The 115343-nt window shown below is 35.1% G+C and carries 119 protein-coding genes and 3 pseudogenes (1 of these 122 cut by a window edge); 110 read left to right on the forward strand and 12 right to left on the reverse strand.

What is annotated here, in order from left to right; all coding sequences use genetic code 11:
• Window positions 1-69: 69 nt before the first annotated feature.
• The 16 genes from AC6CHR_RS11755 to AC6CHR_RS11830 all read left to right on the forward strand — a co-directional run bounded on the left by AC6CHR_RS11755 (window position 70) and on the right by AC6CHR_RS11830 (window position 17633).
• On the forward strand, window positions 70-1011 hold the full coding sequence (locus tag AC6CHR_RS11755) for an ABC transporter substrate-binding protein (RefSeq protein WP_498249142.1): 942 nt from the start codon (window positions 70-72) through the stop codon (window positions 1009-1011).
• Window positions 974-2038 carry a FecCD family ABC transporter permease gene (locus tag AC6CHR_RS11760; protein WP_498249143.1) on the forward strand — a complete coding sequence of 355 codons (1065 nt, stop codon included), beginning with the start codon at window positions 974-976 and terminating at the stop codon, window positions 2036-2038. The genes AC6CHR_RS11755 and AC6CHR_RS11760 overlap by 38 nt, the downstream gene beginning before the upstream one ends.
• A gap of 2 nt (window positions 2039-2040) precedes the next feature.
• Entirely contained in the window at window positions 2041-3507 is a 1467-nt protein-coding gene (locus tag AC6CHR_RS11765; protein WP_498248945.1) for an adenosylcobinamide amidohydrolase, read from the forward strand.
• Window positions 3504-4460: an adenosylcobinamide-phosphate synthase CbiB gene (gene cbiB, locus AC6CHR_RS11770; protein ID WP_498248946.1), complete on the forward strand. Its 957-nt coding sequence runs from the start codon at window positions 3504-3506 to the stop codon at window positions 4458-4460. Before AC6CHR_RS11765 ends, cbiB begins: the two co-directional genes overlap by 4 nt.
• Before the next feature lie 21 nt (window positions 4461-4481).
• A complete protein-coding gene (locus AC6CHR_RS11775; RefSeq protein WP_498248947.1) occupies window positions 4482-5561 on the forward strand; it encodes a pyridoxal phosphate-dependent aminotransferase in 1080 nt (359 codons plus the stop codon).
• On the forward strand, window positions 5543-6088 hold the full coding sequence (locus AC6CHR_RS11780; RefSeq protein ID WP_498248948.1) for a bifunctional adenosylcobinamide kinase/adenosylcobinamide-phosphate guanylyltransferase: 546 nt from the start codon (window positions 5543-5545) through the stop codon (window positions 6086-6088). The genes AC6CHR_RS11775 and AC6CHR_RS11780 overlap by 19 nt, the downstream gene beginning before the upstream one ends.
• 4 nt (window positions 6089-6092) lie before the next feature.
• On the forward strand, window positions 6093-6866 hold the full coding sequence (gene cobS / locus AC6CHR_RS11785) for an adenosylcobinamide-GDP ribazoletransferase (protein ID WP_498248949.1): 774 nt from the start codon (window positions 6093-6095) through the stop codon (window positions 6864-6866).
• Window positions 6818-7465, forward strand: a complete 648-nt coding sequence (locus AC6CHR_RS11790) for a histidine phosphatase family protein (protein ID WP_498248950.1) — start codon at window positions 6818-6820, stop codon at window positions 7463-7465. Before cobS ends, AC6CHR_RS11790 begins: the two co-directional genes overlap by 49 nt.
• Window positions 7396-7824, forward strand: coding sequence for a bifunctional adenosylcobinamide kinase/adenosylcobinamide-phosphate guanylyltransferase (locus tag AC6CHR_RS11795; RefSeq protein ID WP_498248952.1), 429 nt, complete (start codon window positions 7396-7398; stop codon window positions 7822-7824). Before AC6CHR_RS11790 ends, AC6CHR_RS11795 begins: the two co-directional genes overlap by 70 nt.
• 203 nt (window positions 7825-8027) lie before the next feature.
• On the forward strand, window positions 8028-8684 hold the full coding sequence (locus tag AC6CHR_RS11800; RefSeq protein ID WP_498248954.1) for an SGNH/GDSL hydrolase family protein: 657 nt from the start codon (window positions 8028-8030) through the stop codon (window positions 8682-8684).
• 259 nt (window positions 8685-8943) lie between these two features.
• Window positions 8944-10734 carry a sensor histidine kinase gene (locus AC6CHR_RS11805; RefSeq protein WP_498248955.1) on the forward strand — a complete coding sequence of 597 codons (1791 nt, stop codon included), beginning with the start codon at window positions 8944-8946 and terminating at the stop codon, window positions 10732-10734.
• Window positions 10735-10738: 4 nt separating this feature from the next.
• Entirely contained in the window at window positions 10739-11482 is a 744-nt protein-coding gene (locus AC6CHR_RS11810; protein WP_498248956.1) for a response regulator transcription factor, read from the forward strand.
• A gap of 102 nt (window positions 11483-11584) precedes the next feature.
• Window positions 11585-12571: an ABC transporter permease gene (locus AC6CHR_RS11815; RefSeq protein WP_498248957.1), complete on the forward strand. Its 987-nt coding sequence runs from the start codon at window positions 11585-11587 to the stop codon at window positions 12569-12571.
• A 9-nt stretch (window positions 12572-12580) separates the two neighbouring features.
• The gene (locus AC6CHR_RS11820; RefSeq protein WP_498248958.1) at window positions 12581-13462 is read left to right on the forward strand and encodes a carbohydrate ABC transporter permease; all 882 of its coding nucleotides are present in this window, start codon (window positions 12581-12583) and stop codon (window positions 13460-13462) included.
• 65 nt (window positions 13463-13527) lie between these two features.
• Window positions 13528-15096: an extracellular solute-binding protein gene (locus AC6CHR_RS11825; protein ID WP_498248959.1), complete on the forward strand. Its 1569-nt coding sequence runs from the start codon at window positions 13528-13530 to the stop codon at window positions 15094-15096.
• 155 nt (window positions 15097-15251) lie between these two features.
• A complete protein-coding gene (locus AC6CHR_RS11830) occupies window positions 15252-17633 on the forward strand; it encodes a glycoside hydrolase family 95 protein (protein ID WP_498248960.1) in 2382 nt (793 codons plus the stop codon).
• A gap of 207 nt (window positions 17634-17840) precedes the next feature.
• Here the strand turns inward: AC6CHR_RS11830 and AC6CHR_RS11835 are convergent, their stop codons facing one another.
• Window positions 17841-18695 carry a MurR/RpiR family transcriptional regulator gene (locus tag AC6CHR_RS11835; protein ID WP_498248961.1) on the reverse strand — a complete coding sequence of 285 codons (855 nt, stop codon included), beginning with the start codon at window positions 18693-18695 and terminating at the stop codon, window positions 17841-17843.
• A 149-nt stretch (window positions 18696-18844) separates the two neighbouring features.
• Here AC6CHR_RS11835 and gnd point away from each other — a divergent pair, with 149 nt between their 5' ends.
• From gnd to AC6CHR_RS11965, 26 genes are all read left to right on the forward strand, one after another.
• Window positions 18845-19744: a phosphogluconate dehydrogenase (NAD(+)-dependent, decarboxylating) gene (gene gnd / locus AC6CHR_RS11840; protein ID WP_498248962.1), complete on the forward strand. Its 900-nt coding sequence runs from the start codon at window positions 18845-18847 to the stop codon at window positions 19742-19744.
• A gap of 42 nt (window positions 19745-19786) precedes the next feature.
• The gene (locus AC6CHR_RS11845; RefSeq protein ID WP_498248963.1) at window positions 19787-21130 is read left to right on the forward strand and encodes a GntP family permease; all 1344 of its coding nucleotides are present in this window, start codon (window positions 19787-19789) and stop codon (window positions 21128-21130) included.
• Between the two features lie 444 nt (window positions 21131-21574).
• A complete protein-coding gene (locus AC6CHR_RS11850) occupies window positions 21575-22402 on the forward strand; it encodes a sugar phosphate isomerase/epimerase family protein (RefSeq protein ID WP_498248964.1) in 828 nt (275 codons plus the stop codon).
• A gap of 135 nt (window positions 22403-22537) precedes the next feature.
• Window positions 22538-22939, forward strand: coding sequence for a hypothetical protein (locus AC6CHR_RS11855; protein ID WP_498248965.1), 402 nt, complete (start codon window positions 22538-22540; stop codon window positions 22937-22939).
• A 123-nt stretch (window positions 22940-23062) separates the two neighbouring features.
• Entirely contained in the window at window positions 23063-24253 is a 1191-nt protein-coding gene (locus AC6CHR_RS11860; protein WP_498248966.1) for a SpoIID/LytB domain-containing protein, read from the forward strand.
• A 941-nt stretch (window positions 24254-25194) separates the two neighbouring features.
• Window positions 25195-25419: a hypothetical protein gene (locus AC6CHR_RS11865; RefSeq protein ID WP_498248967.1), complete on the forward strand. Its 225-nt coding sequence runs from the start codon at window positions 25195-25197 to the stop codon at window positions 25417-25419.
• 314 nt (window positions 25420-25733) lie between these two features.
• Window positions 25734-27521 carry an oligoendopeptidase F gene (pepF, locus tag AC6CHR_RS11870; protein ID WP_498248968.1) on the forward strand — a complete coding sequence of 596 codons (1788 nt, stop codon included), beginning with the start codon at window positions 25734-25736 and terminating at the stop codon, window positions 27519-27521.
• 220 nt (window positions 27522-27741) lie between these two features.
• Window positions 27742-28149 (forward strand): NUDIX hydrolase, encoded by a 408-nt coding sequence (locus tag AC6CHR_RS11875; RefSeq protein WP_498248969.1) that lies wholly within the window; start codon window positions 27742-27744, stop codon window positions 28147-28149.
• 52 nt (window positions 28150-28201) lie between these two features.
• The gene (locus AC6CHR_RS11880; protein WP_498248970.1) at window positions 28202-28387 is read left to right on the forward strand and encodes a hypothetical protein; all 186 of its coding nucleotides are present in this window, start codon (window positions 28202-28204) and stop codon (window positions 28385-28387) included.
• 151 nt (window positions 28388-28538) lie between these two features.
• A complete protein-coding gene (locus AC6CHR_RS11885; RefSeq protein ID WP_498248971.1) occupies window positions 28539-29120 on the forward strand; it encodes a histidine phosphatase family protein in 582 nt (193 codons plus the stop codon).
• Window positions 29121-29213: 93 nt separating this feature from the next.
• The gene (locus AC6CHR_RS11890; protein WP_498248972.1) at window positions 29214-29555 is read left to right on the forward strand and encodes a zinc ribbon domain-containing protein YjdM; all 342 of its coding nucleotides are present in this window, start codon (window positions 29214-29216) and stop codon (window positions 29553-29555) included.
• A gap of 586 nt (window positions 29556-30141) precedes the next feature.
• The gene (locus AC6CHR_RS11895) at window positions 30142-30768 is read left to right on the forward strand and encodes a hypothetical protein (RefSeq protein WP_498248973.1); all 627 of its coding nucleotides are present in this window, start codon (window positions 30142-30144) and stop codon (window positions 30766-30768) included.
• 169 nt (window positions 30769-30937) lie between these two features.
• A complete protein-coding gene (locus tag AC6CHR_RS11900) occupies window positions 30938-31513 on the forward strand; it encodes a pyridoxamine 5'-phosphate oxidase family protein (protein WP_498248975.1) in 576 nt (191 codons plus the stop codon).
• A gap of 186 nt (window positions 31514-31699) precedes the next feature.
• Window positions 31700-32245 (forward strand): RNA polymerase sigma factor, encoded by a 546-nt coding sequence (locus tag AC6CHR_RS11905; RefSeq protein ID WP_498248977.1) that lies wholly within the window; start codon window positions 31700-31702, stop codon window positions 32243-32245.
• On the forward strand, window positions 32238-33524 hold the full coding sequence (locus tag AC6CHR_RS11910) for a DUF4179 domain-containing protein (protein WP_498248979.1): 1287 nt from the start codon (window positions 32238-32240) through the stop codon (window positions 33522-33524). The genes AC6CHR_RS11905 and AC6CHR_RS11910 overlap by 8 nt, the downstream gene beginning before the upstream one ends.
• A 423-nt stretch (window positions 33525-33947) precedes the next feature.
• Complete coding sequence (locus AC6CHR_RS11915; RefSeq protein WP_498248981.1) at window positions 33948-34223, forward strand: autorepressor SdpR family transcription factor; 276 nt, start codon at window positions 33948-33950, stop codon at window positions 34221-34223.
• Entirely contained in the window at window positions 34220-34825 is a 606-nt protein-coding gene (locus AC6CHR_RS11920; RefSeq protein ID WP_498248983.1) for an SdpI family protein, read from the forward strand. The genes AC6CHR_RS11915 and AC6CHR_RS11920 overlap by 4 nt, the downstream gene beginning before the upstream one ends.
• Window positions 34826-34994: 169 nt before the next feature.
• Window positions 34995-35165, forward strand: coding sequence for a DUF4083 domain-containing protein (locus AC6CHR_RS11925; protein WP_498248985.1), 171 nt, complete (start codon window positions 34995-34997; stop codon window positions 35163-35165).
• Between the two features lie 90 nt (window positions 35166-35255).
• A complete protein-coding gene (locus AC6CHR_RS11930) occupies window positions 35256-35864 on the forward strand; it encodes a DJ-1/PfpI family protein (protein WP_498248987.1) in 609 nt (202 codons plus the stop codon).
• Window positions 35854-36576, forward strand: a complete 723-nt coding sequence (locus tag AC6CHR_RS11935; protein WP_498248988.1) for a nucleotidyltransferase domain-containing protein — start codon at window positions 35854-35856, stop codon at window positions 36574-36576. Before AC6CHR_RS11930 ends, AC6CHR_RS11935 begins: the two co-directional genes overlap by 11 nt.
• A 639-nt stretch (window positions 36577-37215) precedes the next feature.
• A complete protein-coding gene (locus AC6CHR_RS11940; RefSeq protein ID WP_498248990.1) occupies window positions 37216-37614 on the forward strand; it encodes a nucleoside/nucleotide kinase family protein in 399 nt (132 codons plus the stop codon).
• Between the two features lie 102 nt (window positions 37615-37716).
• Complete coding sequence (locus tag AC6CHR_RS11945) at window positions 37717-38160, forward strand: GNAT family N-acetyltransferase (RefSeq protein WP_498248992.1); 444 nt, start codon at window positions 37717-37719, stop codon at window positions 38158-38160.
• 85 nt (window positions 38161-38245) lie between these two features.
• Entirely contained in the window at window positions 38246-38875 is a 630-nt protein-coding gene (locus AC6CHR_RS11950; protein WP_498248994.1) for an NUDIX hydrolase, read from the forward strand.
• A 196-nt stretch (window positions 38876-39071) separates the two neighbouring features.
• Window positions 39072-39890 (forward strand): class I SAM-dependent methyltransferase, encoded by an 819-nt coding sequence (locus AC6CHR_RS11955; RefSeq protein WP_498248996.1) that lies wholly within the window; start codon window positions 39072-39074, stop codon window positions 39888-39890.
• Between the two features lie 110 nt (window positions 39891-40000).
• Window positions 40001-40732, forward strand: coding sequence for a class I SAM-dependent DNA methyltransferase (locus AC6CHR_RS11960; protein ID WP_498248998.1), 732 nt, complete (start codon window positions 40001-40003; stop codon window positions 40730-40732).
• Between the two features lie 150 nt (window positions 40733-40882).
• Window positions 40883-41311, forward strand: a complete 429-nt coding sequence (locus AC6CHR_RS11965; protein ID WP_498249000.1) for a GNAT family N-acetyltransferase — start codon at window positions 40883-40885, stop codon at window positions 41309-41311.
• 15 nt (window positions 41312-41326) lie between these two features.
• Here AC6CHR_RS11965 and AC6CHR_RS11970 read toward each other — a convergent pair whose 3' ends face one another.
• Entirely contained in the window at window positions 41327-41680 is a 354-nt protein-coding gene (locus AC6CHR_RS11970) for a glyoxalase superfamily protein (protein WP_498249002.1), read from the reverse strand.
• A 142-nt stretch (window positions 41681-41822) separates the two neighbouring features.
• Between AC6CHR_RS11970 and AC6CHR_RS11975 the strand changes: the two are divergent.
• From AC6CHR_RS11975 to AC6CHR_RS11995, 5 genes and pseudogenes are all read left to right on the forward strand, one after another.
• Window positions 41823-41908 (forward strand): annotated as a pseudogene (locus AC6CHR_RS11975) (metallothiol transferase FosB); the annotation flags it as partial.
• 305 nt (window positions 41909-42213) lie between these two features.
• The gene (locus AC6CHR_RS11980) at window positions 42214-42810 is read left to right on the forward strand and encodes an AAA family ATPase (protein ID WP_498249004.1); all 597 of its coding nucleotides are present in this window, start codon (window positions 42214-42216) and stop codon (window positions 42808-42810) included.
• A 50-nt stretch (window positions 42811-42860) separates the two neighbouring features.
• Window positions 42861-43064, forward strand: a complete 204-nt coding sequence (locus AC6CHR_RS11985) for a hypothetical protein (RefSeq protein ID WP_498249006.1) — start codon at window positions 42861-42863, stop codon at window positions 43062-43064.
• A 33-nt stretch (window positions 43065-43097) separates the two neighbouring features.
• Window positions 43098-43523: a 3-hydroxyacyl-ACP dehydratase FabZ gene (fabZ, locus tag AC6CHR_RS11990; RefSeq protein ID WP_498249008.1), complete on the forward strand. Its 426-nt coding sequence runs from the start codon at window positions 43098-43100 to the stop codon at window positions 43521-43523.
• A 24-nt stretch (window positions 43524-43547) separates the two neighbouring features.
• Window positions 43548-43772, forward strand: a pseudogene (locus AC6CHR_RS11995) (hypothetical protein); the annotation flags it as partial.
• A 344-nt stretch (window positions 43773-44116) separates the two neighbouring features.
• Here AC6CHR_RS11995 and AC6CHR_RS12000 read toward each other — a convergent pair.
• On the reverse strand, window positions 44117-44518 hold the full coding sequence (locus AC6CHR_RS12000; RefSeq protein WP_498249010.1) for a VOC family protein: 402 nt from the start codon (window positions 44516-44518) through the stop codon (window positions 44117-44119).
• Between the two features lie 231 nt (window positions 44519-44749).
• Between AC6CHR_RS12000 and AC6CHR_RS12005 the strand changes: the two genes are divergently transcribed.
• The 4 genes from AC6CHR_RS12005 to AC6CHR_RS12020 all read left to right on the forward strand — a co-directional run bounded on the left by AC6CHR_RS12005 (window position 44750) and on the right by AC6CHR_RS12020 (window position 48556).
• A complete protein-coding gene (locus AC6CHR_RS12005) occupies window positions 44750-45397 on the forward strand; it encodes a hypothetical protein (protein WP_498249012.1) in 648 nt (215 codons plus the stop codon).
• A gap of 253 nt (window positions 45398-45650) precedes the next feature.
• The gene (locus AC6CHR_RS12010) at window positions 45651-46541 is read left to right on the forward strand and encodes a serine/threonine protein kinase (protein ID WP_498249014.1); all 891 of its coding nucleotides are present in this window, start codon (window positions 45651-45653) and stop codon (window positions 46539-46541) included.
• 99 nt (window positions 46542-46640) lie between these two features.
• Window positions 46641-47168, forward strand: a complete 528-nt coding sequence (locus tag AC6CHR_RS12015; RefSeq protein ID WP_498249016.1) for an AAA family ATPase — start codon at window positions 46641-46643, stop codon at window positions 47166-47168.
• A gap of 155 nt (window positions 47169-47323) precedes the next feature.
• On the forward strand, window positions 47324-48556 hold the full coding sequence (locus tag AC6CHR_RS12020; RefSeq protein WP_498249017.1) for a Bcr/CflA family efflux MFS transporter: 1233 nt from the start codon (window positions 47324-47326) through the stop codon (window positions 48554-48556).
• A gap of 258 nt (window positions 48557-48814) precedes the next feature.
• Here AC6CHR_RS12020 and AC6CHR_RS12025 read toward each other — a convergent pair whose 3' ends face one another.
• The gene (locus AC6CHR_RS12025) at window positions 48815-49582 is read right to left on the reverse strand and encodes an STAS domain-containing protein (protein WP_498249019.1); all 768 of its coding nucleotides are present in this window, start codon (window positions 49580-49582) and stop codon (window positions 48815-48817) included.
• Window positions 49583-49857: 275 nt separating this feature from the next.
• Between AC6CHR_RS12025 and AC6CHR_RS12030 the strand changes: the two genes are divergently transcribed.
• The 11 genes from AC6CHR_RS12030 to AC6CHR_RS12080 all read left to right on the forward strand — a co-directional run bounded on the left by AC6CHR_RS12030 (window position 49858) and on the right by AC6CHR_RS12080 (window position 57865).
• Window positions 49858-50022, forward strand: coding sequence for a hypothetical protein (locus AC6CHR_RS12030; protein ID WP_498249020.1), 165 nt, complete (start codon window positions 49858-49860; stop codon window positions 50020-50022).
• Window positions 50023-50353: 331 nt separating this feature from the next.
• Window positions 50354-50932, forward strand: coding sequence for an HAD-IA family hydrolase (locus AC6CHR_RS12035; protein WP_498249021.1), 579 nt, complete (start codon window positions 50354-50356; stop codon window positions 50930-50932).
• A gap of 258 nt (window positions 50933-51190) precedes the next feature.
• A complete protein-coding gene (locus AC6CHR_RS12040; protein WP_498249023.1) occupies window positions 51191-52069 on the forward strand; it encodes an alpha/beta fold hydrolase in 879 nt (292 codons plus the stop codon).
• Between the two features lie 290 nt (window positions 52070-52359).
• Window positions 52360-52791, forward strand: a complete 432-nt coding sequence (locus AC6CHR_RS12045) for a hypothetical protein (RefSeq protein WP_498249024.1) — start codon at window positions 52360-52362, stop codon at window positions 52789-52791.
• Between the two features lie 222 nt (window positions 52792-53013).
• The gene (locus tag AC6CHR_RS12050) at window positions 53014-53760 is read left to right on the forward strand and encodes a class I SAM-dependent methyltransferase (RefSeq protein WP_498249026.1); all 747 of its coding nucleotides are present in this window, start codon (window positions 53014-53016) and stop codon (window positions 53758-53760) included.
• Window positions 53761-53858: 98 nt separating this feature from the next.
• Complete coding sequence (locus AC6CHR_RS12055) at window positions 53859-54119, forward strand: hypothetical protein (protein ID WP_498249028.1); 261 nt, start codon at window positions 53859-53861, stop codon at window positions 54117-54119.
• Between the two features lie 315 nt (window positions 54120-54434).
• The gene (locus AC6CHR_RS12060; protein ID WP_498249030.1) at window positions 54435-54971 is read left to right on the forward strand and encodes a GNAT family N-acetyltransferase; all 537 of its coding nucleotides are present in this window, start codon (window positions 54435-54437) and stop codon (window positions 54969-54971) included.
• 76 nt (window positions 54972-55047) lie between these two features.
• Window positions 55048-55890: a hypothetical protein gene (locus AC6CHR_RS12065; protein WP_498249032.1), complete on the forward strand. Its 843-nt coding sequence runs from the start codon at window positions 55048-55050 to the stop codon at window positions 55888-55890.
• Between the two features lie 109 nt (window positions 55891-55999).
• The gene (locus AC6CHR_RS12070; protein ID WP_498249034.1) at window positions 56000-56755 is read left to right on the forward strand and encodes a class I SAM-dependent methyltransferase; all 756 of its coding nucleotides are present in this window, start codon (window positions 56000-56002) and stop codon (window positions 56753-56755) included.
• Window positions 56756-56805: 50 nt separating this feature from the next.
• The gene (locus tag AC6CHR_RS12075) at window positions 56806-57216 is read left to right on the forward strand and encodes a GNAT family N-acetyltransferase (protein WP_498249036.1); all 411 of its coding nucleotides are present in this window, start codon (window positions 56806-56808) and stop codon (window positions 57214-57216) included.
• A gap of 148 nt (window positions 57217-57364) precedes the next feature.
• Entirely contained in the window at window positions 57365-57865 is a 501-nt protein-coding gene (locus tag AC6CHR_RS12080) for a GNAT family N-acetyltransferase (RefSeq protein ID WP_498249038.1), read from the forward strand.
• 126 nt (window positions 57866-57991) lie between these two features.
• On the opposite strand, the gene AC6CHR_RS12085 is transcribed toward AC6CHR_RS12080, so the two are convergent.
• Window positions 57992-58348 (reverse strand): GIY-YIG nuclease family protein, encoded by a 357-nt coding sequence (locus AC6CHR_RS12085; protein ID WP_498249040.1) that lies wholly within the window; start codon window positions 58346-58348, stop codon window positions 57992-57994.
• A 213-nt stretch (window positions 58349-58561) separates the two neighbouring features.
• The gene (locus AC6CHR_RS12090; protein ID WP_498249042.1) at window positions 58562-59320 is read right to left on the reverse strand and encodes a DUF2087 domain-containing protein; all 759 of its coding nucleotides are present in this window, start codon (window positions 59318-59320) and stop codon (window positions 58562-58564) included.
• A 562-nt stretch (window positions 59321-59882) separates the two neighbouring features.
• On the opposite strand from AC6CHR_RS12090, the gene AC6CHR_RS12095 reads away from it, so the two are divergent.
• From AC6CHR_RS12095 to AC6CHR_RS12165, 15 genes are all read left to right on the forward strand, one after another.
• Window positions 59883-60965: a serine hydrolase domain-containing protein gene (locus AC6CHR_RS12095; protein WP_498249044.1), complete on the forward strand. Its 1083-nt coding sequence runs from the start codon at window positions 59883-59885 to the stop codon at window positions 60963-60965.
• Window positions 60966-61544: 579 nt separating this feature from the next.
• Window positions 61545-61928: a hypothetical protein gene (locus AC6CHR_RS12100; RefSeq protein WP_498249045.1), complete on the forward strand. Its 384-nt coding sequence runs from the start codon at window positions 61545-61547 to the stop codon at window positions 61926-61928.
• A gap of 927 nt (window positions 61929-62855) precedes the next feature.
• On the forward strand, window positions 62856-64097 hold the full coding sequence (urtA, locus tag AC6CHR_RS12105) for an urea ABC transporter substrate-binding protein (protein ID WP_498249047.1): 1242 nt from the start codon (window positions 62856-62858) through the stop codon (window positions 64095-64097).
• Between the two features lie 103 nt (window positions 64098-64200).
• The gene (urtB, locus tag AC6CHR_RS12110) at window positions 64201-65103 is read left to right on the forward strand and encodes an urea ABC transporter permease subunit UrtB (RefSeq protein ID WP_498249049.1); all 903 of its coding nucleotides are present in this window, start codon (window positions 64201-64203) and stop codon (window positions 65101-65103) included.
• A 16-nt stretch (window positions 65104-65119) separates the two neighbouring features.
• On the forward strand, window positions 65120-66190 hold the full coding sequence (gene urtC, locus AC6CHR_RS12115) for an urea ABC transporter permease subunit UrtC (protein WP_498249144.1): 1071 nt from the start codon (window positions 65120-65122) through the stop codon (window positions 66188-66190).
• On the forward strand, window positions 66165-66908 hold the full coding sequence (gene urtD, locus AC6CHR_RS12120) for an urea ABC transporter ATP-binding protein UrtD (protein ID WP_498249051.1): 744 nt from the start codon (window positions 66165-66167) through the stop codon (window positions 66906-66908). Before urtC ends, urtD begins: the two co-directional genes overlap by 26 nt.
• Window position 66909: 1 nt before the next feature.
• Window positions 66910-67611: an urea ABC transporter ATP-binding subunit UrtE gene (gene urtE / locus AC6CHR_RS12125; RefSeq protein ID WP_498249053.1), complete on the forward strand. Its 702-nt coding sequence runs from the start codon at window positions 66910-66912 to the stop codon at window positions 67609-67611.
• A 12-nt stretch (window positions 67612-67623) separates the two neighbouring features.
• Window positions 67624-67926 (forward strand): urease subunit gamma, encoded by a 303-nt coding sequence (locus AC6CHR_RS12130; RefSeq protein WP_498249055.1) that lies wholly within the window; start codon window positions 67624-67626, stop codon window positions 67924-67926.
• A gap of 38 nt (window positions 67927-67964) precedes the next feature.
• Window positions 67965-68285 carry an urease subunit beta gene (locus tag AC6CHR_RS12135; protein ID WP_498249057.1) on the forward strand — a complete coding sequence of 107 codons (321 nt, stop codon included), beginning with the start codon at window positions 67965-67967 and terminating at the stop codon, window positions 68283-68285.
• A complete protein-coding gene (gene ureC / locus AC6CHR_RS12140) occupies window positions 68285-69991 on the forward strand; it encodes an urease subunit alpha (protein WP_498249059.1) in 1707 nt (568 codons plus the stop codon). The genes AC6CHR_RS12135 and ureC overlap by 1 nt, the downstream gene beginning before the upstream one ends.
• Window positions 69992-70001: 10 nt before the next feature.
• Window positions 70002-70448, forward strand: coding sequence for an urease accessory protein UreE (gene ureE / locus AC6CHR_RS12145; protein ID WP_498249145.1), 447 nt, complete (start codon window positions 70002-70004; stop codon window positions 70446-70448).
• Window positions 70441-71130 (forward strand): urease accessory protein UreF, encoded by a 690-nt coding sequence (locus AC6CHR_RS12150; protein WP_498249061.1) that lies wholly within the window; start codon window positions 70441-70443, stop codon window positions 71128-71130. Before ureE ends, AC6CHR_RS12150 begins: the two co-directional genes overlap by 8 nt.
• Before the next feature lie 26 nt (window positions 71131-71156).
• The gene (ureG, locus tag AC6CHR_RS12155; protein WP_498249063.1) at window positions 71157-71774 is read left to right on the forward strand and encodes an urease accessory protein UreG; all 618 of its coding nucleotides are present in this window, start codon (window positions 71157-71159) and stop codon (window positions 71772-71774) included.
• Window positions 71771-72583: an urease accessory protein UreD gene (locus tag AC6CHR_RS12160; protein ID WP_498249065.1), complete on the forward strand. Its 813-nt coding sequence runs from the start codon at window positions 71771-71773 to the stop codon at window positions 72581-72583. Before ureG ends, AC6CHR_RS12160 begins: the two co-directional genes overlap by 4 nt.
• A 356-nt stretch (window positions 72584-72939) precedes the next feature.
• Window positions 72940-73605, forward strand: a complete 666-nt coding sequence (locus AC6CHR_RS12165) for a pectate lyase (protein ID WP_498249066.1) — start codon at window positions 72940-72942, stop codon at window positions 73603-73605.
• Between the two features lie 95 nt (window positions 73606-73700).
• Here the strand turns inward: AC6CHR_RS12165 and AC6CHR_RS12170 are convergent, their stop codons facing one another.
• The 3 genes and pseudogenes from AC6CHR_RS12170 to AC6CHR_RS12180 form a co-directional block, all read right to left on the reverse strand.
• Complete coding sequence (locus tag AC6CHR_RS12170; RefSeq protein ID WP_498249068.1) at window positions 73701-75350, reverse strand: hypothetical protein; 1650 nt, start codon at window positions 75348-75350, stop codon at window positions 73701-73703.
• Window positions 75351-75353: 3 nt separating this feature from the next.
• Window positions 75354-75713: an ATP-binding cassette domain-containing protein gene (locus AC6CHR_RS12175; protein WP_498249147.1), complete on the reverse strand. Its 360-nt coding sequence runs from the start codon at window positions 75711-75713 to the stop codon at window positions 75354-75356.
• A pseudogene (locus AC6CHR_RS12180) lies at window positions 75699-76135 on the reverse strand (ATP-binding cassette domain-containing protein); the annotation flags it as partial. The gene AC6CHR_RS12175 and the pseudogene AC6CHR_RS12180, both read right to left, overlap by 15 nt.
• A gap of 365 nt (window positions 76136-76500) precedes the next feature.
• Here AC6CHR_RS12180 and AC6CHR_RS12185 point away from each other — a divergent pair.
• The gene (locus tag AC6CHR_RS12185) at window positions 76501-77610 is read left to right on the forward strand and encodes an HD-GYP domain-containing protein (RefSeq protein ID WP_498249070.1); all 1110 of its coding nucleotides are present in this window, start codon (window positions 76501-76503) and stop codon (window positions 77608-77610) included.
• Between the two features lie 103 nt (window positions 77611-77713).
• Here AC6CHR_RS12185 and AC6CHR_RS12190 read toward each other — a convergent pair whose 3' ends face one another.
• Window positions 77714-78466 carry a TerC family protein gene (locus AC6CHR_RS12190; protein WP_498249072.1) on the reverse strand — a complete coding sequence of 251 codons (753 nt, stop codon included), beginning with the start codon at window positions 78464-78466 and terminating at the stop codon, window positions 77714-77716.
• Between the two features lie 715 nt (window positions 78467-79181).
• Between AC6CHR_RS12190 and AC6CHR_RS12195 the strand changes: the two genes are divergently transcribed.
• The 8 genes from AC6CHR_RS12195 to AC6CHR_RS12230 all read left to right on the forward strand — a co-directional run bounded on the left by AC6CHR_RS12195 (window position 79182) and on the right by AC6CHR_RS12230 (window position 88346).
• Complete coding sequence (locus tag AC6CHR_RS12195) at window positions 79182-80555, forward strand: NAD(P)-dependent oxidoreductase (protein ID WP_498249074.1); 1374 nt, start codon at window positions 79182-79184, stop codon at window positions 80553-80555.
• 50 nt (window positions 80556-80605) lie between these two features.
• Window positions 80606-81892, forward strand: coding sequence for an NAD-dependent dihydropyrimidine dehydrogenase subunit PreA (gene preA, locus AC6CHR_RS12200; RefSeq protein ID WP_498249076.1), 1287 nt, complete (start codon window positions 80606-80608; stop codon window positions 81890-81892).
• An 88-nt stretch (window positions 81893-81980) separates the two neighbouring features.
• Complete coding sequence (hydA, locus tag AC6CHR_RS12205) at window positions 81981-83399, forward strand: dihydropyrimidinase (RefSeq protein WP_498249077.1); 1419 nt, start codon at window positions 81981-81983, stop codon at window positions 83397-83399.
• A gap of 30 nt (window positions 83400-83429) precedes the next feature.
• Window positions 83430-83642 carry a hypothetical protein gene (locus AC6CHR_RS12210; protein WP_498249079.1) on the forward strand — a complete coding sequence of 71 codons (213 nt, stop codon included), beginning with the start codon at window positions 83430-83432 and terminating at the stop codon, window positions 83640-83642.
• Window positions 83643-83682: 40 nt separating this feature from the next.
• Window positions 83683-84915: a Zn-dependent hydrolase gene (locus tag AC6CHR_RS12215; RefSeq protein WP_498249081.1), complete on the forward strand. Its 1233-nt coding sequence runs from the start codon at window positions 83683-83685 to the stop codon at window positions 84913-84915.
• A gap of 88 nt (window positions 84916-85003) precedes the next feature.
• Window positions 85004-86470 (forward strand): CoA-acylating methylmalonate-semialdehyde dehydrogenase, encoded by a 1467-nt coding sequence (locus tag AC6CHR_RS12220; RefSeq protein WP_498249083.1) that lies wholly within the window; start codon window positions 85004-85006, stop codon window positions 86468-86470.
• Window positions 86471-86487: 17 nt separating this feature from the next.
• Entirely contained in the window at window positions 86488-87840 is a 1353-nt protein-coding gene (locus AC6CHR_RS12225) for an aspartate aminotransferase family protein (RefSeq protein ID WP_498249085.1), read from the forward strand.
• 287 nt (window positions 87841-88127) lie between these two features.
• Complete coding sequence (locus tag AC6CHR_RS12230; RefSeq protein WP_498249148.1) at window positions 88128-88346, forward strand: GrpB family protein; 219 nt, start codon at window positions 88128-88130, stop codon at window positions 88344-88346.
• 216 nt (window positions 88347-88562) lie between these two features.
• On the opposite strand, the gene desA is transcribed toward AC6CHR_RS12230, so the two are convergent.
• Entirely contained in the window at window positions 88563-89633 is a 1071-nt protein-coding gene (gene desA / locus AC6CHR_RS12235; RefSeq protein ID WP_498249087.1) for a Delta(5) desaturase DesA, read from the reverse strand.
• On the reverse strand, window positions 89630-89896 hold the full coding sequence (locus tag AC6CHR_RS12240; RefSeq protein WP_498249089.1) for a hypothetical protein: 267 nt from the start codon (window positions 89894-89896) through the stop codon (window positions 89630-89632). Before AC6CHR_RS12240 ends, desA begins: the two co-directional genes overlap by 4 nt.
• A 566-nt stretch (window positions 89897-90462) precedes the next feature.
• On the opposite strand from AC6CHR_RS12240, the gene AC6CHR_RS12245 reads away from it, so the two are divergent.
• The 24 genes from AC6CHR_RS12245 to AC6CHR_RS12360 form a co-directional block, all read left to right on the forward strand.
• Entirely contained in the window at window positions 90463-91371 is a 909-nt protein-coding gene (locus AC6CHR_RS12245) for a GNAT family N-acetyltransferase (protein WP_498249091.1), read from the forward strand.
• Between the two features lie 385 nt (window positions 91372-91756).
• Window positions 91757-91897 carry a hypothetical protein gene (locus tag AC6CHR_RS12250; protein ID WP_498249093.1) on the forward strand — a complete coding sequence of 47 codons (141 nt, stop codon included), beginning with the start codon at window positions 91757-91759 and terminating at the stop codon, window positions 91895-91897.
• 453 nt (window positions 91898-92350) lie between these two features.
• Window positions 92351-93160 carry a helix-turn-helix transcriptional regulator gene (locus AC6CHR_RS12255; RefSeq protein ID WP_498249095.1) on the forward strand — a complete coding sequence of 270 codons (810 nt, stop codon included), beginning with the start codon at window positions 92351-92353 and terminating at the stop codon, window positions 93158-93160.
• A gap of 139 nt (window positions 93161-93299) precedes the next feature.
• Window positions 93300-93767 carry a hypothetical protein gene (locus AC6CHR_RS12260; protein WP_498249097.1) on the forward strand — a complete coding sequence of 156 codons (468 nt, stop codon included), beginning with the start codon at window positions 93300-93302 and terminating at the stop codon, window positions 93765-93767.
• A gap of 660 nt (window positions 93768-94427) precedes the next feature.
• Window positions 94428-95381 (forward strand): ribose-phosphate diphosphokinase, encoded by a 954-nt coding sequence (locus AC6CHR_RS12265; protein ID WP_498249099.1) that lies wholly within the window; start codon window positions 94428-94430, stop codon window positions 95379-95381.
• Between the two features lie 353 nt (window positions 95382-95734).
• Window positions 95735-97309 (forward strand): Vga family ABC-F type ribosomal protection protein, encoded by a 1575-nt coding sequence (locus AC6CHR_RS12270; protein WP_498249101.1) that lies wholly within the window; start codon window positions 95735-95737, stop codon window positions 97307-97309.
• Between the two features lie 637 nt (window positions 97310-97946).
• Entirely contained in the window at window positions 97947-98087 is a 141-nt protein-coding gene (locus AC6CHR_RS12275; RefSeq protein WP_498249103.1) for a hypothetical protein, read from the forward strand.
• Between the two features lie 186 nt (window positions 98088-98273).
• Entirely contained in the window at window positions 98274-98426 is a 153-nt protein-coding gene (locus AC6CHR_RS12280; RefSeq protein WP_498249105.1) for a hypothetical protein, read from the forward strand.
• Window positions 98402-98842 (forward strand): HIT family protein, encoded by a 441-nt coding sequence (locus AC6CHR_RS12285; protein ID WP_498249107.1) that lies wholly within the window; start codon window positions 98402-98404, stop codon window positions 98840-98842. The genes AC6CHR_RS12280 and AC6CHR_RS12285 overlap by 25 nt, the downstream gene beginning before the upstream one ends.
• 247 nt (window positions 98843-99089) lie before the next feature.
• Window positions 99090-99458, forward strand: coding sequence for a nuclear transport factor 2 family protein (locus AC6CHR_RS12290; RefSeq protein ID WP_498249109.1), 369 nt, complete (start codon window positions 99090-99092; stop codon window positions 99456-99458).
• Between the two features lie 937 nt (window positions 99459-100395).
• Window positions 100396-101589: a Gfo/Idh/MocA family protein gene (locus AC6CHR_RS12295; protein WP_498249111.1), complete on the forward strand. Its 1194-nt coding sequence runs from the start codon at window positions 100396-100398 to the stop codon at window positions 101587-101589.
• Window positions 101558-102721, forward strand: a complete 1164-nt coding sequence (locus AC6CHR_RS12300; protein ID WP_498249113.1) for a dihydrodipicolinate synthase family protein — start codon at window positions 101558-101560, stop codon at window positions 102719-102721. Before AC6CHR_RS12295 ends, AC6CHR_RS12300 begins: the two co-directional genes overlap by 32 nt.
• 9 nt (window positions 102722-102730) lie before the next feature.
• Entirely contained in the window at window positions 102731-103552 is an 822-nt protein-coding gene (locus AC6CHR_RS12305; RefSeq protein WP_498249115.1) for a sugar phosphate isomerase/epimerase family protein, read from the forward strand.
• Window positions 103553-103907: 355 nt separating this feature from the next.
• Entirely contained in the window at window positions 103908-104750 is an 843-nt protein-coding gene (locus AC6CHR_RS12310) for a sugar phosphate isomerase/epimerase family protein (RefSeq protein ID WP_498249117.1), read from the forward strand.
• Window positions 104751-104908: 158 nt separating this feature from the next.
• On the forward strand, window positions 104909-106069 hold the full coding sequence (locus tag AC6CHR_RS12315) for a Gfo/Idh/MocA family protein (RefSeq protein WP_498249118.1): 1161 nt from the start codon (window positions 104909-104911) through the stop codon (window positions 106067-106069).
• An 80-nt stretch (window positions 106070-106149) separates the two neighbouring features.
• The gene (locus AC6CHR_RS12320; protein WP_498249119.1) at window positions 106150-107007 is read left to right on the forward strand and encodes a sugar phosphate isomerase/epimerase family protein; all 858 of its coding nucleotides are present in this window, start codon (window positions 106150-106152) and stop codon (window positions 107005-107007) included.
• Between the two features lie 37 nt (window positions 107008-107044).
• The gene (locus tag AC6CHR_RS12325; protein WP_498249120.1) at window positions 107045-107812 is read left to right on the forward strand and encodes a sugar phosphate isomerase/epimerase family protein; all 768 of its coding nucleotides are present in this window, start codon (window positions 107045-107047) and stop codon (window positions 107810-107812) included.
• Between the two features lie 67 nt (window positions 107813-107879).
• Window positions 107880-108773 carry an AraC family transcriptional regulator gene (locus tag AC6CHR_RS12330; protein ID WP_498249121.1) on the forward strand — a complete coding sequence of 298 codons (894 nt, stop codon included), beginning with the start codon at window positions 107880-107882 and terminating at the stop codon, window positions 108771-108773.
• A gap of 257 nt (window positions 108774-109030) precedes the next feature.
• Entirely contained in the window at window positions 109031-109951 is a 921-nt protein-coding gene (locus tag AC6CHR_RS12335; protein WP_498249122.1) for a carbohydrate ABC transporter permease, read from the forward strand.
• Window positions 109952-109972: 21 nt separating this feature from the next.
• On the forward strand, window positions 109973-110827 hold the full coding sequence (locus AC6CHR_RS12340; protein WP_498249123.1) for a carbohydrate ABC transporter permease: 855 nt from the start codon (window positions 109973-109975) through the stop codon (window positions 110825-110827).
• Between the two features lie 248 nt (window positions 110828-111075).
• Entirely contained in the window at window positions 111076-112446 is a 1371-nt protein-coding gene (locus tag AC6CHR_RS12345) for a sugar ABC transporter substrate-binding protein (RefSeq protein WP_498249124.1), read from the forward strand.
• Between the two features lie 145 nt (window positions 112447-112591).
• Entirely contained in the window at window positions 112592-113737 is a 1146-nt protein-coding gene (locus AC6CHR_RS12350; RefSeq protein WP_498249149.1) for a DUF2264 domain-containing protein, read from the forward strand.
• Window positions 113738-113779: 42 nt separating this feature from the next.
• A complete protein-coding gene (locus AC6CHR_RS12355) occupies window positions 113780-114775 on the forward strand; it encodes a hydroxyacid dehydrogenase (protein WP_498249125.1) in 996 nt (331 codons plus the stop codon).
• A 193-nt stretch (window positions 114776-114968) separates the two neighbouring features.
• A protein-coding gene (locus AC6CHR_RS12360) for an AAA family ATPase (RefSeq protein ID WP_498249126.1) crosses the window boundary here: on the forward strand, window positions 114969-115343 show its 5' end (the start). It continues 597 nt past the right edge of the window; the window shows 375 of its 972 coding nt (coding positions 1-375); its start codon is at window positions 114969-114971; its stop codon lies beyond the right edge, outside the window.

The following is a 115343-nucleotide window of genomic DNA, read 5'->3' on the forward strand; positions in this document are numbered from 1 at the left end:
AATGGGGAGTTGAAAAGATTGACAGGAACAAAGAAAAAATGGTTTTTGCTAAACCTACTGTTTGCATTAATGGTCGTTTTCACAATTGGTTGTAGCGCAACAGAGGAGAAAGAAAAAGACGGAGTCAGTAAGGTGGAAACTAAGGACACAAATGAAACAAATAGTGAACAAGCATTTCCAGTAACTGTCGTAGATGGTAGTGGGGACGAGGTTACAATCGATTCAGAACCGGAAACAATCGTATCTTTCATTCCAAGTAATACGGAAATTACTTTTGCCTTAGGTCAAGGAGAAAAGCTAGTTGGGGTTGATGACTTCAGTAATTATCCAGCTGAGGTTGAAGCGATTGAAAAAGTAGGCGGTCAGGAAATAAATGTAGAAAAAGTCTTAGCATTACAACCAGATCTTATCTTGGTTACAAATTTCCATCACGAAAATAATCAGGATATCTTAAAGCAATTTAAAGAAGCAGGAAGTGATGTTCTTGTTGTGGGAGATGCTGCATCTTTAGATGATGTCTATGAAACAATTACCTTAGTGGGTGAAGTAGTTGGTGCAACAGGTGAAGCCGAAAAAATGATAGCTGATATGAAAAGTCGTTTGAGCGAGATATCTGAAAAGGCTAAAGAGGTAACGGAGAAGAAACGCGTATGGGTTGAAGTTTCCCCGGCACCAGATATTTTTACAACTGGTCAAAATACATTCATGCATGAAATGTTAGAAACAATCAATGCTATAAATACTGCCGGTGAGCAAACAGGCTGGGTTAAGATGACAGAAGAAGAGATAGTTACATTGAATCCAGATGTCATCATTACCACTTATGGGTATTATGTTGAAAATCCTTCAGAACAAGTATTAAACCGTGCAGGCTGGGGAGAAGTACCCGCAATTAAAAATGAACAAGTTTTTGATGTTGAAAATGATATGGTGACAAGACCTGGGCCAAGACTAATTGATGGAGTTGAGACGCTTGCAAAACTCATTTATCCGGACGTTTTTGGCGAATAAAATTTTATGGGTGTATCTTTTAAGCGGAGGGTTTGTACTTAGTACAGCTCTCCTTGGTTTATTTATTAGTAGTGTTCACTATCCGATTCCGGTCATAATTGACACGATTACATCAAATTTGTTTAACCAGACCATTTTTAATAAAACGATTCCTGATGTCGCAGAAAGAATTATTTGGGAAATTCGTTTACCACGTGTACTATTGGCATTCTTTGTAGGTGCAGCTCTTTCACTTGCAGGTGCAGCTTTTCAAGGACTCCTCAGAAACCCGCTCGCTGATCCTTATACAATTGGTGTTTCTTCAGGTGCTTCTTTAGGGGCTGTTAGTGTCCTTTATTTTCAGTTATCATTTACCTTTTTAGGTGGATATACGTTACCTGTGATTGCGATTTTATGTGGATTCTTGACGATGGTCATGGTTTTTGCTGTTACTCATTTTGCTAATCGCAAGTTATCTATTGAGACCATTATTTTGGCAGGGATTATTGTCAGCTCATTTTTAGGAGCAGTTATTTCGCTTATCATTTCGTTAAGCTCACGCGAAGATACAGGTCAGATCCTCTATTGGTTAATGGGGAATATCGGAATGAGAGGCTGGAGTCATGTTAAATTAATCATTCCCTTCTTTCTAATCGGTTCCTTTTTGTTACTTGTCCGTTCGCGAGAATTAAATGCCTTTGCACTTGGTGAAGAATCTGCAGAACACTTAGGTGTAAATGTCCAACACGGAAAAATATACATCTTAGTCGGAGCGTCTTTACTGACAGGTGCAGCAGTTGCTGTATCTGGTGCAATTGGTTTTGTAGGTTTGGTCATTCCTCATTTTATCAGATTAGTAGTTGGCCCGAATCATAAGCTTGTTTTACCGCTCTCAATGTTGGTTGGTGGAGGATATCTCATCTTAGCTGATCTAATCGCAAGAACGATTATTGCACCAAGTGAATTACCAATCGGCGTCATTACCGCATTAATTGGAGCACCTATCTTTGGGTTATTATTAATAAAAGAACGCGTTGGAAGGGGATAAACATGATTGACATAAAAAACCTTTCTGGTGGTTATCAGCAAAAAATGATTATTCACGATTTATCGCTTACGATTGAAACAAGTCATTTCTACGCGATAATCGGTCCAAATGGAAGCGGTAAAACAACGCTGATAAAATTATTAACAGGAGTGTTACCATCTCAAAAAGGTACAATTTCTATCTTTAATCAATCTCTACGTGATTTATCGACTCAAGCACGTGCCAAAATGATGGCTGTTTTATCACAGGAAGTCCAAATTGACTTTGACTTTTTAGTCGAAGAAATAGTTTTATTAGGAAGATATCCTCACCAAAAAGGGATAATCAAACACATTTCTAAAAGAGATTATCAAATCGTCGAAGAGGTTATGAAGCAAACGAATGTTTTACAATTTCGCAAGCAGCCTTTTAACAAATTAAGTGGTGGGGAAAAACAACGGGTATTATTAGCAAAAGCCTTGGCTCAAGAACCGAAGATCCTCTTTTTAGATGAGCCAACAAATCATTTAGATATTAAGCATACAGTCGAAATGTTGCTCCAAATTAAAGACTACCAACGTAAGCACCAATTAACGATAGTTGCGATTCTGCATGATTTAAATACAGCAGCCCTTTTTGCGGATAAAGTTGTTCTTATGAACGAAGGGAAAATCATAGAATCCAGTGATCTCTCGGTATTGCAAAAGGAAGATCAACTTCAAGAAGTGTATGAAGTGGCAATCAAAAATATCCAACACCCTGTAGTGCCAAAACCACAAATTACCGTTGTTCCTTATCACGTAGCAACTATGCTAAATAAAGAAATGAATTTTGCGATAAAACAAACGGAACACTTTATACATATTGGATTTAATCATCCATTAAGAACAATTTCAAATAGCGTTCTTGGTGATGGTCTTACTTGGTGTAATCATTTTTGTAATTTCCATGTAGATAAAGATTATCATAGTAGCGACCCAAAGAAAGATATTATTAATTGGCTAGAACTAGTGAAAATAAGTGAGCATAATACAGTAGGTATGATGACGGCAGCTATCCTTCAAGATAGGAGTATTGTTCACGAAGAAAAAGAAGGGGTAGAGATTTTAGTTGTCACTACAGCCGGTGTTGGTAATGCAGTTGATATTACTGATCATTCCCGAATCACTACAAGCTTTCAAATTGGCACGGTAAATATCATGGTCTTCCTCAATGCTCATTTAACAGATGGTGCACTAGTGAATGCGATCCAATCTGCTACTGAGGCAAAGACAAAAGCATTTCATGATTTACAGATTAAAGATCCTCACAGCCAAACGGTTGCTACAGGAACATCAACAGATAGTACGCTTATTGCTACGACACAACTTGGAGAACTAACACCTTATGCAGGTTCAGGAACTGTGATTGGAAAGGCAATAGGGATAACCGTATATAAAACAATAATAGAAGCGGTAACTAACAATAAGATTCGATGTGAAAAGCAATGACAACTGTGATTGTTTTTTATTTTTATGTAATCCTAGCTGCCATTATCCTTGATTTATTAATTGGTGATCCAAGGTGGCTACCCCATCCAGTCATTATTATAGGCAAGGTGATTAGTAAAGTTGAGAAAACCTTAAATAGTGGGAAGTTACGTAAACTTAAAGGCACCATGTTAACAATTATGATTGTAATCGGAACATTTATTTGTATGAAAATGATTTTATCAATTGCCGGATTAATCCATCCATTTGTCGCTTTATTTATTGAGATCTATTTCATCTCAACAACGATTGCTATTAAAGGTTTACAGAGAGCTGCAAAGGATGTTGCGATACCTTTAAAAAATAAGGATTTACCGTTAGCACGAAAAAAGCTAAGTTATATTGTGGGTCGTGATACCGAAGATTTGCCAACCCAGGAAGTCGTACGTGGAACGGTAGAAACAGTAGCTGAGAATACAGTTGATGCGATTATTGCTCCATTATTTTGGGGATTAATCGGCGGTGCACCATTAGCGATGGCGTATCGAGCTATTAATACATTAGATTCAATGGTCGGTTATAAAAATGATAGATATCGACAATTCGGCTGGGCATCAGCAAGATTAGATGATTTAGTAAATTGGGTTCCTGCACGATTAACTGCCCTTTGTATTTGGTTATTTTCTTGGCTGATTCCCCATGCAAAAAAACGAAATGGGCTTGTGGTAACATTACGTGATGCCAAAAAGCATCCGAGTCCAAATAGTGGATGGCCGGAAGCAATGACTGCTGGACTATTAGGTGTTGAATTAGGGGGATTAAATTACTACCAAGGGCTTGCCTCCCATCGAGCGACCATGGGTAATCCCATACGAGTATTGGTGCCAAAGGATATTCGGAATTCGATTATTTACATGAATGGTGCATGGATTACCTTTATGCTCATCCTTTTTATTCTTGTTATTAGCCTATAGAGAAGGAAGGTGTACAAAACGATGAAATGGCCAGAACACGGGGGACAACCTAATAGAATTCTAGAGTTACATGGAATAATTGAAGGGCAATCATACTATGATTTCAGTGCAAATATTAATCCTCTAGGTCCCCCAGAACAGGTATCAGAAAGCTTATCTGAGGTGTTTACTCAATTTGATAAATACCCAGACCCACAATATGAACAGGCAACAAAGCTAGTTGCGATACAAGAGCATTTGTTAGATGAACAAGTTCTATTAACAAATGGTGGTTCTGAAGCGATATTTTTAGTTGCCCAATTGTTTACTGGGAAAAAGGCACTCATTATCGAACCAACTTTTTCTGAATACAAACGCGCATGTGAGGTTTATGGCTTATCTGTCTCACAACTTTCATTGAACCAAGATTTTTCTTTTCCCCTTGAAAAAGTTATCAATAAAATAGAGGACATAGACATCGTCTTTTTATGCCGCCCAAATAACCCAACAGGTACAGTCGTTGATTTTGAAGATATAATAGTCATTCTTGAAAAAGGTTTGACTTGTCAAACGACAATTGTTGTGGATGAAGCATTTATTCACTTTCTACCAACTGAAGTACCAGATTTATCAGGATTAATCGAAAGATATCCTAATTTAATCTTACTACGATCGTTGACGAAAATTTATGCGATACCTAGTTTGCGTCTAGGGTATGTGACAGCAAGTATGAACACCATTACCCGCTTGAAAAAAAACCAAATTCCTTGGAGTATAAATGGAGTCGTTATTGCGTTATTACCGACCATATTCAAACAAACTGTATTTGTCGATGAAACAAAATTGTGGTTGCAAAAACAGTTAGCAAGGATCACTTCTGAGCTGACAAATTTAGGCTTCTATTATTCACCTACCCTAGTTAATTTTTATTTACTAAAGGATCAAGATCAACAAGTCGATACTGAACACTTGCTTCACTTTTTATTAGCGAATAACATTATTCCTCGACATACCCATACCTTTTATGGTCTTGAAGGCAGGTATTTACGATTTGCCGTTCGGAGTGAACAAGAAAATACCTATTTGTTAGACATATTACGTCGTTGGAAGCAACGGTCTTGATCTCGTTTATCTCTGGAGGAGCACGTTCAGGAAAAAGTTCATTTGCTGAAGAGTATGCACTCAACTTATATAAGAGAGTTAATCATTCATCATTACTCTATATTGCTACTGCAGAACGTACTGATCAGGAAATGGAAGCACGAATAAACCGTCATATTAAAGAACGAGAGCCAATATGGAAGACGGTTGAGGCACCACTTGATATATCAACAATCTTAGAAAACACAAAAGCTAAGGATATTGTCTTGGTGGATTGCTTAACAGTTTGGTTAAATAACATGATGTATAAGGGAAACGCCGATCTAGCAAATATAAAGGCATCTGTGTCTAAGTGGATACAGATTTCAAGGCTAAAGCAAATAGAGTTAATCATCGTTTCTAATGATCTAAATGAAGGAATGCCAATTGATCATATGATGGTTCACGAATACATCTACACTTTAGAACAAGTGCATCGAACTATTACCGCAAACGCAGAATCAGTCTTTCAAGTAATCGCTGGAATTCCAATACAATGGAAGGGGTGATCAAATGAAGCAAACTATTCAAGGGTTTATTTTATCGATACAATTTTTAACGAGGATTCCAATTCCAATTGAGTGTCCATGGGAAAAAGGTTCAATTAAAGGGGCATTATCATCCTTTGCAATTGTTGGTCTAATTATTGGAAGTATATTAGCTTTGACATTAACGCTAACGGAGTCGTTTATACCTGCATGGATGGTTGCGTTGGTCCTGATAACACTGTGGGTGTTTCTAACAGGTGGACTCCATTTAGATGGATTAATGGATGTAGCTGATGCAGTGGGTTCTAATGCTCCACTAGAAAGAAAACGTGAAATTATGAAGGACCCACAAGTGGGGAGTTTTGCAGCACTGACCATCATCTTTCATCTTGTATGGAAATTCGCATTGTTGTTTGCGATTATTTCACAGCAAGAAATAAAACTCCATGAGCTAGTCCTTTTTATTATCCTGATTCCAGCATGCAGTCGCTTAGTTCCCCTTTACTTACTCTATCATCTACCTGTAATGAAGCAGGAGGGACTAGCCTTTCAGTGGAAGCAGCATATTGGGAAGTGGCAAGTAGGGTTAAGTACGATAATTGTTCTACTATATACACTTATCTTTCCACAGATGCTTATCATCTTTTGTTCATATATCATCTTTTTTCTCATTCTCAGATCATGGATTATGAAACATTTTAAAGGAATAAATGGTGATGTTCTCGGTGCATCAATTGAAGGAGGAGAATTATGGGGACTTTTCATTCTATGGATGTATACTTGGTTCGTCATGGGGTAACAAATTGGAATAAAGAAAAAAGGTACTTGGGTCATTCTGATGAACCATTGCTAGAAGGTGAGTTACATAGATTAAATCCATTACGAAATACAATGAATAGGATATCATTTGACTATTGCTATTCGAGTGATCTCAAACGATGCTTAGAAACGTTTCAATATTTAACTGATAAAAATCAAGTTTGTATTGATCAACGTTTAAGGGAACTTCATTTTGGTGATTGGGAAGGTTTGACCTATGAACAATTAAAAGATGATAGCTACTATCAGAAGTGGCTAAATGATTGGGAACTGGTAGCTCCACCAAATGGAGAAACCTCCGGACAATTTAACGAGCGAATCATTTCATTTCTAGAAGAACTACTTTTATTAAAGAAAAAGACAAGAAACAACGTACTTATCTCGACACATGGTGGAGTCATTCGAGCTATTTTAATGAAATTTGCCGTAACTAAGACATTATGGGAACTACCGATCCAACATGCCAAGGGCTATCGGCTATCACTTCAACATCAAGGGGGGAAATGGTTATGCAACTCATTATTGGAGGTGCCTATTCAGGAAAAAGATCAATTATCAGGCAACGATATTCTACAATAACATGGCATAGTGCTTATGATAAAGCTATATTCACGAATTGGAAACGTCAGATCGAGCCAGATACAGTCCTTGTTTTCGAGGGCTGGGAAAAGTGGATCAAAGAGGAGCTCACTATTTCCGCAAACCTTGATGAGGTTCGGTTATTTTTCATTGGTCAAATCGATGAAATCTGTCATGCAGAACAAGTCACTGGTACAACGGTTGTTCTGATATTGTTAGAAATGGGCAGGGGCATTGTCCCATTGGATGAAATTGATAGAAGTGTACGCGACATCGCTGGTTGGCTTTTACAATATATAACAAAAAAGGCTGAGAATGTAGACTATTGCTGGCATGGCTTAAGTAAAAAAATAAAATAATTGTTTCATTTAGGATTCGTTTTCCACCTCTCACTATGTATAGTGAACGCTTAATCATCAGCCCCTCACCAGAAGGAAATGGAGTGGGCTTTTTCATACGATCATATTTTTCCAAGCGATTCTACAAAATGCGACACATATTGAATATAAATTCTGTCATAATCCACTATGTAAACAGGTTAAGAGAGAGGAAGGTATTAACGATGAACGACAATAACCAAGTCATTTTATTTCAAGGCGATTCGATTACAGATGGAGCACGGTCACGTAATCAAGATCCAAGTCATCTTCTTGGAGACAGTTATCCATTTATTATTTCTGGTAAGTTAAGCTATGATCTAGCAGAGAAGAACCCTCAGTTTATCAATAGGGGAATTAGTGGTGATCGCGTATCTGATTTGTATGCACGTTGGAATGAAGATGCGATTAGCTTGAAGCCGAATTTGATTAGCTTTTTAATTGGTGTTAACGATGCTTGGCGAACTATGTCAATGGAACCAAGTGGAGTGACAGATCGTTTTGAACGAGCATATCGACATTTGTTAGCAGAAACAAGAGAGGTTCTACCAGAAACGGGTATCGTTATTTGTGAACCGTTTATTCTTAATACAGGTGCTACGAGTGAGAAGTGGGAAGCTTGGCAGGATCGATTGCAAACCTATCAAGAAATCGCTCATACTCTATCTGACGAATTTAATGCTGTATTTGTACCATTACAAAAGTCTTTTGATGAAGCATGCACTCGCGCAGAACCATCTTTTTGGTTATGGGACGGGGTTCATCCAACACCAGCAGGACATGAACTAATCGCAAGAGAATGGTTAGATGTCGTGCAAAATAGTAAACTTGCGATTCGCTAATTGACAAGAACAACAAGTATCAAACAAGCTAAGTAAAAAGAATTACAGCAAAAAAGCCTGTTTTCTATATTAGAAAGCAGGCTATATTTAATTGAAAAATAATCTCAAAAAAATCCTCTAAAACTAAAAAGTGAAAAAGAACAGTTAATCTTGAAAATGACTACTAAAAAGCTGGATATTCTATATTAAAATAGATGCTAGATAAATAAATGTAAGCGTTTTATCAAATGATTTCTGAAAGAAGAAAAGTGGGTAAAAGATGTATAAAACCGTAAAAAAAGCAGTGAATAACCTTACCAATAGTAGCATTATAAAGAAATTAATCATCGGATATGTTGTTATTATTTTTATTCCTTTTTCATTGATTAGTTATTTCTTTTATAATCAATTTTACAATGATTGGATAGAGAAATATTCAAAGGAAAGACAACAATATTTACAAAAGTCCTATAGTGATTTAAAAATTAATTTTGCTCAGGTCGAATCTACTTATCAACTACTGCAATATAATACAAACTTTATCGAGTATTTGAGTGGATTTCATGAATCAGATAGTGAGAGTATTTATTTCTTTTTAAAGGATATAAGACCTTTGTTTTCTCAAATCCTGACAGCACAACCTTTTGCGGATAATTTAACTGTTTATGTTAGTCAAAATAATGTAAAGGGCTATGCACCAGAAATCATCCATGATGATCGAGAACATAATAAATTAGACAAACAATTACCCGCTAAAACGTATGGGGAGGGTTACTGGAAGGTAGACCCAAATAATCAGTCTACTATCCTACCAACTTTATCTTTTTATCAAAGGATTTACAATCGAACATATACGGCGCATTTAGGTATATTGAAAACAACTGTCCAAAATCATTTACTTGCAGACTTTATCTCAAATCTAAGTAAACCAGATAATGATTCAATTATCCTGATGTCAAAGGAAGGAGATATTCTATATGAAAGTGATAAGTCAATCAGAAAACGAACAATCAATAGGAGGGCACTTAAACAATTTAGCTATGTTGATGATAATGAGTTTTTTATCAAAGGAGAAGATCTTTTAGTGAACTCTATCTACATCGAGGATTTAAGTACCTACTTTATTAAAATAGGAAATGCCGATACAATATTCGCTGATTACAAGAATGGTAGGAATCATTTATTGTTTATTCTCCTATTTCTTTTGCTTACTCTTTCAGCTGTTTATTATTTACTGTCTACTTCTATTTCTCGAAGGATTCTTAGATTAGCTACTCATATGCGGACAATTGATAGGAATAATTTTTCTGAGTATATAGCTTCTAGTGAACGTGATGAAATTGGCTATTTAACATCTTCATATAATTCAATGCTTAAGAGAATAGAGCATCTAGTTAACAAGGTTCAAGCAGAAGAATTAATGAGAAAAGAAGCTGAATATTTAGCTTTACAATCACAAATAAACCCACATTTTATTTACAACACACTCGAAACAATAAGAATGCTCGCTGAGGTTAATAATGATGTAGAAGTATCTGAAATAGCCTATACCTTTGGCGAATTAATGAGATATAGTCTTTCCCCTAAAAAAAACGAAGCAAGCTTAGCAGAAGAACTTCATCATGTTCAAAACTACTTAAAAGTTCATAAAAAACGGATGGGCGAGAGACTGCACTATCAATTTGATGTCGATGTAGAACTACATTTAGAACAATTTCTATGTCCTCGATTTATTCTCCAACCAATTGTAGAAAATAGTCTTGTTCATGGGTTGGCAAAATCACGTGGTCTTGGAAAGTTGATGATTCGTGTGAAAGAAACATCGGACATGATTATCGTGGAAGTCATTGATAACGGAAAAGGTATTTCAAAACCAAGGCTGGAAATGATCAACAACATGTTAAGTGGCTATATAGAAATAAGTGAATTTCAAACAAATGATGGTGGTCTAGCACTATTTAATGTTAGTGAACGCCTCCGACTTTTTAATGGAGAAAAGTCATTCTTAACAATTGATAGCAACTTTGGTGAAGGAACCCGATGTGTACTTACATTACAAAAGGGGAGTTAGGTAGATGAAGATACTAGTAGTGGATGATGAGCCGATTATTTTAAAGGGACTTATAACGATCCTCAAAAGAGACACTTCATTACACCTAGAATTGGAGGCTGCAAATGACGGTGTTGAAGCATTACAAAAATCGCAGACCTTTAAACCAGATCTATTAATTACAGATATAAACATGCCTGAAATGACGGGATTAGAATTGATAAAAAACATGAAACAGCTACATCTATGTAACCACTTCGTTATCTTAACCGGATACGATTATTTCGAATATGCGCTTCAAGCCCTTAGGTATGGAGTAATTGACTATTTTTTGAAACCATTGAACAAGACTGAAATTCTCACAATCATTCATAAGCTTTACCTTGAACTAGCTAGTGAAGCAGATGCAAAATTAAATCGTTTTCATAAGCAGACAGAAGGGGCTAGCTATTGTCGACATATTAGAGAAGTATTGGATTTTATTCACACAAATTATGACCAAGACCTCTGTCTGGATCAATTAGCTGAATCCGTGAAATTACATCCAACATATTTAAGCTCTTTGTTTAGGAAAGAGACAGGAGAAAAATTCATTCATTATCTTCATACATTCCGAATTGAAAAGGCCAAGCAGATGTTAAAAAGGAATACGGAACTTCCGATTCACAAAGTAGCTTTGCTGGTTGGTTATGAAAATAAAGAGCATTTTTATAAAGTATTTAAAAAATATGCAGGTCAAACCCCTAGATCATACCGAGAATTTTCTTAAAATTGTCCATCTTAAAAAATGACAACTTCACCTTGAAATTTGACTCTATAAAGTAACGGAATTTTCAAATAGTATATGTATATAAAGAAAGGAGGCCAATTTATGAAATCAAATCCTGTACATTCTAGTCATAAACTCATGATAGACATACAGAAAAAAACAATTTGGAAGCGCTTTAAGGGAGAATTCACATTCCACCTATTTGTTGGTCTGGGGTTGCTATTTCTCTTAGTATTTTCCTTCACTCCAATGTTTGGGATCATCATTGCCTTCAAAGATTATCAAATTACTTCAGGAATCTCTGGTATTTTTACAAGTGAATGGGCTGGTTTAAGATACTTCAAAGAATTTTTTGCAGACTATAATTTTCCTAGTCTTGTACGAAATACATTAATGCTAAGTATTTTGAAATTAGTGTTCACATTTCCAATTCCAATTATGTTAGCCATTATGTTAAATGAGGTAAATAACACTTATTTCAAAAGGGTTGTGCAAACTGTTAGCTATTTACCCCATTTTATTTCTTGGGTCGTTGTTGTTGGAATCGCCTTTGCATTTTTTTCAACTGATACAGGGGTGATTAATCATTTACTTCTCAAACTTCATATCATCGATGAACCATTGCAAATATTGACTGATCCTAATTCCTTCTGGGGATTAGCTATTAGTACAGCTGTTTGGAAGGAAGCCGGGTGGTGGACGATTATCTTTCTAGCCTCTATAGCCGGAATTGCCCCTTCCTTATATGAAGCAGCAGAAATGGACGGAGCGAGTCGATTAAAGAGAATATGGCATGTTACTTTACCGGGAATTAAGGGCTCTGTAATTATTGTATTAATTTTAGCAATTGGAAACATGTTAGGTGGAGGGTTAGTGGGTTCTAATTTCGAGCAGGCATTTCTATTAGGAAATCCATTAAACAGTGATACCTCACAGATTATACAGACTTATGCGTTTAATGTTGGTTTGGCACAAGGAAGATTCGCGTTTGCGACGGCTATTGATCTTATTCAATCGATTATCTCTGTTACCTTAATTCTAGTAAGTAACTATATAGCTAAAAAAGTATCGGGTTCAAGTTTGTTTTAAGGGGGGAACGTGTTGAAACGGAGAACATCTGAAGATCGGATTGTTGATAGTGTTAACTACTTTTTACTCATTCTTATATCAATTGTCACACTGTACCCATTCTATTATATTATCATTATTTCCTTAAATGAAGGAAAAGACACAATCATGGGTGGCGTTTATTTATGGCCACGAGAGTTTACGTTAGATAACTATATTTTCTTTTTCAAAGATCCACAATGGATCAAAGCATTTTTTGTATCTGTGGTTAGGACAGTTATTGGAACATTACTAGGGGTATTATTTACGACGATGGTCGCTTATGGTCTGGCAAAAAAGGACTTAATGTTTAAGAAATTTTATTTTCTGGTCATCATTATAGCAATGAATTTCTCAGGAGGACTTATTACCTATTATGTCGTTTTAAGAGGGTTAGGGTTATTAAATACATTTGGGGTTTATATCATCCCGACAATGCTAAATATATTCTTCGTTTTGGTCGCAGTTTCATTTTTTAGAGAGATTCCTGCTGAACTTGGTGAGTCGGCTAGAATGGATGGTGCAAATGAACTGCAAATTTTCGGGAAGATCATTTTACCACTTTCTAAACCTTTGTTGGCAACAATGAGTTTATTTGTCGGTACTGGTCACTGGAATTCTTGGTTAGATTCAGCTTATTTTGTTCAAGATGAAAATTTAAGAACACTTGCCTATCGAATGATCCAAGTTATTAATCAAGCAATGATATCTACTGATACGCAAGCAGCCCAATTTACAGCGTCATTAACTGTTACCCAATTCTCGGTTCAGGTAACAGCGATGGTTATTGCGATAGCGCCAATCATTTGTATCTATCCTTTTTTACAAAAGCATTTTGTAAAAGGAATTATGCTTGGTTCAGTTAAAGGGTAAATGATTTTAAAGCAAGAACGCTTTAAGATAAATGGTACAAAGCATCTATTAAAGGGGGATTTCGAGTGAGAATAAAGCAAAATAAATTGTGGTTTATATCGTTTGTATTATTATTGAGCATTTTTATGATTGTCGGTTGTAGTCAACAGGGGAATTCAACAGCAGAGGATTCAAGCAGTTCTTCAGAAAAACAGCCAAATATAGAAGGATCTACCGATGATATTGTTGAATTAGATATGTTTATAGATCATTCATGGTGGCCGTTAAAAGATTTTTCAGGTGAGATTCCAGAAGAAATCACTACTAAAACAGGAGTCAAATTAAATATTACTGTAGCGACAGATGAAAAACAATTACCACTAATGATTGCATCAGGTGATTTACCAGATTTAATTTATACAAGTAATGAGTTCCAAAGATTGTCTGATCCTAATTTAAGTTATCCATGGGATGAATTAATTAAAGAACATGCACCTGATTTCAGCTTACACCCCGACAAAATAGGTGCAAATACTGCTTCAGATGGAAAGTTTTATACCATACGAAACAATTTTTCTCCTGAAGATGAATGGGCTGAACATGAAGGGAAAGCACTTATAAGTGGTCCGGGATTGGCACTACGAAAGGATTTATTAGAAGAATTAGGAGATCCGAAAATTGAAAATCTAGAAGATTTAGATCATGTACTAGGGATGGTAAAAGAAACATCTCCAGATATGACGCCACTGGTTTTTGCAATAACACCAACCTGGACAAAGGGTTATTTTGCAACTCAATTTGGTGCGGCTATCGATGGATTCGTTGAAAAAGAAGGGGGTCTGATGCATGCTTTAAGACAACCAGAGTTACTAGAAATGTATAAATATATGAACACGTTATATCGAAAGGGTTATATTCTGGCTGAAAATTATGCCTATAAAAGTGAAGATCAAGCGAAACAACTAGTTACTGGTGGTAAAGCATTTGCATATTCTTGGATGACAAATAGTGCTGATCGATTAAACGCTGAAATTGAAGATAAGGATTTTACCTTTATTCAACTTTCAAACATGTTAACTGATGATGCTAAGAGCTACCAATATAACTCTGGATGGTCTGGGGTTTTTATTACAAAAAACAATAAAAATCCAGATGCATCGATAAAGTTTATGGAATATCTTTTCTCTGACGATGGGAATAAAACAGCATTTTGGGGTATTGAAGGGAAAGATTGGAATTGGAATAATGAAGGTTACCCAGAGTTTACCTTTGATAAGCAAGATCAGAAACTCCAACAGCAGAAAGGTAGTTATTGGTGGGGATTATTAAGTGGTAGTGCAGTATCAGAAGCATTATTCAATTACCAACCAGACTCAGAAACAACTAAAGCCCAAGAGGTTTTCACAAGTATTGCCGAATGGAAGCCAGCGGTTGGACTGGTTGAACCAAAAGCCGATTCTAAAGAGCAAGTAATAGCAACGAATATTGAAAATATGATTACAAATGAAGAAGCAAAAGTATTTTTAGCCAAATCAGATGAAGAAGCAGAAAAGGCATTTAACAATATGGTTAAACAAGCAGAAAAAATTGGTTTAGAAGAATTAGAGAAATGGGCAAATGAAAAATATAAAAAGGTAAAAGGAGCATTTGAGTAAATACCAGTAATATAGTAAAGATTAGTTTCTTCATCAGATAAAAGAAACCTACCTATGACTAAAAGATTCTATCATAGGTAGGTATTTTAACTATAAGTAGATAGTGGCAGACAAATCATTAATTGAATGTAGGACCAAATTAGGAGTTGATTAACGTGAGATTATGGTATCAAGAACCAGCAAAGAACTGGACAGATGCTTTACCGATTGGGAATGGGAGAATGGGGGCCATGATTTTTGGTCGCGTGGAGCAAGAACGTATCCAATGTAATGAAGATACACTATGGTCTGGTAGTCCAAAGGATTGGAATAATCCTCGTGCAAAAGAAGTTTTACCAAAGGTTAGAAGCTTGATATTTAAGGGAGACTATCTACAAGCTGATCAACTTTGTAAAGAGATGTTAGGACCTTATACACAAAGTTATTTACCACTATGCGATCTTCATTTACATTTTAGTAAAGTCGGAAAAGTAGATTCCTATGAACGGTCGCTTGATATCGAAGAGGGTATAGCACGAGTGGTTTATTCTGTTGATGGTATAACCTATACTCGTGAAATTTTCTCATCTTTTCCTGACCAAGTCATTGTTGTCCGCCTTAGTTCAAGTGAAAAAGGAGCATTAGATTTCAGAGCTACTTTAACTAGTTTGTTATCCTCTGAAGTATCACATCTAAATGAGAGGTTCATTCTCAACGGTAAGTGCCCAGAAAATACAGATCCTAACTACTACGTGGCTGAACAAATGACTCATAGAGAACATGAGGAATCTAAGGCAATAGTCTTTGAAGCACAACTAAGTGTCAAGATGGATGATGGCTCATTTCAAATTGATAAGAATGGTATTCATGTACAGGAAGCTACAGGAGTAACTCTGTTTTTTTCTGCTGCTACAAGTTTTAATGGCTTTGAACAAATGCCAATAATAGAGGAAAGAGACCCTTCTAAAATAGCAAACAATCATTTATATATGGCAATGACAAAAACATATAAAGCTATTTATGATACACATATTCATGATATGAAAGCATTAATGAATAGAGTCTCGTTTGAAATAGGATCCACAATTAAAGAAACGAATGATTTGCCAACCGATAAACGAATTGAAAAATATGGTGCAACGGATACTGGTCTTATTGAGTTATTATTTCAGTATGGTCGTTATTTAATGGTTTCTAGTTCAAGGCCTGGAACTCAACCTGCAAATCTACAAGGGATTTGGAATGAATCTCTGCAGCCACCGTGGAGTAGTAACTGGACGATAAATATTAATACCGAAATGAATTATTGGCCGATAGAAACTTGCAATCTAACAGAATGTCATGAGCCACTATTTGATCTGATCGAAGATTTATCTACTACAGGACAGAATACGGCTGAAGTAAATTATGGATGCCGAGGATGGACAGCCCATCATAATGTTGATTTATGGAGACAATCTGCCCCAGTTGGTGCATTTGGACATGGTGATCCAGTTTGGGCGTTTTGGCCGCTAGGAGCTGCTTGGTTATGTCAACATTTATGGGAGCATTATTCATTCGGACAGGACATGAAGTTCTTAGAAGATAGGGCGTATCCTATCATGAAAGAAGCAGCACTGTTTTGTTTAGATTGGTTAGTAGAGGATGAGGATGGAACACTTGTGACCGTACCTTCAACTTCACCTGAACATAAATTTAGAACAGAGGATGGACAATTATCTGCGGTTAGCAAAGCGACTACAATGGATATTTCTCTCATTACAGATCTTTTTTTAAATTGTATTTCTGCAGCAACTGCATTAAAGGTAGATGACGAATTTTGCTATGAGCTAAAGAATTCTTTGAAAAAACTATTTCCACTGCAAATTGGGAAGCATGGTCAGCTTCAGGAATGGTTTAAGGATTGGGAAGATGAAGATCATCAGCATCGACATGTATCCCACTTATTTGGGGTATACCCAGGAAATCAGCTTACCGAAGAAGATACACCTGAACTATATGCTGCTGCACGAAAATCTCTAGAAAGAAGAGGAGATGTTGGTACCGGGTGGAGCTTAGCTTGGAAAATGAATTTATGGGCAAGGTTTAAAGATGGAAACAGAGCCATGAAGTTCATTACAAATTTGCTTAAGATTGTGAATGATAATCCCGAAAATCACCAAGTCGGAGGTGTCTATCCAAACCTTTTTGATGCCCACCCGCCGTTCCAAATTGATGGAAACTTTGGTTTCACAGCAGGCATTGCTGAAATGCTCATCCAATCTCATAGTGGGAAAATCGAACTTCTACCTGCATTACCTAACGAATGGGCCTACGGAAGAATTCGTGGTATTCGTGCACGTGGAGGCTTTGTCGTGGATCTGAATTGGAAGAATAGCAAACTACTCAAGGCGACAATATTATCACAACAAGGTAATCGCTGTACATTAGCTTCTGATTCTTCTTTAACAATTGAGTGTGACAGAATACCAATTAAGATTTCCCAGATAAATGAACGTTTAATCTCTTTTGATACAGAGGTTAGGAAGGTGTACAAGATTAAATATAAAGATGAGTAAATAAAGGTAAGGCTAAATTTACCTTAAAAATCGTTACTGCCAAATGATAAATTTTAGGCTGGAATTTATAGATTAACTTGTCAAAAGAATAGGATTAATCAAGGCTACTATCTTTTTGTTCATAAAATAAAAGGCATTGTTACTCTGAACAATGCCTTTTTGGGTCCATAGATTTTTTTAAGAATGTTTCAATAAGGTGATTTCTATTTAAATCCGTTTAACAGTGATCGCTTCACGCATCTTTTTAAGAGCTGTTTGACCTTCGATTCCTCTCTTCATTAGGATATTTACATAGATGACATCAATTAAGGTTAACTGAGCAATCCGTGATGATAGAGCTTCAGAGCGGAACTCAGTTTCTTCAGAAACCGTATAAAGCGGGATATCAACGGCTGCGCTTAATGGTGATTTTGCATAGTTAGTGATTGCAATCGTCTTTGCGCCAGTGGATTTAACTACATTTAAAATATGCAAAATATCCTTTGACGAGCCAGAATGAGAAATGAATACGGCAACATCCGTTTCTTTTAATTGAGAGGCTGACATGAGCTGGAAATGAGTGTCAATAACCGAATGCACTCTTAATCCGGTACGTATTAATTTATGGTAAGCATCCATTGCTATAATACTTGAACCACCACTTCCAAAGAATTCTATCGAATCAGCAGCAAGGATTGAATCAACAGCTGACTGCATTTGTTCTTCATTAAAGATCATTAATGTATCTTCAATTGTTTTTACATTTGCGCGAAAGACGTTTGAAGCAATCGTATCTGCTGAATCTCCTTCATTGATGCTTTCATGAATATCCTGTAAGGGAGAAACAATTTCAGATGCTAGAGCAATTTTCATCGCCTGATAGCCCTTATAGCCAATCCGTTTACAAAAACGAAATACCGTAGAATCGGCCACGTTTAAATCCTCTGCTAATTGATTTATTGAAGAATGAATAATTTTATGCGGATATTTTAAGATATAGTCAGCAATCTTTCTTTCCGTGACACTGAATTTAGGATAGAGGTTACGAACACTGACTAGACAAGGTTGTTGTGTTTTTTTCATCTATATCTCTCCTGATAGGGCTTTCTTTTTATTATACTAGAAATAGAGAAAAGAAAAAATATTTTTCTGGAATCGCTTGCAAAAAGAATTTTTTTTCTTATAATAAAGATATCAAGAAATTTTATTTCGTACAAGATTGGATGATTGTCATGGAAATTGGAATGATAGGACTAGGAAAGATGGGTTATCAGTTAACTCTTAATCTCCTAGAAAAGAAATATACTGTGGTGGCGAATGATGTAAATGAAGAGTCGATGAAAAAAATTTCCGCAGAAGGTGCAAAAACTGCTGAGACAATTGAACAATTGGTTAACAGACTATCCAAACCTAGAACAGTTTGGCTAATGGTACCAGCTGGTGATGCCACACAATCTGTGTTTGAGACAGTTCTTTCTATCTTAGATGAAGGAGATAGAATCATAGATGGGGGAAATGCTCATTATAAAGATTCGATTAAAAGAAATGAGCAAAGTGAGAAAGTCGGAGTTTACTTTTTCGATTGTGGTACTAGTGGTGGTGTAGAAGGTGCTCGTAATGGAGCATGTACTATGATTGGTGGAAATCAAGAAGTATTCACTGAAATCGAACCAATTTTCCGTGACATTACTGTTACAGATGGTTATCTTTACTCTGGACAAGCAGGAAGTGGTCATTTCTTAAAGATGGTGCACAATGGAATTGAATACGGTATGATGCAAGCGATCGCTGAAGGGTTTGATCTTTTAGAAAAAAGTCCCTTTGACTTTGAATATGAAAAGGTTGCCAAAGTGTGGAATAATGGTTCTGTGATTCGCTCTTGGTTAATGGAACTAACTGAAAACGCCTTCTCGAAGGATCAAAACCTAGAGGAGATTAAAGGGGTTATGCATTCATCGGGTGAAGGAAAGTGGACAGTTGAAACAGCATTAGATCTCCAAGCTTCCACACCAGTGATCACGATGGCATTGATGATGAGATATCGATCATTGGAGTCAGACACATTTTCTGGTAAAGTTGTCGCTGCACTGCGTAATGAATTTGGTGGCCATGCGATTGAAAAAAGGGACTAATAACATAGAAAATAGTTTATCAACTAGAGAGGTAGTGTCTATATGTCAGATCAAATGTTAATACTCATTGCTTTAGCAGGAATTTTTATTTTATTATATTTAGTCATCCGAACGAAATTACACGCATTTGTTGCGTTATTATTAGTCAGTTTAATTGTTGGTATATTAGCAGGTATGCCATTAAATGAAGTAGTAACCTCGATGCAAAACGGGATGGGAGGTACCCTCGGTTTTGTTGCAGTTGTCGTTGGTTTAGGCGCAATGTTCGGACAGATGCTTGAAGTTTCAGGTGGAGCAGAACGTTTGGCACAAACGTTAATCAAAAAATTTGGAGAGGACAAGTCACAATGGGCCTTAGGAATTACAGGCTTCCTAGTAGCTATCCCAGTATTCTTTGATGTTGGTTTTATCATACTTGTTCCAATTGTTTATGGGCTAGCTAAGAAGACAGGAAAGTCGTTATTATACTATGGTATTCCCTTATTAGCAGGTCTAGCTGTTACACACAGTTTTATTCCTCCAACACCAGGGCCTATCGCAGTTGCTGATTTAATTGGTGCAGATCTAGGTTGGGTTATTTTGTTTGGTACCATTGCAGGTATTCCAGCTATGATTTTAGCAGGACCACTTTTTGCTAAATTTATCTCGAAAAAAATTCATGTTCTAGTACCTGAATACATGAATCTTGAAGAAATTGAATATGATAAAGAATTACCTAGCTTTAAACTGATTGCTTCATTGATTATGATTCCGTTAGTTTTGATTCTACTGAATACGGTTTCAGGGGTTCTTCTAGAAGAAGGGGCTATCGCTAGAGAAATATTAACATTTTTAGGTCATCCATTTGTTGCCTTAACAATCGCAACGATCCTAACATTTATTTTCCTAGGAACAAAACGTGGATATTCACGTCAAGAAGTACAAGATATTGCAACAAAAGCGTTAGAACCAGCTGGTATTATCATTCTAGTAACAGGTGCAGGTGGGGTTTTCAAACAAGTATTAATCGATTCAGGTGTTGGTGAAGTACTTGGTAACATGATGGCAGGATCGGCTCTACCGCCAATCGCGTTGGCATTCCTAATAGCTGCAGTTGTACGAGTAGCACAAGGTTCGGCGACTGTTTCAATGGTAACGGCTGCAGGATTAATGGCCCCTCTGATTCAAATTTTAGAATTAGAAGGACCAGTACTTGGCTTGTTGGTTATTTCGATAGCTTCCGGTGCAACGGTGCTTTCACATGTAAATGACTCTGGTTTCTGGTTAGTAGGCCGTTACTTTGGATTGAGTGTGAAGGACACATTAAAAACATGGACGATTATGGAGACGATTATCGGTTTAGTCGGATTTGTCGTGGCATTAGTGATTGGGATGTTTATTATCTAAGCTATGACATAGTAATGGAACGTGTGTACTGTTAATGCAGTCGCACGTTTTTTAGCATTTAAATGTGGGAGTTATTTGCAAGAGGTTTTTTACATTCGTTCGAAATCGATTGAAATTTGGACATATCACTTGTAAATTCCCCATAAATGTTTTAAATCAACTGTTTTTTTCAGCTGAACATTTGGGATCTAATCATTCCCTCTAAATCCTAATTCGGAAGTACCTGAAAGAGTTACTTTGAAAGTACTTACATCTCTCATTTCTCACATTTAAACAAAAAGAAGGAACCTCTAGCAGCTTTGTTGAATCCTATTGTAAGTCTCTTTTCGAAAAGTTGGTTGCTCAACTCCTTAGAAGGGTAAATACGTATAGAAGTGAATATTTGGAAAAAAACATGCGACCCGAAAATAGCTTTCTTTATCAAACAAAGGAGGAACAAAAAAATTGTCACATTTATCATTAACCACATGGAGCCTACATAGAGAGTTAGGTCCATTGCGCTGGACATATTGGGATGAAAATGCCAAATCGCAAGCAACAAGAATAGAAGATCAGCCTGAAAACACGACATTGCTTCAATTGCCTTATATTCTCGCAGAAGAAAATTTTCAGTCTTTGGAGGTTTGTCACTTTCATTTTCCTAGTACAGAACAGGAGTATTTACTCCATTTGAGGGATGCCTTTGAAAAGTCAGGTGTTACGTTTCATTGCTTGCTTATTGACTATGGCGATATTAGTAATGAGGATCCAACCCGGAGAACATCTGATATCGAATTTATTAAAAAGTGGATTGATATTGCAGCTATAGTTGGTGCAAAGAGTGTTCGTGTCGTTGCTGGAGAGGGACAACCCGACAACCACAATGCGCTTGAATCTGCAAAAATTAGCTTTAGACAACTTGTTCATCATGCTGAACCGACTGGTGTTCGTATTGTAACAGAGAATTTTAAACCACTCGCATCAACGAAAGAAAATTGTCTTGAATTGATAAATTTTCATCAAGGTGAAATCGGTTTAACCGTTGATTTTGGCAACTTTAAACCAGTAGATAAATATCATTCAATTGAAACTCTATTGCCATACGCTGAATCTGTACATGCAAAAGCGAATTATGATGATGATGGTCAAATTAATAAAGCAGAATATGAAAGGGCTTTAGCACTTGTTGGCAACAGTGATTATGATGGACCAATAACATTAGTATATGATGGTCCCGGTAGTTTATGGGAAGGAATTAAGAGAATTAAGGCAATAGTTGAACCTTATTGTTAAATAGCGATTGACAAAAAAGCACATCTGTTAACCAATACAGATGTGTTTTTTGTATCTAACTTCTTTGTTTTTCGTTTAAAAATAGGAATATTCGTGAAGGATGAACGTAAACGCAAAGAAAATGAGGTGTGCAAAATGGCGATTGTTTATTCAGTTGAGATAGGTGATCCAATTGAAAAAAATATAAAAGGTAATCCGCATATATATTTCACATCAATAAATGAAGCACTTCAAGATGCATTATATTCAGTTGAAAAGCTAGAAGAATTATATGGTCTGGAATTTATTTTCTCTGAGAACGAACCAATCGAAGCAGGGAATAAAGAGAGATCCTTACAAATACTAAAAGGCTATGTAGCGGGTGTGAATGAACCATTAACCATTCAATTAAACATTGAAGAGTATCACATGAAAAAAGAGCTCACCGAACCAAATATTCCTACATCCAATCTAAGTGAACATCAAATGACATTTATTTCAGAGTTAGAAGGTTTACTAAATCGTGCAGATGAAGATGATGGTTTATTTTATCAATGATTAACATGGAATATTTCCCTTTCATAACGGAATGCTAGGTATATGAGATACTTATTTCTACTTATCCTGTTGATTTTTTCTTTTATTTACCCAATTCAGATAGCCGCTGAAGAACTAGTAAAGGTGAAATTAGTTAATTATCTAGGAGACACGAAAAAGATTGAATTCCATTTGAAAGGAGATTATGTCACTCTTGATTCTACTATTTCATTAAAAGAAGATATTCGCTATCTCTTAACTGCAAAAAAGGGCGAACTTTTCTTAGATGGAGACGGTAAGAAGCATAAGGTTAATCATCCACTTGTGATAATTCCTGAAACATATGATCAAAACCATGTGATCTACGTGAATGACCGGCCGTATTTAGGAGCGATGGAAATCGTCGTTGAGGAAAAAAGGAACATTAGGCCAATCAACCAGTTGCCAATGGAGGATTATTTAAAAGGTGTCGTCCCATTTGAGGTATTTCCAACTTGGGATCTTGAAGCGTTAAAGGCACAGGCACTAGCCGCACGAACATATGCTTTTACTCATAGTAAAGAGCTGATTGATGACACCATACAATTTCAAGTTTACGGTGGATACACCTGGAATGAAAACACGACAAAAGCAGTTGCAGAAACATCCGATGAGGTCATCACCCATAATAATCAGCTAATTGATGCCTTTTATTCTGCTAGTAATGGGGGAATTACTGAAAACAATGCCCATGTGTGGAAGGGGAAACCAATGGTATACTTCCCAATAAAAGAAGACCCATTTGACCCAATTCAACCTTGGCAATTCCGTTTTAACCGCACACAAATCAATCTGGAGGAAGTAAACTGGGATCACCCAAATTGGTGGGATGAAACAGTGGAAAAGGACCAGGACATCGCTTTATCTATGAAAAAATATCTTCAAAAGAATGGTTATCCAGGCGATATTAAAATCCTTGCTATTCCTAGGTTTGAGTTAACTGAACAAAAACTGTCCTCTAGACGAAGTGACAAAGGATCGATTAAGGTAGAGTTTTTACATCGATTACTAGATGGGACCGTCTTATTCGAAGAATTTTCACTTAATGAAGTCCAGTTAAATAAGATACGCCCTATGATTGGCGGAACTCATTTTAAAAGCTATTTGATTGACTCCCTAATTTATAGAGATCAGATTTACACAATGTCAGGAAGAGGAAACGGGCATGGTGTGGGGATGAGCCAATGGGGGGCAAATGTAATGGGGGAATCAGGAAAAACATATAAAGAGATTCTCCAGTTTTACTATCCTGGCACAAAAATTACTCGATATTCTGAGGGATCCAACCTAAAGTAAAAGTGGGGTTGATCACAATGAAATTGTTTAAGTATGCTTTTAAATATCAAAACACCGTCACTTATTCAGACGGTGTTTTAAATAATTATATCAAAGCTTATTTTCATTCCTCATTTATCAAAACAGTTAATATCATGTGAAAAAAGAGGCGACCCTTTTTTATTGTAAATGAACATGAACAAAAGGACTTAAAAAGAAAGGTCGAGTACAAACGTTAAAACGTAGCTAAATGGATTAAATAACAACCAGATAAGAATGAGAGAGGTCCTTAATAGGAAGGAGGTATCGCCAATTCCCCTAAGACCACTAGCATAGAAGTTTAATAGTCCGTCAAAAAGCAGGGTCAGTATTTCGCCAACTAACAAAGCAAATCCAGCACCGACTAACCCTATTTCAGGAAGTCGAAAGTTACCATATGTTAACCCGTATATTAAAAAGCCATGACTACATTCCCGATAATGGCACTGATCATAGGTGTTTTCGTATCTCCTATCCCACGAAAGAATTGATCGATCATGGAGGTTGAACTTCTCATAACTCTGAATATATCATTCGAAAAAAATAATCCCAAATGAAAACAAAGCAACAAGCTACTATACATAAATAAAAGGCAATATACCAATGAGAGTCATAAGTTATTTTACTATTATGTAGATAGTAGATATTAATAAGCTTTAAGATGTTTTAATGACAATTCTCTTGAATGTCCACAATTAATTGTAAACGATAACAGGAAAAAGGATTTTTCGGATTGCTGTTGAATGTTTAAGGTAGTAGATATAGATTGATGGCAAGTTGTATCAAAGAAGATGTTTAATAAAAAGACTCTTACATATAAATAATATAGGGCAATAATATAGGGAAAGGGCATTTTTATAAAAGGCTATAAGAAAAGAGCCTTTTATAACATTCATTATGTAGAGAAAGAGAGATTTAATACAATGGGTAAAAAAACAAATAGAATTAAATATTCATTGGAAACTAATGGCGTAAAATCATTGTCACTCAATGAAATTAAGATTATCTTAAGAGGTGCAGATGACTTAATTATGAGTGGCGGTAGAGCGATGCTTGCGAAAATTCTTGCAGGGTCAAAAGATAAAAAGTTGCTTGAATTAGAGCTTAATCATTGCAAGCCAAGATGTTGTCATCTCACTTGTTGCTAAAAGGAAGTGGATGTCCATCCCAGTGGATATACTGCGAAAACTAGAACAAAATGTATGGTGTTCAACTTGTAAAACTACCGTTAAAATAGAGAACTATACGGTCAAAGACTGAAAAGCACGGACTTATATTGGAAGGTAAATGTAAGAAATGCAGAGGAATGGTTTCAAGAGTCATTGATTAAAGAATTACCTAAAAGTTTGTAGTTCTAGGTCTGTAAAAATGTAGATTTTAACGATAAATATTAAATCTACCTTCGAAATTAATAAACGAAAAGAGCCATGCTTAACTAAAAAACAATAAAAGGAGTTTTCTGATGAAATCTTACACGTCAAGAAACGAAGTACCAATTAATGAAAAATGGGATCTCACTGATCTATACCCAGAAATAAGTAAATGGGAGGAAGATCTTCTTTCTATAGAAAAGATGTCGGAAAAGCTAAAGGCATTTGATGGTGAAATAAAAGATGGACAGTCTCTATTCGACTATTTGAATCTAAACGAAGAATTATCATTCGTTTTTAACAAGCTATTTGCCTATGCAATGTTAAATGTTGATGAGGATACGAGAGAAACTAAATCTCAATCATTATTAGATCGAGCAAAACAGCTTAGTGTAAAAGTAAGTTCTGGTACAGCGTTTTTTATGCCGTTTCTATTAAGCTTAGAGGAAGAAACATTAAAGAAATACATAAGTTCAGAAGAACGATTAACCTATTTTGAAAAAGATTTATTAGAGTCCTTTCGCTATAAGAAACATGTATTGAGTAAAGAACAAGAGGAGCTTATTTCGCAATTAGGAGAAGCGATCTCAAGCCCTAGTCATACATTCGGGATGATCAATAATGCTGATATTAAATTTGGCGATGTGACCAAGGATAATGGCGAAAAGGTTGAGTTAACGAGGGGCATGTATTCAAAATTAATCGAGGATGAAGACCGTGAAAAACGAAAGGAAGCATACAAAGCCTATTATCAACCTTATCTTCAACTAAAGAATTCAATAGCTTCTACCCTTTCTGCAGCGATTAAAAATAATGTCACGATCTCAAAAATTCGCCAATATCCGTCAGCACTAGAAAAATCATTATTCGGTGATCAGGTACCAAAAGAGGTATATGAGAATTTAATTTTAACGACGAAAAAAAATATTGCACCACTGCATCAATATGCGAAGATTCGCAAAGAAAAGTTACAATTGAAAGAACTTCGCCAATATGATATGAGTGTTCCTTTAGTAAGTGATGTAAAGCCAGTAATTTCATATGAAGAAGCCTATGAAACAATGTGTAAAGCATTGTCGCCACTAGGTGATAACTATTTAGACGCACTAAAAGAATTTAAAGATTCTAGGTTTATTGATGTCAGAGAAACACCGGGCAAGCGTTCTGGTGCCTATAATCTAGGCGTTTACGGAGTCCATCCGTATATTCTATTAAACCACCGGGATGATTTAGATAGTTTATTTACGTTAGTTCATGAATGTGGTCATGGTGTTCATAGTAAACTGAGCTCACAACACCAACCACAAATTACAGCACGATATAGTATTTTTGTGGCTGAAGTGGCTTCAACAGTTAATGAAGTTCTATTAATTAATTATTTATTAAACAATGAATCTGACCCACAAGTTCGTAAGCATTTATTGAATCATTTCATTGATCAATTCAAAGGGACATTCTTTACACAAGTTATGTTCGCTGAATTTGAAAAGAAAACACATGAAATGGCTGAAAAAGGAATGCCATTAAATGTAGAAGTGTTTAATCAAACCTATGAAAAGTTATTCAGGGAATACAACGGTGATGATGTTGTGTTTGATGATGAAGTAAAATACGGTTGGTCAAGAATTCCCCATTTCTATCGACCTTTTTATGTATACAAATATGCGACAGGCTTTGCCTCTGCGATCCATTTAGCAACAAAGATTTTAGATGGTGATAAAGAAACATTGGATACCTATCATGAATTCTTAAAAAGCGGTAGTTCCGATTATCCACTGGAATTGTTAAAAAAGACAGGAGTAGATTTAACGACTCCATACCCAATCGAAAATTCGTTAAAACGATTTACAGAGCTGGTAGAAGAGTTTTCGAAGCTTTAATTGTTTAGATTTAGAAGGGCTGCTCATAATGGTTATATCTCCAAACTTCATTATATGGACTTTAGCTCTTAGATAAGGTCCAATAATATTGAGTTAGAAGAGGTTGAAATTTAATTATGAGAAGCCTTTATTTTGGGTATTTGTTCGCCATGTAAAAGATGTCCGTTTTCTCTTTACCAACATAGAAGAAGGAATCTAATGATAATGGAGGTTAGAAACTATGACGACACCAAAACATATTGTTTCAGCTGCTACGATTATAGTAAACAACAAAAACGAACTTTTACTAATTAAAGGACCACGTAGAGGGTGGGAAATGCCTGGTGGACAGGTTGAAGTGGGTGAATCAATAAAGAACGCTGCAATCAGGGAAACAAAGGAAGAGTCTGGTATCGATATTGAGATCATAAAGTTTTGTGGAATATCCCAAAATGTAAGTGGTTCTGTATGTAATACCTTGTTTTTAGGAAAACCAATTGGAGGAGAATTAACAACTAGTCCAGAGAGTTTAGAAGTAGGTTATTTCCCAATTGAAAAAGCCCTAGAAATGGTCACTTGGAAAAACTTTAAACAAAGGATAGAGTATTGTTTAAACGAAGATCTTCATCCATTTTATATAGAATGTTGAAGCGTCAACACAAATATTTTACATCGAATCATGGAACGGTAGGAGATCTTTTATGAAGACAAATAAATTAATATTACTGGCAATCATGGCTGGTGTGTATTCTGGAATTTTAAATGAATTAGAAGGAAACCTTGGGTTAAATCGTTTAACAAGTATTCTGATTTTATCAATCGTAATCTTTATAACAGGTTACCTGTTAAATAAAACCGGAGAAAAGAAGAAGATTGTAAACGGATAATCTCACAATTATTGAAACAATCGATTCGTCAGCAGGTTCACTCTATTATCAGGTATATTGCTCACCTTGTTCAACTAGGTGGGCTTTTATAAATCATAGCAGGGATAGAAAAATAGATTGAATACGATATAAAAAGGAGGAGCGAAAACACGTGCAAACGAATTTGTACTTTGTAAGACATGCTCATTCTACCTATACACCTGATGAATTAGGAAGACCCTTATCTAAAAAAGGCTTTACTGATGCAGAAACAATAACTAAAGTGTTAAGAAACGAAAAGATAGATATCGTTGTTTCGAGTCCATACATGAGAGCCATTCAAACTGTGGAAGGTATAGCTAATTTAATTGGCAAAGAAATGATAATAAAAGACAGCTTTAAAGAGAGGAAATTATCTGAACAACCTGTCGATGATTTCTTTTTAGTTGTAACGAAAAGCTGGGAGGATTTTAACTTTTCATTAGCAGGTGGAGAATCAAATAACCTAGCTCAAAAAAGAGGGATTAAGGAAACTCTACAACTCTTAAAAAAGTATGAAGGTCAAAATATTGTGGTAGGAAGTCATGGGAATATGATGGTTTTAATCATGAATTATTTTGATCGTTATTATGATTTTTCTTTTTGGGAAGAACTAGAAATGCCAGATATAGTTAGGTTGACGTTTGAAAATTCGCAACTGAAATCTGTTAAAAAATTTCCTCTGAAATGTCGCCTGGAAAATGAGGTCTTCTAGGAGAATCATAGAGGATTTGTCAATTTGCGTACATTATGACAATATTAGGGATGGCTTTTGAAAATAAAAGTATTGAATGGAGGAAATGAACAAATGGTTGATTTACCAAATTGCCCAAAATGTAATTCAGAGTATACGTACGAGGATGGGAGCCTTTTTGTTTGCCCAGAATGTGCAAATGAGTGGTCTTTAGAAACAGAAAATGAAAATGGGGAAGAAACGAAGGTTATCAAAGATGCTAACGGAAATGAATTAAATGATGGTGATTCTGTTACAGTCATTAAAGATCTTAAAGTAAAGGGCAGTTCATCGGTCTTAAAAATAGGAACAAAGGTAAAAAGCATTCGTTTGGTTGAAGGAGATCATAATATTGACTGCAAAATTGACGGTTTTGGTGCTATGAAGCTAAAGTCTGAATTTGTTAAAAAAGGCTGAAAGTAAGAACTTTTTTATATCAAAGCTAGATTAACACATGAAGTAATCCATTTTGAAAAGTCTTTTTTGAAATGGGAATTTATGTTAATGTTTATATGAACCATTTATAAAATCTTCTCACTTAAACAGTACCTTATTAAGCGGAATAGTTAGTTATAGAAATATAAGCGAAAGGTGGGTACAGCATATAAAAAAGTTACAAATACCAATTTTACTTCTATTGTTGTTCGTCATATTCATTAGTAGCTATTATATCGTACGTTTGAATACCGTTAGTCGTTCTATCGTTGTTTTAATCACAATTATTTTAATTTTATTATGTCCACTGATCATCTACTTATTGTTGATACGCCTTAGATTTATGCCAAAAATAGTAGCCTATTTATCATTTATTCTTTGTTTAGCTGCTGCTTATTTTAGTATTCCTTCCCTTCACAGAGATTTCCTTAACAGAATGTTAGTTTGGCTTTTACCTGTAATAGAAGTTAGTATTATTTGTATTATTTTGTATAGTATAACTAAAAGTTTTTTCCGTTATAAAGACATTCATCCAAAGGAGAGTTAATCCTTTCTTGAAGGTATGAGAATGTCTCTTGAACCGAAATTAGGAAAGGGTTTTATTTTAGAGACTGTACTAACAGAACTTAGTGTATTCTACTATTCAATATTGGTATGGTTCAAAAAGCCAACCATAAAAATGGATGAGACTTATTCTTATCATCTAACTTCACAAATAAAAATCATCGTTATAGTATTTTCAAGCTTAATTTTAGTAGAAGGAGTGTTGTTTCATTTTCTTATTCAATTATGGAATGAAATTGCTGCCTGGATATTTACTGTATTAAATATGTACGCGTTCCTTTATATGGTGGGACTCTATAATTCTGTCAAATTATTACCACACTTTATTAAACAAGACATGTTAATTATTCGTCTTGGATATCAGAGTAGGATTGAATTGAATATAAAAAATATCGACCAGATAAAACATGCTGAACAAGGTGGTATTGGCACAAAAGTTCCGAAGGATACGTATTATTCATTGTTAAATATAGATTCTCCGCAATACGAACTTTTCTTAAATGATCCTGTTTTAATGGAAGGATCTTATGGGAGGAAAAAGTACGTAAAAACTGTTGTCTTCAGGTCAGATCAACCAAATGATTTGATAACGAGAATAAACACGATTAGAAATCAAAGTGACCAAGAGTAGTCAAGGATCAGCGCATTCATTTAAGAAAATTCATGTCAAACCAATTTACGGAGGTAGTAGGTGTGAAAGGCTAAAAAATAGAAAAGTATAGGTTACCTAAACTCTTTATACAAAGTGACGAAGAATGGTAGTTGAATACGAACTTCAATTTGACAAGGAGGAAAATTTTATGGGGAAAGTTTATTCTTCATTACATTCAAAACACGAAGAATTTATAAAAAAACAACGGATTTTCTTTGTGGGATCAGCACCCTTAGCAGCTGACGGACATGTTAATATTTCTCCAAAAGGACACGATGTACTTCGGATTTTTTCATCAACGGAAGTTGCCTACCTTGATTTAACTGGGAGTGGAAATGAAACAAGTGCACATTTAGAAGAAAATGGGAGACTAACATTTATGTTCTTGGCTTTTGAAGGTGCTCCGATGATTTTACGTCTTTACGGTAAAGGTCGGGTGGTATTACCAGATTCTGCTGAATGGGTAGAGTTGGTTAAACATTTTGACATTCTTCCTGGCACTCGTCAAATTATTTATGCAAAGATTGAAACGGTTAAGACGTCATGTGGATTTAGTGTACCATTTTATTCATACGATGGTGAGCGGGATACTTTGAAACAGTGGGCTGTCAATAAAGGCGAACAAGAATTAGAAGAATATCGGGAGAAAAATAATTCGATAAGTATGGATGGAGTAGCTACATCATTAGGAAAAAGTATATCTGCAAACATTAAAAATATGTGATAATTATTGTGGTGATTTAATAGTGTAGCCTTCCTTTACTATAAATTGGAAGGCTTTTTAGCATGTTGATGTTTTTCTATTGAAATTTAAGCTATTGGACTATCTAATTAATATAAAAAGTTTCTTTTAATAAAAATGAACTTTTTGCCACGAACTATACTCATATAGAGGAAGAGAGGTGAGGGCATGAATGTCGTTCGATTAGTAAAAAGGGCGAAAAAAGGTAACAAAGAAGCATTGCTTCAATTAGTAATGGCTGAAAAGGATGTTTATTTTAAACTTGCAATCACCTACATGGGAAATACCCATGATGCAATGGATGTGATGGAAGAAATGATTGTAACTTTATATGAAAAAATCGGTCAGCTCAAAAAAGAAGAATCTTTTTATAGCTGGAGCAAAACAATATTGGTTAATCATTGTAAAACTTTGCTTCGGAAGCAGAAAAAGCTGTTGTTAATCGATGATTGGAATAAAACGAATGAGAAAGAATCGGAGCATGCATTTATCAGTGATCCTTATCTTAAAAGTGAACAACAAATTGATATTCAACAGTTGTTCTTACATTTAAATGAGTATCAAAAAGAAGCGATTCAATTAAAATATTTTCATGATCTCAATTATCAAACAATAGCTACTATCACAAATGTCTCAATTGGAACCGTGAAATCAAGGGTTTTTCAAGGTTTGAAAAAACTAAGAGATTACTACGGGGGTGATGTTGATGAATAAATTTGAGGAACGAATGGCTGAAGAGAAACAACGAATTGATTCGATAACAGCACCAGAAGAACTAGAAGCAAGATTAAGAAAAGCTTTGGATACGACTACCTCAAAGAAGTCGAAAAGAAAAGTGTCGATTTGGAAACTAGCATCTATTGCCTTATTATTTATGATCATCATTGGTACTAATTACAATGGTTTTGCCTTCTATGGTAAGAAGTTACTAGGTTTTGATAATTTGATTTCAGGAACATTGGAAGAACTAAATGATGAAGGCATGGGACAAATGATCGAAAAGAAAAAGATGTTGGAGGACGGCACAAAACTTATTATTAACGGTATTATGACTGATGCAAATCAAATGATTATGTATTATACATTAACTAACCCAGACGGATTTACAGATGAAGGTTTCGACGTTTTTAGCCCTTTAAAAATAACAGGATTTTTAACCGATTCATCCATGAATGGTGGGACATCTGTATTGAATGAAGCGGGTACTGAGATTAAAGGGTCAATGAATTTTGAGCCTGTTAGTCCTTTTTCTAAAAAATTAACGGTTCATCTTATGGAAAAGTCAAAAACAGGTCAGCTGCTTGAAGATAGTATTTCATTTTCTTATAACCCAAATAAAGCTATGCAAACTGAAATTAAACAGTCGATCAGAGAAACGGTGAAAGTTGATAAGGGTAAGATTACATTTCATTCGATAACAGCTACACCGACATTGACAGTTATTGATGGATCGTTGGATGTAGAGAATTTCGATCGAGTAGCTAATTCATTAGCGGGAATTGAATTAATTGCTAATGGAAAGCCAGTTGATATGATAGGTAGTGGGAGTAAATCATCATTAACAGGTAAAAAATTCCACATTGACTTTGATGCATTGCCAGAAAAAGTAGATTCATTAGAACTAATGATGAAGGAATTTGTAGGTTATCAAAAACTGGCACAAACGATTTCACTCACTACAGTTAATAATGAATTAAAGAAGCTTGACGATCATGAACTATGGGTAACAGGGGTATCAACCACTTCACAAGGTGTGGAAGTAAGAATTGCTACCGATGTAGATGTTATGCTTGATGGAGTATCTATTCAAACTGGGGACGAAATGATACCTTTAAAAACAACAGTAAACCAAACGAAAAAAGAGCAGGATGGACGAATGTTGAAGGAACGCACTATGTTATTTGATACAAAGTTAAAACCTGAATCCCTTCATATTGAAGGCATCCACTACATGAAACCATATAACAAAGTAATTGATATCCCAATTGAATAATTGCTAGAAATATTGGATGGTTTGTAAAAAGAAATATAAAAGGAGGTAGTTGCTATTCAAAAGGCAATTGCCTCTTTAAAAGAGGAATTAGTTTGAGAAGGTATCTCTTCTACTTAAGTGAAAATAAGCCATAATATCGAATGATTAACCTATCACGTTTTGAATGAGTTACGATCGGATGAAATTAGCACAACACTCGGAATCTCTAATATACTCTCTTTATCTAAACTAAACAGGTTCCTAAATTTATATATTTTCTTTGGAGAAGTACCAGTATTTAATTGGATATGGTCAGAGTAATACTAAAGAAAGAGTGTTTCTTTTTTTGTTTTGAAGATATTATTGACATTTTAGACCATCTGTACATATTATATAAGTAGTTAAGTAATTACTTAATTAATGAAATGAGGAGGTTGGTATTGATTGTCAGTAAATGAATTATTTAAAGCCTTATCAGATGAAAACAGAAGAAAAATTTTAGATTTACTACGTAATGGAGATTTGACTGCCGGAGAAATAGCAAACCATTTTGAAATGAGTAAACCTGGAATATCACAACATTTATCTGTGTTAAAAAATGCTGAATTAGTATATGCACTTAAAAAAGGACAGTATGTTTACTATTCATTAAATTCAACCGTTTTTCAAGATGTGCTAAAGTGGGTTATTCAATTTAATTCCAAGGGGGAAAATTCGTGATTAAGAAAAGTGGCATCATTTTATTGTTATTAGTTTCTTTTAGTGTAAGTATCTATTTATTTACGTCTACTATTACTATTGATGAGGGACGATATGGTAAAAGTGAAGTTATATTATTTAGTATCCCAGCTATTATGGTTATCCTAATTTGCAACCTCTTCTTCCTGCCAAAATTAAGTAAACTTAAAGGTTCTTATGCTCGTTTTAAAAATGGACTTGAAAACATATTTTTAGCACTTACATTTATCCTATTTCTCCTCCATTGTGGTTTACTTCTTGTTACAACAGGAACAGAGCTAAACTTACTACTGTTTATTCCAATTATCGTTGGTATAACGCTTATTACCACCGCCAACACATTACCCAGATTTCAATTTGAAATAAATTCAAATGCAACACAATTAACTAATTCAACAAACCAATTGTGGAACATTGTAGTTCGACCATTTTCAATCCCGTTATATATCGGTGGTATCGTGATGTTATTTTGCGTGTTTTTGCCAGGAGGCTACATGTTAGTTGCTTTCTTCACGTTACTTTTAAGTACGCTAGCTGTATCCATCTATCTCTCATATAAAGCATATCTTAAGATAGCAAATTAATTTTTAATCGTAAAAATTCAGCATGTAGAAGGTTTATTTATATATATTTGGTGGCGATCTCAGCTAATACTTCTCCCAAAATAAATGATCTAATCCTTGTAATTAAGATCGTAAACCAATAGTGAAAATGGTAAAATAAAGGAAATTAGATGCGGAAAGAGGAGAAATAATGAATACAGGGTTAAATGTTGGCGATATTATCTTTCAATTGTTTACTCTAGGTGTGCCGATATTTTTTATCGTGATTATCCTATTATTTTGGCGTTCTTTAAGAAGGAAAAAAGAACAATTAAACCGAATTGAAGATAAGTTAAATTCGTTGGAAAAAAAGGTTGAATAAGGTTTGAACAATATATAACAACTTAGCAACACTGCCAAAGCATTTGGACTTTTCCAAGTGCTTTGTTTACTATCTAGAGGAGTTGATAAAATGGAAGCCGTTAAAAAACCTAGAAATGTTGCGATATTTATCTATGAGAACGTTGAAATTTTAGACTTTACAGGGCCATTTGAAGTTTTTCTTGTGGCAAGTAAAAAAGGGACTGACTTTAATGTTTTTACTGTAGCTGAAAAAGAACATCCAGTCCTTTCTCTAGGCAATCTAAGCATTAATCCCCGTTATTCAATCCAAAATTGTCCAATTCCAGATATCCTTATCGTCCCTGGAGGGTGGGGTTCGCGAACTGAAATGAATAATGAAAAAATAACAAACTGGATAAAAGAGATTTCAAAAACGACTGAACTCGTATTATCTGTTTGTACTGGAGCTTTAATTTTAGCAAATTCAGATCTCTTAGATGGATTAAGAGTAACAACGAATCGTTTAGCGATGGATGAATTGAGAGAAGTAATTCCTGACACTTCAGAAATAGTAGAAGAAGTTCGGTATGTTGATAACGGGAAAGTTATCTTATCAGCTGGTGTATCTGCAGGTATTGATATGTCTTTATATATTATTGAAAAGTTATTAGGTGAGAAAAGAGCTTTGGAGTCAGCTAGATTAATGGAATATGAGTGGGATAGACACAATGAGTCATAAAATGGATGCAGTTGAAGCAGCTAAACTATTTATTGAAAAGTACTTTTCAAATTGTCAAGCAGCATTATTAGCAGGGAGTGTGGTAAGAGGAGAGGCAACAGAAACGTCTGATCTTGATATTGTTCTTTTCGATAGAAAATTACCTTCAGCATTTCGGGAGTCATTGTTTGATTTTGGATGGGCAATAGAGGTGTTTGCCCATAATTTAACCTCATATCACTACTTTATTGAGTTAGATTGCAAAGATGCGAAGCCATCTCTGCCAAGAATGATATCAGAAGGAATTATCTTAAAAGATGAAGGAATATTGGAAACTATAAAAGTAGAAGCAAAAGATAGATTAGAGTCAGGACCCGAGATATGGTCTGAAGACACGATTCTTAGGAAGCGATACTTTATAACAGATGCCCTTGATGATTTAGTTGGAAGTAAAAATCGGGCTGAAGAAATATTTATCGCTAATACATTAGCTTACCTTGTTCACGAATTTGTTTTAAGAACGAACCGTCATTGGATTGGTGCATCAAAATGGGTGATACGGGCTTTAAATCAATATGATAAAAAATTCACTGCGGAGTTTGTAGATGCCTTTAATGTTTTCTATAAAACTGGAGAGAAAAGAAAGATTGTTTTGTTAGTAGATAAAGTTTTAGAGCAACATGGTGGGCGTCTATTTGAAGGCTTTTCTCAAGGGAAGGAAACGATCACTTAAATCCATAATAAACCGAAGAAATAAATTGGTCTTTACGGTAGGCTCTTTTCTAAAAGTTTGTTGCTCTAGAACTAATAAAAATTGGCTTTTGGATTTTTATGATGTAAATTGAAGTTATCTCAAGAGGGATATTAGAGTAATTTAGCGAAAAGAGCGCGGAGATATAGTTAAAACGTGTACATTAGTACTTTGTACGAAAAACAACAATCTTTGCGAAAATAGGCTTACGGTAAAAGAATTAAATGGGGTTAATAATATAGAAGTACAATTGATATGATAGCTACGGTTGTTTTTCCACGCTAGGATTGAGAAGATTTGTTTTTAGATAATAACGAAAAATTGATAGAAGGTGGGATACAATTTTTTGAATGTCAAAATTATTGTAAAGTTGTCAGGTTGCGAGATAATCCATGTATCAAAATAAATGGATGAATGTTCGATAAATAAGTATTTTAAATTTATTCGTTATTCATAACTTCTTGACCTTTCTTTATCCATATTTTACTATTAATTTAATCATGCTCATTCGTAAAGAGGATAGTTCTTGTTTAACTACAATTGATTGTTATAGTGTAAGTGTATTTATTAATTATACGGGTTCCTTAATCTTAATCAGGGAATGAGTTACCCTATCTGGAGGTGGATAGGGGGTCTGATTACGACGAATGGAATCTAGAGCCAATGATTAAAGATATTCAATTTCTTTTACATCATCAAAACTCTTTAACTAAGTACCTATTTCTAGATTATCCTTTTGGCTATTTGCACAAAGGCATATGTGAATATATTGATTTTACGATTTTTATTGATACACCATTAGATATAGCAATGGCGAGACGACTATTAAGGGATTATATCGATCAACCAATTGTTAAGGTACAAAGCGATTTGAAAAACTATCTGTCTCGTGAAAGACCAGCTTATTTAAATATGGTAAGGACAGTAAAACCAACCTCAGATATAGTCATTGATGGTTCATTATCTTCAACCTTGATTGTTGAAAAAAATTTAGGGGAATTAAGAATTAGAAACTTGTAATCTATTTTAAAATCATCGCTTTATGCAGTGTACTTACTATTGTTGCTAGAATAGAGAAAATCTAATTGGTGATTTTTTGATATGAAGTAGGGGGTTCTATGAATGAGAGCTTCAACATTAGTAGATATATCTGCCATTACGGTACTCAAGCTTAGAATGTTTCAAGAAGTTGGAATGGAGAATCTACTTAATGTGGATTTCATGCAGACAGTTGAAAATACATACAAAGGTTTATATACCACAGATAAAGCACAACACTTCATTATTGAACACGACAATAAGATAATTGCTTGTGCAGGAGCCTTTATCAAAGAAGATATTCCATACTGTTTTTATAAAGAAGCCCACTATGGATTTATTGGTGATGTATTTGTAGAACCACAATATAGGAAACAAGGATATGCAAGGCAATTAACAAACGAAGTTTTAAATTGGTTTTCAAAAAAAGAGATTCATACGATTCGATTATTAGCGAGTGAAGACGCTAGAAGGTTGTATCAATCAATAGGATTTAAAGGAACTGATCAAATGATTTTATATAGATAAGAATTCAAAACTTTGAAGAGCTTCTATTATCGCATCTGAAAAGTTGTATGTAGTAGTAAATGAATCAAATTAGGGGAAAAGACTGTTGGATAATGAAAAGCTAAAAATATTCGATGATAATATGAAACAAATTGGTGAGGCAACACGAGAAGAAGTACATAGATTGGGCTATTGGCATGAAACTATACATTGTTGGTTCCTAAGTAGAGAGGAGGAAGTTGATTATATCTATTTGCAAATTCGTAGTAATACGAAAAAGGACTATCCAAACCTTCTAGATATTACTGCTGCTGGACATTTATTAGCTGAAGAAACGATAGGTGATGGAGTAAGAGAAATTAAAGAAGAAGTAGGAATTGATGTATCAGTTAATGAGTTAGTATCAATTGGAATGATCGAATATTGTGTTATAAAAGAAACCTTTATCGATAAAGAAATGGCTAACGTATTTTTATATCAATATAACCAAACTTTTAATGAGTTTAAACTACAAAAAGAAGAAGTTTCAGGAATTGTAAGAGTTGGATTTAATGATTTTTATGAGCTTTGGTTAGAAGAAAAAAAAGAAGTTAGAATCACTGGGTTTGAAATAAATATTCTAGGCGAAAAAATTCTAATCGATAAGAACGTTGACAAAAACAAGTTTGTCCCCCATGAACAAGCATATTATGAACGTATTTTAACGTTAATTAGAGAGAAAATTAACGTTTTATAGGTAAGAAAGATTAGGGTTTTACAGACTTGAGTACGTTTGAAATAATAGTGTGCAATTATCAGAATGTATCGATTAGGGATTCATTGTGTATTTTGAAAACAATAAGTTAGATCTAGGCTAAACCCTTTCAAATAAAGATCATGTTATCACAACTCCATTGAATAAAATTCAAAAGAAAATTGAATGAGGTGAGTCTATGAGTAACGTCATTAATTACTACAATGAGTTCGACGAATGGGGTCGGCTAGATCGAGAACCTATAGAATTCCAAGTAAATTGGCACTATATTAAAAAACATCTTCCTATTGCAGGAGATGTATTGGATAACGGTGCTGGTCCGGGAAAATATTCAATTGAACTTGCTAAAGAAGGCTATAATGTCACATTGACAGACATAACACCAAAGTTAGTTGAGCTTGCTGAAAAAAGAGCCCATGAGTTAGAATTAACAGCACATTTTAATGGTTTTCATGTTTCAGACGCTAGAGAACTTAATCATTTAAAGAATGAACAATTTAACGCATCTTTAATGCTTGGTCCCATGTATCATTTGCAGGAAGAAAATGACCGTATTAAAGCTATCAGAGAATTAAATAGAGTGACAAAAAAGGATGGAATTGTTTTCGTTGCGATGATGTCCAGATTTAGACATATCCTAACCTCACTCCAATTTCCGGATCAGTGGAAACCAAACGATCAAATTGATCAGATTCTTTGTTTTTCTGAGACCGGTTCTTTTAATCATAAAGATGAAGGACGTTTTACAGGAGCCTATTATTTTAATATCGAAGATATCAAACCGTTCATGGAATCACATGGTTTTGATAGTTTAGAACTTATCGGATCTAATGTCGGAGCTGTTTTATCTGAAGAAAGCTGGAAATATTGGAAAAACAAAGGAGAACAAGAAATAGCGAAAGTAATAAAGCTGCTCATAGACAAAGCAACAGATCCATATACACTAGGCATATCATCACACTTGCTTTATGTAGGTAGGAAAATAAGGTCGTTATAATATTTTCATTTCTTTCATAACGAATAGACTGTGATTTCCGATTAGCTATGAAAAATAAAGAGTCTATTCTACAATCAATAATTAACTATATTCTTAATGGAGGAGATTCCATGGAATACGAAGGTGCATCAGCATATAACGAAGATGAATTTTTTGAGAATTATATCTACAGAAGAAATCGGGAGGAAAGTCCGAATAATCTAATTGAAAAACCTATATTACTAGAACTTATCGGTGATTTGCAGGGGAAGAAGGTATTGGATTTAGGTTGTGGTGACGCTAAATTTGGAGTTGAAATGCTGGAGAAGGGATGTACCTTTTATGAAGGAGTAGATGGTTCTGAAAATATGATTAGAGAAGCTACAAAAAACCTTACAGGAACAAAGGGAAAAGTACATTATTCATCAATGGAAACGTGGAACGTTCAAGCAGAGAGTTATGACCTAGTTGTGTCACGACTAGCATTACATTACTTAGCGGATTTAAAGTTTACCTTTCAAACGGTTTATCATTCATTAGCAAATAACGGACAATTTGTATTTAGTGTTCAACACCCAGTATTAACATCTTCTATGAAAAGTGCAACAACTTCCTCATTGAAAGCAGATTGGATTGTTGACGACTATTTCCAACTTGGCAGAAGAGTAGAACCTTGGATTGATCAAAAGGTTGTGAAATATCATCGAACGTTTGAAGAATATTATCAACTTTTAAAGCGGGCCGGATTCATAATTAATGATATAAGAGAAGGTATTCCCAAATTAGAGAATTTCAGCAACGAAAGTGAATACCAACGGAGAATGAGAATACCTCTATTTTTAATTTTTTCATGTGAGAAGTAAGATTCGATTAATGAGTATGTTCATATTAACAATGTTAGTTAGGACGATTTTTTTCATAAAATCTGAAACTAAGTTGAAAAAGTCTAATGAAAAAATAGGTCAAATACCGATTGAATCGAAAAATATCCAATTTATAAGGGGATAAATCAAATGAATCCAAATATAAAAATAATGAAGTCAGATAGCGAAATCCTTTCTACATTTTGCTTATTCCAACAATTACGCCCACATCTAAATGGAGTTGATTATTTGGAGAAAATCAAAAGGTTGCAAAAAAAGTATGATTATCATTTAGTTGCTGTGATTGAAAATAATGAGGTAGTCGCAGCAGCTGGATATAGGGTCACCGAATCCTTAGCTTGGGGGAATTATTTTCACCTAGATGATTTGATTACAAATGAAAAAAGTCGTCGTAAGGGGTTTGCAAAGATTTTGTGGGAATGGTTAATAAATCAAGCCAAAATCAATGATTGTGAACAATTCCACTTAGATTCTGGCGTAAATAGACATGATGCACATCGTTTTTATCTCAAAGGAGGATTAGATATCACCTGCCATCATTTTCAAATGTCACTATAATTTTCGAACCTCGAGTTAGACAATCTCTTCATAAAAAATAATTCTATTCGAAAATGGATCAAGGACTGTCATTTCAATCGTATTCCAAGTTGTTTTTTCTAAACCGGGTTTAGCGTATGCATACTCTTTTCCTAATAAGGTTGCATGATAACGTGTCAAATCACGAACCTTAATCCGAATGGCGCTGCCAGGAGTTGCGTCACCATGATGTTCAGAAAGATGTATAATCTTATCATTTAATGATAGTTGGAAATAAAATGGCATGTTCTCCTCAAACTGATGATTCCAATCTAGTTGAAAGCCTAAAAAATTCATGTAGAATTGATTTGCTTTATCTATATCGAATATTCTGAAGATGGGTATTATCATGTTAAGTTTGCACAACCTCTCCTATTTGTTATGTATCTAATTATCTTATATATAGTAAAGGATTTCCATAAAGAATTAGCTGCTTTGGAAAATGAGGAAGATTCTGTAGAAAGAAGTAAAGATGAATTAGCCTTAAAACATATATAAATTCGAATTTCATACAGGTCTTTACAAGATAGAATCGATTACTATAAACAAGAAAAGCCACATATGGAGTTCTTTGAATAGTACTGAATTCTAAATGGTTTATTTGTATTTTTAATTTATTAATTGACACTATTTAGGAATAAAAGATGATAAATTAAATGATCTATTCTGGTGTTTCCTGCAAATAATAATAGTTACTAAAGGCTTTGTTTAATTAGAGAGTAATGCTTCTTTGTCGTTAAGATGATGAAGGGATAACTATTTATTGGATATTAATGGTAGATGAAAGTGGTAGGAAGAAATTTAAAAGGCAATGGAAACTAATATAAATAAAATGACATAATATCCATTTAAAACTGAAAACGCTAAATGAAGAAGGTGATGAAATGATTATTTGGATTAATGGAGCATTTGGTTCTGGGAAGACACAGACCTCTTATGAATTACACAGAAGAATCCCCAATTCATTTTTATTTGATCCTGAAAATACAGGGTATTTTATTAGGAAATACCTACCTACAGAAATGTCTAAAGGAGATTTCCAAGACCACACAATATGGCGTGAGATTAATTATTCAATGTTAAAATACATATACTCTGAGTATGAGGGTCCAATTATTGTACCTATGACAATTGTAAATCCCCAATATTTTAATGAAATCATTGGTAAATTGAGAAGTGATGGAGTTATCGTCAATCATTTTGTGTTATGGGCTTCAAAGGATATAGTAGAAAAAAGATTACGTAGCAGGGGCGAAGGTAAAAACTCTTGGGCAGCTAAACAAATTGATCGATGTATGGAAGGTTTATCCAACGACGTTTTCCTGCATCGTCTAAATACAGATTATATGTTGATAGAGACAGTAGCAGAAACAATAGCAACTATGTCGAATATTCAGCTACGACCTGATGATAGGAGTAGACTTAGGAAAAAAACAGACCGGATTATCACTCAAGTAAAACAAATCCGAATTTTAAATTAGTATAATAAATAAAGGTTCCAATCGTTAAAAGCTTTCCAAGGAGTTTTTCAATGAATGAGCACAGATTTCCCTCGGAATTAGAGACTGACAGATTGATAGTCAGAAATGTGGATACGATCGATACTGAGTTTATTTTCCGACTATTTAGTAATGAAGGCGTTTATGAATTTCTATATGATGAATTATCCATGAGTAGAAATTTGTGGGATAGACCTAACAATATTGATCATATAAGTGTAAATGGTTTCAATTAATGCATCACATTACATATTAATATGGAGGCTAATATGATAGATTGTCAAAAGTTAAAGGAAGTAATTGGACATCGTTATCCATTTCTATTAGTAGATAAGATTTTGGAAGTTGAAGCAGGGAAAAAAGCAGTTGGGATAAAAAATGTGACAACTAATGAGAACTTCTTTAACGGGCATTTCCCCCATTATCCAGTTATGCCGGGGGTATTAATTGTTGAGGCATTAGCACAAGTTAGTGGAATTTTAATGTTATCGAAAGAAGGTAACCAAGGTCGATTAGGTCTTTTAGCAGGTATAGATAAATGCCGATTTAAAAAGCAAGTAAAGCCAGGGGAACAACTCCGTCTTGAGGTTGAAATCACTCGGTTAAAAGGTCCGATCGGTAAAGGAAAGGGTATAGCAAAGGTGGATGGAGAAATAGTATGCGAAACAGAAATAATATTTGCTTTTGGTGACTAATAGCTATTCGTTTTAGGTAGTTAAGTAGTTGGTGGTAGCAAATATAAGCAATCAAAAGCTTTTATAGAGTGGGCTTCCTTATACGATAAGGCAGGTATGGAAGTTAGAAGTAAAACATTACACGAACATTGGATGTCAGATCTAACTTGTCCAGTTTTAAGGATTGAAGGGGATTTTACAGTCGGGGAAAGAAATAATATCGTCTTAAATTATTTAGCTGAAAAGGGAAGCAATCAATATCAATATTAGTTGTGAAATCCCAAACATTATTCAAATCAGGTTTATAGGTTATCGTTTTTATATAGCTCACAATTATCATAATAATTTATATAAGTTTGGATAATACCATTAATCTCTACTATATTTCTTTGATGTTATCTCCTTCTAGTAAATTAAACGTTTGCTAACGTCGACACATTGCGAAAGGAAGTAGTTCTCAGGAACGTTATTTCTCCATTTATCTACACATTTATAGGAATTGTTTTGATTTGCGGAATAATTATTTTTTCATATAGGAAGTTATTCTAATAGGTTCCTATATAATATTGTAAAAGTAATTTTATTTATGAATATGGAAGGTAGCTCCTTTGTACTTATTGTTGTTGGTGAAGTACATTACATGCACCTAATGCATTTCCATCAGGGTCTTGAAAACCGAACCCACCAAATCCGGATTCCTTATTAACATTTAGTGTTCCTACTTCAACATTTTTTTCAATAAGCCAATCATAGAATTCAGATAGATTGGGAGTATAAAAGTCGATTATGCTATGAATAATCCCGTTATTTGTATTCCTAAATGATAATTGTTTATTATCTTCCGTTACTACCAAGAAAAGAGTGGGTATCCCTTTTGAGCCGAAAGTAAGCATGGCAAATTTGTCTTCTTTTGATTCAATTTTTACACCAAGAATATCATTATAAAATTCAATAGATTTTTCAAGGTTTGATACTGGGATTTCTACGGTAGCTATGTGAGAGATAAATTTAGACATCACAAATACCTCCTTATTAACATTATGTATTCGTGCTTATTAAATAAAGTCCTTCTATATTTCTCATTTAAAAAATGTAATTTGATAGAGTAATGTTCACTATTCATTAAAATGTTTACTCTTGTTTTCATGCAGGGTTATAATGTTTTGTAGTACTTCTTAATATTATGATCATATTAATGTAAAATAAAGATTACGATAGTCAAAGGAACGATAGAAAGGAAGTTTAATTTGAATTTGAGAAAGGTTATACTAGGGTCATTAATTATCTTAGCATTTGCTATTATTGTATTTTCAATAAATAATACGACGTCCAATGTGGATGATGGTTCAGAACCAAAAGAGGAAAGCGTCAAGGGCGAAATTCAAGTTGGGTCTGACATGAATAAAGACGAAGTTAGCGAAAGTGAATTTGAAAAGAAAGCGAGAACATTAGTAGAAAATCAATTCGAATATTTTGATTCGATTGTCAATAGTGACTTCTTTATTGAATCTCGAAAAAAAGGACCTGATGCAGAATTGTCTGATAACTGGATGACAGATACTGTTAAGGAAGATATTCATCAAAAGGCTTTAGAGATTGATAAACTTCTTCCAGTAGAGGCGGATGGACGGGATCCTTTATCCCAAGATCTTCTACAAGTACTAATAAGAATTAATCAAGCAACTAGTCAATTAGAAAGCCAGAAAAACATTTATCATATCCATAAGATTCTTTACGACTGGAACGTCACCCTTAATGGATATGAGTTGAAAGAATCTGGTTTTGATCCGGAAAATGATTGGATTAGTGTTTTCGGTGAAGCGGAAGAAGCGGCAAAGGTATTAACTGAAGAAGAATTAGAAGCCTTGGAAGTAGAAGAGATCGAAGAAGGTTAATAAAAATGGTGAATAAGTTTCTCAGGTAACGGCGATCTGAGTGGAAGAAAAAGGGTTGCTAAGCAACTCTTTTTCTTTTTAAAAGAGCAGACCGCCTTCAACATATATTAAAGTCGATTAAGGAGTTCTAGAAAGGGACTTCCAAATAAAATAGAAGGTTCCTTATATTGTCATAAAATGAGTTTACTATTAAGGGAACAACGCATGATTAACCCTGTAAATGAATGAAAACCAATTAGAGAAGGTGAATCATATGAAGGGTAATTCTATACAATCAGAACCGACAATAATTTCCTTAGACTCAGTTAGATTTCAATTACAAGAACCTCATAATTTTGATTGGTTACATGATCTAGGCAAAGTCTTTTGTGTATTTGACCAACAAGACTCAGGAAATATTTGTTTTGGTTTGGAGAAGGATGGCAACAAACGGTTTGTAAAGTATGCTGGTGCTAGACCAATAGATTTTCATGGTAGCCCACAAAATGCGGTAAAACGTTTAATTGAGGCGATACATGTTTATTCAACATTGGAGCATCGATATTTAATACAGTTAAAGGATCATTTCTCTTTAGCAACAGGCTATGCAACGATTTTTGATTGGGTTGAAGGTGAGTGTTTACACTCGCATTGGTCTTTTGGTGGAGAAGCTAAATATACGAATTCTAAATCGCCATTCTACCGTTTTAAGCGCCTACCAATTAACAAACGTCTAGATTCATTAGATGCAATTTATTCTTTCCATTCATATGTCGAAGCTAAAGGATATATCGCTGTAGACTTTTATGATGGAAGTATTTTATATGATTTCGCAAATGATCTAACAACAATATGTGATATTGATTTTTATCGAAAATCTCCTTCAACAAATGAGATAGGAGAACACTTTTGGGGAGCAACTAGGACAAAAGCGCCAGAAGAATTCACATATGGTTCAACAATTGATTCGAAAACAAATGTGTTTACAATGGGAGCAATTGCTTTTGGCTTATTAGGTGGAGAAATGGATCATTCTTTTGATAAATGGCAAGCAAGTCCAAAGCTTTATAAAATTGCCTTACGAGCAGTAAATAAAGATAGAGAGCGACGATACAAGAATATAGATGAATTTAAAACTATTTGGGATAAAGCAAGAAATGAATAACAATAGACGCTCATAAGACGATAGTGATATTACGGAAGTTCAAAAAAATTATAATTCAACATAGGTAAGGTAATTGATCGTAAAAAAGTAGGTGGGGAAATGAAAACAATATTTATTATTTCAGGACCAGCTGGGATCGGTAAAACAACAACGGCGAAGAGAATTGCGCAACTTTTTGACCAGAGTGCTTATATAGAAGGGGATGTTATCAATCATATGATTGTTGGTGGGTACGTTCCACCTTGGGAAAGTGAAGAATTACTTTCTTTAACTTGGGAAAATATAGCGGATTTATCTATTAATTTTCTACAAGTTAATAAAAATGTGATCATTGATTATGTTGCTTTTCCAAAGGAAGTAGATAAATGTTTCCAAAGGGTAGCTGCCAAAATTAACAATGTTGAAATGAAATTTGTTGTTTTATGGGCTGATGAAGTGGAATTGTTACGAAGAGATGCTTTAAGGGAGAAGGAACATCAAATGGGGGTTAGATGTTTAGAATTAGTAGATGAATTTATAAGAAGTGGAATAGATGAACGTTTTTTCTATCATACTACCAAATTAGGTACATCAGACTTAGAGGTAATTATTATGAATATTAGAGAAAATAATAGATTTATATATTGAATAATTTCTGATCGTCAATGTTAGGAGCTTATAATATTCTAAAGGTATTTTTAATAACACTTAAAGAAATACAGGTAATCATTTATAATGGATTGTATCGTCAAAAAATTGATGGAAAAGTATAGTAGTTTTAAATAGAAAGGTGTTTTGTTTTCATGCTTCATAATCCAACAGGAAAAGAGCGTTTGGGATTAGCATTTCTCCTTAGTATGCTTGCTATATTAGGGCCGCTAAATATTGATATGTATTTACCAAGTTTCCCTGAAATTGCAGATGACTTAGGAGCTCGTGCCTCGCTCGTACAGCTTAGTTTAACAACGTGCTTAATTGGACTTGCTATTGGTCAGATCATTGTAGGACCGATTAGTGATGCCCAAGGGAGAAGAAGACCAATTTTGATATCAATCTCCTTATTTGCAATATCATCACTACTCTGTGCATTTGCACCCAATATTACGACATTGGTGGTAGCCCGATTTTTACAAGGTTTCACTGCCTCTGCAGGGATAGTCCTGTCCCGTGCAGTTGTACGAGATGTATTTAGTGGTAGAGAATTTACTAAATTCTTTGCACTCTTAATGGTCATAAATGCAACAGCACCAATGGTTGCCCCGATGACGGGTGGAGCGATATTACTATTGCCATTTGGAAGTTGGAAAACAATATTCTTCTTTTTAAGTTTAATTGGAGTGATCATTGTTTTGGTAGTTGCTTTGCGATTAAAAGAAACGTTACCTCCAGAGAAACGAATCCCAAGCACGATCAGTCATTCGGTACGCACGATGGGAAGCTTGATGAAAGATCGTTCGTTTATTGGTTACGCGTTGATCGTCGGATTTATTCATGGAGGTAGTTTTGCTTATGTAGCTGGAACTCCTTTTGTGTACCAAGGTATTTATGATGTCTCACCACAAGTTTTTAGTGTTCTGTTTGGCATTAATGGTCTGGCGATTATTACCGGTAGTTTTATTATTGGCCGCCTTGGTGGGATCATCCATGAAAGAAGTCTGCTTCGAATTGCGGTCATTGTTTCGATAAGTGCAACCTCTATACTTCTTATCATGACACTCATTGAAGGACCATTAGCAACTCTAGTTATCCCGATTTTTATTTATATGATCTCGATCGGAATGATCCTAACAAGCTCCTTTACACTTGCAATGGAAAATCAAGCACATCGAGCTGGAAGTGCAAGTGCTGTTTTAGGGATGTTCCCATTATTACTAGGATCAATTGTTTCTCCTCTAGTCGGTATAAATGAGAAGACAGCAGTACCAATGGGAGCAACATTATTTATTACAGCCTTAATTGGTTCTATCGCATTCTTTAAATTAACGAAGAAGGCGGACCCCACAGAATCTAGGAAAGAGGCAGTATCGACTCCTTGAAACGAGTAATTTAAACGGGTAAGCCGTTGCTTGTTTCTAAATAACTCAAGATATACAGTTCTCCTAGGTTGCCATTAAGATGCTTCAGATATTAGAACATAGCTCTTTTTGGGAAACTAGGTAGGGTGTATTTGAATTCTTTGATTGAACATTTTTTCAATATTGCTATATATAAATTTTATTTAACAAAGTAAAAGCTCCCCGAAGGAAGCTTTTTTTAGTTCATATATAAATATGGTCAACATGATAGCTTGTTTTTTATACTATTTTCTTACCTTGAAGCCCAATAATATATTTTAAGCCAGCATTGGCATCTCTAAAAGTAAGGATATTATTTAACTCTTCAATATTCAGAGCAAGTTTAGGTTTTATTCCGACAATAATGCATTCCACTCCGATTAATTTTAAACAGGCAAATAACTTTTGAAGATTTTGTCTTACACTGTCATCAAAACTGTTAATACCTGTTAAACTTATTATGACATATTCTATCCCTTTTGAGACACATACCTCTAAAACGGTGGTGATAACAGTTTCACCACGGTCCAAGTTTAATTCACCTACGAGCGTTAAAGCGATTGTTTTATCCCAAATATTTAATATAGGAACAGATAATTCTTTAATTAACTTCTCTTTTTTCGTTTCTTCTTCTGCTTGTGAAGTTACATCCATTAGCATAACCATATAACTTTCAATTAGTTCGGGTTTTTCATTACTTTTAATTGGTGTGATCACAATATCAGCAACAAGTGTTTTCTTTATATTAATTCTAGCTCTATGGCCTTCCTGTATTCCGGCCATAAGATGACGTTGATGATCAGGTTTCTTATGGAAAAAATCCATCTTTAATCCAATCATCTCGTCTGCATTTGTAAGACCATACAAAGGCGCAATACTTGATAGTGTCTTGTTTGCCTTTTTATTTATCCAGGTAATTTTATATTCAGCATCAGCAATAATAATATTTTCTCCTATACTATTCAAAGCATCACTGCTTGATAGATTAAGTGGTATTTGTCGATTCATGTTTTCCCCCTTGTTTGTAATAGAATTTAACTAATTATATATCATAATGAATCTATGTTAAACCAAGAATGTTAAGGGTGTTTTCAATAGAAAAATAGAATGGGGTAATAAGGATATTTCTGATTAGTTAAACTCATATTTGAATGGTGAATAGTGTACTATTTGGGTTGTTTCAAGGAAATCATTCATTTCTCAACAATTAATTAAGAAATAAAGAAGGAAGCGTTAGTGTAATAGAAGAAGTAAGAAGAATAGAAATGTTAAGGTGAAAGATTATGGCAACAAATGAAGAAATCAAACTGGTAATTGGTGCTGGAGAGTACAACAATAATCCTGGATGGATACAAACGCAAGAGGAGATTAATTTAATCGAGTTGACTACTTGGAATGGTAAGTTTGAAAAGAATTCTATAACAACCATTTTAGCTGAACACGTTTGAGAACATCCTACTTATCAGAAATGAATGCTGTAAAACAATGTTATAACTATTGAAAACCAACTGGTTATAGTCGCTGTGCTGTTCCTATAGGTTTTTCCCGATAAGGTATACCTAAATATCGTGATGAAGAAGGTCATTTTCATAAATGGAATGAAAAAGTTGAAGTTATTTTTCGTTCAAAAAAAATCCTAGCAATCAAAGTGATAAACTAGTTTTACTTCCATTTTTAATTATAGATGCAATAAAATGAAAATCCCCATACAAATGTTTAAAAAAGTAATAATTGAATCTAGTTGAACAGACATATTTTCTTGGGAGGAGTTGGATTAATTTGGCTACAAAACCTGTATTGGTATTAGATATAGCAGGAGTACTTGTTACGAACTTTTCACAACTTTTTTGGAAGGATTTATCCTCGAAGTACGAAATTCCCTATGCTAACCTTGCTAAGTTCTACAAGGGAATTAAGGAGGATTTATGGACTGGTAAAATGAATGAACAGGAATTTTGGTTTAGGTTAGAAAAGGAATTTCCAACAATTGAGATAGAGTATTCAAAATTAAAGTTGCATGCATTAATCAAACCTTTACCTGCGCTTGAAGAAATTTCTATATGGAGTGAATATGCTACTATTCACTTGTTAAGTAATCACCGGATGGAATGGGTGAATCAGATAGTAGAGCCTTTTCAAAAATGTATAAAAAGTATGACCATTTCTAGTGAAGTGGGATTCTGTAAACCGCAAGTTGATATTTATACGAGTGCTAAATCCCATTTTAATAGGCAGAAAAGAGTTTTGTTCGTTGATGATAAAGAGAAAAACCTTAAAACAGCTAGTGTTCTAGGGTGGAGTACACTACTCGCTGATGATAAAGGAGAATGGACTAAGAAGGTTGTTCAGCTTTTATAGTTCTTGCTTCGAGGGTATACATTATTGCTTAAAATTTCCATTTATATGAAAAACACTAATCCAAGAGAGGTTAGTGTTTTTTCATATAAAGTATTCAAAATCTACGAAGTAATTTTGTTTGTCCTTAAAAACTATACCATTATCTTCCTGTTTTTTGTTATATTAAATAAGACGTTCCGTGAATAAAAGGATTACAAAAAAGCACGAGAAAATAAAACATGGAATAAGAGAAATTATTCTACAAAGGTGGAGATTTAGATGGATGGCAGAACAATTTATAAGAATGATGAGGGAAAAAGAAGGATTTCGCAACATTATGAAACGTATATAAAATCATTTAAGTTTCCTATCGAACGAATATATATTGATACAAGTTACGGTAAAACTCATATGCTTGTTGCTGGACCGCCAGAAGGAAAACCATTGTTTATTTTCCAAGGTGGTAATTGTATCAATCCAATGACATTATCTTGGTTTTTACCATTGATAGATACGTATAGGATCTATGCACCTGATACAATTGGACATCCAGGGTTCAGTGATGAAAATAGAATTTCTGCTAAGGATGATAGTTTTGCAAAGTGGATTGAAGAACTGATGAACTACTTTGATATTGAAAAAAGTGCATTTATCGGTCCTTCCTATGGAGCGGGAATCATATTAAGATTAGCTTCATTTATGCCAGATAAAATAGATTGTTCTATTCTTGTAGCACCAGCAGGAATAAAGTTAGGTTCTAAACTTAAAATGATTAAGGAAATATTACTTCCTTTAGTTCTATTCAATACGACGTCTTCCCAAAAGTACCTGAGTAAAATCACTGGAATAATGTCGAATCATTCGATGAAAGAAATAGACCAAAAAATTATAGGTGACGTATTTAAGTATGTAAAACTAGAACAAGAAATGCCGAAATTAACTGAGAAAAGTGAATTAGTAAATTTCACCTCTCCAACGTTAATCATAGCAGGGAAGAAGGATGTTTTTTTTCCTGAAAGTAACTTAAAAAATGTTGCCAAAGAAATCATCCCAAATTTAACAAATTTCAAAACCTTTGATATGGCACATTTTCCATCAGATGAATATTTAATAAAAATTAATACTGAGATTAGAGGGTTTCTTATAGATCATTACTAAAAATGTAGGATTTATCCTGTTTGTGTGCTTATTAAAAAAGTAGTATATAGTAATCAAATTTGAATTATAAAAAAGGGAATGAAAAAGTAAATCAGTGTATAGATAAAGATAACTAATGTATAGAGTATTTTAGTGAATTCCTGAAACAATCAATCGGTAGAAATAAACGACTTCTTTATTAGAGTTGTATTCTGTTTACCTCGAACACAAAAGGTTTGAAGTATAGAAAGGAATGTATGATTCTGTTCTTCATAGATATCATATTAAAAAGGTAAGGAGATTAACTTAATGTGAAAAAGTATTATAAATTAAGTATTATCTTTGTCTTGGCGATTTTTTTATTTATTGGTGGTTTTTTAACAGGAAAACAAACCTATAATGTATCGACAAGAGAGATAATGATTGGCTATGCTAACTCAAAAAACGAAGATCAAGTCGATTATCGAAAAGTTATTACCGACGTTGAAAACCAATATATAATTGATAATATCCAGCAAATTCTAATGCAGAGTGAACAAATAGAAGGCGATCCAAAAGTTATTGGTATTCCAGATGTCCATATAAACGTAAACAGCCCTAAAAATTATCTTACTTTAACATCATCTGAAGTATGGTTTAACGAAGAAGGTGCTTTGATAAAATTGAATGAGGACGAGTATCGGTCAATAAATCAATTAGATACGGATATGTTAAAAAAAATGATTGAATACGAAGACTCTTGATAAACGTTATGAAAAAGTAATTCTATGGAAAAACTCCTTGATACAAAAAAGGAGTAATTTTAGTTGATTTATAAAAGATAGGGAACAGTACCAGCTATAAGGAAGAGTCTGTTTTTTTCAATAACGAGAACATTAAAGACTAGGTGGTCACTTTGGGACAAAGTATAGCGATGCCTCTAAATGATTTCTTGGCCTTTTTACCTTTTTGAAAGGTGGAAAAAAATGAATGAAATAGATTATAAAAGATTTTATGAAAAGGTTGGCAAAGCAAACGGTTGGGATTTTAGTAGATTAAATGTTACATCTGAAGGAGCTTTGTGGGATTTTAATGAAGAGATTAAAAAGAGAGCTAAATCCTCAAATGTTCTCCTGGATATTGGTACAGGTGGCGGAGAAAATGTCTTAAGTATTGCCGCATTATTTGTTTTCTTAGTAGGTATTGATCTATCTAATGGAATGATCGAAACGGCAAAATCTAACTTAAAGAGAACTGATATCCCGAATGTTCGATTTTCTCAAATGTCTTCTGAAGAACTGCGATTTCCTAGTGATTTTTTTGATATAGTTACTTGCCGTCATGCACCATTTAATGCAAAAGAAGTTGCTAAAGTTCTGAAAAAAGGTGGCTGTTTCTTAACACAACAAGTTGCTGAGGGAGATAAATTAAATATAATAAAAGCCTTCAATCGGACTACAGTAATTGATCAAGTTGAGTCACTACAAGCTCGCTATGATCGAGAATTAAAAAAAGCAGGTTTTTATGAAATTCAATACTATGAATACGATGCAACTGAATACTATCAAAGTCCTGAAGATCTTATTTTTTTACTTAAACATACCCCTATCATTCCAAATTTCGGCATGGAGGAGCACGACTTTGCTAGATTGAATGACTTCATTGTAAACAACAGAACAGAAAAAGGCATTCAGACTAATTCTAAACGGTTCTTAATCAATGCTATTAAGTAAGTAAAAAGGTTAAGTCTTGAAGAAATTAACAAGACTGCTTTTTTTAGAAATTGTGATTGAACAAGAACTTTTGTGGTGTTAGAGAGGAGACGTTTTACTTGAAAGAAGAAAAAAATATTTTGTATCTGAATATGATTTTGGGTACCATAGGGACTGTATTGATTGCAATCGTTGGATTGAGAACTCTTAAAGAAAATGATACCAATGGATATTTGTTAACATTTTTTGGGTTCGTATTAACAATGGGTTACATAAACTACTTGGAAAAAAAGATGGGATTAAGTAAAAAATTGACTTGGATTAGATCAATTGCATCTTTAATGTTACTTATAGGTATTTCCTATTTCTTTTTCTTTTAATCTATATTTAGTTGCAAAAAACAACAACTGAAACTGTAGAATTGTAAAATGATAGAATACCATTGGTTTTATAAAGGGAGAAATGAATTGGATGAAAGCCCCTCGTCGGATGAGTTGAATTTAGAATCTTTAGTTTCCACATTTTCGTTATTAGTTAATATGATATTGATAAACAAAGACTTATAGAAGAAGTAGTTGTTCAACTATACACGGATGTTGGTCTTTGTGAAAGTACACCCTAATGATTTTGACGCTTATCTTAAAGTAAGGAAATACTGGAAACCTCTTATATGGGAAAGGCTGTGATAATGAAAGATGATTATAAACCTAGAATCAGATCGTTTATTCCTTCGACCATTTAAAATAAATGATGCCACTAGAGTACAAGAATTAGCTGGTAATAAAGAAGTAGCCGAAACTACTTTAGGTATTCCTCACCCATATCCTATTGAGGCAGCAAAAAATTGGATTACCCATCATCCTATATTAATAGAAAACGGCACTTTTCCTTTAGCAATCATTTTGAAAGGGGAGGATGTATTAATTGGGACAATGACAATTAGAGTAGAAAAAGAACACCGAAAAGGGGAATTAGCATACTGGATTGGGAAAGATTATTGGGGGAAAGGCTATGCGACAGAGGCGGCGAAGGAAGTTGTAAGATTTGGTTTTGACGTATTGAAACTAAATCGAATTTGGGCGAAGGCAATGTCCAAAAATACTCCATCAACTAGCCTCATGCAAAAAATCGGAATGAAAAAAGAAGGAACATCAAAACAAGAGATCTTCAAGTCAGGAGCTTATGAAGATGTTGATATCTATGGAATAATAAAATCCGAATGGTTTAGATGAAAGAAGGGATTTTTTACCTCATAACGAATTTATTAATCTCAAGTGGTCTATAAAAAAGGGAGTTGGTTTATAATGTGTGGGATACACAACTAGACATCTAGAAAGGGATTTGTCCTTACCAAAGCACCGTGATCGTTTATTACAAAATGCTTTAAATGATTTAACAATGGATTCTAATGTTTTGGCTATCTATCAGAGTGGCTCTTTATCAAAAGGGAACTTTGATCATTATTCTGATATTGATTTACATATTGTTGTTACTCCCGACAAGAAAGCAGACTTTATAAAAGATAAACGTAATAGAGCTAAAAATTGGGGAAGTGTATTATTTTACGAGGGTTTCGATGATTCTCCCGTTTTAGTTACTCACTATGATTGCTTTGTTAAGTTGGATAGTTGGTATAAAACATCAGAAGAGGTTGTTCCATCAATCTGGTTAAAAGGAAATGAGGTTCATTATGATCCTCTTCATCTAATAAGTGTGGCGATAAAAGAATCTTCGAAGGTTGTTTATAAACCTTCTTCAAATGATGTCGAGTTTTGGAGAGGTAAAGTGCTTGCTTTTTTTCACGAAACATATCGAGCTGTCATGAGGGATGAAATGTATTATGCCATAGCTAATATAGATAAAATCCGGTGGCTCATTGTTTCTGGTTGGTATATGGAAATGGAACAACATTTAGATAGTTCATACGGAACCTGGACAAAGATTGAAGGGAAAGAAAATAGAAGCAAATTAAATCCTCATCACTTGTCTCTTTTGGAAAGTTGGAATTGCAGCCGTAATTCTAATGAAATAATCAACACAATGGTAAGAATGATTCCAGAATTCATTCGCTTAAATAAATTCCTTAGTAAGCAAGTTGGAATAGAAGAGAATGAACAATATTTAAAAAGAATACTCGAAATGGCTTACTAACATAACTATCTAGACATTACAGGCCCTGTTGTTTTACAAAGAGATGATTCAGAAACTCTTATTTTATGGACACTATAAATTTTTAATGATTTTGAAGGAAGTGGAATTCATGGAAAGTAACACAGACATTTTGAACATGAATAAGGAAAGTTGGGAAAAATCAGCAGAACGTTTTTTCGGAAGAACGGCACTTCCAGAATACGGACCCTTTGCACCAACCGAAGAACAACTTACCTTATTTAGGACGATTACAGATCAAAAGGTTTTGGATATTGGATGTGGTAGTGGGCATTCCCTGCAATATATGGCTAATCGTGGGGCGAAAGAATTATGGGGATTAGACCTTTCCACCGCACAAATTCAAACAGCTACTAAATTATTAAGTAATCAGAAAGTTAAAGTATCATTAATGGAATCTCCTATGGAGAAAAACCCAGGATTACCAAGCAATTACTTTGATAGTGTATACTCGATTTACGCATTGGGATGGACAGTTGATTTACACCGCACATTATCAAATGTCCATAACTATTTAAAGCCAGGTGGTACTTTCATCTTTAGTTGGGAGCACCCGATGCATGATCGATTAAGCTATGAACAGTCATCATTCATCTTTAATAAATCCTACAATATAGTAGGACCAGAATACAACGAAGCCTGGAATAATAATGCTGTGATCCATCATCGGAAATTAAGTACTTATATTAATACGTTAATAGAAACTGGATTTAAAATTGAAAAGGTTATTGATGATGTTTTGATATCTGACAGTGTTATTTCAGAAGATCCTGCTAGATGGTACTCAACACAAAGAGCAGAATTAGTTCCAGCAACACTGATTATAAAGGCAGTTAAAAACGAATAAAACAGATTTAAATAGACATTATTTTGAAAAAATTATTTGGGGGAATATGAATGGAGTGGATTAAGGGTGATTTTATAATTAGTGATGATATTGAACTAATCCATTTAGATCGCGTTATGCAGTTACTTTCTTCAACCTATTGGGCCTCAGACAGATCGAAAGAAACAATTGAAAAGAGCATAAATCATTCTCTTACTTTCGGTTTATACCATTTAGGAGAACAAATTGGTTTTGCAAGGGTCGTTACGGATAAGGCTGTGTTTTCTTGGATTTTAGATGTTGTCGTTTCTGAAGAGTATAGGGGAAATGGTTTAGGTAAATGGTTGATTGATTGTATTCTTGAATATCCTGAAATAGAAAATACAGCATTTGCTTTGGCAACATCAGATGCACAAGATTTTTACAAAAAGTTCAATATTAAAAACAACATATGTATGACAAAATCAATGCTAACTATGTAAGAATGTAATGCTTTAAAGACTAAAGAAAGAGAAGGGATTTATGAAAAACGAATAGCAAATAAAAATTTGGAATCAACTTGGAATAAGTTAACTATATAAAATATTTAGATAGAAAAATAGCCAAATAGGTTAATAACGAGGTGATAGTATGGAAGTTACCCTTGAAAAAGCTATAGTCACTGATGCGGAAGCTATATATGATATTCAAATAAAAGCATATATGCCATTGTTAGATAAATATAAGGATTACCACACAAATCCTGCTAATGAGACAATTGATCGGGTGATTAAACGGATAACTAATCCTAATGGAGCATTTTGTAAAATACTATTTAACAATATTCTTGTTGGTGGGATTTGTGTTTATTGGAAAGAAGGGACACAGTTTTGGATAAGTCCAATGTTTATTCTTCCATACTATCAAGGTAATGGGATTGGCCAGAAAGCAATAGCTTTAGTCGAGGAAAAATACCCTGAGGCAAATACATGGGAATTATGGACGATTTTAGAGGAGAGAGGTAATTGTTATTTATATGAAAAATTAGGGTACACTCATACAGGTGAAAAAGGCAATCTAAATGAAAATGCCACACTTGTTCATTATAAAAAAAGAGTTCGGACTTCTTCAGATATAGTAAAGTGGAGTTAATAATTGGCAGCCTGTATTTGTAACTTATCTGAGAGGCGAATCCCAGATAAGTATAGAAATATCGATTGATAACCCAAACTTCCCACTTTAAAAACAACCAAACTTTCTTCTTGTTTAATAAATCATTTATCTGTGTTTTTGAATGTTATATCCTATTTCTCCATATGGTTGTATTTGTTCTACCCATTTTCCCTCAAGTTCTTCCAATGCCTCTCTATCGTTATAATAAGGGTCATCTTTCTTCTTGAGAATCTCTAAAACGTCAAAAGTGAAAGCATCCTTTCCAAACTGAGTCCATTCTTCTTGAAGCTCTTTGTTCGTATATCCACCTGTTTCAAGCATGAATTTTATACCGTTTAACGTCTTTACGTTTTTAGTACTTCCGATAAATTTTTTTTGATTAATCGTGTTTTTAATTTGATAAACACCTGCATCTATTGTTGTTTCTTTATAAAGTTGTTTTAATTCTTTTTTACGATCCATCCTGTTTTCCCTACTTTCTATTCTTATTGTTTGACTGTTGTTGCAAAGATTGTTGTTTTCCGTACAAAAGTACTTATGTTCACGTTGTAAGTATAGCTTCGCGCTCTTTTCGGTAAATTACTCTAATATCCCTCTGGAGATCGCTTCAATTTACATTGTATACATCCAAAAGCTGGTTTTTATTCGTAAGAGCAACAAACTTTTAGAAAATGCCTATTGTTTTAACCAGTATTCGCTACCATCAGGTTTACGATCTAAAAAGCCATATTCAATCAAATATCTTCTTATCAAAACGTAATCTTCATAAATAACTTTCAAGTTTTGATTTAATTCTTGCTCATCATAGATCTGTTCTTTCTTTAAATGTTTTACGATTTCCCTCAGGACAACGAGCCTTTGCTTTTCCATTGGTGGGAATTTCTTTAATGAGACTATATTTGTTCCAACTGTGAAATACTTTTGAAGAATCTTTTCTTGATCTTCCTTTGTTATGTTATATCTGTCATCTACCATTGTCGCTGTTTTATGAACAGGTATAAAAGCTGGTGCATATTGATCCTTTTCTTTCAATAATTCCATCATCGTCAAAAATGTCTTAGCCTGTCGTTCCTTCTCTTTCAGTGCAAAACGATGGTGACGTATCGTTGATGTACTACCGATTCCCAATTCCTTTTGAATGTCTGTATCACTTTTACCTTGATAAAAAAGCAAAAGAAGACTCTTCTGATGGTCAGTTAGTCCAGTAAGTTTCTTATCCATTTCAATTAAGTATTCAAATACTGATTGGTGGGTACTCTCAATATGAATACGGGTATACCTTGCAGCTTCAAAAAACATATTTTCGAAAGGATAAATGATTCCTTTTTCGACTTTCTCCCCACATAATAGGCAGATATACGTATTTTTTTCCTCTATAAAGCCTTGTTTCAATTCTTCTAATGAGGCATTCCAAAACAAATCTGATATTTCCATTCTATAAACACATCCAGTTTAAATATATTTAAGCTAATAAACAAATTATAAATTTGATTAGTTAATAACAAACATTTTATAATAATGTTGAGGGTGTGTCAATGAGTGTGATAAACAAACAATAAAATTGTTTGCTTAATAACTAACGATTTTTAATAATGTTTGTTTATTTATCTATGTGAAATTTATGGGTAACTAATCACGGTGTTGATTGAAATGGAAGACGTAAGACTCCTGCGGGAGGAACCTTTAGGAGACCCCGTAGGCGTATGTACTGAGAAAACTCCCGGAACACCAGCGGAAAGTGAACTTCTGGAACTAAAATTAACTTCAATTTTAATGGAGCCTTTCTTTTAAATAAGGTGATAAGTAAGTTTCAATTAGTCATTGCTATAATTGGTTCAAATTATTGATAAGTATGGATGTTGAGTGATGAGGGAAGCAGGAATATATTACGTACATTTAGAATATTAACCAATAAAGAAAACAATTTGTATAGTTCACTCGTAAAATGTCGCTGTGATTCATAGTTAATTAGTGTATTCAGACGGAGGTGTTCACTTTGAAAGAAGTTACTAAAGAAATTGTGAAAGTTCGTTTTGATAAATATTTCCATAAAATACAACGGAAAAATCCCAAATCAAGTATTCAAGTTTTAATTAATAGTGAGAAATTAGACTTTCAATATACATATTCAGCAGACAAATTGAATCAACCTTTCCATATTGCAAGCATAGGAAAGGTTTTTACTGCAACTTTAATTATGATATTAGTAGAAAGGGGTTATCTATCTTTAAAAGATCCGATTACAAATTACTTCACACACAATGAACTTGCAGGACTTTTTGTATTTAATCAAAGAGATTATATGAATGAGGTTACCGTTGATCAACTATTAGCACATACTTCGGGTATTGGTGATTATTTTGATGGCCCAGTAAGTTCGGGTACACCTGTTTCAAAGCTGATCCTTACTAAACCGAATAAGACATGGACACCAAAAGAATTAGTTGATTTTACAAGGGAAAAACAAAATGCAGTGGGTGTTCCAGGCAAGAACTTTTATTACTCTGATACCGGATATATATTACTTGGACAGCTCATTGAAAAAGTGACAGATAAACCTTTTCACAAAAATCTCCATGACGAAATTTTCATACCACTTGAAATGAACGATTCTTATTTATTGTTTTATTCGGAACCTATCAATATACTAAACTCCGTTCAAACTATTTGGTTAAACGGGACAGACGTAACTAATTTTCTGAGCCTTAGTGCTGATTGGTCAGGGGGAGGTATTATATCAACGCCTCAGGATCTTCTTTCTTTTTATAAAGCCTTCAGAACGGGAAAGTTAATTAGTGAACAAAAAATCCGTTTAATGGAAAACTGTAATCATAAATTTACTAGAGGGATTCACTATGGTGTAGGTTTGATGGAAATTCGGTTTGAAGAGTTCTTTTTTCTTTTGAAGGGTTTACCTAGATTAAAAGGTCATATAGGTATTCTTTCAACTCATATATTTGTTGATCCATCGACTGAAACGTATATAATTATGAATTTTGGTTCAGAAAAACTAATGGTTCCTAGCTTCAAAGCACTCATTGAAATTATTAATCGAATGAAGAAAGTAATGAAAATCTAAATAATGACTTCTTATTTGATTTAATAACTACCTAGTTCTATTTTTGAAAAAGTTTCTGAAAAGAGAAAGATGTCATGAGGTGGATGAAATTTCTGTTTAAGCAATTTCTCAAAGAGCCTTTGTGGTTTAAGATACTAACCACATCAGCCTTGCTACTTTCAATTATCTTTAGTAGTTCTTATTTTCAGATAATGTTTATTATCAATGCGGTTCCAAATTAGCTGCAGCGATCTTTTTTTGTGCAGTAGGTTTCAAATTACGTAGGAATCTTTTAACTTCTATTCTTCTATTTAGTGCTGCAGTTATATGTATTTATTTATCTATAATGGCATTGTAGTTGTCATTAATAAAAAAGGAATTACAAAGTTTATAGTTGTCTATTTGGATCGCAACTGAAATAGCAATCTATGCAAAATATATAAAATGAAATGTGCCAATAAGATAACAACTAAGGAACTACCTATGAATTGTTTTAAGTTTTCAAAACCTAATTACATTTACAAGATTGCTTATACTATAGTTTATGAATGGATCATGCAATCCTAACTGGATGAAAGATCAATTACAGGGGGATCTCGAATGAAAGAATTTATGTATTCAAAGATTTTAGGTGTTATCGTGGGTTTATTGACTATCCTTGTAGCAACAGGATTTGGTATTTTGCTATTCATAGGAATAGGCTTATCAAAAGCATTTAGCACAGGATATGATCATTCCTCTACTGACATATTAACTATAGTAATCCTTCTTTTTTTGGGTTTAATCACTGGAATTGGATCTTTCAAGCTGAAAGGTAATTTATGGAAAAATTTCTATATTGTTTTTTGTATAATGGTTGGTTTAGGCTTTATTATCACCTTTTTTATTTCTATTGGTTCGTTAGGATTTATATTTGAAATCTTCATATTATTTATTGGAGCTATTTATATTTTGTTGGGTTATTTAGCAAAAGGGAAAAAGTAGTATTAAATAATGAAGAGTTCAATTATTAATGCCAAACCTTTGGAAAAAACTCGTAACATTACGAAGTTAATCATTATATTTGTGTAAGATGATGCGTTTCTACATTCAGTGGAAACGTATTTTTTTTAATTAGTATAAGTGTTAGTAAAGTACGTTTGAATAAGATAGATAAGTGTTGAGATTATATGTTAAATAGTAGGATCATGCTGGCTAGAGGAATTCGAACAGATAGATACAAATATATTAAAACCTATGATCCTGGTCCATTTACTCGAACTGACTCAGAACTTTATGACTTAGGACAAGACCCAAATGAAGAAAAAATCTTTCGAAAATTTTACCAGGTTTAACAGTGGCATTTCAAGGGGCTGCCTTTTTAGAAAAGGTTAGCAAAATTCTCGCTGAATACGACTTATCTCGGGAGGTATGGAAAGCGAACACTAATAGGGAAATAATTGATTTACTTGGTAGAAACTCATTTTAATAGGGTTCTTGCTCACTCACCAAATCTGAGGGATTGACCATGAAGGAAGCGGTTAAATAGTTATAATTAAATAACAAGATAGAAAAGTTCTTGGTAAAGCAAATTAAATGATCGATTATATTCAGTGAGAGTGTAGGAAATATCTTAGGTTACCGAAAAAGGGTAGGAATGTTTTCAATTATTACCGTGTTTCTAGAAACTCTTTTATCAGGTTGTAAAGTTCCAACTGTAAATGCGAAAGTAAGGCAGAAGAATTAGACAAGTTGTAACGGTTACATTAAGTAATTATCGAAATATTTAAAAATTAGTTGATTATCTAACGAAAGTTGTATAATATAAATTACATTAGGTGTTACCTTTCCTCACATTAAGTGTTATTTATTAGTACATAAACTTAATTGTCTAAGGGTACAAATGCTGAAAATTGATAAGGGGTGTTACTAATGAAGGTAAAAAAGGGCTTTTTAGCATTAATTATGACTGTTTTATTTCTAGGTGCTTGTTCTGCTCAAACAGATGAGGCTAGTCAAGAAACGATATCAGATGTAGGTTCAGGTAATGAAGGTGATAAGGTTCAAGTTGGCATCCTCCATTCATTAAGTGGCACGATGGCAATAAGTGAGGTTTCCTTACGTGATGCAGAGTTAATGGCGATTGACGAGATTAATGCTGCAGGAGGCGTATTAGGAAAGCAAATTGAACCCGTTATTGAAGATGGTGCGTCAGATTGGCCTACATATGCTGAAAAAGCAAGAAAACTTCTTGAGCAAGATAAGGTAGCAACTATTTTTGGTGGTTGGACTTCTGCAAGTCGTAAAGCGATGCTTCCGGTAGTCGAGCAAAGTAATGGATTACTATGGTATCCCGTGCAATATGAGGGGATGGAAGAATCACCTAATATTTTTTATACAGGAGCTACAACAAATCAACAAATCATTCCGGCTGTTGACTGGATGTTAGAAAACATAGGTGAAAACATATTCTTAATAGGTTCGGATTATGTATTTCCAAGGACTGCAAATAAAATTGTCAATGCACAGTTGGAAGCAAAGGGTGGTACAGCCGTTGCTGAAGAATATACACCACTTGGACACACTGATTACAACACGATTATAAATAAAATAAAAACTGCGAAACCAGACGTTATTTTTAATACATTAAATGGTGATAGTAATGTTGCATTCTTTAAGCAACTTCAAGATGCAGGCATATCAGCTGACGATATACCAGTTTTATCTGTAAGTGTTGCTGAAGAAGAAATTAGAGGGATTGGCACGAATGTTCTAGAAGGGCATTATGCAGCATGGAACTATTTTCAAACAACAGATACACCTGAAAATAAAACATTTGTGGAAAATTACAAAGCTAAATATGGGGATGACCGTGTAACAGGAGATCCTATCGAAGCCGCTTATATTGCCGTTTACTTATGGGCTGCAACGGTAGAAAAAGCAGGATCTTTCGATGTCGATAAAGTGAAAGCTGCATCTGATGGAGTTGAATTTACAGGTCCAGGTGGAACCGTTAGGATCGATGGTGAAACACAGCACATCTATAAAACGGTTCGTATCGGCGAGGTTCAAGCTGATGGGCAATTTAAAGAAGTCTGGAATTCAGGTGAACAGGTTAAACCGGATCCATATTTAAAATCATATGATTGGGCTAGTGAATTAAGTAGTCAATAGAATTAATCAAAGTTGTCATTATACCCTTTCGTTTTTAGTAACTAGAACGAAAGGGTATGAATTTGAATGAGATTTAGTTGTCCTAGAAAAGGAGGAAAAGTCCTTGTCGATTGTTGTCTCTCAACTTTTTAATGGAATTAGCCTTGGATCGATACTTATCTTGATTGCTTTAGGTCTGGCAATCACATTTGGGTTAATGAATATTATTAACATGGCTCATGGTGAGTTTATTATGATAGGGGCCTACACTACATACGTTCTACAACAAGCATTTATCCAATACCTTCCAGAATCCGTTTTTGGCTATTATTATATCCTTGCCATTCCATTATCTTTTATTATCGCTGCAATCATTGGGTTTTTAATGGAAAAGACAGTGGTCAGATTTTTATATGAGCGTCCCCTTGATAGTTTACTAGCAACATGGGGTGTTAGTTTAATTCTCCAACAGGCGGCAAGATCAATTTTTGGAGCTCCGAATGTTGCGGTTGTTGCACCAGAATGGTTAAATGGCGGGCTGACGATTATCGGCATGACATTGCCATACAAACGACTATTTATTATTGCATTAGTGCTAATCAGTATCCTTTTACTGTTTCTTTACCTATATAAAACCCCTTCAGGTAGAAGGATGAAGGCTGTGACATTAAATCGTGATATGGCATCTTGTTTAGGTGTATCGACTCGGAAAGTTGATGGTACAGCATTCGCATTAGGTAGTGGGTTTGCGGGTATTGCTGGTTGTTCATTAACATTAATAGGCTCAATCGGGCCAACTCTAGGAACAACCTATATTGTCGATGCGTTTATGATTGTCATATTAGGTGGAGTCGGAAAGTTAAAAGGAACAATTCTAGCGGCTTTAATGTTAGGAATATTAAGCACATTTGTCGAGCTATCAACAAGTGCTACCTATGCAAAAGTAATTGTCTTTGCATTTATTATTATTTTCTTGCAATGGAAACCTACAGGGCTTGCGGGTGCTAAGGTGAGAGCTTTAGATTAATGGAGGTGCGGTTATGATGAAAAAATATAGTCAAGGAGCCTATTACGGAGTGTTTTTTCTCCTATTATGCATAGCTCCTTTACTCCTTTCAGATTTTAGAATGGGTTTGCTTGCGAAGTTTTTATGCTTTGCGATTATTGCTGTTGGACTCAGTCTCATCTGGGGATTTACCGGGATTTTAAGTTTAGGTCATGGTGTGTTTTTTGGACTAGGAGCCTATTGTATGGCGATGTATTTAAAGCTAGAGGCTTCCCCAAATGGAGTTCCTGATTTTATGGAATGGAATGGAATAACAGAACTACCATTTATCTGGACAATATTTAAGAGTCCTGTTTTTGCGATAATGGCAGCAGTTTTACTACCTTTTGCTGTAGCCTGGATCATCGGATACTTTACATTTAATAATCGCATAAAAGGAGTGTTTTTCTCTCTAATCTCACAGGCAGTCGTTGTGGTGACAGTGACTCTATTTATCGGTAGTCAGCAAATAACTGGTGGAACAAGCGGATTAACAAACTTTTTCACAGTTTTTCAAGTCCCATTAGCAGATCCTGGTACAAAAAATTTCTTGTACTTTTTAACTGTCGGTTTATTAGCATTGATTATGGGGGTCGCGCTCATATTAACCAAATCTCGTTTTGGTAGATTACTAATTGCGATAAGAGATGGTGAGAATCGTCTACGCTTTTTAGGGTATAATCCCGCTATCTTCAAAGTATTTATTTATGCGTTATCAGCCGCTTTCGCAGGGATAGCTGGTGCGTTATTTGTCCTTCAGGTAGGTATTATTTCGCCTGAAATGATGGGGATTATTCCTTCAATAGAAATGGTCTTATGGGTTGCAATAGGTGGTAGACATTCCATTATAGCTGCTGTCATCGGAGCAATTTTAACAAATAGTGCTAAAAGCTTTTTAAGTGAATCCTACCCAGAATATTGGACGTTTTTTTTAGGTGGATTATTCCTTCTAGTCGTTTTGTATTTACCAAACGGATTAGCTGGCTTGGTTGAAAATATAAAACAACGCTTCTCTAAAAAACGAGGAAAGGAGGAAGAAAAGCATGCAGTCGATTCTCTCGTGTCGTAACGTCATTGTTGATTTTTCAGGATTTAAAGCACTGCAGGGTGTTAATTTACAGGTGCAACATGGAGAAATTTTATTTCTGATTGGTCCTAACGGAGCTGGGAAAACCACGTTGTTGGACGTCATATGCGGTAAAACCCGATCAACAGATGGTGAGGTCCTTTTTGACGAAAAAATATCGCTGATAAAGCTTCCAGAACAGAAAATTGTTCACGAAGGAATTGCAAGGAAATTTCAAGCTCCAAGTATTTTTTTATCCTTAACTCCTTATCAAAATCTAGAGATCGCGATGAAGCAGAAAAAAGGCTTGTTTTCGATATTAGGTGCGAAAATGACCTTTTCTCAAAATGGTAAAATTGAAGCATTGCTTCATAAAATTGGGTTATACGAAGTACGTCATGAATTAGCAGGATCGTTGTCACATGGGCAAAAGCAGTGGCTTGAAATTGGTATGCAACTAATACAGGAACCGAAACTTCTCCTCCTAGATGAACCAATTGCTGGAATGTCTAGTGAGGAACGAACAAAAACGGGAGAGTTGATCCAAGATATTGCTAAAACTTGTTCTGTACTGATTGTCGAGCATGATATGGACTTTGTAAGAAAGTTTTCGACCAAGGTTGTTGTCATGCATGAGGGAAAAGTACTTTGTGAAGGTTCAATGAAAGAGATTCAAGAAAATGATGAAGTGAAAAATGTTTATTTAGGAAGGAGTAGCTAAGATGTTACATGTCTCAGATCTTCAGGCTGGCTATGACCAGACAATGATTTTGCGAAACATTCATATAGAAGTTCCTAAAGGTAAAATAGTCGGTTTACTAGGTAGGAATGGTGTAGGGAAAACAACTTTGATGAAAGTATTAATGGGTCTGATACCAGTCGTAAGCGGTAAGGTGCAATTCGAAGAAATTAATTTGAAGAACGAACGTCCTGAACATCGTGCGAGATCTGGAATGGCCTATGTTCCCCAGGGTAGAGAGATTTTTTCAGATCTTTCGATTAAAGAAAACCTTTTGTTAGGTATGGAAGCTCTTCCGAAAGCACAACGAACCTCAACAATTCCTGATGAAATTTTCGATTGGTTTCCTGTTTTAAAAGAGATGATTGATCGCAAGGGTGGAGATTTAAGTGGTGGTCAGCAACAGCAACTTGCCATTGCAAGGGCGATCATTTCAAATCCAAAGCTTCTGCTCCTAGATGAACCGATGGAAGGAATACAGCCATCTATTGTTCAATTAATCCAGGAGGTTTTAATGAAAATTTCACGAGAAAAAGAGATGTCGATTATATTAGTCGAACATAATTTAGATGTTGTATTGGCATGTGCTGATGAGTACTATATTCTCGACAAAGGCCAGATGGTTATGAACGGCCCATGTGATGAGATAAATGAACGTGATCTTCAACAGCATTTAGCCGTATAAGGAGTGGTATTGATGAAATTGACAGCACGAGAACAAGGTAAGCTCATGATAGTCATTGCAGCTGACTTGGCGAGAAGAAGGCAGCAACGAGGACTTAAATTGAATTATCCAGAAGCGATTGCAATTATTACCTATGAAGTAATGGAAGGTGCAAGAGATGGCAAGTCTGTTTCAGAGTTAATGCAGTATGGTAGACAAATATTGTCTGAGGAAGATGTCATGGAGGGAATCCCAGAAATGATCCATGATATCCAAGTTGAGGCTACATTCCCAGATGGAACAAAGCTTGTGACAGTACATGATCCAATTTATTAAGGGAATGAAGGTAGTTCCAAAGAGACGAGGCTTAAAGCATGATACCAGGTGAATACAAATTAAAGAAAGATCCTATTTTATGTAATGTAGGGAAACAGACGATTACGCTACAGGTCGTTAATAAAGGGGATCGCCCTGTTCAAATTGGCTCCCATTTTCACTTTTATGAGATTAATGGACTCTTAGATTTTGATCGAAAAAAGGCCTATGGTAAAAGACTAAATATACCTGCTGGTACAGCTGTCAGGTTTGAACCAGGTGATCAAAAAGAGATCGAGCTTGTTGATTTTTCAGGTGAGCGGAAGGTATATGGTCTCAATAATTTAACAAATGATGCACTAGATAAAGGAGTGTCATAATGAGCTTTCAGATGTCGAGACAACAGTATACTGATATGTTTGGACCTACTGTAGGAGATCAAGTAAGACTAGGGGACACATCGTTATTTATTGAAGTAGAAAAAGATTATACAACATATGGTGATGAAGTTAAATTCGGCGGTGGAAAGGTCATTCGCGATGGTATGGGGCAGCATCCTTTAGCAACGCGAAGTGAAACTGTCGACCTAGTCGTAACTAATGCATTGATCGTTGATTACACAGGTATTTATAAAGCAGATATTGGTGTCAAAGATGGAATTATTTCAGCAATCGGAAAAGCAGGAAATCCTTTATTAATGGATGAAGTAAACATTGTGATCGGAGCATCTACTGAGGTTATTGCTGGAGAAGGGATGCTATTAACTGCTGGGGGTATTGATGCTCATATTCACTTTATTTGTCCTCAGCAAATTCAGACTGCGATTGAATCTGGAATGACAACAATGATCGGGGGCGGAACAGGACCGGCAACTGGAACAAATGCAACAACTTGTACACCTGGTGCCTGGAATATTCATAATATGTTAAAAGCTGCAGAAGAGTTCCCAATCAATATTGGCTTTTTAGGAAAAGGTAACGCTTCTGGAGAACAAGCCTTAATTGAACAAATTGAAGCAGGGGCAATTGGCTTAAAATTACATGAAGATTGGGGTACAACGGCATCTAATATTGATACAGCGTTAACAGTAGCTGACAAGTATGATATTCAAGTCGCTATACATACAGACACTTTAAATGAAGGTGGATTCGTTGAGGATACGCTTCGAGCGATTGATGGCAGAGTTATCCACACCTACCATACAGAAGGTGCTGGTGGCGGGCATGCCCCAGATATAATTAAAGCTGCTTCCTATCCGAACATTCTTCCATCATCGACAAATCCGACAAGACCATATACGGTTAACACGATTGCTGAGCATTTAGATATGTTGATGGTATGTCATCATTTAGACCCTTCTGTTCCAGAGGATTTAGCTTTTGCAGATTCAAGAATTCGTAAAGAAACAATTGCAGCAGAAGATATCCTTCATGATCTTGGCGTATTTAGTATCATTAGCTCCGATTCTCAAGCGATGGGTAGGGTTGGCGAAGTTATTTCACGGACTTGGCAAACAGCAGATAAAATGAAACGTCAGCGTGGTGATCTTGTCGCTGGAGAAGAAAACGATAATGCACGAGCCAAACGTTACATCGCTAAATACACAATTAATCCAGCAATCACACATGGAATTTCCGATTATGTCGGGTCGATTGAAGTTGGTAAATTCGCTGATTTTGTTCTTTGGGAACCTGCTTTTTTTGGGGCAAAGCCTGAATTAATTGTAAAAGGAGGGATGATTGCATGGAGTGTAATGGGCGATCCAAATGCGTCCATACCAACACCACAACCTGCTATTTATCGCCCAATGTTCGCAAGCTTTGGTAAAGCGAAATATTCGACTTCATTAACTTTTTTATCAAAGGCTGCGTTCGAATTAGGGGTACATGAAAAACTGGGTTTACAAAAACAAGTAGCTGTCGTCAAAAACATTCGAAAGTTAACTAAGAAGGATATGGTCTTTAATGGTGAAACTCCTGTGATTGATGTTGATTCACAGACCTACGAAGTAAGGGTAGACGGAGAATTGATTACATGTGAACCAGACGATAAGGTTTCTTTAGCGCAACGATACTTTCTATTTTGAGGTGAGGAAAATGATTATTGAGAAGATCGTAGGAAATATTAAGCAACAAGAGAAGACACCTGCACATATTGAGCGCGTTTATTTACGAAGCGATGACTTAGTAAAGAAAATTCAACGAGTAAAAACAGATCATGGAAAAGAACTAGGAATTCGTTTAAAAGAAGCAAAGGAATTAATTGATGGAGATATTCTTTATCAGGATGATAATAATTCAATAGTCGTTACGGTGATAAAAGATGATGTCATTGTCATTAAACCAACGAGTCTTTTGCAGATGGGAGAAATTGCTCATCAATTGGGGAATCGTCATCTACCTGCTCAATTTGAAAATGATGAAATGATTGTCCAATATGACTACCTTGTCGAGAGATTACTAGAGGAGTTAAACGTACCGTTTATCCGTGAAAATAGAAGAATGAACGTAGCCTTCAAGCATATCGGACATTCCCATGACTAACCAACTGTTTCATATTCTCCAAATTTGTGATTCTAATTTTCCATCTGGAGCTTTTTCACACTCATTTGGACTTGAAACATATATACAGGAAGAAAAAGTAAAAGATAAAAACACATTTATGTTAGCCCTTAAGCATTATTTACAAACCCAGTACTTGTACACGGATGGGTTGGCTTGTCGGCTTGCCTATGAAGCGATTCAGGCAAAAAACCATCAAAAGATCTGGCAGCTAGATCAAGAATTATACGCTTTATCAAATGCACGAGAAACACGTGTAGGAAACAAACGGATTGGGAAGCAACTTGTTAAGGTTATGCTTGAATTGTACAGAGACGACTTGTTACTTAAAGAATATGATCAGAAAATTAAAGCAAAACAACTTCATGGCCATAGTTCGATTGTCTTTGCGTTAGTATGTTATGGATTAACTATTGATCTGAAGACAACTCTATCAAGCTATCTTTTCGCAAGTTCTTCATCTCTTATTCAAAACGGAGTAAGAGGAATACCCTTAGGGCAAACAGATGGACAAAGAATCATGCATGAGCTAAAACCGTTTTTAACGACCCTTCTTCATCACATGATGAATCTTACAGATGATGAGTTCGGTGCTTGTTCACCAGGATTAGAAATCGCCCAAATGAGGCATGAAGAGTTAACCGTTCGTTTATTTATGTCATAAAGAAACGTTAGAAAGGATGAATTAATATGGGAGAACCTATTCGTATCGGTGTTGGAGGACCAGTTGGTGCCGGGAAAACACTATTAGTCGATAAGTTAACACGAGAACTTATCAAGGAATTAGAACTTGCTGTTATTACGAATGATATTTATACAAAGGAAGATGCACAATTTTTAATCATTAATGGTGCATTACCTGAGGATCGAATTATTGGTGTTGAAACGGGAGGCTGTCCACACACAGCAATTCGAGAAGATGCCTCAATGAATTTTGCTGCGATTGACGAGTTGAATGAACGTCATCCAAATCTTGACTTAATTTTTGTTGAAAGTGGTGGCGATAACCTTGCTGCTACATTCAGCCCAGAGTTAGTTGACTTTTCAATTTATATAATCGATGTAGCCCAAGGGGAAAAGATTCCACGTAAAGGTGGTCAAGGTATGATTAAATCTGATTTATTTATCATCAATAAAATTGATTTAGCACCCTACGTTGGTGCCGACTTAGAAGTTATGAGAAAAGATACACTTGCATCCCGTGGTGACAGACCCTATATTTTTACTAACCTAAAGGATGGCACAGGTGTTACTGATGTTGTGGAGTGGATAAGAAGGGAAGCCTTTTTAACTGGATTAGAAGTATGAACTTCACAGGCTACCTTCAATTAGAGGTAGGGAAGAAACGTGATCGGTCTGTCATAACAAATAGTTTTTTTGATGGAGTGTTCAAAATAACTAGACCCACTTATTTATCAGGTGGTCTCCCATTGCTGACGCTTATTCATGTCGGTGGTGGCTATGTTGATGGCGATACATACAAAACAGAAGTTGTTGTAAATGAATCCTCATCACTCGCATTAACGACACAGGCATCAACAAAAATCTATAAGTCTCCAACCGTGGGTGTTACGCAAACGATGGACTATTTTTTAAAAGAAAATAGTGAGTTGTACATTAAACAGGATTCATTAATTCCTTATAAAGATGCGATTTTCACCCAAAATGTGAATGTTTATATGAGTTCATCAGCATCCTTTTATTATACTGATATCATCACGCATGGTTGGTCTGCAGATGAAAAGCTTTTTCAATATAAAAAGGTTTCATCTAAAATGAAAATCTTTGTAGATGGAGATTTAGCTATGTTTGATCATCAATTATTAGAACCTAGTACTAATTTCGAAAAAATTATGTACTTAGAAGGCTATACACATATAGGGACCATGTTTTACATCCATTCAGAAATAACCAATAAATGGATAGAATTAGTACGAAGTGAATTATCAGTACTTACTAATCAGGCACGAATTGGAGTCAGCTTGTTAAGCTGTAATGGATTGATTGTCCGTGTTTTAGCTAACAGTACTCCATTAATCGAGGATCTGTTTAAAGAGTGTGAGAGTTTAATAAGAAAACTTCTACACCTGGAAGAGCAGATCGAGTGGAGAAAGTGATAAAAGTAATTGTAAATCCTTGAAAACTAAATTTTATTTTTAGAGGCTGTATATCAAAAAGGTGCAGCCTCTTTATGCAGTAATTTAATTTATAACATTCATATAAAAGTCCTTTTACCTAGATGTAAATGATCCAGCGAAACTTTCTTACTAGTAATAAATTGGAAAAGGTCTAGTGACTAGGTTGATAGATATAATCTTTTTGTTTAGTCATAATCATTAGACTAGCATAGTGACAAAATCTATATACACAATTCTTTCATTCCCATAAAATTGGAAATGAGGGGAGGCATATGAGTAAAGAATGGCGGTTAATAAAAAAATGGAAGCGATTTCAATTTAGGAGGAAGAGAAAAATGAAAAAAATAATTAGTGGTCTCTTATTTTTAGGAATGATGTTTTCTGTTACCACAGCACCACCTGCAAAAGCAGCTACAGTTGTAAATTCAACGATTATTGTCCCGGCTGGTTCAACTTATGATGGACAGTGGAACACATTTGTTGCTAATCCAAATACATTAGGGGATGGAAGCCAAGGAGAGAATCAAAAACCACTATTTAGAGTGGAAGCAGGAGCTACTCTAAAAAATGTCAATATCGGCGCACCAGCTGCTGACGGAGTTCATTGTTATGGCAACTGCACAATTACTAATGTTACGTGGCATGATGTTGGAGAAGATGCTTTAACCTTAAAATCGTCTGGTACGGTGACAATCAATGGTGGTGCGGCATATAAAGCCTATGATAAAGTCTTTCAAATGAATGCAGCAGGAACAATCAATATTACTAATTTCCGTGCAAATGATATCGGAAAATTAGTGAGACAAAATGGTGGAACCTCTTTTAAAGTAGCAATGAATGTAAATAATTCAAATATCTCCAATGTAAAAGATTCAATTCTGCGAACAGATAGTCATACATCAACAGCAAGAATTACCAACACTAGCTATTCAAACGTACCAACTCTATTTAAGGGTTTTTCATCAGGCCAAACGAGTCAATCAGGGAACAGTCAATATTAAGAGAAACTAAGAATGATCAATGGAAATTCAATTTAGTTATTAGTAAGAATGTAAGCCCCTTACACTAGTTTAATAAGGGGCTCATTTTTAGAATGTTAATCACTGATGTTCGCCCAAGTCATTTTAAAAGCGCTTCGCCAGACTAAAACTAAACAAATAATCGCAAATAGTAAATAGAGATAAACACCAAAGGGGATGAATGTACTGCCAAAATGTAGACCGGCGAAAATTACGACAATCAACATTAATACAAATACCTTCGCTCCACCGTTTTGATTGGCTGTATCAAATGATTCGGAAAAAGGTAAAGTCTTTTTCAACATTAAGAAACAAACAATAGTATAGATACATGCATTAACAAAAACGACAATAAGATCTACTAGAATATCTATACCGAAAATCCAAATAAAACTGACTGATAGCAACAAATATAGGGGGGAAAATAATTTAAAAATAAACGCCTTCATTGTCCCACTAAATATTGGCTGCAAGTTTTTTAACGGAGAGGATTTATAGATCCATGCACCCTTATATTTTCCTGAATGCTTTAACATGATCACAACAGTCGGAATGATAATTAAACTGAAATAAATCGTAAAATAAGAAGAACTGTTTGATAAATCAGCAGGAGAATCTAGTTGAATGACATTGATTAAAAAGATAAACGGGATAACAATCGAAAAGCCTAACGATGGATAAACCTTAAGCTTAAAATCTCGTTCATTTTTCATCATTAAGCTAGCAAATCTGAAAAAGGCTCGTTCCTCAGCTGTTCTACAAATTATTTTCAAAAAGAACTCTTTAAGTTTGCTAGGTTTTTGCATTTTTCCCTTACTATGTACAGATAGCTTTTGTAGATTTTTCTCAAAGGTTGGTAACAATTTAAGATAGATAAGAAATGAAATAACTGGTATAACCAAGCCGCATGCTGATAAAAACAGATAGAAGGTACTAAATTCAGCTTTCATAAGTGTCTCAAAGATCGCACCATACCACATTGGAAAAATGGAGAAGTGCCACCATTTAGGTTCTAATACTATTGTAAAATTGATAAATTCAAATGACCTTACAAGTAGTTGATATCCAATCATAATCGCAAGTGACAAAGCAATTTGGACGTAATTAATCAAATCCTTCAACTTCTCACCATCAAAGAATTTTAAGATAAACATGTACAATAAAGCTGTTATTACAATGATAAATAGATCAATAAAAATGATCGTTATCACGAAGATCAGGGTAAACAAGATACCTTTTGTAAAAAATCCAACAATTAACGGGATTCCAATAATTTCTAGTGTTAAGAAACTTAAATACATGAAGATATGAATCATTTTAGCAGTACTAATTGTTCGTCTATCTATAGGTTTTGGATAAAGAATATTTCGATCTCGTATATCTAATAACACAGAAGAAAAGTCTGAAATCATCGATGATGAAACTAAAAACATAAAGATTCCAAAGACCGTACTCATTTGAAAAATATAATTATTACCCATTACGATAAATGGTATTATAATTAGACCGAACAAAACGTAAATCCAAAGAGATTTAAGATAACCGTTACTCTCTGTGTCCTTTTTCCCCTTTTTAGTACCATGTTGACTAAAAATCGTCGGCACTCTACGCTGATCCAACATAAACTTCACTTGTAATATCTTTCTCATAATCTTGTAATCTACACCAAAAAGGGTAAATATTTTTTCAAATCGATCTAAAATCTTCAGTGTTCGGAAATCCCGCATCCCTTACACCTCTCCCACAACGGAAACGAATCTAGCTCCAATTTCCTTATGTTCACTAAAGCCTGTTAGTTGATTGAAGATAGCTTCCAACGATCCTTCTTTATTCGTTTGTTTTAATTCATCGAAAGAGCCATCAGCAGCAATCTTGCCATCATTTAATAAAATAATACGGCTACTTATCTTTTCAACAACGTCCATAAGATGAGAAGAATAAAAAATTGTCTTCCCCTGAGCTGCTAGCTGAGCCAATATTTCTTTGAAAACCATCATACTATTGGCATCTAACCCATTGATTGGTTCATCAAAAAATAACAATTCAGGGTTATGTAGTAGACTCGAAATAATCAGTAATTTTTGTCTCATACCTTTTGAATAGGAGACAATTCTAGAATGATAGACTTCACCAATTCCGAATAATTCCATCAATCGTTTTGCTTTATAATCAACTAGTTCAAAATCAAGACCATATAGTTCACCAATAAACGTTAAATACTCTTGAGCTGTTAAATTATCATATACTTCGGCAACCTCTGGCACATAACCTATTTTTCTTTTAAATTCCAAGTCACCATCAGAGATATCTTTCCCGAAAATTTTCACTTCACCTGTATACTCTTCTTCAATCCCAAGCATGATTTTACAGTGGTACTCTTTCCAGCGCCATTTGGACCAATATAACCAATAATTTGCCCTCTATTTACTTGAAAGGTCACTCCTTTTAGTACTTCCGTCGTATCGTATGACTTCTTTACATTTGTAATACGTAATATTTCTTGCTCCATCATTTACATCCATCTCCAAATATCCTAATTTATAACATTAGTTTATCACTAGTCTAGATACTTCTAAAGGATTTTTAGAAATTTTAAGGAAGACCTCGAGGTTATAATAAAATAAAAAAGTGAATAGTGTATCTTTTGTCATAGGTGCTATGATCTACTACCCAAAAAATATTCTATCTCAATTGTATTATAGGACATTTAGCACTATAATCGACATAATAGTACAATTTGCTCAGTGGTGATTGCTTACAGTTGAGAGTTGTTTATGACGAGTGAATGGAATTTCTATTTTTGTATATAAAAATGTAAGAACGAATAGATTATTAATTAATTTTATTGGATACATATATAGTCAGGAGAAGAAGATCATGCGTTTAATCACGTTAGAACGAGCTCGTACAGGGATAATATTAGCTAAATCAATTTTCCATGAGAATGGGAAAATCCTGTTAGCAAGTGGAACTGAGCTTACAGATAGTTTAATAAGAAGACTAAAACAGTTTCATGTGTTTACAGTTTATATTGAAGATGAGGTATCAGAGGGTATCGAAATCGTTGAATCGATTCCAGAAGAATTACGTGTGGAATCGATTGATACCATAACTAATGGCTTAAAAATAATCACCGATTTAAATACATCCTCTTCAAATATCCCTGGGATGTTACAAACCGAAAGAGCGATTCAAAGCTTTCAGAAGGTATTTGCAAGTATCTCAAGTAGTTTAATAGATAATCGAACAGCGCTAAATTTTTTAGCATCTACTAAGATTCTCGACAATCACCTATATACCCATAGTCTTAACGTTTCAATCTATTCATGCCAGTTAGCGATTGAAAATGGGTTACCAGCTAAGCAAATTCAAGAGATAGGATTAGGTGCGTTACTACATGATCTAGGGAAAATGTTAATCCCAAATGAGGTAATCAATAAACCTGGAAGATTAACAAAGGAAGAATTTGAACAAGTAAAAGCGCATAGTGAATTGGGATTTGAGATTCTTAGAAATGTTCATGGGATACCTTTAACTGTAGCGCATTGTGCCCTTCAACATCATGAAAGAGTCGATGGAACGGGTTACCCTAGAGGAATAAATGGAGATAAAATACATCCCTATGCGAAAATATTGAGTGTCGCTGATGTATTTGATGCAGTTTCAACGAATCGTTCCTATCGACCTGCGATGCTTCCACATAAAGGAATTGAAGTGCTTTACGCCGGAGCTGACACACAATTTGAACGTAAGCAAATTCAATTATTTAAAGGATGTATTGCGATTTATCCACCAGGGCTTACGGTAAAATTAAATGACGGACGAATGGGTATCGTATCAAAATATAACATCAATGCTGTAGGTCGGCCGGAGATAAGAATTATCAGAGATGAAGTAGGGGAGACGGTGGCACCCTACGAAATCGATTTAGCTAGAAATAATAACCTAACTCTAGAAATTATTGAAGCAGATGCTTTGTTACAATGATGCATAAAATGGTGAAGCATTGAGAGGAAGAGTGTAATCAAACAACACAAACAAAAAAGAGCTTGGGGGATCCAAGCTCTTTACCATTTTAATACGCGCTTTTTTATTTCTCTTCTTCTTTAATTTCGACTATTTTTTCTTTAGACATGAACCAACCACCTAAAGCAATAAGCAGCATAACAGACCAGAAGATTGACATCCAAATGGGACCCTCGGCAAACTCATGAGAAACAATATGTACAGAAGGATGTGCAAAAGTGTGCATTAATAACTTGACCCCAACCCAACCTACTAATAACATGGCAGCAGTTTCAAGACTAGGGCGCTTAGTCAATAACTTAACAAAGAACCCTGCTGCAAATCGAATAACAATTAAACCGGCAATTGCACCGATAACAATCACGATAAATTGAGCACCATCCATCCCACCAATATCACGCATAGGCGTTTCAGGCAATGCAATGACAAGTGCTACTGCAGCTAAAATAGAATCAACAGCGAAAGCGATATCTGCTAAGGCAATTTGAGCAACAGTCATTCGATAACTTTTGCCTTTTTTCTCTTTTCCTCCGTCGTGCTTTTTTAATAAATGTTTTAGCGAGATAAAAATTAAATAAGCAGCTCCAATAGCTTGGACTTGCCAAACGTGGAAAAGGAACGAAATAATAAAAATAGCACCAATTCTAAAGATAAAAGCTAGGAGCAATCCAATATTAATTGCCTTTTTTTGCTGCTCTTCAGGTAAATGCTTTGAAATAATAGCTAAAACTAAAGCATTATCAGCAGATAATAAACCTTCTAAAAAAATCAAAATTAGTAAAACCCATCCATATTCTAAAAGTAAAGATAGTTCCATGTTATCCTCCTAAAATAAAAAACTTTTTTAAAAACAGTGTACGACACGTTAGAGATTATAGGGCTATTTATTTTAAGATAGGGTCAATACATTCTCTCCTTATACATCCCCTGTAGGAAGTAATCTTAAACTCTTATAAATATTACCAGTTTAAAGTCATCATTATAAAATTAACAAGATTTATCATAACATGTTTATTTGTACGTTCATTTCAGTTGCCTCTAATAAATACCTATATTTTAATCATGATATAAATTCCTCTACTAACATAAAAAACGCCTACAACCAAAGCTCTCACTGTTACATACACTTACTGTCTCTTATTATTTATATTAGCATAAATATCCAAGAAACTTCTTCATTTTTTTCAATCATTTCAATTATCTAAAATATCGCAATTATTTAAATTAGTTTTAGTACACCTAATACCTCGTAAGATAATAGTTGTTATATGTGATAAATTAACAGGAATTTTAACCTGCAATATTAGTACAAGCAGTATATTTTCGGGAAATCTTTAATATATATATACAATAAAGCTAAAATCAGCAAAGGAAATAATCGATTACTTATCTATAAAACGTTTAGAAAAATTGTTTTTTATTGTTTGGAGAAAGTAAAAAAATATACTAAATAAGGATATTTCGCTTCATATTATTGAAAAGATTTTCCTAATAAAGTTTCCTCATAAGTTTTTAAAGGGAGGTTTTTAATATTGAGTGAAGTTTCACACCCGAGAATATCGTTAAAAAATTTAAACAAAAACTTTCAAGAAGTTGAACATGAATTATCACCTCAGAAAGCATTAGATGAAGCAAATCGCTGTCTATATTGTTTTGATGCCCCATGTATAAACGCTTGTCCAACTGGAATCGATATTCCTTCATTTATTAAAAAAATTGCATCAGGTAATCTCAAAGGATCAGCGAAGAAAATCATGCAAGCAAATCCAATTGGAGCCAGCTGTGCTCGGGTTTGCCCAACAGAAGAATTATGTGAAGGAGCTTGTGTCCTAAATCATTCCACTACCTCAATTATGATAGGAAACCTGCAACGTTATGCAACAGACTGGGCAATAAAAAATGAACAGGTCTTATTCGAAGCAGGCAAAAGGAATGGAAAATCAATTGCCATTGTTGGCGGAGGTCCAGCTGGTCTTTCGGCTGCTAGAGAGCTTGCCCTGATTGGATATGAGGTGACTATTTTTGAAGCAGAAGAGCAGGCAGGTGGATTAAACACTTACGGAATTGTCTCTTTTAGACTTCCACTTGTCGTTTCTTACTGGGAAGTAAAGCAAGTAGAAAGTTTAGACGTAACAATTCGAACAAATACAAGAGTTGGTAAAGATATATCCGTCTCAGAATTGCTCGTCAATTATGATGCTATCCTACTTGCGATCGGGATGGCACATGTTCCTAATTTAGGGATTAGTGGTGAGGATTTAGATGGAGTGTATGACGCGATTGAATTTGTAAAGGAGACAAAAACCAAACCAATCACCGAGCAGTTTCTCGGGAAAAAGGTTGCGATTATTGGTGCAGGAAATACTGCGATCGATGCTGCTACATGTTCCATACGTTTAGGAGCAGAAAATGTAAAAATTTTATACAGACGAACAAGTGAAGAAATGACTGCCTATGACTTTGAATATGAATTTGCCAAACAAGATGGCGTGGAGTTTAGATGGCTCACATCTCCAAATAGAATTATTAGTGATGACCATGGAAAAGTTACAGGAATTGAGTGCATCAAGATGAAATTAACGAATGCAGAAGAAGATGGTCGCTTCCGGTCAGTAGCGATTGAAGGCTCAGAATTTATTTTAGAAGTGGATGCAATCATTAAAGCAATTGGACAATCTAGATATGTTCATTTAATAGAACAATTCGATCTAGCCCATGAAGAAGGCGTCGTGACAATTAACCCTAAGACCTATCAAACGTCTAATCATAAAGTGTTTGCCTGTGGAGATGTCATATTTGGCAAAGATCATGGGGAAGCAATGGTTGTATCAGCCGCGCAACAGGGAAAAGAGAGTGCCTATTCCATTCATAAACTATTGTCAGATTCTAAGATCGAAACGGTATAAATATAGAAAGACTGAACCAGAAGCAGATCGATTATTAGGGAGGTATGATGATGGCAGATTTACGGATGGATTTAGCTGGAATTAAATCCCCGAACCCTTTTTGGTTGGCCTCTGCGCCTCCAACAAATTCAGGCTACCAAGTTCAACGGGCTTTTGAAGCAGGCTGGGGTGGAGCGGTATGGAAAACCTTGGGTGATCCAATCATAAATACATCATCACGATTTGCAGCCATAAGCTTTAACGGTCAAAAGGTTGCAGGATTTAACAATATAGAATTAATTACTGATCGTCCATTAGAAGTGAATCTAAAAGAAATCTATGAAACGAAGAAGCGATTCCCAGATCACGCAATAATTGCCTCGCTAATGGTCGAACCTCAGCAAGATAAATGGCATGAAATTGTTAAAAGAGTAGAAGCCGTCGGTGTTGACGGACTTGAGCTTAACTTTGGTTGTCCACACGGAATGGCTGAAAGAGGGATGGGTGCTGCCTCAGGACAAGTTCCAGAACTAGTTGAAAAACAAACCTATTGGGCAAAAGAAGTAGCGAAAACGCCAGTGATTGTAAAATTGACTCCAAATATTACTGATATTACCTCCACTGCAGAAGCTGCTGTTCAGGGTGGAGCAGATGCAATTAGTTTGATTAATACCATTAATAGTTTAGCAGGGGTCGATATCAACAATTGGAACACGATTCCTCATGTTGCTGGTAAAGGTGCTCATGGCGGTTATTGTGGTCCAGCAGTAAAACCGATTGCTCTTCATATGGTAGGTGAATGTGCACGAAACCCAAAGATTAATATCCCGATATCCGGGATTGGTGGTGTATCTAACTGGGAAAACTCGATTGAATTCATGCTGATGGGTGCTACAGGTGTCCAAGTCTGTACTGCAGCTATGCACCATGGTTTTAGAATTGTCGAAGATATGATTGATGGATTAAACAATTATTTAGATGAAAAAGGTATCGCAGCTGCACAGGATCTTGTTGGCAAAGCAGTAGCCAAATATACAGACTGGGGAGATCTTGATCTTAACTACAAGGTAGTAGCAAGAATTAACAATAATATTTGTATAAATTGCAATAAATGTCATATAGCTTGTGAAGATACCGCCCATCAATGTATTGATATGGTCAAAGATGAAACTGGAAAAAGTAGTTTACTTGTAAGAGAAAATGATTGTGTCGGGTGTAACTTATGTTCAATAGTTTGTCCCGTTGATGGAGCGATTGATATGGTTGAACTAATTAATGAGCTCCCGCCAATGACCTGGAATGAGCGACAGGGAGTAATTTCAGCGCTTTCCTTCGGAGTTAATCCTATGGATAAGTAAATTAAATATACATTTTATTCAGATGTTTATAAGAGTGATAGGCAAGGATTCTTACTTTGGAAAATTTTAGAATTTAGAGGTGAAAGAAATGAAAAAGATCATTAAAAATGGAACGATTGTGACGGCATCTGATACATATCAAGCAGATATTTGTCTTGAAAACGGTGTTGTTAGCCAGATTGGATTAAATCTTTCCATACAAGGCTCTGATGTAATTGATGCATCAGGTAGATTTCTCTTTCCTGGGGGCATTGACCCCCATACACACTTGGAAATGCCTTTTGGTGGGACAGTTTCGAAGGATGATTTTGAAACTGGGACGATAGCTGCTGCATTCGGAGGGACAACAACTGTAATAGATTTTTGTTTAACAAGTAAAGGGAAACCGCTGAAAAGTGCAATTCAAACATGGCATGCAAAATCAAAAGATAAAGCGGTTATTGATTATGGTTTCCATCTCCAAATTGTCGAAACAAATGAAGCTGTTTTAGACGAACTTCCTGAGGTTATTGAAGAGGAAGGAATTACATCGTTTAAGGTATTTATGGCATATAAACATCAGTTCCAAGCAGATGATGAGACTTTATTTCGAACTCTTGTTGCGGGGAAGGAACTTGGCGCACTTGTCATGGTTCATGCTGAAAATGGAGATGTGATCGATTACTTGGTGAAAAAAGCGTTGTCGGAAGGGAAAACAGATCCGATTTATCATGCGCTGACAAGACCACCTGAAGCAGAAGGTGAAGCGACAGGAAGAGCTGCGATATTAACGGGACTTGCTAACTCACAACTTTATGTTGTCCATGTTAGCTGTGATGAAGCTGCACGGAAAATTGCCGAAGCTAGAAGCAAAGGAATTGATATATGGGGAGAAACTTGTCCGCAGTATTTAGTGCTTGATCAAACGTATTTAGAAAAGGAAAATTTCGAAGGAGCAAAATATGTATGGTCACCACCTTTACGTGAAAAATGGAATCAAGATGTTTTATGGAATGCGTTAAAATCTGGACAGTTGCAAACATTGGGTTCAGATCAATGCTCGTTTGATTTCAATGGACAAAAAGATCTTGGAAAGGGTAATTTTTCATTAATTCCTAATGGGGGACCAATGATCGAAGACCGCGTAAGCATTCTCTTCTCAGAAGGGGTTAAGAAAGGAAGATTATCACTGAATCAATTTGTTGACATTACCTCGACAAGAGCGGCAAAGTTATTCGGTTTATTTCCGAAAAAAGGGACGATTGCTGTTGGAAGTGATGCAGATATTGTTATTTTTGACCCTACAGTAGAGCGAATCATTTCAGCTGAAACTCACCATATGGCTGTCGATTATAATGCATTCGAGGGAATGAAAGTAATTGGTGAACCTGTATCTGTCTTATCTCGAGGAGAATTCGTCATCCGTGATAAGCAATTTGTAGGAAAAGCAGGCAATGGAAACTATTTAAAACGAGAAAAATATCGAAACGATCTAGAACATAAAACGAGGGATACACGAAAGAACTAATTCTATTTAATATGGGAAGGAGTAGATAAAATGTCAGACTACCAACGGTTTTTGCAAGAACGAGATCAAATTGATCTTTTGTTTCAAAAAGGATACAAAATTAAAAAAGTTTCCGAAAATTTAAGTGGTGCATTCATTGAATTTGAACATCCCGAAGACTCGGATAGCTCAGAAACTTTACAAGTTTTAACGGCAGAAGCACGTAAGTATTTTTCCGTTAAGGTAATTCAACAAGCTAAATAAATGATTGTAAGCCTTATGAGGTCCAAGGAGGTAAATGGTTATGGAGAAACAAAATGTATTCATTAATGGTGAGCGTTTAAAAAATACTCTCGAAGAATTTTCGCAATTTGGCAAAACAGAGAATAATGGGGTCACACGTCTAGCTTTATCAAAAGAGGATCAAACAGCAAGGGACTATTTTTGTTCCCGTTGTAAGGAACTCGGAATGTCGATCAAGATTGATGATATCGGAAATATCTATGCAACTTTAGAAGGAGTGGATAACAGCAAACCTCCAATCATAATTGGTTCCCACTTAGATACAGTCAAAAAAGGAGGGCGCTTTGATGGGGCGTTAGGTGTATTGGCAGGTTTAGAAATCGCACGTACGCTAGTTGACAAAAAAATAAAACCATGTGTTCCTTTAACAATCATGAATATAACCAATGAAGAGGGGGCGAGATTTGAACCTTCAATGATGTCATCTGGTATTCTATCAGGAAAGTTTGATAAAGCTACAATGCTTCAAAAAATAGATGTCGATTGCATCACTTTCGAAGATGCATTATATGCTATTGGTTATCTGGGTAGTGAAGAGGCACGCATCAATGAAGCGACAGCCTTTTTAGAATTACATATTGAACAAGGACCTATTTTAGAGCAAGAATCCTTGCCAATTGGCGTCGTCGAAAGCGTCCTTGGAATGGTTTGTTATCAAATTGAAGTAACGGGCGAGTCAGATCATGCTGGTACCACCCCAATGGAGATGAGAAAAGATGCGCTTTTTGCGGCAAATGCAGTTATCACAGAAGCAAGAAAAAAATTAGCTGCTTTAGATAACGATTTGGTGTTCACAATGGGAAGAGTGAATGTGTTACCGAACATCCATACGGTTATTCCAAATAAGGTTGTTTTTACCCTTGAAGCAAGGCATAAGGATCCGATCATTATCCAAAATGTAGAAGAAAATATTTTAGAGCTAACTAAAATCTCTGCGAATGAAGGTTGTGAAATCACAGTAGAAAAACTTTGGGATCGCTCCACTGTTTTTTTCAATAAACAGCTATGTAATAAGCTAGCTGAGTCTGCAGAATCATTAGGCTATCCGTATAAACGAATGGACAGTGGTGCAGGACACGATGCCCAATTCCTTTCAAGTTATATCCCAAGTGCAATGATCTTTGTGCAGAGTATAAACGGGAAGAGCCATTGCGAGGAAGAATTAACAACTTGGGAAGACTGCGAAAAGGGAGTAAATGTTCTTTTGAAAACAGTATTAACATTAGTTGAGTAAGGTCTATTCAGGAAATTCCTCTTAGTGTTTGTTGTTTACTTTGGCTATTTTGTTGTTCCATCACATGTTCAAAAAGGAGGTAAGACAGGTGGCAATCATAAAAAACGAAACGACTGTGTTAAAAAATTTTATTAATGGTGAATGGATCAATGCAAAAAGCACAGAAACTGCAAATGTGCTAAATCCTGCTACTGGTGAAACATTGGTTAAGGTGCCTATTTCATCAACCGAAGATGTAGATATTGCTGTCCGTTCTGCAAATGAGGCTTTTAAGACCTGGAAACAGACACCTGTTCCGAAAAGGGCAAGAATACTATTTAAATATCATTATCTCCTAACCGAAAATCATGAACATCTTGCAAAGCTGATTGTCCAAGAAAATGGTAAAGCATATAAAGAAGCATATGGGGAAGTTCAACGAGGTATTGAGTGTGTTGAATTTGCCTCAGGTGCTCCAACTCTAATGATGGGGGAAACCTTATCAACAATTGCTGCAGATATTGACTCTGAAATGTTCCGTTATCCGCTCGGGGTAGTCGGCGGTATTTCTCCTTTTAACTTTCCAATGATGGTTCCATTATGGATGTTTCCCTTAGCGATTGCTTGTGGAAATACATTTGTCCTAAAGCCTTCGGAGCGAACACCAATCTTAGCAAATGAACTAGTACGATTATTTGCCGAGGCAGGTGCACCCAAAGGGATATTAAATGTAGTTCATGGTGCACATGATGTAGTCAATGGTTTACTTAATCACGATGATGTAAAGGCTATTTCATTTGTAGGTTCACAGCCAGTTGCCAAGTATGTCTATGAACGTGCAGCCATTAATGGCAAGCGTGTTCAAGCTTTATCAGGGGCGAAAAATCATCATATTGTCATGCCAGATGCAGACATAGACAAAGCAGTCGAGAATGTTATCAGCTCGGCATTCGGAAGTGCTGGACAACGCTGTATGGCCTGTAGTGCAGTCGTGATTGTTGGTGACGGGGATAAATTTGTACAAAAACTTACAGAAAAAGCAGATCAATTAACACTTGGAAATGGACTTGATGATCGTGTACTTCTTACGCCAATCATTAGAGAGTCCCATCGAGAAAAAGTACTAGATTATATTGAAATTGGAATTGAAGAAGGCGCTTCATTAATCAGAGACGGCCGTCTTGATATGGCAGATAAAAATGAAGGGTACTTCTTAGGTGCAACATTATTTGACCATGTGAAAACAACGATGACCATTGCCAAAGTTGAGATTTTCGCACCAGTTCTTAGTCTATTACGAGCAAAAGATCTTGATGAAGGGCTTGAGTATCTTCGTCAATCACAATATGGAAATGGTGCGACGATCTATACAAAAGACGCAAAAGCAATTAGACAATTTAGAGAGGAAGCAGATGCTGGGATGCTAGGGATTAATATTGGTGTTCCTGCAACAATGGCGTTTTTCCCGTTCTCGGGATGGAAGAATTCCTTCTATGGAGACCTTCATGTGAATGGAAAAGATGGAGTCAATTTTTATACACGCAAAAAGATGATTACCTCTAGATTTGATTATTAAGAACAGGAGTGAGTGGGATGACTGAGATAAAAGGAAGTGAAGATTATTTAACAAAGGATAAGGACAATCTTTGGCATTCAATGAAGGCTTATAGTCCTGATTCAACAATGATCATCGAAAAAGCGCAAGGTTCCTGGGTGACCGATCAATCCGGAAAGAAATTCCTTGATGCGATGGCTGGCTTATGGTGTGTGAATGTTGGCTATGGCAGAGCAGAGCTTGCAGAAGCTGCATTTGAGCAATTAAAAGAAATGGCCTACTATCCGCTAACGCAAAGTCATAAACCAGCGATTCTCCTTGCAGAAAAACTAAACCACATGCTAGGAGGAGAGTATGTCATCTTCTTCTCGAATAGTGGAACAGAAGCCAATGAAACAGCCTTTAAAATTGTCAGACAATACCACCAACAAAATGGAGACCATCACCGCTATAAATTTATCTCAAGGTATCGCTCATACCATGGAAACTCGATGGGATCGCTGGCTGCAACCGGTCAAGCACAGCGGAAATATAAATACGAACCATTGGCACCTGGTTTTATAAAAATTGCACCACCTGATTCCTACCGGTCCCCCGATAAAGAGGATGGAAAACCAGATCAATTAGAATCTGTAAAAGAAATGGACCGTGTCATGACATGGGAATTGAGTGAAACAATTGCTGGTGTAATCATGGAACCGATTATTACCGGCGGTGGGATTATCATGCCACATCAAGAATATATGGCTGGTGTCAAACGTGTATGTGAAAACCACGGGGCACTGTTAATTGCCGATGAAGTTATCTGTGGATTCGGGAGAACAGGCGAACCATTCGGTTTCATGAACTACGGAGTAAAGCCTGATATCATCACAATGGCAAAAGGGATAACAAGTGGCTATTTACCTCTTGCAGCAACAGCCGTAAAAAAGGAAATTTATGAAGCATTTAAAGGGGCAGAAGAATACGATTACTTCCGACATATCAATACATTTGGCGGAAATCCAGCAGCATGTGCACTCGCTCTAAAAAACATTGAAATGATCGAAAATGAACATTTGGTTGAACGTTCTAAGAAACTAGGTATCTATATGAAACAAACTCTAGCTTCCTTACTAACCAAGCATCAATATGTTGGTGATGTACGAGGAAAAGGAATGTTAATCGGTATCGAACTAGTCAAAGATAAAGTAACAAAATCTCCGCTAGAACCAGAAATAGTCAATAAAGTAATTGCTGGCTGTAAAGAAAAAGGACTTATAATTGGCAAAAACGGCGCAACCGTCGCTGGCTATAACAATGTGTTATCATTAGCCCCACCATTAAATATAGGTGAACAGGATATTGAATTTTTGATTAAAACAATATCTGAAGAGATTCTAGCACTATAAGGATAGTTTACTAGTCTCGATCCATTGGTAAGTTAAATAAAAAGTGTGAGGATGAAACCATAATGGTTTCATCCTTTTGATAGTAAGACCAGTTGTAAAATGAAAAAACTAAAAGGATAAATAGAAATAATGGGTAATTATGGGTGGATATGTTAAAATGATAGATGAGGTTGTGGAAAAGGAGATTTTTTAAATTATCTTTAAAATAGGGAGCTTAAATAAGCAGAAGATATGTTAGGTGATAGAATTATTAGTATTGAACATATTGGAAGCACTTCAATAAAGGAATTAAAGCAATGTCGATCATTGATATTTTAGTAGGTATTCTAGATTTGGATGAAGTTTCATCCTTTGTAATTCCTTTACGTAAGATTGATTATGAGTATGTTTCAAAACCTGAGCTAAAAGATAGAATGTTTTTTAGGAAGGTGATGTGGGGACAGGGTACTTGTCATTTCCATATATGTAAACATAAAAGCAACGAATTATTTCAGATTATATCCTAAAGTAGCTGAGCGATACGCAACAATGAAGGGTGAACTTATTTAATTCGAGCGACAAAGGTATACAAAGAAAAAGAACCATTTATTAGAATGATTAGAACGTAATGACATTAAAGGTGAATTTAAATAAAGATAGAACTATTTAAAAAACGCCTACAAAAAAGACTGATCTCTGTATAATACAGTGACCAGTCCCCAATAGTTACTTTAATAGAATTTCTACGCTTTTGGATCCGGATTAGCAATCAGCTTTGATTCCTTTTCGTTTATCTTACTCTTCAGCAACTCTGAATTATTCAACAAATGCTTAATTTCTCTGAAAGTGACAAACGTTTGATTTTTCGCATCGTAAACTTTATAACGTAACGATTTTAAGCTTGTTTTGATCGTAATTGTTGTTGCTTGATGTAGTGGTGGAGTTGAATCATGCGCTTTTTCCAAGTTATAGTTAGGAACTCTTGGGCTTAAGTGATGAACATGATGAAAACCAATATTTCCAGTCACCCATTGGAGAACTTTCGGTAGTTTGTAATAAGAACTACCATCAACAGCAGCTTTCACATAGTCCCATTCGCTTTCATCTTCAAAATAAGAATCTTCGAAAGTATGCTGAACATAAAATAACCAAATGCCGAGTGCTCCAGCAATAAACATTGTCGTACCTTGTACGATTAAGAATGACTGCCAGCCAATTATCAAAATAAGTAAAGTATATACAGCTACAAGTAAAAAATTGATCAAGTACGTGTTATTACGTTCTTTTTTTCGGGCATCTTTGCGATTAAAACGACTTGATACCAGAACTAGGAATAAAGGACCTAAGCCGAACATGACAAGTGGGTTGCGGTACATACGGTATTTAAAACGTTCCCACTTGGGTGCTTCTACATATTCTTCAATCGTCATAACCCATATATCGCCAATACCACGTTTGTCGAGATTTCCGCTAGAAGCGTGGTGGATCGAGTGTTCACGTTTCCACTTTTCGTATGCGAACAATGTCATAACACCAGTTATTGTGCCGACAATTGCATTTGCTTTTTTGTTTTTAAAAAACGAACCATGTGTACAATCGTGGAAAATAATGAACGTTCGAACGATGAAACCTGCTGTGACAAACGACAAAGCTATTGTTAACCAGATCGATACATCCAAGGCTTGATATGCCAAAAACCAAAATAAAATGGATGGAGGAATGGTATTTATTAATTGTCTAATACTCTTATTTACATCAGCTTTCTCGAAAGGAGCGACAAATTTTCGTAATTGCGCTGTTTTTTCTTTACTCATTTTCTTCCTCCTTCAACGAGCTCTTTTTGCTCGAATAACTTATTAATTTCAGTATATAGATAAAATGACAGTAGCAAAAGTGATATACGTCTAGTAGAAACATGACACTTGTCATATATAAGGTACGTTTCATTAACAAATTGACAACGTTGTCTTAGTATATTTTTAATATTACTACCTACATTTAATGAAAGGCCCGCCCCGACGGAACTAGTTAAAATCATCATAAGGTTAATAAATGGTATATTGCTAAGATGCTCCATGGTAAGGATACCACACACTCCAGGTACTCTTTCGTATTCTTTCCCGTGATAATAGAGAGATAAAGCTGTTTAACCCTCAAATTACTTGTTTTATTATCTCCTATATTGGATGCATTATGTCAAAACAGACCTAAAACTATTAAAAAGCATACATGACGAATCGCTACCTTTTATATGTTGTAATTAATGTGCAGAAAAATAGGTATAAATATCTTGGAACATTTTACAAGATAAAACGTCTAAACATTTGTGGGAATGTTGCAACGAATATGAAAAAAGAATCCCTTGTTCTTGGTTAGATTATGAATATTTATGTTAGGTATATAATTATCTTCACATTTTGCTTCAATCAATCGGGACTTTAACGGAATAAGTGTCGGTTTAATTATGGCGAGTAGCACATACTTCTTAGCATCTAAAAAACTATTAACGGGTTAGGTGCAATCTTAAGCGGAATTATAGTTTGTGCTCCTATTTAACTTATTAAAAGAGGTGAGACCAATGAACAGATAACACTTTCACATTTAATAGTATCTTTCCAATTTAACAAATCTGAGGTGATTGTGATGGAAGTTAAACAAACTGATATAAAGCAATTAAAGTTTTATTCTGATTATTCAAGTGAGGATAGTAAGAGAGAAAAATTATATCCACTTTTTGAAAAAGTGTTTGGGATAGAGGTAAATACATTAAGAGATTTCTATAAAAGAGGTTTTTGGAATGAAAGTTATATTCCATACACCTTTTTTAACAATGATCAAGCAATAGCCAATGTTTCGGCTTTCCCCCTGGATATGAATATTGAACAGAGCAATAAGAAATGTGTTGGTATTCAATCAGTAATGACAGAACCAGATTATCGAAAAAAAGGTTTAATGAAAAGATTGTTTAGCAAAATGCTCGAAGACATAGATCAAAAGTACGAAGCGGCTTTTTTATTTACAAGCAATCCTGAACTGTATATACCCTATGGATTTAAAGTAATCGAACAATATTACTTTAGAAAGAATGTGAATCATCATTTATTAACTAAAAAAACTTCTTTAAGAAAATTAGAACCTCTAAAAGATTCGGATATAAAGATACTAATGGACTTGCTGAAAAACAGAGAAGCCTTGTCAAAAGTATTTGCTCCACTTTCATATGAGAATGCCATTTATTTTAACTTATATGATTCTGAATTAAATAACAAGTTCTTTCTAATTGAGGAATTAAATACAATAGTTGTATTCGATGTTAAAGAGGGAACTTTAAGGATTTTTGACGTAATAAGAAGAGAAATACCATCACTAGAAATCTTATGTTCTTATCTTCCACACCAGTTTAATACGATTGAATTTTATTTTAACCCCGATGCTTTTAATCTAGAAAATGTAGAGGAAGTTGAATATAAAACAGAGAATAAATTAATGTTTAGAGGGTCATATCTTTTGGAAAATCAATTTATAATGATGCCATTAACCGCTGAATTTTAGTACATCATAAGCAAGTATTCTCTATATAAAACGTATTTTTTTAGGTTTTTACTGAGCTTTTTTATTTTTCCATTTGGTCATTTATATGAACTCGCTTTTTTAATCTATTTGACAACTATGTTTAAAAGGTAAAAACGATATCAAACCTAAGTGCCAAACCCTTATATTTAAAGAGTTTGGCTTTTTGAGAATCTTCTTATAGTTATGGTAAGTGTTATTTGTTTTGTATTTAACATATATTTACAGTAAGGTGAGGGAGGAGGTTTTCTATCTGTTCATTTTTATCGTTTTAATCATTGCGACATTGTTGATTATTGCTTTTTTATATAAACTAAATTTTAAAAAAGGAAAAAAGGCAGTTCAAGTTTTTACACTTCAGGACTTTATGAATAATTCCATCGATTTTAATGAAAATAGGGAACAAAAGAGCACAATTATTGAATCAATCAATGATTTTTTTGATTCAGATCACAATGACAGTGATATTGATCAGGGTGGGAATGATGTCGATGACGGAGGAGAATAAAGCGAAAAATGATCTTCATCTAAGATCCGTTTATTACCTATAAGTTGTTTTATAATGTTTAGTGTTGTATAGATTATTGACCTGCTACTATCCTTGTTTCACTATTAAAGGATTTTCACTAGGAAGTTTAGCAAAACAAGGAAAGTAATAGAGGATTTTAAACTTTTTTCTTGAATTGTATAACTTGGTAAAAACAATTGAGATGCTGATTTCTGAAAAAGATAGTTTTGGTGAAACCTTGGAAGCAAATGACGTATGTTACAGTTGAAACATTGTCATCTGTATCGAAAACAATTTGTAATCATATAAATTTTAATAAACTAATATACATAGTAATGTAATCGCTCTCATATATAAGCTATTTTATTCTAAACTCTACTTTACAAGTTAGCTTAATAAGCAAAACTCTTAGAAAAGAGTCTAAATAAAAGGATGTTACTGAAGGAGGGGCTTATGAAACTTCAAAATCTAAAATTAGCAAATACTGGCTTACTTCTATATGAAAATAAGCATGTGAGAGGGAGTACTATTTCAGGTCACTATCATGATCATTTTCAAATTCTTTATGCCCTTGAAGGGGAGGGCCGGATGAATGTAGATGGAAGGGAATTTGTCTTTTCTAAGGATCAAATTATATTAATTGTACCAAACTCCATTCATTCAATTGCAGCTACTTCAACCTTAACTGTTTTAGTGTTAGCCTTTTCAAATTTAGCATTAGGAACGTTTGACAAGCATTGTTTACTACAATTTGTTCAAAGAAATTCACAGTATTTTGATTTAGATGTGATGAGAGCTAGTGAGGTAAGGCAAGTGTTAAGGAAGATGTTATTTGAGCAGACCAATTATGATTTATTATGCCCTTACTCATTGCCTATTTATTTGTGTGAACTCCTATTAATACTGGTACGTTTACAGACAGATCAAGAGTCTCAAGATATCAATGAAATGAGAGCATTACAGATAAGAAAATACATTGATCATAACTATTTTACAAATATCACAGCTGAAAGTATATCCTTAAAGTTTGAAATCTCTCCACGCTATATCAACTCGATTTATAAATCGAAATTTCATGAAACCCCATTGCAGTATCTACAAAAAATTAGAATTAATCGGGCAAAAGAAATGTTAGTAGAGACAGATTTAGAGATTATATCGATTAGTTTTGAAATTGGTTATGAAACTCTTTCCTCATTCTATCGGACGTTCCGAAATTTAGTTGGAATTTCTCCTCACAAGTTTCGTACTCTAAAAAGATAGAAAAAAGGTGCTATATGATTGTAGTCATTTGCCTCCTAACAGCTATTGAAGCTGTCAGTAGAATCTTATATACATCACCTTTTATGAATAATAGAAATGACTGTGGAAACTCTAAGGTAAAAAAGGAGTTGAAACTATAATGTCATTGAAAAATCAGTGGTTAGTTAACAGTATAATGGTGTTGCTTTCATGGTTATCCTTAACTTCTTATGGCTGGCGTAACATAAAAAGATTTTTTCCAGCATCAATACTTGTGGTTTTATTAGAAGCTTTGAATGTTCAAATTGGAAAAAGGCGAAAATGGTGGATCTTTTATAATAAGCCAAACTCCTATCTTACAGGGGAATTCCCTTTAAATATTGGCCCGTTTTTTATCACAGCGATGTGGACTTTAAAGTGGTCGTATGGAAACCTCAGTAAATTTTTATTAATAAATGCGATGATAAATGCCGGCTATGCTATAGTTTTCACATGGTTTTTGGAAAAACTAAAGGTTGTACAACTAATTCGGATAAATAAATTTCAATTCTTCCTATATTTATTTTACAAGGCTTTTTTCTTATATGCCTTTCAATACCTTCTTGAGAATAAAAAGAAATTTAATTAAAGGGCTAAAAATATGCCATATATAAAAGGGATTTTGCAGTAACGTATAAAGGGTACTTACTGAAATGGGGGATTTCGGAGTTGTTGGATTAAATATAATGATCAAATAATGGATGGTTAGAAAAACCCCTTTTCAGGTCCTAATCGTAATGAATTAACAAAAGATTAGAACAATAAATGTCATTCGATAATATAGTTGAAGTACAAAGGGATACTTGTTTGTGAGAGGTGTAACTTAAAGTTAAATAGAGCATTTGTATTTAAATGAAACGACAAGAATAAATGCAAGATTAAACTAAGAGGATTTACACTCAAAGTAAAAGCCACTCCATTTTGGTTGGCTTTATTTTTATTGCTTATCCTGTAATTAACAAAAATTTCTAGATGTACTTTACATATCGGTTTTCGCGTAAACAAAAATAAATAGTAGGTTTATCTTTGTTTTGATTTCAGAGTGTGTTTAATCTATAGGTAAACGTGTCCGGTAGAATAAAAGGAAAGGAATCTATAATGTCGCTTTCTGATTGACTGATACCTATATCAATAAAATAATATATTGATTTTATAGCCAGTGTTACTATGATGTTGCTATTATAGGTTTAGTTTTTAGTGTAAACTAGTAATAAAATAAGAAATTCCTTATGGAGGTTTTCACTTTATTATGACTAATCAATATGAAGATTCTAAATTAAAACTATTTTCGCTAAACTCTGCCCCAGCTTTGTCAAAAGAAATTGCCAAAATTCTAGGGGAAGATTTAGGGAAGTGTTCAGTTACTCGTTTCAGTGATGGAGAAATCCAAATCAATATCGAAGAAAGTATTCGAGGTTGTGAAGTATATATTATTCAATCGATAAGTAGTCCTGTAAATGAACATTTAATGGAGTTATTAATTATGGTTGATGCTTTAAAACGTGCATCAGCCAAAACGATTAACCTGGTTATTCCATACTATGGCTATGCTAGACAGGATCGTAAAGCAAGAGCTAGGGAGCCAATCACAGCAAAGCTTGTCTCGGATCTTCTTGAAACAGCTGGTTCAACTCGTGTGATTACATTAGACCTGCATGCACCACAAATTCAAGGGTTCTTTGATATCCCAATTGACCATCTTATGGGTGTTCCTATTTTAGGAGAATATTTCTTAAATAAGAATTTAGAAGATCTTGTGATCGTCTCTCCAGATCATGGCGGTGTAATACGTGCTCGTAAATTAGCAGACCGACTAAAGGCTCCGATTGCAATTATTGACAAAAGACGTCCAAGACCGAATGTTGTAGAAGTGATGAATATTGTAGGAAATATTGAAGGGAAAACAGCGATACTAATTGATGATATTATAGATACAGCAGGAACGATTACATTAGCAGCAAACGCTCTTGTAGAAAATGGTGCAAAAGAAGTATATGCTTGCTGCACACATCCAATTTTATCTGGTCCAGCTATTGAGCGTATTCAAAACTCTAAAATTAAAGAACTAGTTGTAACAAATTCAATTACTCTTCCTAAAGAGAAACGTATTGATAAGTTAGTTGAGCTTTCAGTTGCTCCCTTAATTAGTGAAGCAATCAAACGTATACATGAAAACCAATCTGTAGATGAACTAGTTCAATAATTTTTATATCCTTAACGTTTTTTAGATGAAGTGTGTCTACATTTATCTTTTGACAATTCTTAATGGTTCATATAAAATATTGGTAATTAAAAGAACGGAAGGGTGACCCAACTACATGAAGTACTAATCCTATTTACGAAAGCAAACAATTGAAGGTGATTTTTAGCAGACAATTTCTGTTTTATTTCTGTTGCCTTTTATTGTCGTTTTTCAGAATAGGATTGGATTTCTATAGTTGGACCTAAAGGGGTAGTCTCTTTTGTGTGCACCTATATATGATTTATGCCTCCTATTCTGAATGTATATAGGGGGCATTTTTGTCTCCTTAACTTGATTAAAGGGGAGATGTTTCAATGTTTTTATTAGAAGCACATCATGTTAAGCACTATGTACAGGATCGTTTATTACTAGATGTGGATCAATTACAAATTCATCAAAATGATCGAATTGGATTAGTTGGTCGAAATGGAAGTGGGAAAACAACGTTACTTCAAATTCTGGCTAAAAATTTTTCTCCAGATGAAGGGACCGTTATTCAACACACTCAATGTGAGATTTTACCTCAGCTTAAACGAACAGATACAACAAAAAGTGGTGGTGAAGTGACACAAGAATATATTCAAAAAGCCCTTGTCAAAGATCCAGAATTTTTACTTGCAGACGAACCAACGACAAATCTTGATACAGAACATATTGAATGGTTAGAAAAGAAGTTAAGAGATTGGCAGGGGGCATTTATCATTGTTTCTCATGACCGTGCATTTTTGGATGCTCTTTGTACAACTATATGGGAAATCAATGAAGGAAAGATAAAAGAGTATACGGGCAACTATAGTGATTATCTAGATCAAAAAGAAGTAGAGAGCCATCAAGAACAATTAGCTTATGAAAAATATCAGAAAAAGAAAAAGCAGTTAGAAGATGCTTTGAAATTGAAAGAGAAAAAAGCGGATAGAGCAACAAAGGCTCCAAAAAAGGTAAGTAAATCAGAAGCGAAAATAACTGGAGCAAAGCCATACTTTGCAAAAAAACAAAAGAAATTACAAAAAACTGCATCAGCCATTGAAACGAGATTAGAAAAACTTGAAAAGGTAGAAAAAGTGAAAGAACTTCCACAAATAAAGATGAACCTGCCGAATGAAGACACGTTTAAAAATCGGATTATCCTTCGTGTAGAGGATGTAACAGGGATGATTGGCAAACGTATCCTTTGGAACAAAACTAGTTTTCATGTAAGAGGCGGTGACAAATTAGCGATTATCGGCGCAAATGGAACGGGGAAAACGACGCTTGTAAAAAAGATCATCAATCAAGAGCCGAGTATCTTGCTTTCACCATCTGTTAAAATGGGTTACTTTAGCCAAAACTTAACTATATTAGATGTGGAGAAATCTATTTTAGAGAATGTCCAATCCTCTTCAAAGCAGAATGAAACGCTTATTCGAACAGTACTTGCGAGAATGCATTTCTTCAGAGATGATGTTTATAAGCTAGTAGGGGTTTTGAGTGGCGGTGAGCGCGTGAAAGTTGCGCTAACGAAGCTATTTTTAAGTGATATCAATACATTGATCTTAGATGAACCGACGAATTTTCTTGATATGGAAGCAGTTGAAGCATTAGAGTCTCTTCTAAAAGAATATGAAGGGAGCGTAATCTTCATCAGCCATGATCGCCGATTCATTGATAATATCGCTACTCGAATCTTGGCCATTCGTCAGCAAGAGATTGAATCGTTTGAAGGAACATATCAGCAATATAAACATGATCAACCACTGAGAACGAGAGACAGCGAAAAGGATAAACTTCTCCTACTCGAAACAAAAATAACAGAAGTATTAAGTCGCTTAAGTATAGAACCATCTGAAGAATTAGAAAAAGAATTTCAAAAGCTTTTAAAAGAAAAAAGGGAATTGAACACGATTGATTAAACTTGAAAGGTTACGGAGGATGAAAAAGAACAACTTCTATGTGAGTATAAAGATCAATACTTTTTTAACGAAATGGTGGATTTTGAATGAAGTTTGGTGATTTATATCAGGGACTGATTGTTTTTAATAAGGTTATGAATTTGAAATAAAGTTCGAGCGAAAATCCTGTTATATGCAGGATTTTTTCTTATTTACATGCCCGATTCATCCTTGTGTTTTCAACATGCAATTTTGACATGATTATAAAATAACAGTAGCTTGAGTTGATGAAGCGGATGGAAAATAATGTTACAAACATCCTCGAAATCAGATTTGATACAATCTATCATTCAATTGAATCGAAAATAGTTTGTAACCTGATAGTGGATTTAACATCACGGTCTAGAAATAGAAACGAAACTTAAATATACGTGCTCTAAATCCAAGGCTAAGAAGGGAGTAATAGAAGAACGAATAAAGATAATTCTATTTAATATAGTGAACGAGGGCAATCCATACGCAAAATGGTTCTCAGATGAAGTATCTAACGGTGTAGGTTTACTAAAAAATTGGAAAAGTCGAGTGATGGTTAATTCTTACATATAAATTATTTTTAAAAGAGGAATGAACTTTTTTATGTTGAAGAGTTAATACGAGGATGACAAGAGATCTATTTTACTTCCTAAGAAGAGTTAAGCAAAAGTTCGCCTATTCGTGTGGACTTTCTGTACCTAAAATATTGGATGTCAAAGAATTAGATGGAAAACAAGCTATAAAAATGGAATATATTAAAGGGTGAAAAATAGGCACTATTCTATTTGAAAACATGGAAAAAGAAGTATAGCACATCAATATTTCAATTGATATTCAACAAAAGGTCAATAGTGTTGTTACTGATTCACTTGATTCCAATGTTTCATAAATTAGATTTATAAAATAGACGAAGAGACTTTGTCATGGAGGTTTCCATCTTTTTAGTGTGAGAATGGCAGATGAAATAGTAACAATTATAGATTGGGTTGATTCAAGTGCAGGAGCTATTCGTGCGTATTTTGTTCACTCTTCTAATGAAGTAGCTTCACTCAGAAGATTTTTACAAGGAGATGAAAAACGATGGAACAAGAAAAAGGATGTTTAGGCTGTATACTTGCAAATAAAAAACAACCAACAAATATTGTATATGAAGATCAATATGTTACTTGTTTTTTGGACCACGATCCTTTTAATGAGGGGCATACGTTAATCTTACCAAAGGAACATTTTTTTGATGTTGATGAACTTAACAAAGTTACTGCCATTGCAATTATGAATGCATCTATTCTTCTTTCAAAGGCGATAAAAATAGTGTATAAACCAGATGGGATTACGATGACACAAAATGGTGGAATTTTTAATGACGAACTTACTCATTATCATATGCACGTTGTCCCAAGGTATGAACACCAACCGTTTGCCGATTTTTATGAAGGTGGACCAATAGAATTAAATGAAAAGGTAAGAGATCTTTCGGAATCCAAGGAGAGGCTAATTGAAGCGATAAGTAAGGTTAAATAGGTTGTTTTATTAATGAATAACGATTAGAAAAATGGACTGAATGATCAGTTTTCTATTTTAGCTGAGGTGAATAGAGTGTGTAATAATAGTGGCACCAAAAAAAACAGAGAGATTCGATCAATGTTTCTTTCGGTATAATTCACCATAACGAGAAGTCTCTTTTTCATAAATAATGGATAAAAATTTAATTTATCGAAAAATGGATTATAATCACAATATGATAATTTCCATTTGGGGAGGGACTATGATGGAGAGAACGCTTGTTTGTGACTACGAAGAGAGTCTTCGGAAGGCAATGATGGCTAGTGATGTTGAAATCCTTGATGAGCTCCTAAGTGATGACCTTATTTTTGTTAATCATTTTGGTCATTTGGTAACGAAGGAAGTTGATATTGAAGCACATCGAACAGGTTTATTGAATTTTACTGATGTTACATTTTTGGAACAAAAGGTAATCCTATTAGAAGATTCAGCTGTTACAATAACAAGAGTTAGCCTCAAAGGAACCTATGGTGTAGAACCTATTGAAGATGAAATGTGCTATACAAGGGTTTGGCAAATGAAAAATGATGAATGTAAAGTTATTACAGGACATTGTTGTACAGTTATAAGTTAATATATTTAAAAGTAACATTTGAGCTAAACGTGTATTCAATCTTACAAGCTCTTGCCTATTTAATATTTCCTGCTTGAATAGATGTGAAAAAAATCGTTATTTTATGGATAGTTAAGTACAACGGAATCAATGTATGAAAGCCCCTATCAGTGAAATCCACAAGGGTTTTTTAATTCGTTAGTTTAAACGGACTAAAACGGGGTCCATTTCTTTCTGTTCTACTTTTGCTCACGAGCCGAGAGAAGAAGATTACTTGAGTAATGGAAACGGATGTTGCTGTTGGGTCGATTTTTGTATTGTTACACTCGACTTGTAAGATCTACCATTATCTTTATTTACAGCACCGTTTCCATCCAAGAGATCGGTATTTCCAAGATATCTTGGAGTTCCGCAAATTCAGAAGTGAAATCTGACCACCCTTTTCAAAAGTTTTTGCCTTTTGAAAATCCTTAGTTGGAATATATGGACCCTGTAGATAAACTGGAATAGTAATGCAATGATAATAACACGTTGATCCATAGATGAGAAAGTAGTTGTTGATTTAGCACTATTCGGTAATGAATTCTGTAACAATTAGTAGAATGTTAAAGAGATTGGATATATTCAATCTCTTTTTGTATGTAATCGCCTTGTTTATTTATCATTTTATAATCTAAATTGAAGCTATGTCCAAAGGAAGCGAAAAGAGCACGAAGATATTCTTAACAGATGTACATTCTTACTTTGTACGAAAAACACTATCTTTGCGAAAACAGCCTTTTATTCAAAGTTCTAATGTGTCCTTGTGCTATATTTACACCCTTAATGGATTTGATTTCTAAACTAAAATGTTTTTTATTTCCGATATTGCTAATCTGAATCTTATATCACTAAGACCTACATCAATTTTTTTACTAGAATAAAGATATCTTTACAAAAAAATTTTGGAGGGATTTCAATGTCTATAGTGAATGTAGGTATTATTATGAACGGTGTGACGGGTCGTATGGGGATGAATCAACATTTGATTCGCTCGATTCTTGCGATTCGTGAACAAGGTGGGGTATCACTTGCGAATGGTGATGTAATTATCCCTGATCCTGTTTTGGTCGGTCGTAATGAGAGCAAGCTGAAGGCATTGGCAGAGAAACATCAAGTTGAGTGTTGGAGTACTAATTTAGAGTCTTGCCTTGCCGATCAGAAAAATCTGATTTATTTTGATTCACAAACGACAGTCCATCGTGCAGAAGATGTACGGAAGGCAATAAAAGCAGGAAAGCATATCTATTGTGAGAAGCCAACTGCAACGAGTTTAGAGGAATCACTTGATCTTGCAAAATTAGCTTGTCAAGCGAATGTGAAAAATGGTGTTGTTCAAGATAAGTTGTTCTTGCCAGGAATCTTAAAATTAAAACGTCTCATTGATTCTGGATTTTTTGGAAACATTCTATCTGTTCGGATGGAATTTGGATACTGGGTATTCGAGGGAGATTGGCAGCCGGGTCAGAGACCTTCATGGAACTACCGTAAAGAGGATGGAGGTGGCATTATCATTGATATGTTTGCCCATTGGCGTTATGTCCTTGATCATCTATTTGGCAATGTTCAGTCTGTTTCGTGTTTAGGTGCTACACATATACATAAACGGGTAGACGAAAATGGAAATCCATATCAATCGACTGCTGATGATGCAGCATATGCAACATTCGAATTAGAAGGAGGTATTATCGTTCAAGCGAATTCTTCATGGACGGTAAGAGTTAATCGGGACGATCTACTTACTATTCATGTCGATGGTACCGAAGGAAGTGCTGTTGCTGGATTAAGAGATTGTAAGGTTCAACATCGTGTGAATACACCAAAGCCTGTTTGGAATCCCGACATTCCTAATCCGTTTAATTTCCTAGATCAATGGCAAGAGGTACCTGAAAACGACCAATATGAGAACGCATTCAAAGTTCAGTGGGAACTATTTTTGAAACATGTTATTAATGATGAGCATTTTCCTTGGGATTTGTTAGAAGGGGCAAAAGGAACCCAACTTGCTGAACTTGGACTATTATCATGGAAAGAAAGACGATGGATCGATGTACCTGAATTAACAGTTGGGGGGATAATAGATGAGAGGAAAATTGAAGTTACCAAAAGCTAATGGCTCATTTCTCCATTATGAAGTAGGTGATGCGTCAAGTTTTACGGTACCAGGCAAACCATTTACAAGTCGTATTTCTTTTTCAGCTGCACATGTCGTTTGTAATCCATTTTCAGGCGCGGATCCAATCAAACATTCACAAATCGATTGGGAATACACATTGGCTTATCGTCGTTATCTTTGGTCACTAGGTCTTTCAGTGGCAGAGGCAATGGATACTGCCCAACGAGGGATGGGACTTAATTGGACTGCGGCAAAGGAATTAATTCGCCGTTCAATTACGGAGGCAAATGCTGTGGGCGGAAAAATAGCCTGCGGAGCTGGCACTGATCATTTACTACCGAACGAAAGTGTTACTTTGGAAGCAGTTATCCAAGGATATGAAGAGCAATGTAGTTTTATAGAGGAGCAGGGTGGACAAATTATTTTGATGGCTAGTAGAGCCCTTGCAGGATGTGCGAATGGACCTGATGATTATTATCATGTATATAGCCATATGCTAAAGCAAATTTCACAGCCAGTTATCCTGCATTGGCTTGGGGATATGTTTGATCCAGCGCTAAAAGGATATTGGGGTCATAACGAAATACGTGATGCTATGGAGGTTTGTCTGAATATTATTTGGGATCACAAAGATATGGTTGATGGGATTAAGATTTCACTGTTAGATGCAGAACGGGAGATTGAAATGCGTCGCTTATTACCAGAAGGAGTTCGTATGTATACGGGGGATGACTTTAATTATCCTTCATTAATTCGTGGAGACGAACATGGGTATAGCAATGCACTTCTCGGTATATTTGATGCGATTGCACCTGCAGCAGCAGCGGCTATGCATGCGCTTGATGAAGGGGATATGAATCACTATGATTCTATCCTAGAAAAAACAGTTCCATTGGCGAGACATATTTTTCAACAGCCAACATACTCTTACAAAACTGGAATTGTTTTTATGGCGTATTTAAATGGTCATCAATCTCATTTTCGGATGATCGGTGGGGCTGAGAGTGCACGCTCAATTATCCATCTTTCTGAGCTTTTTGTTCTTGCAGATGAAGCTGGTTTATTCGTAGATCCGGAGATTGCTGCAGACAAAATGCAGCTTATTCTAGAACTTTCAGGAATAAAATAGGAGGGGAATATGGATAACTTACAATCTATTGAAAGATTAAGTTTGAATCAGATTACAACGGATAATTGGACACTTCAAGAAGCAGTGGATGGCTGTCTTAGAGCTGAGATTCCCTCAATTTCTCTTTGGAGACATAAAGTCGAAGAGATCGGACTCTTAGAGAGTAAGAGATTGGTGAAAAATGCAGGTATTCATGTGTCAAGCTTATGTAGAGGCGGTATGTTCCCGGCGTCAACACCGACGGATAGACAAAAACGAATTGATGATAATAAACGTGCAATAGAAGAGGCTGCAGAACTTGGAACAGATGTACTAGTATTAGTTTGTGGTTCATCTCCTGACAAAGATATTACTAACGCTCGGAAAATGGTTGCAGATGGAATTGAGCAAATTGTCCCTTTTGCAGAAGAATACGGTATTAAGCTTGGGATTGAACCACTTCATCCTATGTATGCTGCAGAGCGATGTGTCATTGTAACATTAGCAGAAGCGAATGACATAGCTAGTAGGTATACTCCAGAACAAGTTGGCGTTGTTATCGATGTCTTTCACGTCTGGTGGGATCCTGACTTATATCACCAGATTACGTCTGCAAAGGGTCGTATCCTTGGTTTCCATGTATCTGATTGGATCGTTCCGACACCAGATTTACTAATGGGTCGAGGAATGATGGGAGATGGAGTAATTGATATAAAGAAAATAAGACAAGCGGTTGAACAAGCAGGCTATACTGGGCCAATTGAGGTTGAAATTTTTAACGAAGAAATCTGGAATAAACCTGGTGATGTTGTTTTGGAACAAATGAAAGATCGTTTTATACAGTATGTTTAAAAATGATATTAACAATTGATCTTGGTTAGTTTGCATTGGGATAAACAAAAGAAAGAAATACGGACTAGCTTTTGGTTTTTTAGAAGCTAGTTTCTAGGTCTAAATGGTTTTTAATCACAGAGACAGAGAAATTGGATTTTAGCAATTTAGGTAAAACTTTCTATGCATCAGAGCAACAAGGAGAAAGACATGTAAATGAAACTTCTCTATGATTAAGGAAAGTAAAATCAAAAGAAAAATGACTTTTTATTAATAAAGTGTTGCACGCAACCAAGATACTACTATTTTACTAAAAATATAACTATTTCAAAAACAGTCTATGATAAAGAAACTTTTTACCAAGGGAGTAAAGTGAATGAAACTAGCTTTTACTACGTTAGGTTGTCCGAAATGGGATCTGGATACGATTCTAGAAAAAGCAGTGGCATCAGGTTATGATGGGGTCGATTTCCGCGGTTATTTAGGAGAAATGGATATTTATAAATTACCGGAATTTACAACAGGGATAGCAAATACGAAGAGGAAATTTGTAAAAGCATCGATTGAAATACCCTGTTTCTCAAGTTCTGTCCGTCTATTTACAACTTCCGATAATGAGCTTACAAGATACTTAGTGGAGTTAAGACAATATGCGAAGTTGTGTAACGAATTTCAAACTCCTTACATTCGTGTGTTTGGTGGCAAGATTGGCCAATTTAGCAGGCAAGATGCACTAATTAACGTTGTTGAGAATCTAAGAAAAATGCTTCCAATAGTAGAACAACATCAGGTTTGCTTACTTTTAGAAACGCATGATGATTGGACTAATTGTCAATTTGTAAAAGATGTTCTAGATCGTATTGATTCTCCTTTCTTACATGTCCTTTGGGATGTCCATCATCCCTATCGGACAGTAGCAGAGTATCCAGAACAAACGTGGCAGACATTAGGAGAAAACATAAAATATACACATTGGAAAGATTCGTATCTCAAGGAAGATTGTGAACGAGGCTACCAATTATGCTTACTTGGTGAAGGAGATATTCCTTTAGAGCCCATTTATAGACTATTACAAGATAAAAAATATGATGGTTATTATACATTGGAATGGGAAAAGGTATGGTGCCCTGAAATAGAAGAGCCTGATATAGCTTTTCAACAATATGCTGTCTATATGAAAAAACTAGAAAAAAGCTACCTTGAGATTGATAGTGGGTAAAATCGAACCTTTTCAATAATGTAAAAATGATATCAAAGAGAAATATCACTAATGTTTTCTGTTTGATTTAAATTTGAAACATTTTTCTTATTGTCAATAATGGTCCGATTCATAAATGGTTATTAAAAACCTGAAGAGTATAGAAAGGATGTAAGTCTATGGCAAATGTAAGAATCGGTGTTATTGGTGTTGGAACAATGGGTAGTGCTCACGCAGAATACCTTCAAGAAGGAGCTATAAGAGGGGCGGAATTAACAGCCGTTTTAGATATCAGTGAAGAACGAATAAATTGTCTGGAAGAAAATGTAACAGATGGAGTGGACATATTTACTGATGAAGATTCCTTTTTTAATTCCGGATTAATCGATGCTGTTATCGTTGCGACACCACATTACTCTCATTCCCCACTAGCTATAAAGGCATTTGAATCTGGACTTCACGTTTTGTGTGAAAAACCTGCAGGTGTCTACACGAAACAAGTACGTGAAATGAATGAAGCTGCTGAAAAAAGTGGAAAAGTATTTTCAATGATGTATAACCAGAGGACGAATCCACTCTATCAAAAATTGCGTGAGTTAATTCAAACTGGAGAGCTTGGAGAAATTCGCCGGATTAACTGGTTGATAACCAATTGGTACAGATCGCAAAGTTATTATAATTCAGGTGGTTGGCGTGCTACATGGTCCGGTGAAGGTGGAGGTGTGTTAATCAATCAGTGCCCACACCAATTAGATTTATGGCAATGGATGACAGGAATGATGCCAAAACGAATGCGCGCATTTTGTTATTTTGGTAAACATCGAGATATTGAAGTAGAAGATGATGTAACAGCGTTTGCAGAATACGAAAATGGAGCTACAGGGGTATTTATCACAACTACAGGCGAAGCACCTGGTACGAATCGCTTAGAAATTGCTGGTGATCAAGGAAAGGTCGTTGTAGAAAACGGAAAACTAGACTTTTGGCGACTTCGTGTTCCAGAGCCTGAATTTAACCGTGACTATCAAGGAGGATTTGGTTCACCTGAATGTTGGAAGGTTGAGATTCCAATTGAAGGAAAAGAAACGGGTCACCGCGGGATTACACAAAATTTTGTTGATGCAATTGTGAAAGGAATACCACTTATTGCTCCAGGTAGAGAAGGGATTGAAGGACTTTCCCTATCTAACGCTATACATTTGTCTACATGGTTAGATGATTGGGTTGATTTTCCGATTAATGAGGAGCTTTATTATAAACATTTACAAGAAAAGATAGCGAACTCGACCGTAAAAAAGGAAACTTCAGGCATCTCGTTGAATGTGAAGGGTACATATTAAAAAAATGAATAATGATTACGTTTGATAGACTGTAATTGTAGTAGATAAAAAAATCATTTCAATGAGGAGTGGATTTGATAATGAAGTTTTCTGTTTTTACCGTAATGGCTCCAGATATAACACCAGAACAATTACTCGTGTACTTAAAGGAATTTGGCTACCATGGTGTAGAGTGGCGTTTTAAAGAAACAACAGATCAGTTAAAACAAGAAAAGCCAAGCTTTTGGGGGAATAATTTATGTACAATTTCCCCTGATAGTTCAGACCAAGAGTTAACAGATTTATCTCGGGTTACGAAAGAGTACGGAATTGAAGTGACGAGTGTAACCCCATACCTTAATTGTGGGGATTTGGTTGCTACCGAAAACGTACTTCGTGTTGCTCAGAAATTAGGTGCCTCTACGATACGTGTCGGTGTTCCTAAGTACAATCGCAGCGAAAATTACCATGATTTATTCATGAAAGCTGTTGGGTATTTATCTGAAGTGGAACAAATGTGTAAGCAGTATAAAATGAAAGGGTTGGTGGAAACGCATCATGAAACAATTACACCTAGTGCAGGACTTGCACATCGATTAGTCAGTCAATTCAACCCAGATTATATTGGAGTGTTATTTGATCCAGGAAATATGGTTCACGAAGGGTATGAGAACCACAGGATGGCATTAGAATTGTTGGGACCTTATTTAGCACATGTTCATGTCAAAAATGCTAGCTGGGTTATCAAAGAAAAGAACGAAGATGGAACGGTTATGTGGAAACCAGATTGGGATTTAGTAGAAAAGGGAGTCGTTAATTGGCAGCAAGTATTAAAAGATTTAAAGTCAGTCGATTACGATGGATATATTGGAATGGAAGATTTTAGTCAAGCATTTTCAACAAAGGAATCTATTAAACACAATATTGAATGGATCAAAAAGCTTTTATCAGAAATTTAAGGATATCTACCATTGGTTAAGGAAGGGAAGTAATAAAATGAGAGTAGGATGTTGTACAGATATTACGAATTCATCCATTGCCAAAAAGGCTGGTTTTGACTTTTTAGAATGTACCGTTGTTTCTTTAGTACCTGCCAATGATGAGGATTTTCAAAACATACTAAAAAGCTATCAACAAAGTCATCTTCCTGTAGAGGTATGTAATATATTTTTACCAGGCCAACTAAAAATCGTTGGAGATACAGTTGATCATGATGCGGTAGAAAGCTATGTTAAAACAGCACTTTCAAGAGTGAAACAAATTGGTGCTAAAAAAGTCGTATTCGGAAGCGGAGGAGCAAGGTCATTACCTGAAGCTTTCCCTCGTGATACAGGGGAAGAGCAAATCGTACAGTTTCTAGACATGGTAGCCGATTATGCAGAGCCGTTAGGGATAACCATTGTCATTGAACCCTTAAATAAAAAAGAGAGTAATATGATTAACAGTGTTCCAGAAGCTATGTCGTTCGCTAAAAAGGTTAACCGAAAACCAATACAAATTTTAGCCGATTTTTATCATATGGATGAAGAACGGGAACCTATTGATAATATTATCGCTGCCAAAGACATGATAAAACACATACATGTTGCCGATACAGGGAGATTAGCTCCAGGTACAGGGAACTATCCATATCAAGAATTTGTTCAGTGTTTAGCTAAAGCGAATTATAACGACCAAGTTTCAATTGAATGTAACTGGATCAACTTTGATACAGAAATATTTCAAGCGAGACAATTTTTAACCAATTTATTTAATGAAAATTAGGTTGTTTTTCTTTGTTATTTATCTAGAATTTATAGGGACACTTCATTACAGATAAGAGGGGAAACCTATGGGGGAAGAAAATATTAATGTGTACTATCGGAATAAAAACGAAGTATCCACAAAAGACGAGTTTCGTTTTCATTCTCATGACAGGTATGAAATCTATTACTTTCACGGCAGTAACTGTAAATATCTAATTGGTGATCATATTCATTATTTACAGGAAGACGATATCATTATTATGAATGGATTAACCTTACATCGAGCAAATCCTGAATTAGGGAAGTTGTATGAGAGAAGTGTCATTGAATTTTCTGCAGAATGGATTCAACCGATACTAAGTAGTTTAAAAGTTCCGGAATTGCTAAATCCATATCAAATGCTAAGTAATACGTTGTTTAGGGGTGTGGATAAAACAGAGCTATCAGAAATTGAGGATTTAATAAGAAGAATTGCATCAATAGATGTAAATAAGAAAAACGCGTCTAAACGTGATAATCGCCTATTAGAAGGTGAAATTTCAATTTTACTTGTCCAACTGCTCTTTAAAATTTATGAACTTAGCAAACTAAGACTTGTAAAGATACCCACGGTAAAGTCCGAAAAAGCCACTCATGTGAATCGAGTTGCAAAATGGATTGAACAACATCTTGAAAGCAACATTACCTTAGATAACATTGCTACTAATTTAAATATTAGTAAATATTATATGTCGAGGATTTTTAAGGATGTAACTGGTTATACAATTATGCAATACCTTATGTGCTGTCGGATCAATCGTGCAAAATATTTATTAGAGATGCATCCTGACAAATCGATTTTAGCAGTAGCATTAGACTCAGGGTTTGAAAGTTTATCCCATTTTAGCCGATTTTTTCGAAAACAAGTTCATATCACACCAACCGAGTATCGTAATCGAAAAGCAATTGAGTTCCAATCAAGCCAGTTGGAATCACGTTAGTAAGGTTCTATTTTCTTTTCTTGCATTTGATACTCTGCAACTCAGTAAAACTGTGCATGACAGAGTATTGAAATATAGTCAAAAGAAAATGGAGTTTCCAATAATAACAGCCATAAAACAATACCACTCATAACATTCAGAATAGTTCTTTTTATTAAGTTAGTTGTAAGCGTTATCACATTTTCCTAAGGTGTAGTGTAAATAGAGGTGTTGAACCAAAGCAATCCATGATTGTCTCTTGAAGAAAGGAGAATATGATGGCTAAAAGCAATGTGGAACTAACCAACCAAATAGGTTTGAAATCATTGAAACGAAAAAGACGAAATGAAAGTTTTAAGTGGTACATTTTTCTTATACCGAGTTTTTTAGGAATTCTATTATTTATGGTGTATCCAGTATTCGAATCACTCAGATTGAGCTTTTACCAATCCAATGGAACGATTGAACATTATATTGGACTCGAAAACTTTCAATCTGTTTTAACGTCAGGTCCATTTTGGAATTCAGTTTGGAATACGTTCTATATTGGAATCTTTCAAATCATAATAACTATCCCATTAGGTTTTATCTTTGCCTCACTTATCAATTCGACTACTAAAGGTCAAAATTTTTTCAAAGTTATTTACTTCCTACCAAATGTTACTTCTATCGTCGCAGCCGCAATGATCTTTGCCTTTGTCCTTCACCCTGAAATGGGGATTGTCAACTATATTCTCGAATCAATTGGATTACCGACACCAGGATGGCTATCTGATCCTTCCACTTCCAAATGGGCTGTCATTTTATTATCCGTTTGGCATTGGATCGGCTTTGTCATTATTATATGTCTCGCCAATTTACAAGCAATTTCTTCTGAAATGTATGAGGCAGCCAAAATTGATGGTGCCAATGGTTTTCAACAATGGTTATTTATCACGATTCCAAACATGATGGGTACTTTCGCTTTTCTGCTTATTACTGGGTGGATAGGAGCCCTTCAACGTTTTAATGAGGTATACGTTCTCGGTGGACCAAATGGAAGTCCTGCTAGATCAATTCAAACAATGGGTGCGTTTATCTATGAACGTGGTTTTACAGGGTTCGAATTTGGCATTGCATCCGCCGCTACTTATATCATGTTTATCATCATTCTTGTCTTCACCTTTATTAATCTGAAAGTTTCGAAGATGAATGTATAAAGCTAGAGAGGAGGAACCCTGGTGAAGAATACCATTTCATATCAGAAAATGGAACGATTAACAGGAGTGTTTAAGTTTGTTATTCTACTCGTTTTCGGTTGTTTGCTAATGGCCCCATTTATTTGGATGATAAGTGTTGGATTTGACCGAACAGCCAACGTGACGATGCCATTTCCGCCAAAGTTAATTCCAGATAGTCCGTCAACGTTTAACTATGGAATCGTTTTTGAGAATGGCAGGTTAATACAGTCCTATATTAACTCTGGAATTGTCACCATTATTTCCGTAATCCTTTCCGTTTCATCATCGCTATTAGCTGGTTATGCATTCTCAAAAGGGACATTTAAGGGGAAAAGAGTTTTATTTGTTATCGTGCTTTGTACATTAATGATTCCGATGGAACCACGTTTAATTCCTTTGTACAAATTGTTTAATTCCGTCAATTTATTGAATACGTTTTGGCCACTTATTTTACCATCGATCATTAGTGGCATGTTGATTTTCCTTTGTAAACAGTTTTTTGATCAGCTACCAAACACATTACGGGAAGCAGCACAAATTGATGGAGCTGGCGAGTTTAAAACGTTTTTCCAAGTTTACTTGCCACTTTCAGGACCAATAACAGCAACGATGGTCATCTTATCATTTATTTGGAGTTGGAATGATTTTATGTGGCCATTAGTTGTACTGAATGACCAAGATCTCCACACTGTTCCTCTGTACCTTGCTAGTTTTTCACTAGAAAATGGAACTAGTTTAGGTGGTTTAACGATGGCTTTAGCTACGGTAAGTATTATACCAATTGTTATCGTATATCTGTTTTTACAAAGATACATTATTCAAAGTATCGCTTTAAGTGGAGTCAAGGGGGAGTGATGGTTTATATCGGTTACTCATTTTAGGTCAAGGCTGTTTTGGCAAAGATAGTTGTTTTTCGTAACGGCACTTCTTTACGTACTTAACCTGTCTTCGTGCTCTTTTCGTTAAATGACTTAGCCATTTTCTTTTAAAATTGCTTCTAATTATAAGAAAAAATCCAATGACCGTTTTTTTAGGTTTGATAGCAACAAACTCTTAGTAAAGAGCCTAGGTCAAAGCGAAAACCATTCAGGGGGGTAAAAAAGTTGATAAAAAACATCGTACGAAAAGGAACTTTATTTATGTTAGTTGGTCTGATGGCAATTGTAGCAGCACTTGTTGGCTGTAGTCCAAAAACAGGTACAACTGAGAATTCTGATGGTGGCGATGGTAAATGGTCAGGACAAACGATAAAGGTTCAATTAATAGGGGATTTCACGAAGGAAACCTCGACAGATCCGATTACAGGTGAATCTGTAAAAGGTGTTGAGGTTTTAAAAGAAGAGTTTGAGAAGGAACATTCAGGAGCGACTGTTGAATTTGTGATTATGCCTTGGGAAGGTTACACGGAAAAGACTCAAGCGATGATTACATCAGGTGAAGCAGATGTTTATCAAATGCCTGGTTTAGCAGATTTCGCACCACAGGGCGTTATAGAACCATTACAACCGTATATTGATAAGGATGAAGAGTTCAAATTAGATAAATTTATAGAGAATCAAGTAGAGGGTTGGAAGGTCTTAGGGCAAGATGATGATGAATTACAAATTTACGGATTGCCGTTTTTAGGGGATGCTCGTTTTATCGCCTATGATAAGAAATTATTTGATGACTGGGGAGTAGATTATTTATCTGATCACCCTACAATGGAAGAGGTTGCAGAAAAAGCAAAGCAAATGACTGGGAAAAATCCAGTAACAGGAGAACAAAACTATGGAATTTGGTTCCGTGGAGATTGGTCTTCTGCCTTTACATTAATTGATCTAGCCGAAGGACAAAACGGATCTTGGGGAGAAGGATTTGCCTGGGATGAAGTGAAGTTTAACTTTCATTCCCCTGAGATGCTAAATGGATTAAACTGGTTACTCGATATGCAAAAATATGCACCAAAAGGTCTAGTTAGTAACCAAGGACAGGAAAAATGGCTATCAAAGGATAATAATATCGCAATCATGTTAAACCAAGGCCCTGGCGATATAGTAAAGCCAGCGTATGCTCAAGGATTAGGCGATCGAATTGCTATTGCTCAAGAATTTAAAAATGATGAAGGAAAAGGTGGTTTATTTGCTGGAAGTCCACTAGCCATTGCGAAAAGTAGTAAACAGAAGGATTTGGCTTGGGAATGGATTAAATTTATGACAAGCGATTTTACACAAAAATATCTATTTGAAGAAGTAGGTGTAGTACCAGCAGTAAAATCTGCAACCGAGTGGGATAGTGTCAAAGAACAACCGTTGATGTTGCCAGTTTTTGAAGCCCTGAGTACGCCAACTACTCCAAGATATCCATGGGCTTCATCTCAACCACGGTTTATCTTAACATCAGAAATTGAAGCCACCTTAACTGGTAAAAGAACAGCAGAAGAAGCATTAGAAAAAGCACAGAAGGAAAGTACGGAATGGGTTGAAAATAGATAACAGTCATTTTTGAAGAGGGAGATTATCCTCCCTCTTTCTTTCATACTTTTTAAATGATACTTCTTTTTCGTATCAATTTTTAAAGGTTAACAGCAAATCGAATGACCGATGGATTGGAAAGTTGGTGGTTCCTATTACCAAAGAAATAGCAAACGATCGCTTGTTATGGATTGATACCATGCTTAAACTGTCAACACCTGTCCTTGAAGCCTTAGAAAAAAGACAGTTGAAGACGTTAATGCCGGTGGAAATGAAAAACGGTTCCGATCGCATGAATTTCACGCACTTAGAGGCTTTAGCAAGATTGTTAGTTGGGATCGCTCCATGGATTGAAAATGTTGCACAAGGGAAAGAAGAAAGGTTACGTAACCATTATAGTTATCTAGCAAGAGAAGCAATTGATGCGGGGACAGACCCTCATTCCCCTGATTACATGAATTTTGAAGATGATTTTCAACCGATCGTGGATACCGCTTTTCTAGCCCAAGCAATCCTCAGGGCTCCAAATCAACTTTGGGAGAAATTAGACCAACGTGTAAAGAAAAACCTCATCAGTGCACTGAAAGCGACGAGATCACGAAAACCATTTTTCTCAAATTGGCTGTTATTTTCGGCAATAATTGAAGCTACGCTATTTAAGCTTGGGGAACGTGATTGGGATCCAATGAGAATCGATTATGCGATCAAACAACTAGACCAATGGTACTTAGGTGATGGGGTGTATAGTGATGGTCCGAATTTTCATCATGATTACTACAATAGCTTTGTCATTCAGCCAATGTTGATTGATTTAATCGAAGCCATCGGTGATGAATACCCAGAATGGGATGCCAGGAAAGAAACAATCATGAAAAGGTCGCAACGGTTTGCGGTCATACAAGAACGCTTGATTTCTCCTGAAGGGACATTTCCACCGGTTGGTCGTTCGCTCTCTTATCGTTGTGGAGCTTTTCAAAGTCTTGCCCAGCATGCCTTACGAGATGATTTACATGAGAATCTGACTCCGGCACAAGTAAGATCCTGTCTAACGGCTATTATTCAAAGGTCATTGGAAGTACCAGGTACATTTACAAAGGAGGGGTGGCTAACTGTGGGCTATTCTGGTCATCAACCAAGTATCGGTGAAGCATACATTTCGACAGGTAGTACCTATTTGTGTTCCGTGGTATTTCTTCCACTAGGTCTTTCAGCATCACACCGATTTTGGAGTGATCCATCAACAGAATGGACCCAAAAGAAGGCTTGGTCTGGGAAAGAATTCCCTATTGATCATGCACTTGACGACAAATAAACAAAGGCTGTTATCTATGAATGAGAAAAGGGAGTGACGAATGTGGTAAAAGGACTTTTCATTATGAATCAGAATCTATTTGAGCTCGTTTATCCAGAAACGATCCGTAATCAAATTTGTGAACTAGCCGATATCTATGCTCCACAGCTTACCAGTGAGATGGTTAAACAAAATCCAGCGATTTTATATGAAGCAGAAGTCATATTCTCAGGCTGGGGTGGTCCAAGACTAGATCAAACGTTTTTAGAAGCCGCCCCCAATCTGAAGGCATTATTTTACGGAGCCGGTTCAATAAAGCACATTGCAACAGAATTATCGTGGAAGAAAAATATTGTGATTACTAGTGCTGTTCAAGCAAATGCAATTCCAGTAACTGAATTCGCACTTTCGCAAATTTTATTTTGCCTAAAAAATGGCTGGCAGTTTGTCCAAAACATTAGAGAGAACCAACAGTTTCCGGCTAAACCCTTTGATTTAGCCGGAACCTATCAAAGTACGGTTGGCCTAATCTCCCTTGGTACAATAGGACGGAGGTTAGCGCAATTGCTAAAGAACTTTGATGTAAAAGTCATTGCTTATGATCCGTTTGCTAATCAAAAAACGGCTGATCAACTTGGTGTTTCCCTTTGTTCTCTTGAAGATCTATTTAAAAATGCTGATATTATTTCTCTTCATACACCATTACTTGATAAAACGAGAGGGATGATCAGGGGAGACCATTTTTCTATGATGAGAAAGAATGCTAGCTTTATTAATACAGCTAGAGGGGCGGTTATTAGACAAAATGAAATGATTGAAGTGTTGAAACAACGTCATGACATAACAGCTGTCTTAGATGTAACAAATCCAGAACCACCAGAACAAGAATCTCCACTATATACCCTTCCCAATGTGATCTTAACCCCACACCTAGCCGGAAGTGCAGGAAATGAATGTGCTAGATTGGGAGCATATATGCTAGATGAATTTAGAAGGTATCTAAAGAATGAGCCACTAAAGTGGGAAATCTATCAAAGAGATCTTGGGGTTTTAGCTTAAAAGAGGTATCCTTGACTCTTAATTGGTATTATCTTTGTTCGATGTCTCTCTTTTCGAAATTTTTACTGTTTTTAAAAAGAAATCTCACATTGTAAAAAAGGAAATCAGAGGGTTACGTCTAAATCAATATAGATGTCCTTTTTTGAATTCACGTGTGAGGACCAACAAGTTATAGGAAAAGAGGAAAAGAGAGATGGAACTAAACGATATACGGGTAATCGCAACAAAGGTAAAAAACAATATTCAAAAGGTTGTCATCGGGAAAGACGAGCAAATAGATCAGCTACTAGTAGCTTTAATCTCTTCGGGACATGTCTTGTTAGAGGATGTACCAGGAACGGGTAAAACATTACTAGCTAAAACAATGGCTAAGTCGTTAGCATGTTCATTTAATCGGATTCAATTTACACCGGATTTACTACCAAGTGATGTAACGGGGATTAACTTTTACAATCAAAAGCTAGGGGAATTTGAATTTCGATCAGGACCTATTTTTTCGAATATCGTCTTGGCTGATGAAATAAATAGAGCAACCCCAAGAACACAATCCAGTTTACTAGAGTGTATG

The organism is Metabacillus sp. GQ13, from assembly GCF_059758525.1.

What these genes read in the sequence shown, in the direction of transcription:
- AC6CHR_RS12325 (WP_498249120.1), top strand. Translation starts at nt 107,045, where the DNA reads ATGAGAGTAGGATGTTGTACAGATATTACGAATTCATCCATTGCCAAA.
- AC6CHR_RS12080 (WP_498249038.1), top strand. Translation starts at nt 57,365, where the DNA reads ATGGAAGTTACCCTTGAAAAAGCTATAGTCACTGATGCGGAAGCTATA.
- preA (WP_498249076.1), top strand. Translation starts at nt 80,606, where the DNA reads ATGGCAGATTTACGGATGGATTTAGCTGGAATTAAATCCCCGAACCCT.
- AC6CHR_RS12075 (WP_498249036.1), top strand. Translation starts at nt 56,806, where the DNA reads ATGGAGTGGATTAAGGGTGATTTTATAATTAGTGATGATATTGAACTA.
- AC6CHR_RS12070 (WP_498249034.1), top strand. Translation starts at nt 56,000, where the DNA reads ATGGAAAGTAACACAGACATTTTGAACATGAATAAGGAAAGTTGGGAA.
- AC6CHR_RS12285 (WP_498249107.1), top strand. Translation starts at nt 98,402, where the DNA reads ATGGAACAAGAAAAAGGATGTTTAGGCTGTATACTTGCAAATAAAAAA.
- AC6CHR_RS12040 (WP_498249023.1), top strand. Translation starts at nt 51,191, where the DNA reads ATGGATGGCAGAACAATTTATAAGAATGATGAGGGAAAAAGAAGGATT.
- AC6CHR_RS12310 (WP_498249117.1), top strand. Translation starts at nt 103,908, where the DNA reads ATGAAACTAGCTTTTACTACGTTAGGTTGTCCGAAATGGGATCTGGAT.
- AC6CHR_RS12315 (WP_498249118.1), top strand. Translation starts at nt 104,909, where the DNA reads ATGGCAAATGTAAGAATCGGTGTTATTGGTGTTGGAACAATGGGTAGT.
- AC6CHR_RS12270 (WP_498249101.1), top strand. Translation starts at nt 95,735, where the DNA reads ATGTTTTTATTAGAAGCACATCATGTTAAGCACTATGTACAGGATCGT.
- fabZ (WP_498249008.1), top strand. Translation starts at nt 43,098, where the DNA reads ATGATAGATTGTCAAAAGTTAAAGGAAGTAATTGGACATCGTTATCCA.
- AC6CHR_RS11855 (WP_498248965.1), top strand. Translation starts at nt 22,538, where the DNA reads ATGGCGATTGTTTATTCAGTTGAGATAGGTGATCCAATTGAAAAAAAT.
- ureE (WP_498249145.1), top strand. Translation starts at nt 70,002, where the DNA reads ATGATTATTGAGAAGATCGTAGGAAATATTAAGCAACAAGAGAAGACA.
- AC6CHR_RS11955 (WP_498248996.1), top strand. Translation starts at nt 39,072, where the DNA reads ATGAGTAACGTCATTAATTACTACAATGAGTTCGACGAATGGGGTCGG.
- AC6CHR_RS12330 (WP_498249121.1), top strand. Translation starts at nt 107,880, where the DNA reads ATGGGGGAAGAAAATATTAATGTGTACTATCGGAATAAAAACGAAGTA.
- AC6CHR_RS12260 (WP_498249097.1), top strand. Translation starts at nt 93,300, where the DNA reads ATGTCATTGAAAAATCAGTGGTTAGTTAACAGTATAATGGTGTTGCTT.
- AC6CHR_RS12245 (WP_498249091.1), top strand. Translation starts at nt 90,463, where the DNA reads ATGGAAGTTAAACAAACTGATATAAAGCAATTAAAGTTTTATTCTGAT.
- AC6CHR_RS11935 (WP_498248988.1), top strand. Translation starts at nt 35,854, where the DNA reads ATGAGTCATAAAATGGATGCAGTTGAAGCAGCTAAACTATTTATTGAA.
- urtA (WP_498249047.1), top strand. Translation starts at nt 62,856, where the DNA reads ATGAAGGTAAAAAAGGGCTTTTTAGCATTAATTATGACTGTTTTATTT.
- AC6CHR_RS12050 (WP_498249026.1), top strand. Translation starts at nt 53,014, where the DNA reads ATGAATGAAATAGATTATAAAAGATTTTATGAAAAGGTTGGCAAAGCA.
- AC6CHR_RS12210 (WP_498249079.1), top strand. Translation starts at nt 83,430, where the DNA reads ATGTCAGACTACCAACGGTTTTTGCAAGAACGAGATCAAATTGATCTT.
- AC6CHR_RS11965 (WP_498249000.1), top strand. Translation starts at nt 40,883, where the DNA reads ATGAATCCAAATATAAAAATAATGAAGTCAGATAGCGAAATCCTTTCT.
- desA (WP_498249087.1), bottom strand. Translation starts at nt 89,633, where the DNA reads ATGAGTAAAGAAAAAACAGCGCAATTACGAAAATTTGTCGCTCCTTTC.
- AC6CHR_RS11890 (WP_498248972.1), top strand. Translation starts at nt 29,214, where the DNA reads ATGGTTGATTTACCAAATTGCCCAAAATGTAATTCAGAGTATACGTAC.
- AC6CHR_RS12240 (WP_498249089.1), bottom strand. Translation starts at nt 89,896, where the DNA reads ATGGAGCATCTTAGCAATATACCATTTATTAACCTTATGATGATTTTA.
- ureC (WP_498249059.1), top strand. Translation starts at nt 68,285, where the DNA reads ATGAGCTTTCAGATGTCGAGACAACAGTATACTGATATGTTTGGACCT.
- AC6CHR_RS12265 (WP_498249099.1), top strand. Translation starts at nt 94,428, where the DNA reads ATGACTAATCAATATGAAGATTCTAAATTAAAACTATTTTCGCTAAAC.
- AC6CHR_RS12295 (WP_498249111.1), top strand. Translation starts at nt 100,396, where the DNA reads ATGTCTATAGTGAATGTAGGTATTATTATGAACGGTGTGACGGGTCGT.
- AC6CHR_RS11755 (WP_498249142.1), top strand. Translation starts at nt 70, where the DNA reads ATGGTCGTTTTCACAATTGGTTGTAGCGCAACAGAGGAGAAAGAAAAA.
- AC6CHR_RS11980 (WP_498249004.1), top strand. Translation starts at nt 42,214, where the DNA reads ATGATTATTTGGATTAATGGAGCATTTGGTTCTGGGAAGACACAGACC.
- AC6CHR_RS11835 (WP_498248961.1), bottom strand. Translation starts at nt 18,695, where the DNA reads ATGAAAAAAACACAACAACCTTGTCTAGTCAGTGTTCGTAACCTCTAT.
- AC6CHR_RS11985 (WP_498249006.1), top strand. Translation starts at nt 42,861, where the DNA reads ATGAATGAGCACAGATTTCCCTCGGAATTAGAGACTGACAGATTGATA.
- AC6CHR_RS11765 (WP_498248945.1), top strand. Translation starts at nt 2,041, where the DNA reads ATGATTGACATAAAAAACCTTTCTGGTGGTTATCAGCAAAAAATGATT.
- AC6CHR_RS12015 (WP_498249016.1), top strand. Translation starts at nt 46,641, where the DNA reads ATGAAAACAATATTTATTATTTCAGGACCAGCTGGGATCGGTAAAACA.
- cbiB (WP_498248946.1), top strand. Translation starts at nt 3,504, where the DNA reads ATGACAACTGTGATTGTTTTTTATTTTTATGTAATCCTAGCTGCCATT.
- AC6CHR_RS12160 (WP_498249065.1), top strand. Translation starts at nt 71,771, where the DNA reads ATGAACTTCACAGGCTACCTTCAATTAGAGGTAGGGAAGAAACGTGAT.
- AC6CHR_RS11815 (WP_498248957.1), top strand. Translation starts at nt 11,585, where the DNA reads ATGAAATCAAATCCTGTACATTCTAGTCATAAACTCATGATAGACATA.
- AC6CHR_RS11945 (WP_498248992.1), top strand. Translation starts at nt 37,717, where the DNA reads ATGAGAGCTTCAACATTAGTAGATATATCTGCCATTACGGTACTCAAG.
- AC6CHR_RS12250 (WP_498249093.1), top strand. Translation starts at nt 91,757, where the DNA reads ATGAATAATTCCATCGATTTTAATGAAAATAGGGAACAAAAGAGCACA.
- AC6CHR_RS11930 (WP_498248987.1), top strand. Translation starts at nt 35,256, where the DNA reads ATGGAAGCCGTTAAAAAACCTAGAAATGTTGCGATATTTATCTATGAG.
- AC6CHR_RS12165 (WP_498249066.1), top strand. Translation starts at nt 72,940, where the DNA reads ATGAAAAAAATAATTAGTGGTCTCTTATTTTTAGGAATGATGTTTTCT.
- AC6CHR_RS11960 (WP_498248998.1), top strand. Translation starts at nt 40,001, where the DNA reads ATGGAATACGAAGGTGCATCAGCATATAACGAAGATGAATTTTTTGAG.
- AC6CHR_RS12135 (WP_498249057.1), top strand. Translation starts at nt 67,965, where the DNA reads ATGATACCAGGTGAATACAAATTAAAGAAAGATCCTATTTTATGTAAT.
- AC6CHR_RS11895 (WP_498248973.1), top strand. Translation starts at nt 30,142, where the DNA reads ATGTCTCTTGAACCGAAATTAGGAAAGGGTTTTATTTTAGAGACTGTA.
- hydA (WP_498249077.1), top strand. Translation starts at nt 81,981, where the DNA reads ATGAAAAAGATCATTAAAAATGGAACGATTGTGACGGCATCTGATACA.
- AC6CHR_RS12020 (WP_498249017.1), top strand. Translation starts at nt 47,324, where the DNA reads ATGCTTCATAATCCAACAGGAAAAGAGCGTTTGGGATTAGCATTTCTC.
- AC6CHR_RS12290 (WP_498249109.1), top strand. Translation starts at nt 99,090, where the DNA reads ATGGAGAGAACGCTTGTTTGTGACTACGAAGAGAGTCTTCGGAAGGCA.
- AC6CHR_RS11775 (WP_498248947.1), top strand. Translation starts at nt 4,482, where the DNA reads ATGAAATGGCCAGAACACGGGGGACAACCTAATAGAATTCTAGAGTTA.
- AC6CHR_RS12185 (WP_498249070.1), top strand. Translation starts at nt 76,501, where the DNA reads ATGCGTTTAATCACGTTAGAACGAGCTCGTACAGGGATAATATTAGCT.
- AC6CHR_RS11970 (WP_498249002.1), bottom strand. Translation starts at nt 41,680, where the DNA reads ATGATAATACCCATCTTCAGAATATTCGATATAGATAAAGCAAATCAA.
- AC6CHR_RS11865 (WP_498248967.1), top strand. Translation starts at nt 25,195, where the DNA reads ATGGGTAAAAAAACAAATAGAATTAAATATTCATTGGAAACTAATGGC.
- AC6CHR_RS12150 (WP_498249061.1), top strand. Translation starts at nt 70,441, where the DNA reads ATGACTAACCAACTGTTTCATATTCTCCAAATTTGTGATTCTAATTTT.
- AC6CHR_RS11795 (WP_498248952.1), top strand. Translation starts at nt 7,396, where the DNA reads ATGCAACTCATTATTGGAGGTGCCTATTCAGGAAAAAGATCAATTATC.
- AC6CHR_RS12225 (WP_498249085.1), top strand. Translation starts at nt 86,488, where the DNA reads ATGACTGAGATAAAAGGAAGTGAAGATTATTTAACAAAGGATAAGGAC.
- AC6CHR_RS12255 (WP_498249095.1), top strand. Translation starts at nt 92,351, where the DNA reads ATGAAACTTCAAAATCTAAAATTAGCAAATACTGGCTTACTTCTATAT.
- AC6CHR_RS12280 (WP_498249105.1), top strand. Translation starts at nt 98,274, where the DNA reads ATGGCAGATGAAATAGTAACAATTATAGATTGGGTTGATTCAAGTGCA.
- AC6CHR_RS12030 (WP_498249020.1), top strand. Translation starts at nt 49,858, where the DNA reads ATGGCAACAAATGAAGAAATCAAACTGGTAATTGGTGCTGGAGAGTAC.
- AC6CHR_RS11805 (WP_498248955.1), top strand. Translation starts at nt 8,944, where the DNA reads ATGTATAAAACCGTAAAAAAAGCAGTGAATAACCTTACCAATAGTAGC.
- AC6CHR_RS12025 (WP_498249019.1), bottom strand. Translation starts at nt 49,582, where the DNA reads ATGAATCGACAAATACCACTTAATCTATCAAGCAGTGATGCTTTGAAT.
- AC6CHR_RS12335 (WP_498249122.1), top strand. Translation starts at nt 109,031, where the DNA reads ATGGCTAAAAGCAATGTGGAACTAACCAACCAAATAGGTTTGAAATCA.
- AC6CHR_RS12190 (WP_498249072.1), bottom strand. Translation starts at nt 78,466, where the DNA reads ATGGAACTATCTTTACTTTTAGAATATGGATGGGTTTTACTAATTTTG.
- AC6CHR_RS11790 (WP_498248950.1), top strand. Translation starts at nt 6,818, where the DNA reads ATGGGGACTTTTCATTCTATGGATGTATACTTGGTTCGTCATGGGGTA.
- AC6CHR_RS11905 (WP_498248977.1), top strand. Translation starts at nt 31,700, where the DNA reads ATGAATGTCGTTCGATTAGTAAAAAGGGCGAAAAAAGGTAACAAAGAA.
- AC6CHR_RS12320 (WP_498249119.1), top strand. Translation starts at nt 106,150, where the DNA reads ATGAAGTTTTCTGTTTTTACCGTAATGGCTCCAGATATAACACCAGAA.
- urtD (WP_498249051.1), top strand. Translation starts at nt 66,165, where the DNA reads ATGCAGTCGATTCTCTCGTGTCGTAACGTCATTGTTGATTTTTCAGGA.
- cobS (WP_498248949.1), top strand. Translation starts at nt 6,093, where the DNA reads ATGAAGCAAACTATTCAAGGGTTTATTTTATCGATACAATTTTTAACG.
- AC6CHR_RS12305 (WP_498249115.1), top strand. Translation starts at nt 102,731, where the DNA reads ATGGATAACTTACAATCTATTGAAAGATTAAGTTTGAATCAGATTACA.
- ureG (WP_498249063.1), top strand. Translation starts at nt 71,157, where the DNA reads ATGGGAGAACCTATTCGTATCGGTGTTGGAGGACCAGTTGGTGCCGGG.
- AC6CHR_RS12170 (WP_498249068.1), bottom strand. Translation starts at nt 75,350, where the DNA reads ATGCGGGATTTCCGAACACTGAAGATTTTAGATCGATTTGAAAAAATA.
- AC6CHR_RS12130 (WP_498249055.1), top strand. Translation starts at nt 67,624, where the DNA reads ATGAAATTGACAGCACGAGAACAAGGTAAGCTCATGATAGTCATTGCA.
- AC6CHR_RS12010 (WP_498249014.1), top strand. Translation starts at nt 45,651, where the DNA reads ATGAAGGGTAATTCTATACAATCAGAACCGACAATAATTTCCTTAGAC.
- urtC (WP_498249144.1), top strand. Translation starts at nt 65,120, where the DNA reads ATGAAAAAATATAGTCAAGGAGCCTATTACGGAGTGTTTTTTCTCCTA.
- AC6CHR_RS11925 (WP_498248985.1), top strand. Translation starts at nt 34,995, where the DNA reads ATGAATACAGGGTTAAATGTTGGCGATATTATCTTTCAATTGTTTACT.
- AC6CHR_RS12100 (WP_498249045.1), top strand. Translation starts at nt 61,545, where the DNA reads ATGAAAGAATTTATGTATTCAAAGATTTTAGGTGTTATCGTGGGTTTA.
- gnd (WP_498248962.1), top strand. Translation starts at nt 18,845, where the DNA reads ATGGAAATTGGAATGATAGGACTAGGAAAGATGGGTTATCAGTTAACT.
- AC6CHR_RS12300 (WP_498249113.1), top strand. Translation starts at nt 101,558, where the DNA reads ATGAGAGGAAAATTGAAGTTACCAAAAGCTAATGGCTCATTTCTCCAT.
- AC6CHR_RS11910 (WP_498248979.1), top strand. Translation starts at nt 32,238, where the DNA reads ATGAATAAATTTGAGGAACGAATGGCTGAAGAGAAACAACGAATTGAT.
- AC6CHR_RS11810 (WP_498248956.1), top strand. Translation starts at nt 10,739, where the DNA reads ATGAAGATACTAGTAGTGGATGATGAGCCGATTATTTTAAAGGGACTT.
- AC6CHR_RS12275 (WP_498249103.1), top strand. Translation starts at nt 97,947, where the DNA reads ATGACAAGAGATCTATTTTACTTCCTAAGAAGAGTTAAGCAAAAGTTC.
- AC6CHR_RS12215 (WP_498249081.1), top strand. Translation starts at nt 83,683, where the DNA reads ATGGAGAAACAAAATGTATTCATTAATGGTGAGCGTTTAAAAAATACT.
- AC6CHR_RS12060 (WP_498249030.1), top strand. Translation starts at nt 54,435, where the DNA reads ATGATTATAAACCTAGAATCAGATCGTTTATTCCTTCGACCATTTAAA.
- urtE (WP_498249053.1), top strand. Translation starts at nt 66,910, where the DNA reads ATGTTACATGTCTCAGATCTTCAGGCTGGCTATGACCAGACAATGATT.
- AC6CHR_RS12085 (WP_498249040.1), bottom strand. Translation starts at nt 58,348, where the DNA reads ATGGATCGTAAAAAAGAATTAAAACAACTTTATAAAGAAACAACAATA.
- AC6CHR_RS11875 (WP_498248969.1), top strand. Translation starts at nt 27,742, where the DNA reads ATGACGACACCAAAACATATTGTTTCAGCTGCTACGATTATAGTAAAC.
- AC6CHR_RS11900 (WP_498248975.1), top strand. Translation starts at nt 30,938, where the DNA reads ATGGGGAAAGTTTATTCTTCATTACATTCAAAACACGAAGAATTTATA.
- AC6CHR_RS12000 (WP_498249010.1), bottom strand. Translation starts at nt 44,518, where the DNA reads ATGTCTAAATTTATCTCTCACATAGCTACCGTAGAAATCCCAGTATCA.
- AC6CHR_RS11800 (WP_498248954.1), top strand. Translation starts at nt 8,028, where the DNA reads ATGAACGACAATAACCAAGTCATTTTATTTCAAGGCGATTCGATTACA.
- AC6CHR_RS12175 (WP_498249147.1), bottom strand. Translation starts at nt 75,713, where the DNA reads ATGAGACAAAAATTACTGATTATTTCGAGTCTACTACATAACCCTGAA.
- AC6CHR_RS11845 (WP_498248963.1), top strand. Translation starts at nt 19,787, where the DNA reads ATGTCAGATCAAATGTTAATACTCATTGCTTTAGCAGGAATTTTTATT.
- AC6CHR_RS11880 (WP_498248970.1), top strand. Translation starts at nt 28,202, where the DNA reads ATGAAGACAAATAAATTAATATTACTGGCAATCATGGCTGGTGTGTAT.
- pepF (WP_498248968.1), top strand. Translation starts at nt 25,734, where the DNA reads ATGAAATCTTACACGTCAAGAAACGAAGTACCAATTAATGAAAAATGG.
- AC6CHR_RS12090 (WP_498249042.1), bottom strand. Translation starts at nt 59,320, where the DNA reads ATGGAAATATCAGATTTGTTTTGGAATGCCTCATTAGAAGAATTGAAA.